Origin of the sequence: Planktotalea sp. (assembly GCF_018607995.1) — a bacterium.
GTDB lineage: Bacteria > Pseudomonadota > Alphaproteobacteria > Rhodobacterales > Rhodobacteraceae > Planktotalea.
In genome coordinates, this window is the sequence record NZ_JABBAL010000008.1 from 1 (window position 1) to 113,247 (window position 113,247).

Genomic DNA, 113,247 nt, shown 5'->3' on the forward strand with positions numbered 1-113,247 from the left:
TGCACAGTCTTCTAAGGAAAGCGTATGTCTCGAATTGGTAAAAAACCAGTCGATCTACCAGCGGGTGTTACAGCCTCTGTTTCCGGTCAGACTGTTGAAGTGAAAGGCCCTAAAGGGGCACGTAGCTTCACCGCAACAGACGATGTGACCCTCACAATTGAGGAAAACACTGTCAAAGTCACACCTCGTGGCAATTCCAAGCGTGCGCGTCAGCAGTGGGGTATGTCCCGCACTCGCATCGCAAATCTTGTGACTGGTGTGAACACTGGTGCCAAGAAAGAGCTTGAGATTCACGGTGTTGGTTATCGTGCCGCTTTGGCCGGTAACGTAGTGAAACTGAACCTCGGCCTGTCTCACGACGTCGATTTCGCTATCCCTGAGGGCATCACGATTACTGTCCCCAAGCCGACCGAAATTGTCATCGAAGGCAACGACGAACAGCAGGTTGGCCAAGTGGCAGCTGACATTCGTGCATGGCGCAAGCCCGAGCCCTACAAAGGCAAAGGCATTCGTTACAAAGGCGAGTTTATCTTCCGTAAGGAAGGCAAGAAGAAGTAAGGACCAGTCAAATGGCAAATAGCAAAAGAACACTGTTTCTGAAGCGCCGTCTGCGCGTCCGGAACAAACTACGCCGCAGCAACGCGGGACGCATGCGTCTCTCCGTTCATCGCAGCAACAAAAACATCAGCGCTCAGGTGATTGATGATGTGAATGGCGTAACACTCGCCTCGGCTTCCTCTTTGGAGAAGTCTTTGGGTGTTATCGGCAAGAACAATGTTGAAGCAGCAACTAAGGTTGGTGCCGCGATCGCTGAGCGCGCAAAGAAAGCTGGCGTGGAAGAAGTTTACTTCGACCGTGGCGGCTTCCTCTTCCACGGTAAGGTCAAGGCAGTTGCTGAAGCCGCACGTGAAGGTGGTTTGAAGATCTAAGTCAAACGAGAGAGGCGTGTCAGAAGTGGCGCGCCTTTCCGATGATCCGGGGGTGCATAACCCACTAGGATTGAACGAAATTTAGGTGCCGAACGCGCCACTCATAAAAGGACTGCTCCACATGGCAGAACGTGACAACCGCCGTGGCAATCGCCGCGATGAAACACCGGAATTTGCGGATCGCTTGGTTGCGATCAACCGCGTTTCCAAAACCGTTAAGGGTGGTAAGCGCTTTGGCTTCGCCGCACTCGTCGTTGTTGGTGATCAAAAAGGTCGCGTAGGCTTCGGCAAAGGTAAAGCGAAAGAAGTCCCAGAGGCTATTCGCAAAGCGACGGAGCAAGCGAAGCGTCAAATGATTCGCGTAGCTCTTCGTGAAGGCCGCACGTTGCACCACGATGTCGAGGGCCGTCACGGCGCAGGCAAAGTTGTGATGCGCACAGCACCACAAGGTACTGGTATCATCGCCGGTGGTCCAATGCGTGCCGTATTCGAGATGCTTGGCGTACAAGACGTTGTTGCGAAATCTATCGGTTCGCAAAACCCGTACAACATGATCCGCGCCACTATGGACGGTCTGAAGAAAGAAAGCAGCCCACGCTCTGTTGCACAGCGCCGTGGCAAGAAAGTTGCTGACATTCTCAAGAAGGACGACGCACCTGCTGCGGCCGCTCCTGAAGCAGCTGACGCGTAAGGAGACCTGACAGATGGCTAAAACAATCGTTGTAAAGCAGATCGGTTCCCCGATCCGCCGCCCAGAAAAGCAGCGCCAGACACTTATCGGTCTTGGCTTGAACAAGATGCACAAAACACGTGAGCTTGAAGACACGCCTGCAGTACGCGGCATGGTCAACAAGATTTCTCACATGGTTGAGATCATCGAAGAAAAAGGCTGAATGTAGCCCAGTTGCCTTGCGTGCTTAGCACCAAAGGCCACCAGATCGAGCGCCCTTGGAGAGATCCAAGGGCGCTTTTTCATTGGGACCTGCGGTTTCGACTAATGCCCGACAAATTTTCTCAATACTGCAAAAGCGCTACCCCTCCCGCATCACACGGTGCGAGGAGATCCTAAATGAACCAGACTAGACGTTCGTTTTTAAAAGCCACAGGCGCCAGTGCAGGGATCACTGTTCTGTCGTTCACCGCACTCGCGGACGGGTACAGCAACAACAGCTTCAAAACAGAAACGCGCGAGGTCAAGGTCCAAGCCATTCGCCACGCCTTCATCATCAAGGAAACGCCAGCGGGTGTGATCCAGTCTGGGAACCTTCGCTCTAAGCTAGCAAGCTTGCCGCGGATCTGATCGTGATGACGCATGAGCATGGTGATCAATTCAACGCGGATACTCCGGCTGCACTGGTCGGCGATGCAGCCATTGTGAAAAATCGGCGGTTGGTAAGGCTAGGAACTGCGCGCACTAGCGCTCCGCTCAGCAAATGAGCTGGCGGAGGGCTTGATCATCATAGGCTAAACGGTGTGGCAGGCCTACCGAGAACGTATCTGCTGATCGCCCACAAAGCGTGGCTTTGTACTTGGTTTTAAAACCTGTGCATCCTGACCGGAATGTTTACCGTTGTTGTTAAACAGGATGGGATCATGGATCGTGCCGTTCTTGAGCTCGGGGGTGTTTTAGCTGATCTAGGGTTAAGCACAGGCAAACAGGGCGTGCGTTGCCCGACGTGTCAAAAGTAGCTCCCCCTTGCACCGCCGCGCGTCACCTCGCATATCATGGACCTCAGACAAATGAGGTGACCCATGTTCCGCGCTTTGATCCTATCCCTGTTTCTATCGGCACCTATCGCTGCCGCCGCGCAAAGCACTGTCCCTACCAGCCAAGCGCAGATTTCCCTCAGCTTCGCGCCTTTGGTGCATGACGCGGCACCTGCCGTGGTCAACATTTACGCCAAACGCATTGTAGAGATGCGGGTCAGTCCGTTTGCGTCCGATCCTTTCTTCAAGAACTTCTTTGGTGATCTCGGCCCCGCGCGGCCACGCGTGCAAAACTCTCTTGGCTCTGGCGTGATCCTGTCGCGTGATGGCTTTATGGTGTCGAACTATCACGTGGTGGGCGGCGCGAGCGACATTCGCGTGGTCCTAAAAGACCGCCGCGAATTCTCTGCCGAGGTGTTGCTTGGCGATAAGGCTAGCGATCTAGCGATCCTACGGCTCAAAGACGCGGAAGAGCTGCCGTTTTTACCCTTACGCGACAGCAACACGGTCGAAGTGGGCGAACTCACTTTGGCCATAGGCAATCCTTTTGGTGTCGGTCAAACAGTGTCAAGCGGGATCATTTCTGGCCTCGCGCGCTCTGGCGCGGTGACGGGCAATGAGCGCGGCTATTTCATCCAAACCGACGCGCCAATCAATCCGGGCAATTCGGGGGGCGCATTGATCGGGATGGATGGCGCGTTGATTGGCGTGAACACCGCGATTGTCACGCGCTCTGGCGGCTCCAACGGGATCGGTTTTGCGATCCCTGCGGCGTTGGTCGATCAATTCGTGACCCAAGCCCGCGCGGGCAAAACCCGTTTTAGGCGCCCTTGGGCTGGCATGGGCGGGCAAACGGTGGACGCGGATTTGGCTAACTCCCTTGGATTGGAGCGCGCAGGGGGCATGGCGATCACCCAAGTGCAGGAAGGCAGTCCGTTTGCTGCTGTAGGTCTGGGGGTCGGCGATGTCATCGTCGCAGCAGGTGGGCGTGAGGTGAATTCACCCTCCGAAATGCTGTATTATATGACTGTTGCAGGCATAGGCGCTGAAATCGACGTGCGCGCTATTCGCGAGGGCCGCGTGGCGGAGTATACCGTCGCGATGATTGGCCCACCGGATTTGCCACCGCGCGATGACCTGACCTTGGGCGAGCGCGATGTTTTACAAGGCATGAAAGTGGCGAATGTGAATCCCGCCGTATTATCCGAATACCAGCTGCCAATTCTGCCCGAAGGTGTCGTCGTGCTGGAGACTGGCCCCATCGCGCCGCGTGTTGGCGTGCAGCGCGGCGACATATTGCGAGAGATTGATGGACGCAAAATCACCGCGCCCTCGGACGTAGTGCAAGCGTTGAGCACGGGAAGACGATCCGTTTCGCTCGTTGTGGAAAGGGGCGGGCAGCTCGTGCTGCTACGCTTTAGGTTGTGAGCGGTGGTTGATCTCTTTGATACAGGCGCTGCTAGAGAGCCGCAAAAGGGGCTACGCCCGCTTGCAGATCGTTTGCGTCCGCAATCCTTGGCCGAGGTGATTGGCCAAAAGCAGGTTCTGGGCGAAGGCGCACCGCTGGAAGTGATGCTGTCCTCAGGCTCGCTCTCGTCAATTGTTTTTTGGGGACCGCCGGGCGTTGGCAAGACGACGATTGCGCGTTTGTTAGCCGATGAAACCGAGCTGCATTTCGTGCAAATTAGCGCGATTTTTACGGGCATGCCCGATCTGCGAAAAGTATTTGAGGGCGCGAAGATCCGCCGCCAGAACGGGCAAGGCACGCTTTTGTTCGTTGATGAAATCCACCGTTTCAACAAGGCCCAGCAAGACGGGTTCTTGCCGCATATGGAGGATGGCACGATCCTGTTGGTTGGGGCAACCACGGAGAACCCGTCGTTCGAGTTGAATTCAGCCGTGTTGTCGCGTGCGCAGGTTCTCGTGCTCGAGCGGCTCGACCTTGCGGATCTGGAACGTATGGCGCAGCGCGCGGAGCAGGAGTTGGACAAAGAGCTGCCCCTTAATGGTCCTGCACGCGAAGCCTTGTTGGAGATGGCGGACGGCGATGGGCGGGCTTTGCTCAATTTGATTGAGCAGGTCGCGGCTTGGAAGACGGATAGCAAGCTGACACCGCCAGAGCTGAGCAAACGTTTGCAAAAGCGCGCGGCGCAGTATGATAAATCCGGTGATGCGCATTACAATCTGATCTCTGCCTTGCATAAATCGGTGCGTGGCTCGGATCCTGATGCAGCGCTGTATTGGTTTGCACGTATGCTGGAAGGTGGGGAAGACCCACGTTTCTTGGCGCGGCGTTTGGTGCGTATGGCGGTTGAAGATATTGGCTTGGCCGATCCACAAGCGCAGGCCGTGTGTTTGCAAAGTTGGCAAACATATGAGCGTTTAGGCTCGCCCGAAGGCGAATTGGCATTGTCCCAGGCGCTGATTTATCTCGCGCTCGCGCCAAAATCGAATGCGAATTATGTGGCCTATAAGGCCGCGCGCAACGTGGCTAAGGCGACGGGATCCAAGCTACCACCAAAGCATATTTTGAATGCGCCGACGGATTTGATGACGGATCTGGGCTATGGCACGGATTATGCTTATGACCATGATGCAGAGGACGGGTTTTCGGGGCAGAACTATTTCCCAGAGGGGATGGAGCGACCGGCGATGTATGCGCCTGTGGAGCGCGGGTTTGAACGTGAATTGAAAAAGCGCGTGGAGTATTTTGCAAAACTCCGTGCGCAACGGGGTGGGTAAGCGATTTTTCTAAAAAATCGGGGCGCCGCGCTTGGGACCGCTAACTTGACTCTGGAGCGCGTGCGCGCGACATGGCTGCGATGTTACTCAATGTTTCCCTTGTGGCCCTCGGTGGCGCGATCGGCTCTAGCCTGCGATATTTGTTTGGATATGCGGTGAGCAAAACGCTTCCTATGAGTTTTCCGCTCGGGATTTTGCCTGTGAACATCATCGGCTCGTTCTTGATGGGCCTATTCGTGGTCGCCGCGCATCATAAGGACTATACGCAGGCCAACCTGTTTGTGATGACGGGGCTTTTGGGTGGTTTTACGACGTTTTCCGCATTCTCGCTGGAGAGCGTCACATTGCTAGAGCGCGGTGCATTTGGCCAAGCAACGCTTTATATCGGGCTCTCTGTGGGTCTGTCGATTTTAGGATTGATGGTGGGTCTTGCCATCGCGAGAGGGTTATGGGCATGAGCCGCGTTCAAACGATTATCATTGAAGAAGATGACGGCGACCAGCGCCTTGACCGTTTTTTGAAGCGCAAGTTTCCGCAAGTCACACAAGGCATGATCGAGAAAATGTGCCGTAAGGGTGAGCTGCGTCTGGACGCGGGCCGCGTAAAGGCCAATTCGCGTGTGGAAACTGGGATGCAACTGCGTATCCCCCCGCTACCCGATAGTGCTGCGCCTAAGCATGCGGCGCCTAGCAAAGTCAGTGCAGCGGATGCGAAATTCATTCGCTCTTGCGTGATTTACAAAGACGATCATGTGATTGCGTTGAATAAACCCGCTGGTCTGCCTGTGCAGGGCGGCACGGGGCACGCGCGGCATGTGGACGGGCTGCTGGATGCGCTGATGTATGATTTTGAGGAACGCCCGAAATTGGTGCATCGTCTGGACAAAGACACCTCTGGCGTATTGATCCTTGGACGCACGCGACGTGCGACGGCGGATCTGACGGCTTCGTTTCGGCATCGTAACACGCGCAAGATTTATTGGGCAGCGATTGCAGGGGTTCCAAACCCGCGCATGGGCACGATCAAGTATGGCTTAATGAAAGCCCCCGGTCACGGCGCGCGCGGCGAGGGGGAGAAGATGATCTGCATCCATCCGCGCGAGGTGGATCAGACCGATGGCGCGAAACGCGCTTTGACCGATTACGCGGTATTGGAGACTGCGGGGCAACGCACGTCGTGGTGTGCTTTGATCCCAATCACAGGCCGCACGCATCAGCTGCGCGCGCATATGTCTGAGATGGGGCATCCTGTTGTTGGCGATGGCAAATACGGCGGTTCCGGTCAGGAAAATCTGGGTGATGGTTGGGGATCGCAACTGGGTGGTGATATGAGCAAGAAGTTGCACCTGCATGCGCGCTCTTTGCAGATCGAACATCCAAGTACCAAAGCGACCTTGCATATTACAGCGCCTTTGCCAGATCATATGCAGCGCACATGGGACACCTTCGCGTGGGATCCCAAAGAGGTGCCAGAAGATCCGTTTGAAGAGCTGATGTAATGCGCTTGCGAGGCGTTATTTTCGATGTGGATGGAACGCTTGTCGACAGCCAAGCGGATATTCTAGCCGCAATGGCAGGGGCGTTTGAGGCCGAAGGGCTGCAAGCGCCAAGTTGCGGCGCGGTTTTGGGCATAGTAGGATTATCGCTGGATGTAGCAATTCCGATGCTTGCGCCGACGCTTGATCACGGCGCCTGCACACGGATGGTTCAGGGCTATAAAGATGCCTACGTGGGGCTGCGCCGTTTGCAAGGGGCGGATGTTTCTTCACCGTTGTATGCGGGTGCGCGCGAGGCGTTATTGAGTTTAAAAGGGCAAGATGACGTCTTGCTCGGGGTGGCGACAGGCAAGTCACGGCGCGGTTTGGATAAGTTGATCGAGGCGCATGGGCTGGATGGAGTTTTCCTCACGAAGCAAGTGGCGGATGATCATCCGAGCAAGCCCGATCCTTCGATGATTTTGCAAGCGATGCGGGATTTGGGCGTTGAGGCTCGCGATACCGTTATGATCGGCGATACGAGTTTTGATATGGATATGGCAACCGGGGCGGGTGTGTCCTTCATCGGGGTCGCTTGGGGTTATCATGAGGTCGCGCGGCTGGCGGGAGCGGATGTCGTGATTGAAGATTTCGCGCAGCTTGAAGGCGCGCTTGAGACGGTGTGGAGCAAGACTGATGTCTGAGTGGAAAATGAAGCGGTTCTGGGAGGTCGCGGCGGCCGTCGAGGTTGAGGGTGGTTTTACTGTGTATTTGGACGGGCGCGCGATCAAAACACCAGGCAAAGCGAGCTTGATTGTGCCGACGCTTGTGATGGCTGAGTCGATGGCGTTGGAATGGGATGCGCAGGTCGAGGGAGTTAACCCCGAGACAATGCCAGTGACCAAATCTGCAAATTCGGCAGTTGATAAAGTTACGCCGCAGTTTGACGCGGTGGCGGACATGCTTGGGGAATACGCAGGGACAGATTTGCTGTGTTACCGCGCCAGCCAGCCCGCGGAATTGGTTGCGCGGCAAGCGGCTGCTTGGGATCCGTTGCTTGCCTGGTGCGCGCGGGTATTTGCAGCACCTCTTACACCAGTGAGCGGTGTGATGTTTGCCCCGCAACCCGAATTAAGTTTGCACATTTTGCGCGCTGTACTTAGTGATCTGACTGCGTTCGAGCTGACTGCGATGCATGATCTGATAACATTGCCGGGATCATTTGTAATCGGTCTGGCCGCGATGAAGAACTATGCTACTCCGGCAGAGTTATGGGAACTTTCGCGTCTTGATGAGCGCTATCAGCAAGAGCAGTGGGGCCTCGACGAAGAGGCGGAAGATATGGCGAGAATCAAGGGCGAGGCCTTCGAACACGCCCATGATTTCTTCCAAAAGAGCCGGAATTAGCGCCGTTTTTTGATCAATGGGTTAAAGATTACTACTGCGGGGCTTTACCTAGGGTCGCTGAGGGTTAATTCGTGGCTATTCTGCGTATGTTCCACTTGACGTTTATGGGGTGTTGCGGCCAAACTCTGCGACACTAAGGCGGGAAGTTCCTGTCTTTGGTATGAAACCCCACACCCACTCGTGGGAAGAACCATCCGCAAAGGATGGGTAATCAGGAAGAGGTAAAAATGAAAAAATCCGTATTTTTTGGTGCGTTGACTGTAGCTGCTTTGGCAGCTGGCGCAGCAGCGGCCGGTACGCTTGACGATGTTAAAGCGCGCGGCAAGCTGAACTGTGGCGTGACCACTGGTCTCGTTGGTTTCGCGGCACCAGATGCGAACGGCGAATGGCAAGGTTTCGACGTGGGCGTATGCCGCGCGGTCGCAGCTGCTGTTCTTGGCGACCCATCCGCGGTCGAGTTCGTTCCAACAACTGGTAAAACACGCTTCACAGCGTTGGCGTCCGGCGAAATCGACATGCTGGCACGTAACACAACATGGACGTTCTCTCGTGACGTTGACCTGAAGTTCGAATTCGTAGGTGTTAACTACTACGACGGTCAAGGCTTCATGGTTCCTAAGGCCCTTGGCGTATCTTCCGCGAAAGAGCTCGACGGCGCGACAGTATGTATCCAGACTGGTACAACAACAGAGCTGAACTTGGCGGACTACTTCCGTACAAACAACATCTCTTATGAGCCAGTTCCAATCGAGACAAACGCTGAAGCACAGCCTTTGTACCTCGAAGGTGCTTGCGACGTTTACACAACAGACGCATCTGGTCTTGCGGCAACACGTGCCGCATTCGAGAACCCAGCTGATCACGTTGTTCTTCCAGAGATCATCTCTAAAGAGCCACTCGGCCCACTGGTCCGTCACGGCGATTCTGAGTGGGGCGACGTTGTTCGTTGGTCTTTGAACGCACTCATCGCAGCTGAAGAGCTGGGTGTGACATCTGCAAACATCGCAGACATGGCAGCAGCAGCTGGCAACAACCCAGAGATCAACCGTCTCTTGGGTACAGAAGGCACATTGGGCGAGATGCTCGGCCTTGACGCTGACTGGGCGAAGAAAGCTATCATGGCTGGCGGTAACTACGGCGAGATTTTCGAGAAGAACATTGGTGAGAACACGCCAATCGGTCTTGGTCGTGGTCTGAACGCTCAGTGGACAGACGGTGGTCTGCTCTACGTTCCACCATTCCGCTAAACCCGGATTGACTTAGGAAGGGCGCGGAACACTCCGCGCCCTTCTTTCTTTACGCTATTTTATTTTAGAAAAGTGGTCTTTGAGCCATGACCGGAGCAACCGGCAGGTTTCACCAAAGACAGTACACCAGGGAACAGTCTATGACGACTCTATCTGACCCTCCCAAGGGCGGATTTCGCTTATCTACGTTGATCAACGATACGCGTTACCGATCCTACACATTTCAATTCATTGTTCTGATCGCGCTGATCGCAGCCTTTGCCTATTTGGGAAGCAACTTGATTGCGAACCTTAAGGCGGCTGGTCTGAACATCTCGTATAACTTCTTGGGCGAGCCTGCGGGCTACGACATTAACCAGCGTTTGATCGAGTACACGTCACAATCCACGCACCTGCGTGCGGCGGTTGTTGGCATGTTGAATACATTGCTGGTTGCCGTAGTTGCCTGTTTGTTGGCAACAATTATCGGCGTTGTTGTGGGTGTTCTGCGCCTGAGTAACAATTGGATCGTCAACAAATTGATGGGCGTTTATGTGGAGATTTTCCGCAACGTGCCTGTGTTGATCTGGATCCTGATCATTATGGCGGTCTTCGTTGCGGTGCTCCCGCAGCCCCGCGAGTTTCGCGGCGATGATGCGACGGCGAGCATGTTCCTTGACCTCTTTGCCTTTACGGGTCGTGGTTTTTACTTCCCGCGCCCAACCTTCACGGCTGAATGGGCGGCGGGTTCAACGGGTTATCTGATCATCATTGGCTTGCTTATCGCTAGCTTCTTTGGGGCGCGAGCTTTGTCTAAGAATGCAACAGCTACGCAAGAGCGCACAGGCGATCGGCCAACTACATGGTATTACACCTTGGCAATCTGGTTGGTTCCAGTGTTGGTTGCTTGTGTCATTATGGGGCTATCGTGGGAAATTCCTGCGCTCAAAGGCTTCAACTTCAAGGGCGGCATCTATGCGCGTAACTCTTACATCGCGCTGACATTTGCCTTGTCTATCTACACGGCAGCTTTCATCGCGGAAAACGTGCGTGCGGGTATCTTGGCGATCTCGACTGGCCAGACAGAAGCGGCAGCGTCGCTGGGTCTGCGTCCAAGTCGCACGATGAACCTGGTGATCTTGCCGCAAGCTTTGCGCGTGATCATTCCGCCGCTGATTTCTCAGTACCTCAACATTACCAAGAACTCATCTTTGGCGATTGCTGTTGGCTATATGGATGTCACGGGTACGCTGGGTGGCATTACGCTGAACCAGACAGGTCGCGCGATTGAGACGGTTCTGCTGTTGATGGCCTTCTATTTGATCATCTCCCTCAGCATATCTGCGGTGATGAACGTCTATAACAATTCTGTAAAATTGAAGGAGCGGTAGGATGAGCGATACCAACACCACACCCGTCGCTTTCGTCCGCGACGCAATGTTGCAGGAGCAAACCCCGCCTGTCACGGCGGCGGGCCCGGTTACATGGATCAAGAAGAACCTGTTTGATGGCTGGTTCAACACGATCCTGACCTTGCTGGCGATTTACTTCATCTACATGATTGTCTCTGGCGCGTTCCCTTGGTTCTACAATGGCGTGTGGACGACTAATTCATTGGCCGAGTGCCGTGAAATCTTGCAGGGCAAAACGGGGGGCTGCTTCTCGGTCCTGACAGAACGTTGGCCACAACTTTTGTTCGGCTTTAAGTACCCGTCCGAGGAATACTGGCGTCCGACAATTGCGTTCTTCTTGCTGTTCTTTGCGGCGGCACCTGTGCTGTTTAACAAACTGCCGCGCAAGATGTTGATCATTACAGCGATCTTCCCATTCTTGGCCTTCTGGCTGATCTGGGGCGGTTCCTTGCTGGTGCCAGTGATGGTCGCGGTTGGTTTGATCATCGGCTATGTGGTCTTCACAAAGCTAGAATACCAAAGCTTCGCGATGGGTTTGATCGGCGGCATTGTGGCCACTTTGGTGGTCTGGGGCTTGATGGGTTACATCACGGATCCGCTCTCTGGCGTTCTTGCGCTTGAGCAAGTGCCATCACGCGATATGGGCGGGTTCATGTTGAACTTCATCCTTGGCGTGGTTTGCGTATCATTGTCCTTGCCATTGGGCATTCTACTTGCACTTGGTCGTCAATCGGACATGTTGATCATCAAATGGATCTGCGTTGTGTTCATCGAATTCATTCGCGGTGTTCCATTGATCACACTCTTGTTCGTGGCGAACGTGGTTCTGGGCTACTTCCTTCCACCGGGATCCAACTTTGATTTGATCCTGCGTGTGATCATTATGATCACCATGTTCTCAGCTGCCTATATCGCGGAAGTTGTGCGCGGTGGTTTGGCGGCTTTGCCAAAGGGGCAAGCAGAAGCAGCAGGCAGCCTTGGACTTGATTACGCGCAGTCCATGCGTCTGATCATCCTGCCACAAGCGCTCAAGATTTCCATTCCTGGGATCGTGAACGTGGCGGTGGGTCTGTTCAAGGATACGGTTCTGGTCTCGGTCATTTCGATGTTTGATTTGGTCGGTATGATCCGTGGCCCGATCCTCGCGTCTACAGAATGGAATGGTGTTTATTGGGAATTGTGGCTGGCAGCGGTCTTGTTCTTCTTCCCAATTTGCTACGGTATTTCACAATACTCACAATGGTTGGAGCGCCAGCTCGCAACCGGTCACCGATAAGAAGGGGCTGATAACATGGCCGAAGCACAAATGAAGGTGTCCGACGAGGTCGCCATTTCAATTGAAAACATGAACAAGTGGTACGGCACATTTCACGTGCTGCGCGACATTGATCTGACAGTAAACCGCGGCGAGCGGATCGTGATTTGTGGACCTTCTGGGTCTGGTAAATCCACGCTCATTCGCTGCATCAATGCGCTGGAAGAGCACCAGCAAGGTCGCATTGAAGTCGATGGCACGGTGTTGTCGTCTGACATCAAAAACATCGACAAGATCCGCTCAGAGGTTGGGATGTGTTTCCAGCACTTTAACCTTTTCCCGCATCTGTCTATCTTGGAGAACTGCACATTGGCCCCGATCTGGGTGCGTAAAACACCCAAGAAGGAAGCCGAAGAACTGGCGATGCATTTCCTTGAGAAGGTGAAAATTCCTGATCAGGCGTTGAAGTATCCTGGCCAATTGTCCGGTGGTCAGCAACAACGCGTGGCAATCGCACGATCCTTGTGCATGCAACCGCGGATCATGCTCTTTGACGAGCCGACGTCAGCGCTTGACCCTGAGATGATCAAAGAGGTGCTTGATACGATGATCGAGCTGGCCGAAGAGGGCATGACCATGCTCTGCGTAACGCATGAGATGGGCTTTGCGCGTCAGGTTGCGAACCGCGTGATCTTTATGGATCAGGGCCAGATTGTAGAGCAGAACGAGCCGGAAGCGTTCTTTAACAACCCGCAATCCGAACGTACGCAGTTGTTCTTGAGCCAGATTTTGGGTCACTAATATTATGCGTGACCCTGCGTGCTCAGCACACAGGGGTACTGAAGAAAAAGGGCAGGCCTTCGGGCCTGTCTTTTTTTGTTTGATTGGGGGCGCTGACCCCGCGGCTTTGCCGATCCCCCGCGGCATTTAGGGACCAAAGAAGCGGTTAGAGTAAGTCGTGCGGCGTCGTGAAATGTGCTGCGGTGTTCTGATGGAAGTGTAGTGCGCTCCAGTCCGCGATATCGCAGGTGAACACCGTGGTCGCGCCTGAAGGGTAGTCAAAAAAGCGCGGATTGTTTGGGGCTGTTTTTGCAAGGCGTTCCGCAAACTCGCCAATGCCTGGATTATGCGCGACGATCAGTAGCGTGTCTGCGTGTGCCCTTTGTACATGCTTCATCAACACATCCGAGGACGTCATATAGAGCGCGTCGTTTAGCGTGAGGGGTGTATCAAGAGCGAGGCGATCTGCGGTTTCTTGCGTGCGCGCGGCAGAGGAGCAGAGGATCTCATCGGGGATAAGTGCAGCTCGGCGCATCCAATCACCAAGCGCGGTTGCACCGTTTCGGCCGCGTTCGTTCAGGAGGCGGCATTTGTCTTCAACGGGTTCATCCCAGCTGGATTTGGCGTGTCGCATGACAATTAGGGTTTTGTTCATGAGGTTACTCTCCCAAAAAGGCGCGCATGTGGAAAGCGGATTGTTCGGGTCGGCGGCTAAAGGTTTGCGAGACAGGGCAGGCGCGGCGCGCGGCGCATCCTTGGGCGCGGCAGGATTTGCTGTCGGGGCCGAGTATGTGAACTTTGCAAGCCTCTACATCGTAGCTGGTTTCGCTGAGTGCGCCGACGGGACAGGCGGTTTCACAAGGTTTGGCGCAGGGGGTGCAGGGCGACGTTGCTGGCGCAGGGAGCGCTAGGTGTCCGTTGAGGCGGAGTGCGCCACGGTAGGAGGCGAAAAGCCCTGCGTTTTGATGCACCAACATGCCAACTGGCGAGGCCCAGCTTTCACCGCTCTCTAGCGCCCATGAGATGAAGGGCGGATAGGCCGGGCCGTCTGAGGGGAAATGTGTGGAGGCTTTGGAGTTGGTCGCAAGCTGGCTGATGATGCGTTTGGACCAGCGATCGAGCGGGTCTGATTGGCCATCTTGCGCTTCCGGGCTGGATTTGAAGACCTTCCAGAACTCTGGCTCTAAGGGGCCAAGAAGCAAGATGGTGTCTGTGCCTTCGTGCAAAGCGCCCAAGATTTCCAAATGCTGCGCGTTTGCGGCCTTGCGGATGTCCTCAATCACGGATGAGCGAACCTGCGCCGTGTTCTGTGTAGAGTTCCAGCAAGCATGCATTTGGCGCGCGCCCATCAAGGATGACGACAGCGCGCACGCCGCCTTCAATTGCGGTGAGTGCGGTTTCGGTTTTCGGGATCATGCCGCCCGCGATCGTGCCATCTGCCGTCAATGCGCGGATTTGGGCGGCGGTGAGTTCGGTGAGCACCTCGCCCGTGCCGTCTTTGACGCCTGCCACATCGGTGAGCAACAACAGGCGATCTGCCTTGAGACTGGCCGCAATCGCGCCTGCGGCTGTGTCGCCATTGACGTTGAACGTTTCACCGTTTCGACCTGTGCCTAAAGGCGCGATCACGGGGATGATATTGTCTTTCGCAAGGCCACGCAGGAAGTTGGGATTCATCTCCGAGGGCGTGCCAACAAAGCCGAGATCGGGATCGGTTTGATCACAGATCATCAGGTTCGCATCTTTGCCAGAGAGGCCAACAGCCTTGCCACCTTCCGCGTTGATCGCCTGCACAATACGTTTGTTCACACGGCCCGAAAGCACCATTTCAACGACTTCGACTGTTGCTGCGTCGGTCACGCGCTTGCCTTTCACGAACTCGGACTGAATGTCCAAACGTTCGAGCATCGCGTTAATCATCGGTCCGCCGCCATGCACGATCACTGGGTTCACGCCGACCTGCTGCATCAGCACGACATCGCGTGCAAAGCTTTCCATGCCAGCGTCACTGCCCATCGCATGACCGCCAAGTTTGATCACAACCGTCGCATCATCATAGCGCTGCAAAAGTGGGAGAGCATAGGAGAGCGTTTGCGCCGTGGCGATCCAATCGCGGTTCATATCTTGTTTCTTCATATTGGGACCTCTTAACCCTTGGTTAGCGCCCGCTTGGCACAGGGGCAAGGCAAAGTGGGATGTGAAAAATGTCATCATTTAAATTTTACCAGTTGATAAAAAAATTAAATCCTGCAAACCTGAGTGAAAGTGAATGTCACGAGGAGAAGTCCATGCCAGCAGATATGCTCGCTCAGGGGATACAAACAGGGCGGTTGAGTGCTGAACAGTACGATGCGAATTTTGCGGATTTGCATGCACCGCTGGATGATCATGAGGCTTTGGTGGCGGCGGATCGCTGTTACTTTTGTCATGACGCGCCCTGCATGACGGCCTGCCCCACGGATATAGACATCCCTTTGTTTATTCGCCAGATCGCCACGGGTACGTCGGATGCAGCGGCGAAAACGATCCTCACCCAGAATATTCTGGGCGGTATGTGCGCGCGGGTCTGTCCGACTGAAACGTTGTGTGAAGAGGTCTGTGTGCGCGAAGTGGCTGAGGGCAAGCCGGTTTTGATAGGCCAGCTTCAGCGCTATGCGACGGATGGTTTGATGGCCAAAGGCGTGCATCCCTTCGTGCGTGCTGAAACGACGGACAAACGTGTCGCGGTTGTCGGTGCGGGGCCAGCGGGACTGGCCTGCGCGCATCGCTTGGCGATGTTGGGCCATGATGTGACGCTATATGATGCGCGCGCGAAGGCTGGGGGGCTGAACGAATACGGCATTGCCGCGTATAAAAGCACCGATGAGTTTGCGGCCAAAGAGGTGGATTGGCTTTTGCAAATTGGCGGTATTGTCGTGAACCAAGGTGTCGCACTTGGATCTAATGTCAGCTTGGCGCAGCTCCAAAGCGATTTTGACGCTGTGTTTTTGGGCATGGGTCTTGGCGGTGTGAACGGGCTTGGCCTGGATGGAGACGACAAGGATGGCATCACGGATGCCGTTGATTTCATTGCGGAGCTTCGTCAAGCGAACGAATTGGGAGCCATGCCGATCGGGCGTGATGTCGTCGTGATCGGGGGCGGTATGACGGCGGTTGATGCGGCCGTGCAGGCGAAACTACTTGGAGCTTTAAACGTGACGCTGGTCTATCGCAGATCGCGCGCACGGATGAACGCGAGTGTGTATGAACAGGACTTGGCAGCCTCTAAGGGCGTGCGGATTATTACCAATGCGTCGCCTAACGCAGTGCATGGCAATGGCCCTGTGCGCGAGGTGGAGTTTGAATATACGGATGATGATCTAAAGCCTACGGGCCAGACCGTGCGTTTGATGGCAGATCAAGTATTTCGTGCGATTGGTCAGACTTTGCAAGGCGAGGGATTGCCCGACCTAGAGGGGCGCAAGATCAAAGTGTCGGACACTGGTGCAACCTCTGTTAAGGGGATTTGGGCCGGGGGCGATTGTGCGTTTGGGGGCGATGACTTGACGGTGACAGCTGTGGCTGAGGGTCGCGATGCGGCGATTGATATTAATGCGAACCTGATGGGAGGGGTAACCTGATGGTAGATCTCACAACGACGTTTATTGGCATCACAAGTCCGAACCCTTTCTGGCTCGCCTCGGCACCCCCGACGGACAAAGAATACAATGTGCGCCGTGCATTTGAAGCTGGATGGGGCGGGGTCGTTTGGAAGACGCTTGGCTCTGAAGGGCCGCCTGTGGTTAACGTGAACGGACCGCGATACGGTGCGATCTATGGCGCGGATCGTCGGTTACTGGGCTTGAATAATATCGAGCTGATCACGGATCGTGATCTGTTCACCAACCTTGAAGAGATCAAGCGCGTGAAGGCAGATTACCCGGATCGTGCGATTATCGTGTCGTTGATGGTACCCTGCGAGGAAGAGGCGTGGAAAGCGATTTTGCCGCTGGTGGAGGACACGGGTGCGGATGGAATCGAGCTGAATTTCGGCTGCCCCCATGGCATGAGCGAGCGCGGCATGGGCGCGGCTGTTGGCCAAGTGCCCGAGTATATCGAAATGGTTACGCGCTGGTGTAAGCGATATTATTCGAAGCCAGTGATCGTCAAACTGACGCCAAATATCACCGATGTGCGCAAACCTGCAGCGGCTGCGCGCGCAGGTGGCGCAGATGCCGTTAGTTTAATTAACACAATTAATTCAATTACTTCTGTGAACCTTGATAGCATGTCGCCAGAGCCGTCGATTGATGGAAAAGGCACCCACGGCGGTTATTGCGGCCCTGCGGTGAAACCGATTGCGATGAGCATGGTGTCCGAGATTGCGCGCGCAGAGGCAACCGCGGGCATGCCCATTTCAGGCATTGGCGGTGTGACCACATGGCGCGATGCGGCGGAGTTCATGGCGCTTGGCTGTGGCAATGTGCAGGTCTGCACGGCGGCGATGACTTATGGGTTCAAGATCGTTCAAGAGATGATTTCGGGCCTGAGCCAATGGATGGATGAGAAGGGCTATGAGAATACGACAGATTTCGTGGGTATGGCGGTGCCGAACACGACTGATTGGCAGTATCTAAACCTCAACTATATTGCGAAAGCTAAGATTGATCAGGACCTCTGTATCTCTTGCGGGCGCTGTTTTGCGGCATGCGAAGATACTTCGCATCAAGCGATTGCCATGTCCGAAGATCGCGTGTTCAGCGTGATTGATGCGGAATGCGTGGCCTGCAATTTATGCGTGAATGTTTGCCCTGTTGAGAATTGCATCACGATGGAGCAAATGCCTGTTGGCGCGGTTGATCCGCGCACGGATCGTGTGGTCGATAAGGATTATGCCAACTGGACGACACATCCGAATAATCCGTCGGCCACCGCGGCCGAGTAGAGTTTAAGACCCCGCTGTTCTCCCCAGCGGCACCCAGAGACCTCTGCCGGAGTGAGTGACGGCAGGGGTCTTTTTATCTCCAATTTTTGAGTATCATCTGCCCAATCCAAAGGAGTGCACTGCCAATGATCAAGATCGCATAAACTTCACCGCCCTGAAGATAGCGCATTGGCTGATCTTATTTGCAGGAGCATTCGATGAATCCAATTATTTATAACGTCGCGATCTCTATCGATTGCTGTATTTCTGGTCTTGATGGGACGTGTCTGATTTTGCCCATGCGCAGGAAGTTACGCTGTAGCTGGAAGCTGAAAAGACTTATGCTGACGGATATATGCTTCAGGAGTGATCGCTTAAGTAGCTTGGTTCGAGGGGGCGCTGCCCCCGCGCTGCGCGCTCCCCCGAAGTTTACTTAGAAAGATGAAGGGGGGCGTTACGCGCTAATTTGGGCGAGGAAGGCGTCGCGGAACCCGAGGAGTTCTTCGTGCCGCGCTGTTGCGAGGCGTTGGCCTTCGTTGGTTTGAAAGCCCTCCGCGAGGGTAAGGAGTTTAGTCTCAAAATGATCGATAGCAAAATTTCGATCGTCGAGTATGCGGTTTTGAGCGTGTGGATCATTTGGATCATAGAGCGCACTGCCCATGCGTCCCGCCACATAAAAACAACGCGCGACGCCAATGAGGCCGATGGCGTCAAGGCGATCTGCGTCTTGGAGGATCTTCGCTTCTAACGTTTCGGGTGGGATGTTGGCGGAGAAACTATGCGCCTCAATCGCGTGGCAGGTCCGGGCGATTTTGTCTGTGTGCCAGCCGAGGTCTTTGAGATGGATTTGCGCTTGTTTCGCCGCTTGTGTGGAGGCACTGGCGCGGTGCGGGCTGTCTTTCTCGACGCTCACGCAGTCATGGAGCAGCGTCGCGGCTGCGATGATGTCCAGCGTGCCTCCTTCGATAGTGGCAATCGCGTACGCATTGCGCCAGACGCGGGTGATGTGCGCGATGTCATGAGCCCCGTCTGATTCATTTGGGGTCGCAAAGGGCAACAGCGCCGTTGCGAGGCTTTCATTGGGGGCAAAAAGTGCGGAGTTCATGGGTTAAGCGTAGAGTCTTTCGATCTGCGCGTCATAGAGCTCAAACACTTTGTTGCGGCGCACTTTCATAGTGGCCGTGACTTCGCCATCATCGTGATCGAGCTCTTTCGAGAGCAAATGCACCTTCTTAATCTGCTCTACACGCGCGAGATTACCGTTCTGCCTTGCGATTTCTTTATCAATAAGTTCAATCACTTGCGGATTTTCTGCCAGAGAACGGAATGTCGTGTAAGCGATGCCTTTGCTTTCCGCCCATAGGCGCACGGGGTCCATGTCGATCTGCACCAAAGCTGTGACAAAGGGGCGCTTGTCGGCGACCACGATGCACTCTTTAATGAAGGGGGAGGCCTTCATGATATTCTCGATCAAGGAGGGCGACAGGTTCTTGCCTGCCGCGTTGATCATAATGTCTTTCTTGCGATCAATCAGGCTAATCGAGCCATCCGCGCAGGCCTCTGCCACATCACCGGTGTGCAACCAACCATCGACGATAGTTTCGGCGGTGGCGTCGGGGCGATTGTAGTAGCCCTTGAAGACGATCCCGCCCTTGACGAGGAGTTCACCGTCGTCTGTGATCTTATACTCAACGCTATCCACAAAGTGGCCCACGCGCCCCTCAGAGCAGCCCCAGTCCGGCTGGATCGTCGCGGCACCCGTCGTTTCGGACATGCCCCAAGCTTCACGAATGTTGATGCCGATGCCGCGCATGAAGCCCAGCAGATCCTCGGAAATCGGGGCGGCGGCAGAGATCGCAAATTTTACCCGTCCAAGCCCGAGGTAGGAGCGGATATGACGATAGACCGTCCAGTCCCAAAACGCGTTGGCGATCTTGTCGGACGTGCTCCACTCATCGCGCCGGATCGCACCGCGTCGTTCTGCTCGCTTCAAGGCATAGAGAGTAACGGGACCCTTAATCGTGCCAGCCGTGGCGGCTTGGATCGTGAGATCAGAGCGCATCTTTTCCCAAATGCGCGGCACACCGAAGAAAATTTGTGGCGCAACTTCACGCAGGTCAATGATGATCGTGCGCAGGCTTTCACCGAAGTTCATCACCATTTTGCTCGCCAGTGCATTGGTCACTGTGACGTTCTGCTCGGCGATATGACATAGGGGTAAGTAGCTGAGAACATTGGTGCCTTCGGGATACTCGCCAAAAATATCTCGACTAAGTGCCGCCGCGACAGAGAGATTGTGATGACTGATCTCCGCAGCTTTTGGCAATCCGGTGGAGCCCGACGTAAAGACCATCATAGCTGTGTGCTCTGGGCTGATAGCGGACTTGCGTGCTTGCACATCTGTGTCTGCACCTGCCTCAAGGGCTGCACGGCCCATTGCGATCACCTCGTCGAAGGTTTTGAGGTTCAGCTCCGCCTCGCCATCAGTGCCCTTCGGGTTAAAGATGATCAACTGGCGCAGCTTTGGCAGTTTACCGCGCAGCTCAATAATCTTGTCGAGCTGCTCCTGGTCTTCAATGAATAGCATTGTGGTGTCAGACGAGCCTGCCAGATGTTCGATTTCCGGTGCGGGGGAGGTGGGGTACATCCCCGTCACCACGCCGCCCGCTGCATTGATGCCGAACTGCGCGAGCACCCATTCACGCCGGTTCTCGGACAGAATGCCAATGTGTTCGCCGTCTTGCATGCCAAGTTCCATCAGGCCCGCTGCGACTGCATGCATGATCTCTTCAAAGCCGGACCATGTGATCTCTTGCCAGATGCCGAAGTCCTTTTGGCGCATGGCGACGCGCGCGGGATCGCTTTGCGCATGTGCGGAGACGATTGAGACGTTGGAGCGGAAATCGGTCATAGGATTACCCTTAGCTCAGCCAGCGTTTGCGGCGTTTGTAATGTTTCACATCGCGGAAAGACTGACGATCCTCAGAGCCGTCCTCGGACACGCCGAGATAGAAGCTCTGGATGTCTTTGTCGTTCTTCAGGGTCTCGACATCGCCCTCCAGAACGATCTGCCCGCTCTCCATGATGTAGCCATAATCAGCCACGGAAAACGCGACCCCTGCGTTCTGTTCGACGACAAGGATGGAGGTGCCATCTTCTGTGTTTAAACGCCGGATCGTGTCGAAAATTTCTTTGACGATCTTGGGGGCAAGGCCCAGCGAGGGCTCGTCCATCAAAATCAACTTAGGCCGTGCAATCATCGCGCGTCCAAAGGCCAGCATCTGCTGCTCGCCACCAGAGAGGTATCCGGCTATCTGCTTGCGCCGCTCCTGTAATCTTGGGAAAAACGCGTAAATCTTGTCGAAATCCGCGTTAAAGCCACGGCCGTCCAACGCATAAGACGCCGCAATGAGATTATCCTCAACGGTCATTTCCGAAAAAATCCGCCGCCCCTCGCGCACATGAAACAGACCCTGTTTCACAAGCGCATCTGGCGCGATATTGCGAATGTTCTTGCCATCAAAATGGATGCGACCTTCGCCGACTTCACCATTTTCGAGCTTCAACAAATTTGAGGCCGCTTTCAAAGTCGTTGTCTTGCCCGCGCCATTGGTGCCAAGCAAAGTCACGATCTTTCCCTTAGGCACCTCAAGGGACAGGCCACGTAGGGCCTGCACGGTGTGATAATAACTCACCTCGATGTTTTCGATCGTCAGCATGCACGCGCACCCATCATCTTCTTTGGTCTTGAAATACCTTGGGGGTGCGGGGGACAGCCCCCGCGCCGGTTGGATGGCCCGTAAAGGCCATCCGAAAACTATTTAAGTGCTGAGCCAGTCAGACACAGGCGTGAACAGACCGGTATCCGGCGCGTATTCATAGACGCGACCCGTGCCAATCTTGTTATTGTTCATTGATACTGGCCCACCGAAGAAACCACCGCTGTCCCAATCGGAAATACCAGACAGGCTCTCAGCGACATTGTCTGCCGTCAGCTCTTTGCCAGCTTCAGCTGTGTCGCGAAGCGCCTTCATCGCCAGCTCCAAACCACACATCGCCTGAAGCGCCCACGTGGACATGTAGTTCTCTAGTGGCGTGCCCGCAAACATCGCTTTGGAAAGCGCTGCATATTGCTCATAGCGCGGCGCGTTTTCGCGGTCATAGAAGTAGCGATACGGCATCACACCTTGGTAACCTGCAAGGAACGGACCCGCTTCTTTGGTAATACGATCTGCGATCAGCTTTTCCATACCCCAGAAAGTGCCGTGGAACTGGATTGGCAGACCGAATTGACGCGCGCCACCGATAAGCTGTGGCCAAACGCCTGTCACGTAGCCTTGCAGGATGCAGTGCTCTGCGCCTGATTGCGCCAGCTTTGTAACGTGCGTTGGGATGTCCGCGCCTTGTGGTTTCGTTGCTTCTTCAAGAACGATCTCAAGGCCGAGTCTCTCAGCCGTCGCGCGGCCATGCTCCAAAGGATCGCGACCAAATTCCGTGTTGGAGTAGATGATCGCAATTTTAGACCCACCCGCCGCTTTGATGTTTTGCATCAAAATGTCGAACTGGTCCTGATACGTTGGGCCAGAGATATACTGGTATGGGTTCGTCTGAGGGTTCGCCAATTCAGACGCGAAAGAGGTCGACCCCATCAAGCGCGCGTTCTCGCCTTTCAACTCTGGTGCGATTAGTTTCATCGCACCTGTAGAATCTGCAAAATAGCCGACGCAGGCTTTGCCTTCTGTCGCCAAAACGCGTTGGTAATTGGCAAGTGTGCTCTGCGGCACGTAACCGGAATCCTCGGTTACAAAACGGATCGGCGTGCCTGCGATACCGCCTTCGTCGTTGAACATCTTTTGCGCTAAAGCAAAGGCCGGCGCGACCAACTGGCCCGCGGTCGCGAAAGGACCGGTCAGGGGCAAGGATGCGCCAAGTACATATTCTGCGGGCTGCGCTTTGAGGATCATTGGTGTGCCCACTACAGCCGTTGCGGCAGCACCCGTGGCAAGGAAAGTCCGTCTGTTCAGTGTCATAGTTTTATCTCCCAATAGTAGTGGCCTTTGATTTTATCCACGCGCAAACGGCCAACGGTTTGCAGAACGCAGTATTCGGTCAGTAATTTGATTGATGCCCAGTGGCTCTTTCAACAAGAAGAACACCAAAAGCAGGCCAAAGACAATTTCTTGCACGGGGCCAGTGTAACGCGCGAGTTCCAAACTGCCGCCTGTGGCCGCAGCCATACTGATCTTGATCAATTCGGGAACAAGCATCACGACGACCACGCCAAACAGTGGCCCAAGTGTACGCCCCATACCGCCAACGATTAGCGCGGCGACAAGTTCAAGCGACAGATCAAGGCCGAACTGTTCGGGCAGGATACGTGCAAAGAAATACGCTCCAAGTGCGCCGGACAAGCCGCAATAGCCTGCGGAAATCGCAAAGCTCATCAGCTTGTAACGCAGTAAGGAAATCCCCAAGATCTCGGCTGAATAGTCACGGTCTCGAATAGCGATGAAGGCGCGACCGACGCGTGTGCGAAACAGGTTTTGCGCAGCAAGCATTGTGCCAAGGGCAAGCGCTGTGATCAGCACATACATTTCGCGTTTGTTGTCCAGCTCCCAGCCCAGCAGGCTTGGCACAGGGGTGTCAATCCCCACAATGCCGCCCGTCCAGGGTGCGAAGAGGTCTTGTTCAATCAGGAATTTCACAATGAAACTGGCTGCGAGCGTGGCAACCGCAAGGTAAAGCCCTTTGACCCGCAAAGATGGCAGGCCAACGATTATGCCAGTGAGCGCAGAGACCGCGATGGCCATCGGCACTACAATGAACGGCAAGATACCAGTGGGCAAGCCACTGAACAGATTGCTAAAAATGACAGTGGAGTAGGCCCCGATGGCCACGAACGCGCCGTGCCCAAGGGAAACAAGGCCCGTGTAGCCCGTCAAAACGTTCACGCCGACCACAGCGATCAAAAGGATGCCCATCTTGCAGGCCATAAGGACGGAGTAATCATCCGCGAATAAGGGAAACAGCGCAAGCAGGATTATGCTGCCAAAGACAAACATCTGTTTGTTGCGATTGTTCAGAACTCGCTCGTCCGCGCCATATGTGGCCTTGAGATTGCCGTTGATCATATGCGTTCAACCTCTTTTTGACCCATTAATCCGTGTGGACGGAAGATGATGACGACCAATACAGCTACGTAAGGCACGATCTCGGCCCACTCACCGCCCATTTTCCATTGGGTCATCGCTTCCAGAACGCCGACCGCCATGGCCGCGATAAAGCAGCCCACATAGCTATCAAGTCCACCCATCAGCACGATTGCAAGCACCGAAAAGCCGAACAGGCCAAGGGAGGGTGAAATGCCGTTGCGCGTCGCAAGGATTGCTCCCGCGACAGCCCCTGTGGCAGAGGCGAGAACCCAAGCGCGCGAAAAGATCTTGGGCACAGAGATGCCCATGGAATAAGCGGTTGATTGATCCTCTGCCGTAGCACGGATCGCAACGCCACCTTTGGTGAATTTCACCATCGCGACGATGCTGCCAAAGATAATTAGCGCGATGATCATATTTACTATATCCGCGCCAAAGAGGAAGATCATCGAGCCGAACAGCTCAAACCGGATCGGTGTGTTTGGGGCGATATGGGGCACAAAGGCCGCATCTGCTGTCCATATCAGCGAGGCAGACCCCGAGAGGATCGAGATCAGGCCAACAGTGACCATGATCATCGCAAAAACCGATTGACCCATCAGAGGACGCATCAGCGTGCGCTCCACCACGCGGCCAAGGATCGCATTGCACACAACCGCGCCTATTAAACCACAGATGATGCGGGGCACATTTGCGGCCCAATCAAGAACAGCGCCGAGCAGGGAAAACATGCTCAATCCTTCGCGCATTTCCACCATCCAATCGGGCTTCCAAGAGGCTAGCCAGGCGGGTGCCCAGTCTTGTCCAGGAATGATCACGGCAAAGGTGAAATAGAAATACGCTCCGAACATGATCAGATAGCCATGCGCGAAGTTCACCACTTTGGTGGCCTTGTAGACCGACACTATGCCCACGGCGATCAGGGCGTAGATTGCTCCGCTCATCAGGCCGTTGATTGCGAATTGAATAAACTGTCCCATGTCCGCCCCTATGCCGCCGCGCCCAAGTAGGCTTCGATCACCGCCGGATTTTGCGAGACCTCCGCAGGTGTGCCTGACGCAATTTGCTGGCCAAAGTTCAACACGACGATGTGGCTGCAAATATCCATGACCATATGCATGTCATGTTCCACCAGCAGGATGGTGGTGCCAAATTGCTCCTGCACATCTAGGATAAAGCGTGCCATATCAGCGGTTTCTTCGCGATTCATGCCTGCGACTGGTTCATCCAGTAGTAAGACACGCGGTTTCATCGCCAGCGCGCGCGCAAGTTCAACGCGTTTCTGCAAACCGTAAGAGAGCATAGTGATTGGATATTTGCGAATGTGGTCGATTTCGAGGAAATCAATCACGCGTTCTTCGATGTCGCGGCGCAATTCCAATTCTTCGCGGCGTGCGGAGCCGAAATATTTGAATGAAGAGAAGAGGCCAGTGTTGAGACGCGTGTGCCCGCCAAGCTTGATATTATCGAGCACGGTCATGCCGCGAAACAGCGCGATATTTTGAAACGTGCGCGCCATGCCGAGAGACGCGCGTTTGTCCGGCGAAATGCCTGTGATGTCGCTGCCATCAAAGGTCACGGTGCCACGGTTGGGCGCGTAAAATCCTGAAATCGCGTTGAAAAGCGAAGTTTTACCCGCGCCATTTGGGCCGATCACGCCGGTAATCTCGCCCGCTTTGGCATCAAAGCTTACCCCTTGCAGCGCTTTGATGCCGCCAAAGGAAAGATATAAATCGGATATGCTCAGCATGGCTGATCGGACCTTTCGCTGTGCCAAATACGGGGTGCCGCTTTTCGCGATCTTGCCCAAGCAGCTCTCTATGTTGAGCGGCAACCTTAGCGTTCTGCGCAGGTCTGGCAATGCTCTTTGACGTGCTTGTACGTTACGTAAGGTTGCGGGGGAGATCATATGACGGATCTAAGGCCGTTCTCGTCCGCCACTTTATGCCAGGCTTTGGGACAGCGTCGATCATCGGTTGTATGGACTGCTCAACCAGAGGTACGGTCATTCAATAGCACGGAATAACCATGCTGAAATTGAAAAAACGTTTGGCCGCACAGGCGGCACGTGTCATGTCCATGGTGAAGTTTCCGCCCGCGCAGAGGATGCCGATATCAGGCTGATGCAGGTCCTCGAACAGCTCCATATCCATCATTACATCTGTGTTGCCGCTGAAATAGATCACCTTGCCTTCGTCCGCGATCATAAAGCCGCTTTCCATGCCCGCATACATCGGGCTATTCTCGAATTTATACGTGCTTAAATGCGCGATGGTAAGCATTGTGACGGCGACGCGGCCAAGCTGCACCGTGCCTCCCTTGTTAAAAGCTACGGTCTTGATGCCCATCTTGGCCTTCATGAAACCCATGTGATCGTAGCTGCCGACCGCGGGTAGATCGAGTTCCTTGGCGATCTCGAAGTCATCCGCGCCGTGATTGAAATGGCCGTGGCTGATCAACACATGTGTCGCATTTTTTATCGCATCTTGGCGACGCTCTGCAGGAAATACAGGGCAGCCGGTGAGCCACGGATCGACAAGAAGGATTTGATCTTCGATCTCGATACGAAAGCGGGAATTGCCAAGGGAAATGATTTGCACTGTGTTGCTTCTGTATATGCATGCTTGTTGGGGACGGGTGCAGGGTTTGAGTGTAAAGGGCAAGATGAAGCGTAAGATGCTCGGTTTATGCGAGGTTTATTTGTGTGGTGGCGGCGGCACCCTTGCGAGCGGCGCGCGTGGGCGCTAAACGCTAGCGCAACATGCTTTTGCGGAGACTTGCCTGATGTCAATTGATGAAAAAACTGCGGCGCGCGTGGCCAAATTGGCCCGTATCAAAGTAGAGCCTGAGGCATTGCCTGCTTTGGCCCAGGAATTCACCAATATTCTTGGCTTTATCGAGCAATTGAATGAGGTCGATGTTGAGGGTGTTGAGCCAATGACATCTGTGACGCCACAGCGTTTAAAACGCCGTGTGGATTTGGTGACGGATGGGGATCAACCTGAAAAAGTGCTCGAGAATGCGCCAGATGCGCGCGAAGGATTTTTCGCGGTTCCGAAGGTGGTTGAATAATGTCTGATCTTACAAAAATGACACTGGCAGGCGCGCGCGATGCGTTGCGGAAGGGTGAAACCACATCGGTTGAGTTGACCGGAACCTTTCTGAAAGAGATTGAGGGCGCGGGCGCGTTGAATGCGTTTGTGCATCACACGCCAGAGATCGCAATTGAGCAGGCCAAATCCGCAGATGAGCGGATTGCGCGCGGTGATGCGCCGGCTATGTGTGGTTTGCCCATTGGAATAAAGGACTTGTTCTGCACGAAAGGCGTGCCTTCGCAGGCAGCCTCTGCGATTTTGAACGGGTTCAAGCCTGAGTATGAAAGCACTGTCAGCCAAAACCTGTTTGATGTGGGCGCGGTGATGCTCGGTAAGTTGAACATGGACGAGTTCGCGATGGGCTCCTCGAACGAGACATCCGTATACGGCAACGCGGTGAACCCGTGGCGTCGCGGCGCTGATGACACGGATTTGACACCGGGCGGATCATCTGGCGGGTCTGCATCTGCGGTCGCGGCGGATTTGTGTTTGGCGGCGACAGGTACAGACACAGGCGGTTCCATCCGCCAGCCTGCAGCCTTCACAGGCATCACTGGGATCAAGCCGACCTATGGTCGGTGTTCACGCTGGGGCACGATCGCGTTTGCGTCTTCCTTGGATCAAGCAGGGCCGATGACCAAGGACGTGCGCGACGCGGCGATCATGCTCGAAGCCATGTGTTCGTATGACGAAAAAGACAGCACCAGCGCTGATCTGCCTGTACCGAATTTCGAGGCGATGCTTACGGGCGATATCAAGGGAAAGACCATTGGTATCCCTAAAGAATATCGTATGGACGGTATGCCTGACGAAATCGAAAAGCTTTGGGCGGACGGCACCGCGATGCTGAAAGATTCGGGCGCGAAGATCGTCGATATCTCGCTGCCGCACACGCAATACGCTTTGCCTGCGTACTATGTGATTGCGCCTGCGGAGGCGTCTTCGAACCTCGCGCGTTATGATGGGGTGCGCTATGGCCATCGTGCAACTTTGGAGGCGGGTGAGGGCATCACGGAGATGTATGAAAAGACCCGCGCAGAAGGCTTTGGCCCTGAAGTGCAGCGCCGTGTGATGGTCGGAACTTATGTGCTTAGTGCTGGTTTTTATGACGCTTATTACAATCGTGCGCGTCGCGTGCGAGCGCTTATAAAGAAAGACTTCGATGATGTGTTTGCTGCTGGCGTCGATGCAATCCTGACGCCTGCGACGCCGAGTTCGGCCTTTGGCATTGGCGAGATGAAAGACGCGGATCCCGTGCAAATGTATATGAATGACGTCTTTACCGTCACCGTGAACCTTGCGGGTTTGCCGGGCATTGCGGTTCCGACCGGTTTGGACAGCAAAGGTCTACCCCTCGCGCTGCAGTTGATTGGCAAGCCGTGGGAAGAGGGTGATTTGCTAAATACCGCCTACGCGCTGGAGCAGGCGGCGGGATTTGTAGCAAAACCCGCCAAGTGGTGGTAAGCTGTGCGAAAAGATAACATCGAGGCATTCTGTAATATGAAACGCATCCTTTTATCGCTCGCAACGCTGGGAGCACTTGCGGCCTGTAGTCCGACCATTCCTGACAGTGGCACGGGCGTGGGCTATGGCGATTACAAAAAAATCGAACAAAAGCAAGCGGCGCGCGATGCGGCGCTGAATGGGGGCGGGGCTTTGCCACCTCCTCAAGCGGTGAGTTCTGAAACGCTTGCACCTGCTGCGGCCTCCGGCATTGCGCAAGTGACAAATGCGGACGGTGCAGTTGATTCAAGTCCAACCAACGCAGCACCCGTTTTGCGCGCGGGTGGGATCAGTGCCGAGAATGATTTCAGCGCAGTTTCTGGCCAACGTTCTATCGAAGGCGACGCGGCGAAACGTGCGCAGAACCAACAAGAGTTCCAAGTGATCCAGCCGACAGCTTTGCCGACACGTCAGGGTAATGGCGGGCCGAATATTGTTGCCTTTGCGATTGCCGCGAAGAACGCCAAGGGCCAACGTGTCTATCGTCGCAACAGCTTTAACGCGGAGCGCAAATATCAGCGCGCGTGTTCTGGCTTTGCCTCGCAAGATCAAGCGCAGCAGGCGTTTATGGCGCAGGGCGGTCCGCAAAAGGATCGCAAGGGCATGGACCCTGATGGCGACGGATTTGCCTGCGCTTGGGATCCGGCACCGTTTCGCAATGCGGTCAGTGACTAAAGTCTGATGGGTGCGGTTCAACAGCGTCCATCCCCCAATTGTGGGCCGCGCAAGGGTGGCATTTGCAAACCTGATATGGTGGTGCTCCACTATACCGCAATGCAAAGCGCCGAGGATGCAATTTGCACATTGTGTAATCCTGAAAAGGAAGTCTCATCGCATTATGTGATTGGCCGCAATGGGGGTGTGACCCAACTGGTCGATGAAGCTGCGCGTGCCTGGCATGCTGGATCAGGGCGCTGGGCCGAGTGCGATGATATCAACTCACGCTCTATCGGGATTGAGCTGGATAACGACGGATTTTCCCCGTTTTCGGCTGAGTTGATGGATGCTTTGGAAGATCTGCTTGGTGGAATTTTGGCCCGTTGGGAGATCCCTGCTCATCATGTGATCGCGCATTCTGATTTGGCCCCTTTGCGTAAGTTTGATCCCGGCGGGCGGTTTGATTGGCGCCGTTTGGCGGTGCAGGACTTGTCTGTTTGGCCCACTCGGGGTGAGGATCTGCCTTTAACGGAAAGCTTAGCGGCGCTGGGGTATGGCGTGGCTGTGTTTGGTGTCGAGTCGTGCTTGAACGCGTTTCGCCAACGCTTTGCACCTTGGCGCGATGGAGCAGAGTCTATGGCGGATCGGCGGGATGCAGCTTCACTGGCGGCGCGATTCGCGGTTGACCCATGGGGTAGCGCAAGCTAGGCGCATCCTTGCGTACGGAAGGCTGGATGGCTGCTTGGACGGCGCTCCTTTCGGGGGGCTTGTCTGAGAGGAAAGTCCGGACTCCATGAAGTAACGGTGCCGGGTAACGCCCGGCCAGGGTAACCTGAGGGATAGCGCCACAGAGAAGAAACCGCTTTTGTTTCGACTTAAGTAAGGGTGAAACGGTGCGGTAAGAGCGCACCGCGGGACGGGTAACCGGACCGGCACGGCAAGCCCCATCGGGAGCAATGCCAAATAGGGATGCCGCGTGGGTGTGATCGAGCAATCGATATCCTCGCAGGGACGCTTTAGCCTGAGGCATCCGGGTTGGCAGCTAGAGGGGCGCAGGTAACTGCGCCTTGAGATGAATGGTCATCTATTTGCACGTCGAGAGACGTGCATTGGACAAAATCCGGCTTATAGGCCCTCCGTACGCATATTTTTTCTGAACCAAAATTTCTGGAAAGCGAGAAAGAGGCATGTTTGACTTTGTATGTGACACAAAGAAAGTTGCGCGTTTTGCCTTTTGCTTGGGTGTCGGCTTCGCGGACGAAGCCGACTTTCATAGTGGGTGCATGAATGGCCGCTTATTTAAAGTAGCCACTGGTATTTTCTCAAACCGCTTGGTGCCGAACAGATCTCATTTGACTTACGTTGGCCTTGGCACAATGACAAAAGGATATCGCTCCCTAATTACAGCCTTCAAGGTCAAACCCATAGAAAGCCTGAGCAACGTCGCGGAACACTGAATTGTGTTGGTTTTCTGGAACAATCTCGAAGTAACTTTGCGCGAGCTTCGCATAGTCTGAATACAATTTATCGACAGGGAAGTTTGAGCCGAACATGCATCGTTCAGCACCAAATTGATCAAGGCAGCTGTCGACAATGGGCCGGATCGTAGCTGCGCTCCATGTGTGATCGAACATACCAAGTCCCGACAACTTACAACGGACTTGAGGCAATCTAGACAGATGGTGCAGCGTCTTGCTATAGGCCAATAAACCTGACGGGTTTCGCTTATGCGGCGAGCCCGCGTGGCATAGCGCGACGCGCGTATTTGGTGCGTCCTGCAACAGCTCCCCCAGTGCCGGCATTAATTCTGGAATAAGCTGAAGATCAAAGGTTAGGCCCCGTGCGCCGACTGCCCTTAAGCCATCCAAAAACGCGCCTGATTTCGTTAGCTCGTTTGTGCCTGTTTGCGCATCTTCCCCAGGAGCACGTCCAACGATTTGACGGACGCCTTTTACCGTAGAAAGTGTTCGAAATTTATCGAGTTGTTCTGCTAAATCTGGATGCGTTAAGTCGCAATAGACAACCTGTGCCATTGGCCAATTCGGATTTGCATCTGCGATTTTTTGGACCCATCTCGCCTCTTCCCAAGGATCAGCTGCCCCAACTTGAATATGGACCGAGCTGCTAAAGCCAAAAGGCGCGGCGTCTTCCTTAAACTCATCAATCAGGTAATTGCGTTGAATGGGCAACGGATCGCCAAAGAACCGTGTGACACCCTTTGCTTCGAGCCAAGGATAGGACACTGCATTTAGATCCCAAAGGTGATGATGCGCATCTATAAAACTCACTGCTGTGCTCCCTTTAGTCTGCCTAGAATGTCGATGCCTTGCTGGTTAAAGAAATGCAGCATATCAATGAAAACCCAATTTTCCTTGAGCTTGTCACCTTCGCGTCTGTAGATATCGATCACTCGGAATTCGCAGGATTTGTCGCTTGGTGGTAATCCCAAGTACCCGCCCGTTGCTTTGGCTTTAAAGTTTGGCCAACCGAAAAAGCCACCGTAATCCCCTTCTGCAATTCGGGCGATATGACCGGTGCCTGATCGGTCGCTTAGTCCAGCACGGAAAGGTCCCGAATGTTGCTGCGCATACCGCGCGATCGTATAGGTTGCGCCGATCCCAGCAGGCCCCCACCAAATCATATCATCGTGCCAACTTAGCGCGAGCTCTTCCTCAAGCGGCAGGTCGTTTTTCCATTGACCCAGATCGCTTATCATCTTGTGCATGACATCTAAGGTTTTTTGCCCCGCACTCGGGGCGGCATCCGCAAACAGCAAAGAATCATGTGGCATGGGTCCCGGTTGCACCAAATGCGCCGCCGCTTGATCAGGAAAAGGAGTATACCCCGCTTGGATCATGAAATGCGGGATGTCGAAATAAAACGCAGTCTCGGCGATTTTGCCCTCCACAACTTTGTGAAACTCGGCGTACCTCAGCATGATCATCTTGCCAGTTGGTTGAATGCCGAGCCACGGGTTATCAAACAAACCCATCAGATGCCCCATGGAACAGACCCAGATTGAACCGCCCTCATCAATTAAATTATCGCCTGCGAAAAATACATCCATGCGCCGTTGCATGTGCGTCACCGCGCGTCGAAACGGTTGCCAGAACACTTCTGAAACGGCTTGCGAATTTGTCTGCATATGGAACGGATGAAACCCACGCCAGATATAGTTGCAGGAGGTGCGGGCGTTCAAAATCGCAGTGATTCCCTCTCCCTCAGCCTTATCTAAAGCTCCATAGTATTCCCGGACCACTTGTTTTTCAGCTTGAAAGCCCAACGTCTCATCCCTTGTTTATCTAGGCTTTAAAAGGCCTTGTTGTTGGTCAAATCGCAAAATTGCATACGTTTGCAATATTAGCTTGCGTGCCCTTTTGATCAAAGTTTATCCTTTTTGCAAACGTATGCAAAATGGTCTTTGATCATTAGGGGGACTGCATGGCCGAAATCCAACTGCGCAATCTATCAAAGCGCTGGGGTTCTTTTGTTGGGGTACAAGACTTTAACCTCACAATTGCGGATCAAGAGTTCTTGGTGCTGCTTGGGCCGTCAGGCTGCGGCAAAACCACGACCATGCGCATGATTGCTGGGCTTGAGGATGTTACTGCTGGTGACATCATGATTGATGGCAAAAGGGTCAATGATCTGGACCCCAAGGACCGCGACGTTGCAATGGTGTTCCAATCCTATGCGCTTTACCCAAACATGAATGTTTACGAGAACATCCGCTTTCCGTTGAAGGTGCGAAAAATACCGGAAGCAGAACACAAAGAGCGCGTGATGAACGCCTCTGCGATGGTAGAGCTGGACGACTTCTTACATCGCAAACCTGCGGAGCTATCTGGTGGTCAGCGTCAGCGCGTTGCCTTGGCCCGCGCGATTGTGCGAGAGCCCAACGTGTTTTTGATGGATGAGCCACTTTCCAATCTGGATGCCAAGCTGCGTGTTTCCACACGTGCGCAGATCAAGAACCTTAGCCATGAACTAAAGGTCACAACGATTTACGTTACCCACGATCAGATCGAAGCCATGACATTGGCCGATCGGGTTGTCGTCATGAAAGACGGCGTGGTTCAGCAAGTCGGAAGCCCTACTGACATTTACGACCGCCCCTCGAATGCCTTTGTGGCCAGCTTTATTGGCTCTCCTGCAATGAACTTGATCGTCGGCCAAATGGCGGGCGGCAAATTCACCGGCGATAACATCAGTGTCGCAGGCCATGACGCCGCTGATGGTGCCGTTCAGCTTGGATTTCGGGCCGAGGATGCGTCGATCGTTGAGCAGGATGGCGAAATCCATGCTGCCGTATACGCAATGGAATTGCTTGGTGATGCGACAATGATCACCGTCAAAGTAAACGGAGAATTGGTTTCTGTAAAAGCAGCCAAGGATTATCGGGCGCAGATTGGCGAAATGGTTCGCATTTCTGTGCCACTTGAAATTTGCCATTTGTTTGATGCTCAGACAGGTGCGCGAATTGGGGATTAACCCCAAATCAAAGCCCCACAAAGGGGAGAAACCAAGATGCGGTCTTGCAAGGCGCATCTTAATGACAACTAGGGAGAAACAAATGTTTCTAAAGACAATTACAGCTGCCGGTGCATTCGCACTATTGGGCAGCACAGCCATGGCTGGCTGCGGCATAACCGCAGGCAACGTCAGCATTCTTTCTAACGATTTCCCAGCAATTCAAGCGGTAACCGCGGCGGCGTCCGCCTGCGCAGGTGATGGCGTTACGGTTGAAACCAACCTGACCAAAGACCACAAAGACATCATGGTTGCGGCGCTCACAGCCAACCCTGCCCAGTACTCATCCGTTATCGTATCCAACTCAACCTTGGTGACATTGATGAACGACGGCTTGGTCCGTCCTATTGATGATCTGGTTGCCAAACACGGCGCGGCTTTGAACAAAAGCCAGCTGATCACAGTGAACGGTAAAGTGATGGCCGTCGCGTTCATGGCGAATGCACAGCACCTGTTTACACGTACTGATGTTCTGGCAGAAGCTGGCGTTGAGGGCGTTCCTGCGACTTATGAAGATGTTCTCGCCGCTGCTGAGAAAGTTCGCGCCGCTGGCTTGATGGAATACCCAGTTGCTTTGAATACAAAAGCCGGCTGGAACTTGGCCGAAGAGTTCGTAAACATGTACATGGGCACTGGCGCTGACTTCTTCAAAGCGGGCACAGCTGAAGCATCCGTGAACAACAAAAACGGCGTTGCTACGTTGGAAATGTTGAAATCATTGGTTGCCTATTCCAATCCTGATTACCTGACCTACGATTCGAACGCGACACAAGCTGAGTGGGAAGCGGGCAACCTCGCTATGGCCACAATGTGGGGCACGCGCGGTGGTGCGGTTTTAGATGACGAAGGGTCAACAGCAGAAGTTGTCGCCGGAACATTGCTGTCAGCAGCACCAACATGGGGCAACGGCGCACGCCCAGCTTCAACACTTTGGTGGGACGGTATCGGCATCTCAACAAACATCTCGGATGAAGATGCAGAAGCAACATTCATCGCTATGATGAATGGCATCACAACAGAGGTCGTCAAAGCCAACAATGACGCTGCCGTTTGGTTGGTTGAAGGCTATACGCCAAGCCCAGCATCAGCTGGTGTATCTGGCACAGCTGCGGGCGGTGCCGCACCGTATCCGATGGTTCCATTCATGGGCGCTTTGCATACCGCACTTGGCGCGGAAATCACCGATTTCCTTCAAGGTACTGAAAGCGCGCAGCAAGCGTTGGCAGATGTTGAAGCGGCTTACACCGCAGCGGCAAAAGAGCAAGGTTTCTTGAAGTAAGCACCTTAGGCAGGGGGCACGCTGTCTCCTGTCACCCTTTTCCTATCACCTGTAACGCCTAGGCAAGCCTGATGAAAAACCGCACCTTCTTTTGGTTTATTTTGCCATCGTTGATAACGATGGTGCTGTTCATCGCTTTGCCGATTGTTTCTGTCGCGTTGCAGTCTCTACATATCGAACACGAAGCCGTTATGGTCGAAGTTGAAAATTGCGGACCCTTTGGCTGCAAACAAGAATTACAGGTCGACGTTGAGGAAACCGCCAAGTTGAAAAAAGAACGCCCCCTCGGGCAGTTCAACGGCCTTGGCACCTATACCAACCGAAATCACCTCGCCGTCGCCGAAATTGGTGAGGCATGGCAGTCCAGCAATGGCTTTGCCGACTTCATTTCAAAAGCGTTGAATTTGCCCTTTTACCGTGCGCTGGCCTTTACGCTGACCTACACATTTGTCGTGACACCGCTGGTCCTTATCTTTGGCTTCATGATCGCGCTTGGTGTGAACACACTGCCCAAGCGGATCAAAGGGCCAACGATCTTTATCTCCCTTTTACCCATGATCGTGACCCCCTTGATTGGGGCCTTGATCTTGTTCTGGATGATTGATGCAAACGGCGTCATTGGCTCGACGCTCCAGTGGATTTTTGATGATCCTGATCTGTCGCTCAAAGCCTCTCCAACGCTCACGTGGATCATGCTGATGGTCTACGGCGTTTGGCATTCCGCGCCCTTTGCGTTCATCGTCTTTTATGCGGGTCTGCAAACCGTGCCTTCGGACACGATGGAGGCCGCAATGATTGATGGGGCGTCTCGATGGGAACGGACACGCTACGTTGTTTTGCCTCACCTCATGCCGCTGACAGTCTTTATTTCGCTGATCCAGTTGATGGATAATTTTCGTGTACTCGAACCGATCATTAGCTTTTCGGCCCAGGCCAGCGCGACCTCTTTGTCGTGGATCATCTACAATGATCTTGTCGGCACCGAGAGCCAGTTCTTCGGCTCTGCTGGCGCGACTTCGGTCCTTACGATCCTTGGTGTTGCCATTTTGCTGATCCCTGTCTTGATCCGCACTTGGCGTGACTTTAACCAGAAGGTGGTTTGATGTCTGATATCGTTCATCGCCGTTCACCTGTTTTGAACATGGTCATTTGGGGCCTCGTTCTGGTCTGGATCGTGGCCGCTGGTTTCCCGTTCCTTTGGACCCTTTGGGGGTCATTCAAAGTCCAAGGCGATTTCTTTTCTAAGGCGGATTGGACCAATGCCATCACCGGTGCGCGCACCCAAATCGAAACAGGTGCTGCGTTCACAGGCAAGGGGTATTACGGCGCTTGGGTGACACAAGAGTTCTGGCGTGCTGTCCTGAATACCATGCTTATTGTCGTTTCGGTTGTTATTATTTCGCTTACTCTTGGCACGTTGGGTGGGTATGCGCTTGCCCGCTCTGGCAAGAAATACGCGTTTTATTTGCTAATGCTTGCGCTGGTATTTCGGGCGATGCCGCACATTACTTTGGTGTCAGGCTATCTGTTGCCGTTCTTTGAATGGAACCTTTGGGGCCATCTGCCCACGACGATCATCGTTATGGTGGCGATCAACCAACCGTTCACACTGTGGATGTTGCACAGTTTCTTCCTCAATATCCCTAAGGACCTGGACGAAAGTGCGATGGTCGATGGCTGCACCCGCTTTCAAGCGTTCCGTCATGTTATCGTGCCCGTCATGTGGCCGGGTGTTGTTACGACAGGATTGTTTTCATTCCTGCTGGCTTACAATGACTTCACCGTCACGGCGACACTGCTGAGCCAAGCGAACCAAACCATGGTGCCAAAAATCGCCAGCTTCTTGGGGACAACCCAGACTGAAGGCAACGTGATGTTTGCGGTCGCTGCCGTTGTTTCTGCAACAGCTCCCTTGTTCGTTTTGATCCTGTTCTTCCAACGCCAAATTGTCAGTGGCCTCACAGCAGGAGCCGTAAAAGGATGAGCGGAGCACGACCAGAACAAGCGATCCTATCTCGCGACACGGACATGTCAAAAACCGAAGAAACCCGCGCGGTTATCGAAGGAATGGTGGATGGCCTTAATGACCACCGAATTGCGGACATTGGCGAATTTTTTAGCCAAGGGTTCAGCTGGATGGGCAACACAGGCTGCGGAACCAAAGAGGGCATCAAAGAATTCCAAGACAACTGGCAAAAGCCATTCCAAGCGGCGTTTTCCGACAAGGTTTGCGTTGATGAGGCCCGCCTTTACATGGGCGAATGGGCCGCTGCCTTTGGGCGGCAAGAGGCATTGCATTCGGGAACCTTTATGGGTGTAGAACCCACAGGCAAACGTATCCAAATTCGCTATATGGATTTTTGGAAAGTGGAGAATGGCAAGATCACCGATAATTGGGTGATGGTCGATTTTCCGCATGTACTGGCACAATTGGGCGTAGATGTATTCAACGGTCACGGATGGGAAACCTATGACCGTGGTGAGAAAACACCGCCCACCCCAACGACACAAAGAGGACAGAACTGATGGCTGTAGAATATCTAAAACGTGGCAAACCCGATACAGAGCGTGCCGAAGACGACGCTAAAACCAAAGCGGTTGTCGAAACTACATTGAAAGATATTGAGCTTCGTGGCGACGCCGCAGTGCGTGATCTGTCAGCAAAGTTCGACAACTATACGCCCGCGTCATTCAGACTGTCGCAAACTGAAATCGATGATCTCATTGCCTCCCTTTCGGATCGTGAATTGGCCGACATCAAATTCGCGCAGGAACAGGTCCGCAATTTCGCCCAAGCCCAGCGCGACAGCATGTTGGATGTCGAAGTTGAAACCATGCCCGGCGTTATCTTGGGCCACAAAAATATCCCCGTGCAATCGGTTGGATGCTACGTTCCGGGTGGTAAATTTCCGATGGTCGCATCCGCCCATATGTCTGTGGCCACCGCGACCGTTGCGGGTGTTCCACGGATCATTGCCTGCACTCCACCGTTCAACGGCAAACCAAATGCCGCCGTGATCGCAGCCATGCATCTGGGTGGTGCGCATGAAATTCACGTTATGGGCGGCATCCAAGCCGTCGGCGCGATGGCGATTGGCACCGAAACCATCGAAGCAGTGCATATGCTTGTTGGCCCGGGCAACGCCTTTGTAGCGGAGGCCAAGCGTCAACTGTTTGGCCGCGTTGGGATTGATCTGTTTGCTGGCCCGACTGAAACGATGGTCATTGCAGACGAAACCGTAGACGGTGAGCTATGCGCCACAGACCTTCTGGGCCAAGCCGAGCACGGCTATAACAGCCCCGCCGTTTTGCTGACCAACTCTCGCAAATTGGCCGAAGATACCTTGCGTGAAATTGATCGCTTGCTGAAAATCCTTCCCACTGCAGACACGGCATCTGTCAGTTGGGCCGATTACGGCGAAGTCGTTTTATGCGATACCTACAACGAAATGCTTGCCGTTGCGGATGATATCGCATCCGAGCACGTGCAGGTTATGACTGACCGTGATGATTGGTTCTTGGAACACATGACGTGCTACGGAGCGTTGTTTCTTGGCGCACGCACCAACGTTTCAAATGGGGACAAAGTAATCGGGACCAATCACACTTTACCAACCAAAAAGGCCGGGCGTTATACAGGTGGGCTTTGGGTAGGAAAATTCCTTAAGACCCACTCTTACCAAAAAATAACAACTGACGAGGCCGCAACTCTTGTGGGCGAATATGGCAGCCGTTTGTGTATGCTCGAGGGCTTTGTTGGCCATGCAGAACAATGCAATATCCGTGTTCGGCGATATGGTGGGATAAACGTCCCCTATGGCACAGGCGCGCCTTGTCGGGATGCGGATAAATAAATGAATACGGCGCGTGACAATGCCAACTCGATCCATCCGCTACTGGCGGCCCTACGTGATTTTGATGCAGCAAACGTGCAAACGGCTCTTAAGCAACACATGACACCCGACGCGGTTGTTCATATGTGTCACCCCTTTGGTGACCTTTCCGCGGATACTTTTTATGACAGCTGCTTTGCCCCCTTGGCCAAAGCAATACCTGATCTCGAGCGGCGCGACACGATCCTTGTCAGTGGGCAAACGCCAGAGGGCAACGATTGGATTGGGTGCTGTGGCTCCTATATCGGAACCTTCGCCGCCCCCTTTTTGGACATTCCACCAACGGGTCATTTGGCCCACATGCGCTTTCACGAATTTTACCGCATCGTTGATGGGCTTGTGGTCGAGGTTCAGGCCATATGGGATATTCCAGAGTTGATGATGCAAGCCAACGCATGGCCCATGGCCCCAAGTTTGGGCCGTGAATGGCACACACCTGGCCCGATCACACAAGACGGCCTGACGGATGCGACGGGGCAAACCGAACGCGCGCAATACTGCCAAAACCAAGTACTGAATATGCTGACAGCACTTACCCGTCATCCCGCAGAACCTGTGGAGGCTATGGAGCTTGAACGCTTCTGGCACCCCAAGATGACATGGTACGGCCCCGCTGGGATTGGAACGGCGCGTGGCATTGCCGGCTTTCGCCATTGGCACCAAATTCCTTTTCTGAACGCAATGCCTGATCGCGGGCAGTTTCCCGATGAAACCACCTTCCATTTCTTCGCTGAAGGCGATTACGTCGCTGTAACGGGATGGCCTGATATGGTGCAAACAGTGACGGGATCGGGATGGATGGGAATTGCGCCGAACGGGCAAAAGATCGAAATGCGGTCCATAGATTTCTGGCGTTTGGACGGTGGCAAGATTCGCGAAAACTGGGTTTTGGTCGACCTGCTGGATGTATACCGACAACTCGGCGTTGACGTGTTTGCAAGGTTGCGCGAATTCAACAAAGCGCGGAATATGTCGGCTTTAAATTTTCCGGTCGGAGATAGCGCATGAACTTACCCTCCACCCCATCGTTTTCGTTGCAAGGCAAACGTGCTTTAGTCACCGGTGCTTCTTCTGGGATAGGTCAAGCCTGTGCTGTTGCTATGGCCCAAGCGGGCGCATCCGTTGTCTGCGCAGCCCGCGGCGCTGATCGTTTGAATGAAACGGTAGAGGCGATGACAGCTAAACGATGGGATGCGCGGCCGCTCATCCTGGATCAAGCCAACCTTGGATTATTAAAAGAGGTGATGCAGACCCCATTTGATGTCGTCATCAATTCAGCGGGAATGGCACGCCACAAACCCGCCTTAGAAACCTTGCCCGAGGATTTTGACGTGGTGATGGATATCAATCTGCGGTCCGCCTATTTCTTATCAACCTACGCAGCGCAGGCTATGAAGGCCGCGAATATGGCCGGATCAATCATCCATATTTCATCGCAAATGGGCCATGTCGGCGGTACAGATCGAACGGTCTACTGTGCATCCAAACACGCGCTCGAAGGGATGATAAAAAGCATGGCGATTGAATGGGGATCATTGGGCATCCGCATCAACACCATTTGCCCAACCTTTGTTCGCACGCCGCTGACCCAAGTCACTTTGGATGACCCTGAGCGCTCCAAATGGATCAAAGATAAAATCAAACTGGACAGTATGGGCGAGGTCCAAGATATCATGGGTGCTGCGCTTTATCTGGCATCAGATGCCTCATCGTTGGTCACAGGTACGCATTTGCTTGTGGACGGAGGTTGGACAGCAGGCTGATGGCAGATCGCGTTACATCTTTGCAAGTCGCGCAACTGGCTGGTGTCAGCCAATCAGCCGTGAGCCGCGTTTTCACCAAAGGGGCGTCGGTTAGCCCAAAAACCGCGCTTAAGGTTCGCGAAGCGGCTTTGGAACTTGGCTATCGGCCCAATGTCCTCGCCAGATCATTGATCACCGGTAAAAGCCGTATCATCGGATTGATCGTCGCCTACTTGGACAACTATTTTTATCCGTTGGCACTCGAGAAACTATCGAACTCATTGCAAGCAGAAGGCTATCACGTTCTGGTCTTCATGGCATCGAACGATACCCAATCGACAGGTCAAGTAATCGACGAATTATTGGATTACCAAGTTGATGGCATCATCACGGCCAGTGTTGGCCTATCAAGTGATTTGACGGCACGATGTGAAGCGGCGGGCGTACCCGTCGTTTTGTTCAATCGCTCGCAAGATACATCGGACCACTCTGCTGTCACCTCAAACAACTTTGCTGGTGGTCAATCCGTTGCAGCCTTTTTTGCTGCGGCCGGTCACAAGCATATCGCCTATATCGGCGGTTGGGAAGGTGCGTCCACCCAACGCGAACGTGAAGCCGGTTTTAGAGATGGCTTGGCCCAAGCCGGCTTGCCGCTTGTTGCGCACGGGATGGGCCAGTTTACCGTTGAGGGTGCCAAAGAGGCCGCACGTCAAATGTTTGACTGCCCGACGCCACCAGATGCCGTCTTTGTCGCGACAGATCACATGGCATTTGCCGTGATGGACGTCATCCGTAGCGAGCTGGCATTGAGTATTCCAACGGATGTCAGTGTCATCGGGTATGACGACGTGCCGCCCTCGGCTTGGGCCGCGTATGACCTCACCACCGTGCGCCAACGCGCCAACGTCATGGTTCAAGAAACCGTCGTGCTGATGTTGGACAAAATCAGCAACCCGGCCTCTGAGCCCCGCCATATCAAAGTGGATAGCCCGCTTGTCATCAGAAGCTCTGCCAAAATTCCAGGAGGATGGACCCGATGAAAGGTTTTTCAAATCGGTTCGCCGATTTCCCTGATTATATTCTGGGGATCACCCAAGAAATTTGGGAACATCGCAACCTTGCAACTTTGCATCACTATTATGCCCCCGATATTCCGGTACGCTCTCCGGGGTCCATTGTGTTCGGGAATGAAGGCGTAATTGGTGCCACTATGGCAACGCTTGCTGAATTCCCTGATCGGCGGTTGCTTGGTGAGGATGTGATTTGGTCTGGTACGCCCGAAGAGGGCATGCTGTCGTCCCACCGCATTTTAACAACAGCGACCCATCTGGGTAATGGTGTCTATGGCAAAGCAACCGGCAAAAAGCTGCGTTACCGTGTGATTGCTGATTGTCATGCGATCGACAATCAAATCAATGACGAATGGTTGATCCGTGATCAAGGGGCCGTGGTCCGCCAGCTTGGCTGGGACCCAAAAGAATACGCGATCGATTTGATCGAACGCGAAGGCGGCGCTGACAAGTGCGTGCAGCCCTTCCATCCCTCTATCGACAAGGCCGGTCCATACACGGGTCGCGGCAATGACAATGAATGGGGTGCCAAATACGCCGATATCTTGAACCGCATTATGGGTGCCGACCTGGGCGTTATCCCAGCCGAATACGACCGTGCGGTGACAGGGTTTTACCCAGGTGGAAAGGAACTGATTTCCACGGATGGCGTCGATGATTTTTGGATCGGCCTGCGCGCCGCGTTCCCATCTGCCAGCTTCACAATTGACCATCAAATCGGACGCGAAGACCCGATGATGTCACCACGTGCCGCCATCCGTTGGAGCCTAACGGGCAAGCACGATGGATGGGGCGCATTTGGTGAACCGTCAGGTTCAGAAGTTCATGTGATGGGAGCCAGCCATGTTGAGTTTGGCCCATGGGGCATTCGCCGCGAATACACACTTTTTGACGAAACTTCGATCTGGAAACAGATCGCGATGAAGACGGGGTAATGCCATGACACCAGCAGAAATGGAAAAACGGGTTGTCCGGTACGGTGACCTGATTCCTTGCAAAACGGCCTTTATCGATGCCCATACCCCCGGCAGCGATCAAAAGGAAAACTTCACCATCATTGGTGGTGGAGTGAGTGAAAGTGCCGACCAACATGTGCACATAAATGACACACCTGGCTTTAACATTGGGGCTGCGGGCCAACCACCCAAATGCCGTAACTCGCTACACAGCCACACGACGGCCGAGGTGTTCTTTGTCCTGAAAGGGCGCTGGCGGTTCTTTTGGGGACGCTGGGGCGATGCGGGTGAGGTCACGCTTGAAGAAGGCGATATCATCAATATCCCGACGGGCATCTTTCGCGGCTTTGAAAACATCGGGACTGATTACGGAATGATCATGGCAGTTCTCGGTGGTGACGATGCGGGTGGCGGCGTAACTTGGGCACCACAAGTGATCCAAGACGCAGCACAGCACGGGCTGGTATTGGGTGAAAACGGGCAGCTGTATGATACCAAGCAAGGGGCGACACTGCCTGACGGTGTAAATCCAATGCCAGTTTTAAGTGATGCAGTGCTTGCCAAAATATCTGAACCCACCGCATTGGATGTAATCCCACGCCATGTGGCACGTTATCTTGATCTGATGGGACTGGCTGGTAAATCACCTGCCAAAGTCATCGGAGAAGACGCAATCCTACCCGATAAACCGGGCTTTGATGTTGAATTCCTTGGGCGCGGATCGTTGAGCGATAATCCAATCTCGATTGAACATTCCGTTGTCTTGATGCCGATGCGCGGCCACTGGCAACTGTCTTGGGAGGGGGGAGCATCAACCTTAAACCCCGGTGATACATGCCTGCTGCCTGCAGGTTTTGCGCATAACCTGAACCCCTCCATGACAGGCGAAGCCAGCCTTTATCGTGTTATTTCCAACGACGATCCAGCGGGACCAACCTGGACCGGAAAATAGCACCTTGCTGAAAAAAAATTTGAAAGAAGTACCATGACCAAAATCCTGACCTCACATGTTGGCAGCTTGCCTCGAACTCAAGATGTTGTTGATTTCATTTTTGCACGCGAAAACGAACAACCTTTCGACCAAGCCGCTTTTGACAAGGCGATGACTTCAGCTGTTGATGAAACAGTCGCCAAACAGGTCAAAGCCGGTATTGATATTGTAAGCGATGGCGAGACCTCGAAAATCTCGTATGCCACATACGTTAAGGACCGCTACACAGGGTTTTCCGGCGACAGCCCCCGCAATGCGCCAGCCGACCTAAAGATGTTTCCTGGGTTCTTGAATAGACTGGCCGATGATGGTGGGACACCGCAATATGCGCGCCCAATGTGCACAGGAGACGTGACATCAAAAGGCCAAGGTGAGTTGCAAAAAGACATCGATAATCTAAAGGGCGCGATGGCTAAGCACGGTGCCAAACGGGGCTTTATGAATGCTGCATCACCGGGGGTGATTTCGCTATTCCTGCAAAACGATTACTACAAAACGCGTGAGGCATATCTTGCGGCCCTCGCAGACGCGATGCGCGTAGAATACGAAACCATTGTTGCCTCTGGCCTTGATCTACAATTGGATTGCCCTGATCTGGCTTTGTCGCGGCACATGCTGTTCCAAGACCTATCGGACACAGAATTCCTAAAGGTGGCGGCATCCCATGTGGAAGCCCTAAATCACGCTTTGGAAAACGTCCCAGAGGACAAGGTACGCATTCACATCTGTTGGGGCAATTACGAGGGACCGCATTGTTGCGATATCCCGATGGAGACCGTTTTCTCGACCCTGATGTCCGCCAAAGCCCAATACCTTCTGTTTGAAACATCCAATCCGCGCCACGCTCATGAATGGACCGTTTTCCGTGATCGTAAGTCTGAAATCCCTGAAAACAAAATCCTTGTACCGGGTGTGGTTGACACTACCACAAACTTTGTCGAACACCCAGAATTGGTGGCACAGCGGGTTGAACGGTTCACCGGAATCATCGGAACAGATCGCGTTATCGCGGGCTCTGACTGCGGGTTCGGAACCTTTGCGGGGTTCGGCGCGGTTGATCCAGACATCGCATATGCCAAGCTCACCAGCCTTTCTGAGGGTGCCGCACTGGTAAAAGGATAACCGATCATGACCCCATCTTTACTCAAATGCTTGCAATCAGTGGACACACCAACGGTTTGCAACGCCATCGAAGTGGCGCAGGGAAAACGCGGCTTTGATGCATTCACGCGCGGTACAATGCTGTGCAGCGCACCGGACGAGCCCGCGATGGTTGGCTACGCTCGAACAGCCAGGATTGCTGCCGTCAATGCCCCAACCGAGCCACCCGAGGTGATCAAAGAACGCCGCATGGCATATTATAGACACATGGCCCAAGCCCCCATGCCGGCGGTCGCTGTTGTTGAGGATATGGATTTTCCAGACTGCATCGGTGCTTATTGGGGCGAAATCAATACTACAGTGCACAAAGGCTTTGGGCTTTCAGGCACCCTGACCAACGGTGTCATGCGCGACCTTGGGGATGTACCTTCGGGGTATCCCGTCGTTGCAGGGTCAATTGGCCCTAGCCATGGTTTCGTCCATGTCAAAGAAATTGGAACGCCCGTCGAAATTTTCGGCATGGTGGTAGAGGAAGGCGATTTGATCCACGCAGATCGCCATGGCGGGGTTGTCCTTCCCAAGGACGTCATCGAGACGTTGGAGGGAGCCATCGAGAAATTGCTCTCGACAGAACACCTGATATTAGAACCAGCCCGCAAAGCTGATTTTGATTTTGATAGGTTTGAAAAAGCTTGGACTCAGTTTGAAAATAGCCGGACTTAAAACACAAGTTTCTGCGCCATTCTTGAGCAGCCGCGTAACGGTGTTCGGTCAAAGTAAGTAAATTCGTTAGGCAGCCCAATACAGCGATTTTATTATAGGGAAGTTCGCTAACAGCCGTGACGTCAAAGCAGACATCTGAATTACTTGCAGCATTTGTAAGTTCGGGCTCACTGCTGACCTTCACAAAACTAAACGCCCATCCTCACTCCGCCGCCACTTCTATCACCACTTTGCCCGTCGATTTGCGCGTGCGCAGCAGCTCTATCCCTTCGGCCGCTTGCTCTAGGGGTAAGACGTGACTCACGTGGGGGTGCAGCTTGCCAGCGTCGTACCATGCGAATAATTCGCGTAGGCTGCCGGCGATCACATCGGGTTTGAATTTCATATACCCACCCCAGTAAAAGCCCATCACTGTGATGTTTTTCACCAGCAAATGGTTGGTCATTACCTTCGGCACTTCGCCGCTGGCAAACCCGATGGACAGGATGCGCGCCTCTGGTTTGCACGCGCGAAAGGCGGCTTTGAACAGATCGCCGCCGACTGGATCATAGACTACATCGACGCCGCCGAGCGCTTTTAGCTGTGCGCGTAGATCCTGGACGCCTGCGTCAATCACGTGATCTGCACCGGCTTTGCGCGCGACCTCTAACTTGTCTGCACCGCGGGCCACGGCGATGACAGTCGCGCCCATGAGTTTGCCGATTTCAACCGCTGTGAGGCCAACACCACCCGCCGCGCCAAGCACCAAAAGCGTCTCGCCTGCTTGCAGATTGGCGCGATATCCGAGTGCAACATGGCTAGTACCATATGCAATTTGGAAGGCGGCGGCGTCGGTCATGCTCATCTTGTCGGGGATCTCAATCGCGATGCGCGCGTCGTATGTGCCGTAGTCCGCAAGCCCGCCCTGACCGCCAAAAACAGCAACACGGGTGCCAATCGCGGGGGACGTAACTTCCTCGCCAAGGGCTTCAACCGTGCCCGCAACTTCCATCCCAAGGGTGAACGGGGCGGGAGGCGTGTCCTGATATTGGCCGGTTTGCATTAATAGGTCGGCGAAATTAAGCCCACAGGTTGCAATTTTAATCAAAGCCTCGCTAGGGGCTACATTTGGAGTGGTGACCTGAGACAGCCCTGCGGGTTCACCAATTTTAGAGACCTGAAATGCGCGCATGAAATCCTCATTTTTGCTGATCTGATATTTGTTTAGGGAACGCTAGCGCAAAGCGCGTAGCGGCAAAAGACTTGTTCGCTTGAACAAAGGGCGCAGTCACCGGACTAATCTGATCAGTCTCAAATTTGCGTTAAGTCACCTGAATTTCCCCCTAAGCGCAGGCAATTCCCCACTTACTCTGTAGAGGTATTCTGGCGAAGATGCGCTACCTCGTGTTTAGTCACGCTTCGACAACGTTGAGCTCACTATATGCGGTTAGAATGTTGTGCCACTCGGAACATGCCGCATTATGAACAGAAAGGAAGCATCATGGCGCATCCAGTGGATGTGCATTTTGGCAAACGCATTCGACATCGTCGATGGCTTGTCGGCGTAACTCAGCAGCAACTTGCGGAGACCGTTGGAATTAAGTTCCAGCAAATCCAGAGATACGAGACAGGGGCGAACCGTGTCAGCGCATCCCGCCTGTGGGATATTGCAGAATCCTTGGAAGTAGACGTCAGTTTCTTCTTTTCAGGTCTGCAAAACGAAGACGCAGCGATTGGCGATGCAGAGGCTGGTGCAGTCCCCTCAGACATCCTAAACGACAAAGAAGCGCTTGATCTGGTACGTTCCTATTACGCGATCCCGGAAGAGCAACGCCGCCGTTTGTTCGATTTGGCGCGGGTCCTAAGCGACGTCGCTTGATGGCTCTAGGATAGTGCATTAAGTTGGCTCAGACGCAGAATTTCATGCGTGCTAACCTAAGCAGGACATTATGCAAGATATTGATAGCGTTGCGTTTCAAGCCGAACTTTGGTCTGTGGCCGAGGAATTAGCCGAAGCTGCGCGCGCTGCCATTCTACCCCATTTTCGCCAAATCGGTTTAAGTGCTGACAATAAAGAGCGCGACGGATTTGACCCTGTAACGATTGCGGATAAAGCCGCAGAAGAGGCGATGCGCGCAGTCTTGCACATGCGCCGCCCGCAGGATTCAATTCTTGGTGAAGAGTTTGGCAATACCGAGGGCACAAGCGGGCTTACGTGGGTTTTGGACCCGATCGACGGCACGCGCGGGTTTATTAGTGGTACGCCGACCTGGGGTGTTTTGCTTAGCCTGAATGATGAGAGCGGTCCGCGCCTTGGGATCATTGATCAGCCCTATATTGGCGAGCGGTTTTGTGGCGGGTTTGGACGCGCAGAGATGATTGGTCCGCATGGCAATGCTGATCTGAGGGTGCGCACCACCACTGATTTGGATCAAGCAGTCTTGTTTAGCACGTTCCCAGAGGTCGGTCATCTTGAAGAACGCGCCGCCTTTGAGGCGGTCGTGGCTGAGGTGAAACTCACTCGATTTGGTTGTGATTGCTACGCCTATGCGTTGTTGGCAGCGGGTCAGATTGATTTGGTGATCGAGGCCGGATTGAACGCCTATGATATCGCCGCCCCCATAGCCGTGATCGAAGCAGCGGGCGGTATAGTAACGGATTGGCAGGGTGGCAAAGTGCATGAGGGCGGGCGCGCTTTGGCCGCTGCAACGCCTGAGCTGCACGCAAAAGCACTTAGAATTATAAACCAAAGCTTGAGGATATAGTGCGCCTGAGGTTACAATATTTTTAGTATACTGCGATTCCTTCGCTTTTTTCTGTCGCAGTCACCGTTCGTGTTTTGCACGCGCGGAAGAGCCGAAAAAAGCGTGGCAACACGTGAGAGGGACGCGCCATGAACACAGCCAACGAGACTCTGATCCGCAACGCGCAGCTCGTGCTGTGCATGGATGATCAATCGCGCGAATTGCTTGATTGCGATATTCGCATTCAAGGTGGCGTGATTGCCGAAGTTGGGCAGGGCCTACAAAGTGAGGGTACTGTTTTGGACGCAAAGGGGTGTTTGATTACGCCCGGTCTGGTCAACACGCATCACCATTTGTATCAATCGCTGACCCGCGCGGTGCCCGGTGGGCAGGATGCGTTGCTCTTTGGCTGGTTGCAGACGCTTTACCCGATTTGGTCGCGCTTTGGGCCAGAAGAAATGTATGTTTCTGCGCAAGTCGGTTTGGCAGAATTGATGTTGTCGGGCTGCACGCTGACTTCGGATCATCTCTACCTTTACCCCAACGGATCGCGTCTGGATGACACGATCGCAGCTGCTGCCGATATTGGCATGCGCTTTCATCCCACGCGCGGATCCATGTCGATTGGCGAAAGCGATGGCGGGTTGCCGCCTGATGCGTTGGTTGAGCAAGAGCGGGCAATTTTAGAGGACTGCATCCGCGTAATTGATGCGCATCATGACAGCGCTGAAGGGTCCATGTGCCGTGTGGGTGTGGCTCCCTGTTCGCCGTTTTCGGTTAGCCGCGATTTGATGCGCGATGCTGCGGTTTTGGCGCGTGACAAAGGTGTGATGTTGCACACGCATTTAGCTGAGAACGATGAAGATATCGCCTATTCGCTAGAAAAATTTGGCTGTCGCCCCGGTCAGTATGCCGAAGATCTCGGTTGGACGGGTGACGACGTGTGGCATGCGCATTGTGTGAAGCTTGATGGGCAAGAAATTGATTTATTTGCACGATCCGGCACAGGGGTCGCGCATTGTCCGTGTTCCAATTGTCGCCTTGGATCGGGTATCGCACCTGTGCGCCAAATGCGTGATGTAGGCGTGAAAGTAGGTCTGGGCGTGGATGGTTCTGCTTCAAATGATGCGGGTAATCTGGTGCTTGAGGCGCGCCAAGCGATGTTGTTGCAACGGGTCTCAAACGGTGCCGACGCGATGAGTGCGCGCGAAGCGTTACGCATCGCCACGCGCGGCGGCGCGGATGTGCTGGGTCGCGATGATTGTGGTCAGATCGCGGCTGGCAAACGTGCGGATCTAGCGATCTGGGACATGAGCGGCATTGAGGCAGCTGGCAATTGGGATATCGCAGCACTTTTGATGGCGGGGCCAACGCAGGTGCGGGATTTGTTCATTGAAGGTCGCCGTGTCGTTGCGTCGGGGCAGGTGACGTCGATAGATCTACCCAAAACCATTGCGCGACAGAATCAATTGGCGGTTCTATTGTCTGCGTAACGTTTAAATCTCTTTGATGGATTTCGCGATGCGTATTTTGCTTTAATGTCTACTTGCCTTGACCTTGACCACGGGTTGTATCCGCTCTGGTGCGACCAAAAATTTTAGGGGTGCTGCTGTCGTTGCGGAGCTCGTCGGTGGCTTGAGCGCAAGCATCGCGTCCGAAGTGAACGCGATTCGTGTGGCCAATGGACAGCCCGCACTGTCCCCTGATAGCCGTTTGGGGCGCGCCGCGCAGGCCCATGCAAATGACATTCAAGTGAAAGCTTACTTCAGCCACACGGGCCAAGACGGATCGAGTGCGGGGGATCGCGTGATACGCCAAGTATACGGGTTTTGCTTCGTCGCAGAGAACATTTCGCAAGGCCAAAAGGGCGCTATGCAAGCCTTGGCAAGCTGGCAGAAATCCGAAGGTCACCGCAAGAATTTACTCTCGAAAAATGCGATACACTTTGGCATGGCGCAAGCGGGGGAATATTATTACGTGATGGTGCTTGGCAAGCCGGGGTGCTGATCTAGCATAAGGTCTGCTGCACGCCACCGATCCAAACCTCTGCAATCGCGCGGTCATCGCCCATCATAAGGGTTGGAAAAATCCGATCCCAATGATGGGCCGCATTATTATAGCGCTGCGCAATTGCGGCAGTGGAGGCGAGGTCAAGAATTGCTATATCGGCCTCCATCCCGAGCTCAAGCGTGCCTATTTTATCGCTCAAGTGCAAAGACTTCGCCGATCCTGCAGTGGCGAGCCACAAGAGCTGCCCTGCATGCAAGACCGAGCCGTTCAACTGTGCCACCTCATAGGCGGCCGCCATCGTGCGCAGCATCGAAAAACTTGATCCGCCGCCCGTATCTGTCGCCAATCCTGTGCTGATCCCGCGTGCTTTTAAACCCGCCATATCAAACAGGCCCGAGCCTATGAATGTGTTGGACGTTGGACAATGCACCAGCGCTGCGTCTACTTCTTTCAAGCGATCAATTTCGCGTTTCACAAGATGGATCGCATGGCCATAAACACCACGCCCCCCGAGCAAACCGAATGCCTCATACGTGTCGAGATAGTCGCGCGCGTTGGGGAAGAGATCCTTCACCCATGCGATTTCATCCACCTGTTCGCTGAGATGGGTTTGCATCAAGCAATCGGGGTTTTCGGCCCACAATGCGCCTAACGCTGCTAGTTGCTCTGGCGTCGATGTCGGCGAAAACCGCGGTGTGATCGCATAGGAAAGGCGCCCGACGCCATGCCACTTTTCAAGCAATGCTTTGCTCTCGTCATAGCTTGTTTGCGCAGTATCGCGCAGGCCTTCAGGCGCATTGCGATCCATGCAGGTTTTGCCCGCAACGATCCTTTGTCCGCGCTTTGCAGCCTCTGTGAAGAGGGCTTCAACCGAAGTTGGGTGAATGGTGCAAAAGCTCGCCATTGTAGTGGTGCCATGGGCGGCCGTCAGATCTAGATAGCGCGCTGAAATCTCCGCCGCATAGGTTGGATCGTCAAAGCGCATTTCCTCGGGGAAGGTGTAGGTATTAAGCCAGTCAATCAACCGTTTACCCCAAGAGGTAATCATCGCAGTTTGCGGATAATGCACATGCGCGTCGATAAAACCGGGGCAAATCAACCTGTTCGGATGGGGGTGATGCGTCGCCTCCGGATGGGCGACGATAAGGGTATCGCGGCTGTCGCGCGCTGTGATCTTGCCGTTCTCGATCAGCAATGCGGCGTCGCTTTGGATCTGGATGGCGTCTTCGGGCGGTACCTCGAACGGATCGTCATGAAATACCAACAGATCGCCGGATAAAATGTGCTTTTGTGTCATGTGCCTTGCGTAGCAGAAACATGTGCCCGCGAACCAGCATTTTTGCGTGAGGCTCTGTTGCTTTGGCGCTCTTGTCCTTAAAGTGGACACCAATTGCGCGCTTCAGATCGAAAGGCCTCTCATAATGAATGACACAGATCTGGTGAGTGGCGGGCGCATCGGTGCGCAAGAGGGTGATTACCAACTTGAGCACGCGAGTGTATCTGCGGTGCTTGGGGCTGTGGATCGTGGTGATCAAGGCCTGTTGACCATGCTTATGGACCCACTCCATCCTGCTGATATCGCTGACCTTTTAGAACAAATTAGCGCACCTGAGCGACGTGATCTCATCTGGCTCTATGATCGTGAATTTGACGGCGAAATCCTGTCTGAACTTGATGAGAGTATTCGCGATGAGGTCGTTGCAATATTGCGGCCCGAAGTCCTCGCCTATGCCGTGCGCGAATTGGAAAGCGATGATGTTGTTGACCTGATCGAAGATCTCACGCTCTTTCAACAGGACGTCATTCTGGACGCTTTGGATGACAGTGATCGCGTCGCGGTCGAACAATCGCTGACCTATCCCGAGAAATCTGCAGGTCGCTTGATGCAACGCGAAGTGGTCATGGCGCCGGAGCATTGGACTGTGGGTCAAGCGATTGATTATTTGCGAGCGCAAGAGACGTTGCCAGAGCAATTTTACCACGTTACGTTGGTCGATCCACGCTTCAAACCTTTGGGCAATGTGACGCTGGGCAAGCTTATGGGCTCAAAACGTGAAACGCTCTTGTGGGAGCTGACGGAGGCGGTTTTCCAAATCATCCCCGCGATGCAAAGCGAAAGCGAAGTCGCCTATGCGTTCAACCAATATCACCTGATTTCTGCGCCTGTCGTGGACGAAGATGAGCGCCTTGTCGGCGTGATCACCATCGATGATGCGATGATCGTGCTTGACGAAGGGCATGAGGAAGACATTTTGCGCCTCGCCGGTGTGGGCGAAAGCTCGCTCTCGGATCGTGTGATCAACACCACTAAGCAGCGTTTGCCATGGCTCGCAGTGAACCTTGTGACGGCCATCGCCGCAAGCCTCGTGATCGCACAATTCGAGGCGGCGATCACCCAGATTGTCGCGCTTGCGGTATTGATGCCAATCGTAGCCTCGATGGGGGGCAATGCGGGGACGCAATCGCTGACCGTTGCGGTGCGCGCGATTGCTACGAAAGACCTTACGAGCTCCAACATGTGGCGGGTGATCCGGCGCGAAGTCCTTGTGGGCCTGATCAATGGCCTTGTGTTTGCGCTTATGATGGGGGCGGTTGGATTGATCTGGTTCGGGTCCCCCGCGCTGGGCTATGTGATTGCGGCGGCGATTGTGATCAATATGGTGGTGGCAGGTCTGGCTGGCACGGCGATCCCTGTTTTGCTAGAGAAAATCGGCATTGATCCGGCGCTGGCTTCTGGTGCATTTGTCACTACGCTCACTGATGTGGTCGGCTTTTTCGCCTTTTTGGGCCTTGCAGCATTGGTGCTTTTATGAACGACTTCACACAGATCAAAACGGACGCGCGCAAGGCCGCGTTTGCTGCGCGAAAGCTAGCGTTTGACACGGCGCACGCAAGCCAATCTGCCTTTCTCAGTGAAGTTCTTGCGGGTTATCGCGGTGTTACGCTAGCGGGCTATGCGCCGATGCGCACGGAGATTGACCCGCTGCCTGCCTTGGCTGAGGCTGCCGGGCATGGTCCAGTTGGCATGCCTGTGATCAAATCCGCAGCAACCCCGCTAGATTTTCGTGAATGGACGCCAGAATGCGCGATGATTGAGGGCACGTTCGGTGCTTATATTCCCGAAAGTGGCGAGTGGATTGAGCCTGAAATCCTCATCGTGCCGCTGGTCGCCTTTGATCGACAGGGTGGTCGTTTGGGCTATGGCGGTGGCTTTTATGATCGCACTATCGAACGCCTGCGCGCGCGCCGTGCGACGATGGCCATCGGCTTTGCATTTGAAGCGCAGGAACTCACGGATCTTCCGCTTGAACCGACCGATCAACCCCTTGATCTGATCGTCACGGAAAAGGGCATCTTCACCCCTTCATCTTGCTAAATAAACTCTTCTGAGATTGAAGATCACAGAGGCCACAGCAATGGGATGAGCAAGCATGCCAAAATCCCTATGGAGAGGTTCAAAGGAATACCGACTTTCATGAAATCGGTGAACTTATATCCTCCCGGACCATAGACCAACATGTTGGTTTGATACCCGATGGGTGTCGCAAAGCTCGCTGATGCGGCGACCATCACGGCCACCACCAAAGGCCGTGCATCGATGCCAAGTGCGTCTGCGAGCCCAATGGCAATCGGTGTGACCACAACTGCGACTGCGTTGTTGGATACTAATTCGGTGAGGATCGAGGTCAGTAAATAGATCGCCCAGACCAGAAGGAACGGAGGTAGGCCGGTCAGGAACGGTGCGAAGGCATTTACGATCAAACTCACCGCGCCAGAACTCTCCAATGCGGTGCCAATAGCGAGCATCGCGAAGATCAGCGTTAACAGGCGTCCGTCGACGAAGGAAAAAGCCTCATCCGCGTCAATGCAGCGCGCGATTAGAACCAAAGCGACGGCGATGATCGACAGATAGAAAATTGGTGCGAGTCCAAAGCCCGCAAGGGCAACAATGCCAACAAGTGCGAGCAAAGCTATCGGCGCGTGGCTGCGGCGGTAGGCACGTTCTGAGGGGGCGGAAACGTCCACAAGGTCCATTTCCGTGGCTAGCCTTTGGATGTCCTCAGGCGCACCTTCTAGCAGCAGGGTGTCGCCCACACGCACCAACACGCTATCAAGCTGGCCGCTGATATTTTGGTTCCGGCGATGCACTGCCAGTGGATAAACTCCAAACCGGCGCCGCAAACGCAGTGCGCCCAAGGTGCGTCCGATCATCTTGCAGCCGGGGGTGATCAAGACCTCGACCGTATGGGTCTCAACAGCGGAAACTTGGTCAATGCGCTTGAGTTCTTTGTTGCGCTGCAAGCTTAGCAATTCGGAAATGCGACTGCGCAGAACCACGCGATCACCGACTTGCAAGCACACGTCTTTCAGATTGCGGCGCAGCGACGTGTCCCCACGCACGACGTCGATTAAGCGCACGCCTTCGCGTTTGAACAATTGCACGCCCATCACCTCGCGCCCGATCAGGTTGCTTTCGGGGGGAATGACCGCTTCGGTGAAGAATTTCATCTTGCTTTTATCGGACAGAAGGCTCGCCATGCTGTCACGCTCTGGTATCAGGTAGGGCCCGATAAAGCGTAGATAAAGCATCCCCCAAGCGACGAGCACAACGCCGAGTGGCGTGACTTCAAAAATCGAGAAGGCCTTCATGCCATTTGCCTGCGCGACCCCGTCTACAAGCAGGTTGGTTGAGGTACCAATCAGCGTCAGCGTGCCGCCAAGGATGGCGGCATAACTCAAGGGGATCAACAGTTTAGAGGCCTTGGTGCCCAAAGTGCGACTAAGCTGCACGAATACGGGGATCATCACCACCACAACGGGCGTGTTAGATACCACGGCGGAAGCGATGATCACGAATGTGAGTAACATCGCAATCGCCAAGGCAGGGTTGGTTTTGGCCTGCTTGTCGGCCATTTTGGTAAAGGCTTCCAGCGCGCCGGTGCGCACCAAAGCGCCCATCACGATGAACATTGCGGCGATGGTCCATGGCGCAGGGTTTGAGAGCACGGTGAGCGCGTTCTCGTAAGGCAATACCCCAAGTATCAGCAAAAATGCGACGCCAACGATGGCGACAACTTCGGTGGGATAGCTTTCGCGCACGAAGAGCACAAACATACCAAGCACGGTCAACAGCGCCGCGATTGCGCTTTGGTTTTGTGTAAGTTCAAAAAATATTATGCCAGCGCCTTCTCGTTGGTTTCGCGTGCGCGCGGTTGCACAAGGAACAGGCCGCTCAGCATCAGCGCAAGGGCGAGCCATATGCCACTTGCATAGGCTTCGCCCAGAAGCACGATTGCCCAGAAGATCCCGAAGATCGTAACTAGATAGCTAACTTGTGCGGCAAAGACCGGTCCTGCATTGCTGACCAGCCAGACGTAGCCTGCGTATACCACCGCATGAGCGACTGCGATGATAAGAAAAGCATATTCCGGTGGCCCCCAAGTGGTGGGCACAGGGATGAATTGGCCGGTGCCAAGTGCTAGCAAGAGCGAGGGCACGAGGCCAAACACAGAGGACCAGAACAACGTCTCAATTGCGTCAAATCCGTATGTGCCCCATTTGGCAACCACATTACCCTCGAGCGCATAAAAACTTGGCGCAACTAGTGCGACGGCGATCCACCAGAGGGTGACATCGCCCTCGAAACTACCGCTATTGGCCGCGATCAAAACCACAGCGCCAAAGCCAAGCGTCAGGCCAATCAATTTGCGCGCCGAGAACCTGTCGTTGCCAAGGGACAGCGCAATCGGAAAGGCGAGCATAGGGATCAGCGAGAGCAGGATAGAAATTATGCCACTGGGGAGATGCACAGCGGCTTGATAGCTGGCAGAATTGGGCAAGAGTGTGCCAATCACCGCGATCAAGCATGCAAAACGGATTTGCAGTGCGCTTGGTTTTCTCAATTGTCCACGCAGGATCAAAACGTTTCCCATCAGCGCGACGGCTATGGCGAACTGCCAGAAGATAAGGCCGAAGTGTTGGTATCCGGCGCTCACGGTGATTTTGGTTAAAGGCATGGTGACACCCCAACCTGCGCCAAGCAGGATCAGGACTCCGAAGAGGGAGAGGCTGCCTTTCACTGGCTCACGGCCCGCTTTGTTCTAGCCGCCCGCCACGGCGGATCATCTCAACGGAGGTGGCTTTGCCAGTGCGATTATCGGTAACGACGAAGAGGCCAGACAAGGTTGCTTCGCCATTGGCGGGTGTGAAACGCGATTTGCTCATGCCTGTCACAAACCGGCGCATGGGCTCTTCTTTCTCCATACCAATCACCGAATTATAGTCGCCGCACATGCCCGCATCGCTTTGAAAGGCAGTGCCGCCCGGCAGGATTTGTGCGTCCGCCGTCGGCACATGGGTATGCGTGCCCACCACAATCGAGGCGCGTCCGTCGCAGAAATGGCCGATGCCCATTTTCTCGGAAGTCGCTTCGCAGTGCACATCCACAAGGATCATTTGTGCCAAGCCGCCCAACGGGTGCGCGCGCAGCACAGCATCAAGGGCAGAAAACGGATCGTCATAGGCGCGTTTCATAAAGACTTGTCCCAGAACTTGCAGCACGAGAACTTTCTGACCGCCCTTGGCTTTAAACAACTTATGCCCGCGACCGGGCGCAGTTTTGGCAAAGTTCAAAGGGCGCAGGATGCGTTGGTCTTTGTCAATATGTTGCATCATATCACGCTGATCAAAGGCATGATCGCCAAGTGTGATGCAATCTGCGCCAGCCGCGAAAATGTCATTCGCGTGCTCTGCATTCAGGCCCATCCCGTTTGAGGAGTTTTCGCCATTCACAACGATGAAGTCAGTGCGCAATTCATCGCGCAGCTTGGGCAAGTTTTCTGTGATAGCACGGCGCCCTGCGCGGCCCATCACATCGCCTAGGAAAAGTGTTCTCATACACCCGAACTACCACGCGCTGAGAGGCACGCAAGGCCCGCCTTGGAATTTGAGCGTTAGAGCGGCCAGAAAACCAAAATTGCGGGGATAGAGACGGCAACAATGATGACTTCTAGGGGTAGGCCGATGCGCCAGTAATCGCCGAATTGATAGCCGCCGGGGCCAAGGATCAACGTGTTGTTCTTATGCCCGATGGGTGTAAGGAACGCCGCAGATGCTGCAATGGCCACAGCCATCAAGAATGGATCAGGAGACACGCCCAAGTACTGTGCCATCTGAATGCCAACAGGGGCCGCGACAATGGTTGTCGCCGTGTTGTTGAGCACGTCCGAAAGCGTCATCGTCACCACCATCAAGACTGTGAGGATCGCCCAAGCGGGTAGACCTTCTGTCAATCCAACAAGCGCACCCGCGATCAATTCCGTGCCGCCGGCATCTTGCAACGCCGCGCCAAGCGGGATCATCGAGCCAAGTAAGACAACTACCGGCCATTCGATGTGGGTGTAGAGTTCCGAAAGCGGTACGATCTTGGCCAAAACATAAGCCACAACTACACAGCCAAGCGCGATAGGGAGGTAAACCAAACCAAAGCTGGCCGCAGCAACAGCCGCCGCGAACATGCCAATGGCGAGCCAGACTTTTCTATCTTGCGTGATTGCAAGAGCGCGCTCTGCGAGGGGCAAGCAATCGAGCCATTCGGTCACATCAGGTCCGCGATCTTTCGGAACAAGAAGCAGCAGAATATCGCCCGCGCGTACCTCGGTTTTACGCAAATGATCTCGGATTGCCTTGCCCTGACGTGAAATGCCCATGAGAACCGTGCGCTGACGCCACGCAAGCCCGATGCTTTGTGCTGTTCTGCCTGTGAGACGCGAATTTTCGGTGACGACCACTTCGATCACGTCGACACCGTCACCGGCTGCATTCAACTGCTCTTCACGTTTCTCGTCCGAAAAGGCCAGCGAGAGGGCAGCGCGAAATTCGTCAAGCGCTGCAGGGGAAGCTTCGAGCACAAGCGTGTCGCCGCCCTTTAGTTCCGAATTGCGCGCGCGGCCATAGCGTCGTTTGCCATCGCGGATCAGGCCGATCAGGGCGACGTCGGCTTTCTCCGCGTCCTCTTCGATTTCGGAAAAACGCTTGCCAATTATTTTGCTGTCCGCTGGCACTGTCAGTTCTGCGATATAGTCGGACATGTCATCGCCTGCTGTCACACTGTCGCTGCGCGCAGGGATCAAGCGCCAGCCGATTAGGGCCACAAAGGCAAGCCCCGCAAGCGCTGCAACACCGCCAACGGGGGCGAAGTCGAACATCTCGAATGGCTCGCCCAATTGCTCTTCTCGGATCGCGGCGATGATGATGTTTGGGGGCGTTCCGATGAGCGTGACCATACCACCGAGTATTGTCGCAAAGCTGAGCGGCATGAGCGACAAACCAGGCGCGCGACCCGCTTTGCGCGCGGTCTGAATATCGACAGGCATCAAGAGCGCCAAGGCTGCGACGTTATTCATGAACGCTGACAGCACCCCGCCAATCCCGCCCATCAGCGCGATATGCCCGCCAAGATTGCGTGAACTGTCCACCAAGGTGCGCGTAATCAAGAAGACTGCGCCCGAGCGCACCAAACCTGCAGAGACCACAAGCACCAAAGCAACCACCAACGTAGCGGGATGGCCAAAGCCCGCAAACGCGTTCTTGCCCTCAACCACGCCCAAGAGCACCCCAACTATGAGGGCAGAAAACGCCACAAGATCATAGCGAAACGGCCCCCAAAGCAAGAGGGCGAACACGCTCCCAAACAAAGCGAAAATAATAATTTGATCTTGGGTCAAGATAGGCCTTTCACGTTGCGGTCAGCTTCACCTTAAAACGTGCTGACATGCAACCGACTTGCGGGCATCCCCTTGGCGGGCTTATACCGAACGCGATTTAAGACTTCTCATCTGGAGAGAGACATGGCCGGCCACTCAAAATGGGCAAATATTCAGCACCGCAAGGGGCGTCAGGATAAACTGCGTTCAAAACTGTTTTCTAAGTTCTCCAAGGAGATCACGGTTGCCGCAAAGATGGGCGATCCCGATCCCGAAAAGAACCCGCGTTTGCGTCTTGCGGTGAAGGAAGCGAAGTCGCAATCCATGCCGAAAGACAACATTGATCGCGCAATCAAGAAGGCGATAGGCGGCGAGGGCGATGATTACGAAGAAATTCGCTATGAGGGCTATGGCCCCAACGGTGTTGCGATCATTGTTGAGACGATGACGGACAATCGCAATCGCACGGCCTCGACCGTACGCTCCACATTCACCAAGAATGGCGGCAATCTGGGTGAAACCGGATCGGTGGGCTTCATGTTTGATCGCAAAGGACAGATCACCTATGGCGCGGATGCGGGCGACGCGGACACGGTGATGGAAGCCGCGATTGAAGCGGGCGCAGAGGATTGCGAAAGCTCTGAAGAGGGTCACAGCATTCTGTGCGAAGACACGGATCTTAATGAAGTTTCCACTGCTTTGGAAACTGCGCTGGGCGAAAGCGATAGTGCGAAACTGATTTGGCAGCCGAACATTTCCACGGAGATGGACTTGGAAGGCATGACCAAGCTAATGAGACTGATCGACGCTCTAGAGGATGACGATGATATCCAACGTGTGACGGCCAACTTTGAGGCCTCTGATGAGGTGATGGAGCAGCTTTAACGTTATCGGTTTTTACGCTTTCCGAACCCGATCTGCGATCCACCGCATGATCGGGTTTTTTGTGGCCGCAACAGTTCGAGGTGAAGGATCTTCGCTTTCGGTTGATCAGAATAAATTAGCTCAGACGCTTCAAATATTCGTTTATTAAATTGCGCAGGAAAGACGTAGAATTTGATATCTGAGGTCCAAAGTAAATCGCGAAAGGTGACTTGATCCACTTTGAAGCCAGCTTCGACAAAAGCTTTGCTCCAGCTGTTGAAAAAGCCGTCAACGCGTTCGCATGATTTGTAGAGTAGCACACCACAGTTGATTTCTGGAAACGCGCTGGGTACATTCGTGCGCCAACGTTTATTGTGACGCTGTCTGTGCCAAAGCTGAACGTGTGCGCCGCAGATTTCGAATTTTTTCTAATAGTTCGAACAAGCTTGATAAATCGTCACGCATGATCGTGTCATTGTCGAGGTAGAGTGTTTCTTCGAAAGGTGTTTCAGTCAGTAAGTCAACCTGGGCCTCGCCAATCCATCTGGGATGTTAAATGCAAGATCAAAGCCTTATGTGTCATCCTCTGCGGCGCACCCAATTGCTGTACCAAGCTCGGGGTTGGACGCTTTAACGCTTGCTGCGGAGCGTCGTGCGACATCAACATGTTGACTGCCCCAAGCGATATACAAAAGCCGCGTTTTCTCTTTGTCTGTTCTGTCATTGGGAAAGGTGTCTTTGCATTGAATTTTCGCTTTCATTTAATGTGTGAAAGGGCGACATGTCTAGTTTGTTCACCAGATCTGGTTATGCGCGCTGATAAAAGTAGCAACTTGACGTTAGCAAGATCAAAATTTTTGGATGGCGTTGTGTTTACATATCTATCGGGGTTCGGACTTAGCATCTCTTTAATTCTCGCCATTGGGGCGCAGAATGCGTTTGTTTTGAAGTACGGGCTTCGGCGCAAACACGTCCTGCCGATAGTCCTGACCTGCGCTATATCCGATGCGGTTTTGATCATTGCAGGGGTCGCGGGGTTCGGCGCGCTGGCGCAGGCCTTGCCGTGGTTTGAGACCGCGATGCGTTACGGTGGCGTCCTTTTTCTGTTTTGGTATGGTTTGCAAAATGCACTCTCTGCGTGGCGCGGAGGCAGTGCGTTAGAGGGGGAGGCGGAGGTCACGACATCCCTGCGTAAAACCCTACTAACCCTGTTTGCAATCACATTTTTGAACCCGCATGTGTATTTGGACACTGTGGTTTTGATCGGATCAATCTCGGCACAATACGAGGACCGTTTGGCCTTTGGGATTGGAGCGGCTTTGGGCAGTTTCACTTTTTTCATTTGTCTCGGCTTTGGTTCGCGTTTGCTCTCACCCATTTTTGCCAACCCAGCGGCATGGCGCGTGTTGGACGCGATCATTGCGCTCACAATGTGGGTAATTGCGATCTCTTTGTTGCTCTGAGGGTTGCGTATTCCGCGCCGGTTTGATTTGCGTTCATAATGGGAAAACAAGCACAAAGGCCGCTCGTCGGTGTTTTCTGGATGGTTACGGCAGGCTTGTGCTTTGTTGCGGTGACTGCGCTGGTCAAGCTCAACGGCACGCGCTTGCCTGCTGCGGAATCGGCATTTGTGCGGTACGCGTTGGGCCTGGTCTTTCTGATCCCAATGATGGGGCCACTACGCGCAACCACTTTGACGCCGCGCCTTTGGAAACTTGTCGCAGTGCGTGGGCTGTTTCACACGTTTGGCGTGACGCTCTGGTTCTTCGCGATGACCCAGATTTCAATCGCAGAAGTGACTGCAATGAACTATTTGACGCCCGTTTTCGTGACCGTCGCGGCCGCGCTATTCCTTGGTGAGAAACTGGCGTTTCGCCGCATCATCGCGGTGCTCTTCGCGCTCTTGGGGGCGATGATTATCCTAAGGCCTGGCTTTCGCGAGCTTAGCATTGGACATATTGCGATGCTCGCTGTGGCTTGCATGTTTTGCGTGTCTTATCTGACAGCAAAATTACTCGCGGATGCGGTGCCCGCCTCCGTGGTTGTATCGATGCTGTCCATTGCTGTCACAATCGGGCTAGCACCTTTGGCATTTTCAGTTTGGATTACACCATCTTTTCATGAGGTTGGCGTACTTTTAGGTGTTGCTTGTTTTGCCACTGCGGGCCATTTTGCGATGACGCTTGCCTTTGCCAATGCGCCCCTGACGGTGACGCAACCGGTGACGTTTGTTCAATTGATCTGGGCCGTTTCGCTTGGCTATTTTACCTTTGGCGAAGCGGTGGATATTTGGGTGATCTTAGGCGGTTTTGTGATCCTATGTTCGATCACATTTATCACGTGGCGCGAAGCAGTGCTGAAGCGCGGTGAAATCACGCCCGGAACGCACGCGCCAAAGGGGTGATAACTCGTACCTTGCTAATAAGTTTTTTATTGATTGACTGGTCAATTTAAATAAAATTATCTGCAGCAAAGGCGATAACGGAGAGTGATGTGCCCAAGTTAGGAATGGAACCGTTGCGTCGCGCAGCCTTGGTTGAGGCTACGATCTGCGAGATTGGAGCGCATGGCACGCTGGATGTCACAGTCGGCGCGATTGCCAAGCGGGCAGGAATGTCATCGGCCTTGGCGCATCACTATTTTGGCGGCAAAGAGCAGATATTTCTGGCCGCAATGCGTCATACGTTGACGGTATATGGCGCCGAAGTGCGGGCGGCTTTGGTGACGGCCGAAACCGACACAGCCCGCGTCGAGGCGATTGTGTGCGCCTCCTTCTCAAGTTCGAACTTCCGTCCGGAGGTGATTGCAGCGTGGTTGAATTTCTACGTGCTGGCCCAAACCGTGCCAGAAGCTAAGCGCTTACTTACCATCTACCAAGCGCGCATTCGCTCGAATCTTGTCTATTCCCTGCGCCCTTTGATTGGCGTGCGAGCCTCGCAAACCGCCTCGCGGATTGCGGCAATGATTGATGGTGTGTATCTACGCCAAAGCTTGGTCAAAGCACGGCCAGATCAATCCGAAGCCGCAAGGCAGGTCATTGACTATCTCTATTTTGAATTGAGAGGGGTGCGCGATGAGAAAGCCTAACATATTGATTTTTATGTTCGATCAACTCAACGGTACCTTCTTTCCTGACGGCCCTGCCGACTGGCTCCATGCGCCCAATATCAAAAAGCTTGCCGCGCGCTCGACCCGTTTCAAGAACGCCTACACGGCCAGCCCTTTGTGCGCACCGGGGCGCGCGAGCTATATGTCCGGCCAATTGCCGAGCACGACGGGCGTCTATGACAACGCCGCTGAGTTTCCCTCTTCGATCCCCACATATGCGCATCATCTTAGGCGCGCGGGCTATCAAACCTGCCTCTCTGGCAAGATGCATTTCGTTGGCCCTGATCAGTTGCACGGCTTTGAAGAGCGCATAACAACCGACATTTATCCCCCTGATTTCGGTTGGACGCCGGATTATCGCAAGCCTGGTGAGCGGATCGAATGGTGGTATCACAATATGGGCTCGGTGACAGGCTCTGGCATTGCGGAAATCACCAATCAGATGGAGTACGACGACGAGGTTGCTTATCATGCGACGCGCAAGATTTATGATCATGCGCGTGGCAAGGATGAACGCCCGTGGTGCCTGACTGTCAGCTTCACGCACCCCCATGACCCTTACGTGGCACGCCGCAAATATTGGGATTTGTATGAGGATTGCGCGCACCTGATGCCAGAGGTTGGTCCGATCCCTTATGAGGATCAGGATACGCATTCCCAACGCATCTTGGACGCCAATGATCGCGATAACTTCAACATTTCTGACGAAGATATCTGCCGCTCGCGCCGTGCCTATTTCGCCAATATCTCCTACCTCGATGACAAAGTCGGTGAGGTGATGGAGGCGCTAGAAAGCACGCGCCAAGAGGCGATCATCATGTTCGTGGCAGATCACGGCGATATGCTGGGCGAACGTGGTTTGTGGTTCAAGATGTCGTTCTTTGAGGGCTCTGCGCGTGTCCCGATGATGATATCAAGCCCTGATATGGAGCCGGGTCTTATTGACACTCCTGTGAGCAACATCGACGTTTGCCCGACGCTCTGCGATCTCGCGGGGGTGAATATGGAAGAAATCATGCCTTGGACCGAAGGGATGAGCCTGAAACCCATGGGGCAGGGTGTCGAACGCACCGCTCCTGTCGCGATGGAATACGCGGCCGAAGCCAGCTACGCGCCGCTCGTGTGTTTGCGCTATGGCAAATGGAAACACATCCGCTGCGCGCTTGATCCCGATCAGCTTTTTGATCTGGATGCTGATCCTCATGAACTGAAAAATCTCGCCGATACGCCAGAACATCAAGGCACTTTGCAAACCCTGCGCGCTAAATCGGAACAACGCTGGGATCTGGATCGTTTCGACGCAGAAGTCCGCCGCTCCCAAGCGCGCCGCTGGGTTGTCTATGAAGCCCTGCGCAATGGCGATTATTTCCCATGGGACTACCAACCCCTGCAAAAAGCGTCTGAACGCTACATGCGTAATCATATGGATCTTAACGTCTTGGAAGAAAGCCAGCGCTTCCCGAGAGGCGAATAGGCCTCGTCTTCATCTTTCTAAATAAACTTCCGCCGGAGGCAAACATGCCCAATCCCACACAGCCCACCGCCAGCCATTTCATCAATGGTACCTATGTAGAAGACACCGCCGGCGCGGAAATTCCAGTGATATACCCAGCAACGGGCGAACAGATCGGCGTTGTTCACGAGGCTACGCCCGCGATCATCGAACAGGCCATCACCAGCGCCAAAGCCGCGCAAAAAGCGTGGGCTGCGATGTCGGGCACGGAGCGGGGTCGCATCTTACGCCGTGCTGCCGACATGATCCGCGAGTGCAACCATGATCTGTCGGTGTTGGAGACCTACGACACGGGCAAACCTATGTCAGAAACGCTCTACGTTGATGCGACATCTGGCGCGGATGCGTTGGAATATTTCGGTGGTCTTGCGGGCAGCTTGACGGGCGAACATATTCAGCTTGGTGAAGATTGGGTCTACACACGCCGCGAAGCATTGGGGCTGTGTGTTGGCATCGGCGCGTGGAATTACCCAACGCAGATTGCGTGCTGGAAAGGCGCCCCCGCGCTAGCCTGCGGCAATGCGATGATCTTTAAACCATCCGAAACAACGCCGCTTTGCGCGTTGAAAATTGCGGAAATCCTGCATGAGGCGGGCCTGCCTGCTGGGCTTTACAACGTCATCCAAGGCACGGGCGCTGTGGGTGCACCATTGGTGACGGATCCGCGCGTGGACAAAGTCTCGCTCACAGGATCTGTACCGACGGGGCGCAAGGTTTATGCGGCTGCGGCCGAAGGGATCAAACACGTCACGATGGAACTTGGTGGAAAATCCCCGCTGATTATCTTTGATGATGCTTCTCTTGAGGATGCGGTTGGCGGTGCAATTCTGGCTAATTTCTACAGCTCTGGCCAAGTCTGTTCCAACGGCACGCGCGTTTTTGTTCAAAAGGGCATCAAAGAGGCGTTCCTCAAGCGCTTGCATGAACGCTTGCAAACCGTGGTTATGGGCGATCCATTGGATGAGGCCACGAACTTTGGTCCCATGGTCTCAGAACGCCAAATGCAGATTGTGCAAGGCTTCATCGAAAAAGGCAAAGCCGAAGGCGCGCGGCTTGTGTGTGGCGGCGAGCGAATTGGAACTGAAGGGTTTTTCCTCGAGCCAACTGTTTTCGCGGATGTCACGGACGGTATGACCATCGCCACGGACGAAATCTTTGGCCCCGTCATGTCGGTGCTGGATTTCGAGACTGAAGACGAAGCGATCGCGCGCGCCAATGCGACGGAATTCGGACTCTCCGCGGGGGTCTTCACAACTGATCTTGCGCGTGGGCATCGCGTAATTGCGCAAATGGAGGCAGGATCCTGCTTTATCAATTCCTACAATGACGCCCCCGTAGAAGCGCCTTTTGGGGGTGCAAAGAATTCTGGTGTCGGGCGTGAAAATTCGAAGGCCGCGATCGAGCACTATAGCCAGATGAAGTCCGTTTACGTGCGCATGGGTGCCGTGGACGCGCCGTTTTGATGCAGGCTGAGTATGTGATCATTGGCGCAGGCTCTGCAGGCTGCGCCATGGCGTATCGCCTAACTGAGGCGGGGCATTCGGTCATCGTGATCGAGTTCGGGGGTACGGATGCGGGTCCGTTCATCCAAATGCCAGCGGCGCTGAGCTATCCAATGAACATGGCGCGCTATGATTGGGGCTATAGTTCGGAACCTGAACCGCATTTGAATAATCGCCGTTTGGCATGTCCGCGTGGCAAGGTGATTGGTGGGTCCTCTTCGATCAACGGCATGGTCTACGTGCGTGGACATGCGAAAGACTTTGATCATTGGGCCGAAAGCGGCGCGCAAGGGTGGTCTTACGCGGATGTGCTGCCCTACTACAAACGCATGGAGAACTGGCGCAGCGGGGGGCATGGCGGTAACAAAAGCTGGCGCGGTCGCAGAGGACCTTTGCATATCAGTCGAGGCCTGCGTTTGAACCCCTTGTTCAAGGCGTTTGTGAAGGCTGGCAAGCAGGCCGGATATGAAACAACGGACGATTATAACGGTGAAAAGCAAGAGGGTTTCGGACCCATGGATCAGACCGTTTATAGGGGGCGGCGCTGGTCTGCGGCCAATGCCTATTTGCGGCCCGCGATGAAGACAGGAAAGTGCCAAGTCGTCAGCGCGCTTGCGGAGCGTATCGTGATCAAGGACGGGCGCGCTATCGGTGTTGCCGTTGCGGGTGGCGAGGTGATCACGGCAGAACGTGAAGTGATCCTTGCGGCGAGCTCGATAAATTCGCCAAAGCTGTTGATGTTGTCGGGCGTTGGCCCTGCGGCGCATCTGAAAGAGCATGGCATCGAAATCGCCGCGGATCGCCCGGGCGTGGGGCAAAATCTGCAAGATCATTTGGAGCTGTATATCCAGATGGCTGCGTCGCAGCCCGTGACGCTTTATAAATATTGGAACCTGATTTCAAAGGCTGTGATCGGCGCGCGCTGGCTGTTTACCAAAACTGGCCTTGGGGCGTCTAATCAGTTTGAAAGCGCAGCGTTTATTCGCACGAAAGCAGGTGTCGAATATCCTGATATCCAGTATCATTTTCTACCAATTGCGGTGCGCTATGATGGTCAGGCTGCGGCGGAGGGGCACGGGTTTCAGGCACATGTGGGCCCTATGCGAAGCCCCTCGCGCGGATCGGTGAGCTTGAACAGTGCGGATCCCGCCGAAGCTCCAAAAATTGTGTTTAACTACATGAACGAAGCCAAGGATTGGGAAGATTTTCGTACTTGCATTCGCTTGACGCGCGAAATTTTTGCGCAGGATGCGTTTGCGCCCTTTGTGAAGCATGAAATCCAACCTGGGCAGGCGGTGCAAAGCGATGTAGAGCTGGACGCCTTCATCGCAGAACATGCGGAAAGTGCGTATCATCCGTGTGGCACCTGTAAGATGGGACGTGTTGATGATCCAATGGCAGTTGTCGATCCAGAATGTCGCGTGATCGGGGTTGAGGGCTTGCGTGTCGCAGACAGTTCGATCTTTCCGCGCATTACGAATGGCAATTTGAACGGGCCGTCGATCATGGTCGGTGAAAAGGCATCGGATCATATTCTGGGGGGTGATATGTTGGCGAAAAGCAATGACCGAACTTGGGTGCATCCTGAATGGGAGGTTGCGCAGAGATAGGGAGTGGTCGTGCTTCGGCACGGGCGAGAGGCGTTACCTCTCGCGCTCTCCGAGATATTTTAAGACCAAAGAAGGGGCAAGTTTGGTCTTTCTTAACCTAGGTTAAGGATTTGGATTGAATTGCACTCGCTTAGGTAGGCATATCTTTTGATATACTCAGGATTTGTTTTCTTTTGTGTGTTTTGGTTCAGCCGGTGTTCGCTGGTGCAGATGTGGCGGGATTTATGTGCGTGATTGATGGCGACACGTTTGATGTCGCAGGGCAGCGCGTTCGGATCTTTGGCATTGATGCGCCCGAAGGCAAGTAAACTTGCGAGACGGAGCAGGGCACGCTTTGGCCTTGTGGGGCTTGGGTGAGTGCGAAAGTCTCTGACTTGTATGATGGCAATGGCGCGGTATGTCGTCAGGTCGATTTGGATCGCTATGGCAGGATCGTCGCGCGCTGTAGTGTAGACGGGCGAGATGTCGGTGAGGATTTGGTTCCTCGCGGGTTGGCCTTTGCCTATCGCGCTTATTCGATGGAGTATGATTTGGTTGAAAAGGGCGCTGCGATCAATGATCGTGGGTTGCATGCGTCGCGCGTACAAAATCCAGCGGCGTATCGTGTAGAGCGTTCAGAGGGGAGCAGGCCGCCACGCCCAAATTGTGCAATCGAAGGCAATATCACCAAAAGTGGACGCATCTATCACATGCCTGGCCAGCATGATTACTAACGCACAGGCATCAATGAAGCGTCGGGCGAGCGCTGGTTTTGCACACAGTTTGCTGTGCGGTTAGCGGGATGGCGAAAAGCGCGTCGTTAGTGTGTGCTTGTACGGTATTTTCGCCTCATTTAGGCGACATCATAAGGTAGCAGGCCGCGACGATTACTATCCACGCTCAAACGTCGCTCAAGTGGCGGGACGGAGCGTTGATGGCAGTGCGTGCGCTCGCAAATCCGGCATGAAATTCCGATCGGTTCATAGGCAGAGGCATTCGAGGTGTCCAAACTGTCCGCATAGACCAGCTGGCTTGCGTGCGTCACTTCGCAGCCTAAAGCGATCGCAAACCGACGCACCGGTGCGCCAAAGGAGCTGCCCGGTTTTAGCACATCGCGGGCCAAGGAAATGTAGCGCACCCCGTCAGGAGTTTCGGCCAACTGGCGCACAAAACGGCCTGGGGTTTCAAATGCGCGGTGCACATTCCAAAGCGGACACGCCCCACCAAAGCGCGCGAATTGCAAGCGGGTGGCGCTGTGGCGTTTGGTAATAGATCCGGCCTGATCGACGCGCACGAAGAAGAACGGCACGCCTTTGGCACCGGGGCGCTGCAAGGTTGAGAGACGATGCGCCACCTGTTCGATTGAAGCACCAAACAGGATCGCAAGACGTTCCAGATCGTGACGTGTTTCTCGCGCGGCCTCAAGGAAGCGAGTGTAGGGCATCAGCGCCGCGCCCGCGTAGTAGTTAGCGAGACCAATTTTGGCGATCGCGCGGGCCTCAACCGTTTGAAAACGTGCAAGATCCAGGGTGGCTTCTAACAGGTTTTCTTGAGTGATCAGAGCCAGTTGGATCAACATTTGAAACGTTTGCGTCGCAGGGGCTGCGTATTCGGAAATGGTCAGGCTACGGGTCTCTGTGTCGAACGTTCGTAGCGTGTCGACAGGCGCAAATCGTATTTCTATCCCGTGTTGGCGAAAGCTGGTGCGCACGCGGTCTTGCGGGGTCGCGTGGGCCGGGCCTGAGGTTGCAAAATGTTCCGCCGCGCAGTCCATCGCGTCGATGTAATTGTCGCAATAATGAAAGAAATCGCGAACGTCTTCCCATGGACTTGGTTGCATTTGACCGTCTTCGCGCCCCAACGCTTCATCGAGCGAGGCGAGACGCTCATGGGTCTGACGATACGCGCGGTGTAGTTCCAAGAACGCGCGCGCAAACGCAGGGGCGTTGGAGGCAGTGAGACGCAAATCGGTGAGGGGTGGATCGACCGCATCAAGGACCGGATCCGCAAGGGCCTCGCGCATGTCCGTTACAAGGCGTTCTGCGTCGCCTGAGCTGAGTTCAGTAACATCAAAGCCAAATTCCTGCGCCAGCGCCAAGACCACGGTGGTCGAGAGCGGGCGCTTGTTATTCTCCATTTGATTGAGATAGGGAAGCGACACGCCAAGTTTGGCCGCAAAGTCTTTTTGGGTCAGGGAGACTTGCCCGCGCAAGTCGCGCAGTTTCGATCCAGCGTAGATTTTTTGAAGTGCCATGTCTGCGCCTCTTTGCAGGTTTGCATTTTTCGATATTAGGCTTTGCAAACCTGCGAGCGCAAGCGAGATGGTTTACACGCCAATCGCTTTCGCGCGGTGTATGACATAGATTGCGGCGATCAACCCGCCAAGCGTGCTGGCCACCATCAGCCACAAGACCGGCAGTGCCGTGTCACTTCCAGTCAAGATGATGCCTGCCAAAGCGGACAGAATCGCGCCAAACCCAATCATGATCGCGCCGCCAAGTCCCGACGCCGTGCCCGCAAGATGCGGTCGCACAGAAAGCATGCCGGATGTGGCATTCGGGATCGTCAATCCATTGCCAATGCCAACGATGGTCATGAAACCGAAGAAGCTGACGGGTGAACCTTGTCCGATGCTGAACGCAAGGAGCGAGGCGACGGTCGCGATTGTCGCAATGATCGTGCCGTAGAGGACCATATTGTTGATTCCGATGCGGATCGAATAGCGACCGGACAGGAAGTTTCCGATGAAATACCCCAATGCTGGTGCGCCGAAGTAAAATCCAAGGATTGCGGGGGAGAGCTTGAAGATCTCTGTACCCACATAGGGTGCGCCGCCAAGATAAGCGAAGAACGCGCCAGAGGTGAGGCCCGACGCAATGGAATAGCCCCAAAATCGTGGTGAGGAGAAGAGTTCGGGGTAGTGGCCGAACTGTTGTCTCAGCGTCTCGCCCGTTGCGCGTTTGGTTTCGCCTTGGTCAAAATAACACAGCACGAACATGCTGAGACCTGAGAGGGCCATCAGCCAGAAACTGGACTGCCAGCCGAAGGTTTCATCAAGCAATCCACCAAGCAGCGGGCCTAACATTGGCACCACGGCCATGCCCATTGTGACGTAACCGATGAGCGATGCGGCTTTGTCAGCGCTGACCACATCGCGAATGATGGCGCGGCTTAGCACCATGGCCGTCACGATGATGGCTTGGCACATGCGAAACATCAAAAAGACGGTTGCGTTGGGGGCGTAGATGCAGCCAATGGAGGCGGCAGTGAACAGCAGCAAGCCCCATAAAATAATGGGGCGGCGTCCTAAATTGTCAGAGACAGGGCCGATCAGGATTTGCAAGACCGCGTTCATCGCAAAATAGGCGGCGACCGACATTTGCAAAACCCAATATTCGGTTTCGAAATGCAAAGCCATGTTCGGCAGGGACGGCAAAAACACATTCATCGCAAGCCCAGCAACACCTGCGAGCAAGATCAAAGTGATGATATGGGGTGGGGTTGCGCGGTCTAGGAAGCGCGCCGAATAGGTGTCTCTCATACGAAGGGTGTACTCTGTTCTTCTGTGCTGCGACAGGCTAGAATTTTCGGCAGCGAAAGGCGTAAGTGGTCTTAGGTGATTAACTACTTTGCAATTTGCAGATAAGTGTTTTGCTTATATTTGCAAATTTGCGACTATTCCCTTTTTTTCTGCACGTGCACAGGCTATCGAGATTGGGATTGTCCGTTGTCTACAAAGTCGTTGAACGATCGGCTTAATTATTCGCGCGAGAACTGCGCACAGAAGGGATACGCGATGAAAGATATTCTGCAAGAGCTCTCCGAACGCCGCCAAACAGCCCGATTGGGTGGTGGCCAAAAGCGCCTCGATAGCCAGCATGCGAAGGGCAAGTTAAGTGCGCGCGAGCGGATCGAACTGCTGTTGGATGAGGGGAGTTTCGAAGAATTCGACATGTTCGTCGCGCATCGTTGCGCCGATTTTGGCATGGAAGATCAACGGCCCGCAGGCGACGGTGTCGTCACGGGTTGGGGCACGATTAACGGACGTATGGTCTATGTGTTTTCTCAAGATTTCACGGTCTTAGGTGGCTCTGTTTCGGCGACCCATGCGCAGAAGATTTGCAAGATCCAGGATATGGCGATCCAGAATGGGGCGCCGATCATTGGTCTGAATGATTCAGGCGGCGCGCGTATTCAAGAAGGTGTGGACGCCCTTGCGGGCTATGCGGAAATTTTCCAGCGCAACATCATGGCCTCTGGCGTCGTGCCGCAGATTAGCGTGATCATGGGACCCTGTGCCGGCGGGGCGGTCTACTCGCCTGCGATCACTGACTTTATTTTTATGGTCAAAGATAGCTCCTACATGTTCGTGACTGGCCCTGATGTCGTGAAAACAGTCACCAACGAGATTGTCACTGCGGAAGAATTGGGTGGCGCGAGTACGCATACTAAAAAATCCTCCGTCGCGGATGGCGCGTTTGAAAACGACGTTGAAGCGCTGGCGGAGGTGCGGCGTTTGATCGATCTTTTGCCACTTAACAACCGTGAAAAGCCACCCGTTCGCCCGTTCTTTGATGAGCCAGGCCGGATCGAGCTGTCATTGGACACATTGATCCCAGACAACGCCAACTCGCCATATGATATGAAGGAATTGATCCTGAAAATTGCGGATGAGGCTGATTTTTACGAGATCCAAGAAGATTTTGCGAAGAATATCATCACTGGCTTTATTCGTCTTGAAGGCCAGACAGTTGGTGTCGTCGCGAACCAGCCGATGGTTTTGGCGGGGTGCCTTGATATCGATAGCTCTCGCAAGGCGGCACGGTTTGTGCGGTTCTGTGATGCATTCGAAATCCCGATTTTGACCTTGGTGGATGTGCCCGGTTTCTTGCCCGGCACGTCTCAGGAATATGGCGGTGTCATCAAACACGGCGCAAAACTGCTCTTTGCTTATGGCGAGGCGACGGTGCCAAAGGTCACAGTGATTACGCGCAAGGCTTATGGCGGTGCCTACGATGTCATGGCATCGAAGCATCTGCGCGGCGATTTCAATTATGCTTGGCCCACGGCCGAGATTGCTGTGATGGGCGCAAAGGGCGCGACGGAGATTATTCACCGCGCTGATCTGGGCGATGCAGAGAAAATTGCCGAGCACACAGCAAGTTATGAGGACCGCTTTGCCAATCCATTCGTCGCTGCTGAGCGCGGCTTTATCGATGAGGTGATCCAACCGCAAAGCACACGCAAACGCGTCAGCCGCGCCTTCGCGTCGCTGCGTGGTAAGCGTTTAGAGAACCCGTGGAAAAAACACGATAATATTCCGCTTTGATCCGAAGCGAGACTTTGCTTTAGGGGCGGTAACAGCATGACGCAGAAAAACTGGCATACGCAACGCAATGGCACCTGTGTGACGATTTCGCGCGAATTGCCCGCGCGATTTGACGTGTCGGCGAGCGCGTGGTTTCCTGTGGTCGCGCGTGCGCGGCTTGGCCATCAAATCCGGCAGGACATGTGGCGCAGTTTGCAGAACTTGCGTGGGTTTTCACCCGTTGTGCGGGTCGAACGTGTAGAGGATGAGTTGCTTGTCACTGCGGGTGGGCGGCTTGGCTATCCGATTGCGGCCCACGTGCCGGAAACGATCGCGACTTTGCTCAATGACACAGGGCATCGCGCACGGTGGATCAGATATGCGCGCGGAGTTGCGGCATGAGACGTTTAGCGCTCAGCACGCTGATGGGAGGCCTTTTGGCTGGGTGCCTTGCAGCACAGCCAGCGATCACTTTGCCATCTGGGCAGGCTGTAACATTCCTAGAGCAACGTGAAGAAGCAGACGCTGGCATCCTGCGTTTGCGTTTTATTGCGCCCGATTTGGCGAGCCCTTTAAGGCGACCGTCCTTTGAGGATTTAACCCTAGATCTCGAAGTTCTTTGCGTCGAGTTTGGGCTGAAAAAAGCAGCCAATGTGGACGATCTACCAAAGCAGATCGTTGTTTCCTTGTCCGCTGAACCTGTCGAATTTGGTGTTGCCAACACCGAAGTTGAACAGGTTTTTGAAGCATTTACCGTGCAAAGTGAGACCTGTATGTTGGAGATTTTTTGATGAAACCACAATATGTTGCGCGGCAAAGCTCATCCAAAGACCCTTTTGAGACTTTAGTGACACAACATGTCGCTAAGGCTACCTGTGGATATCTTTTTGCGACGCACTGGCGTAGAATTCGAAACAGGTTCACCCAAATGGCCTATACCTCAAGAGGGTCAGGGTTGCGGGATACTCCCGTTGGTCTGAACCGCAAATTTGACAGGAGACTAAGATTTCCAAGAGCATCAAATTGGTTGCCGTACTCGGTGTTGCATTCGCAGCGTCCGCTTGCGCACTTAAAGCACCCGTTGAAGAGTTTGTTGTTGTTGACCCAGCACCGATTTCTGTCGAGCCAACATACACAGGCAAGTACAAGTAACTTGCCTACGAGGCAGGCGTTCGCGCCTGCCACGAGCCTAAACTTATTCGCTGAGCACGCCAGCATCACGCACCACATCGGGGGTGCGACATGGCACTAGACTATATGCTCAAGCACCGCGGCTTTCCTGGCCGTCTACCCGGTACCGATTTCCAATTTACATTGCGCCGTGCCAACCCCAAAGGGGCAACGCCGATTGAACGCCGTGAACGTCGCAATGACCGCAAACCTTCAGATCGTCGTGCGGATGCGGGCTTTGTCGCTGCTCTGTGGGAAAATTTCGGCGACCAACCGTTTGAGCGCGGCAATTTGGATGCGGGTCGCCTCAGCTGGCTGTTTGGCCGCGAAGTTCTGCCCTATGATGATCCGTTCGACCCCGCCAACTATGAGGCGATGTTGATCCTTGATCCTCGCGCGGCGGCCATGGCCTTTCCTGACGCCACCGATTGGGGGGCGTCGGCATGATTTTGCCGAAGGCATTGAAATATTGGCATATTCAAGCCTGTTTCGCTCAGCTTGCGTCAAAGGCCTTTTCGCTACGCCAAACTGTGCGAAATCTATTAGCATTGAAGATGTGCCAGATCCTCCTTCTGTTTGGCGGTGCAGCCTTCCGTAACCCTTCCCCTTGGCGGCCGTCTGGTGCTTATGTGCACGGGCAGCCGCTTTTTTTCTTTGGCGGATCGGCACGTTTTAACTTCGAGAGAGTTAAATTATATCAAAAACAACTAAGATCGTCGCAGCTCTCGTTTTGTCTGTATCCGCTGCAGCCATTGCTGGTGGCAACACGAGCCAAGTTATCGCAGCCGGCATCGTCGGTGCGACAGCTGGCGCGCTTATCCCAGCAAACTAATGAAAATTCTGGCGTTTTCTGTGGTGACACAGGCAACGCGCTCCACATCAGCGAACGTCGCTTTGCCCCAACGGGCAGGGTGGCGTTTTCGCGTTTTAGATAGCCCGAAAAGGACCTCTACATGTTCAAAAAGCTCCTGATTGCCAACCGTGGTGAGATTGCGTGCCGCGTGATCAAAACGGCGAAGAAGATGGGTATCACCACCGTTGCCATCTATTCGGACGCGGACAAAAACGCGCTGCACGTAGAGATGGCGGATGAAGCAATCCACATCGGCCCGCCCCCCGCGAACCAGTCATATATCGTCATCGATAAGGTCATGGCTGCGATCAAGGAAAGCGGCGCTCAGGCGGTGCACCCGGGCTATGGTTTCCTGTCTGAAAACTCCAAATTTGCCGAGGCATTGGCGGCTGAAGGCGTCGCCTTCGTCGGACCACCTGTCGGCGCCATTGAGAAAATGGGCGACAAGATCACTTCCAAGAAGATCGCCCAAGACGCCAATGTATCAACGGTTCCAGGTTACATGGGGCTGATCGAGGACGCGGACGAGGCGGTCAAGATTTCCAATGAAGTTGGTTATCCCGTGATGATTAAAGCCTCCGCAGGTGGCGGCGGTAAAGGCATGCGCATCGCGTGGAATGATGACCAGGCGCGCGAGGGCTTTCAGTCTTCCAAGAACGAAGCTGCGAATTCCTTTGGTGATGATCGTATCTTTATTGAGAAATTCATCACCCAGCCCCGTCACATCGAAATTCAGGTGCTCTGCGACAGCCATGGCAATGGCATTTATCTGGGCGAGCGCGAATGTTCCATCCAGCGACGCCAGCAAAAGGTTGTTGAAGAAGCGCCAAGCCCCTTCTTGGATGAAGCCACGCGCAAAGCCATGGGCGAACAAGCGGTGGCCTTGGCGCAAGCTGTTGGGTATGCGTCGGCGGGTACTGTTGAGTTCATCGTAGATGGCGCGAAGAATTTCTACTTCTTAGAAATGAACACACGCTTGCAGGTGGAGCACCCTGTGACCGAGCTGATCACAGGTGTTGACTTGGTTGAACAGATGATCCGCGTTGCCAATGGTGAGAAACTCAGCATAACGCAGGACGATGTCACGCTGACCGGTTGGGCGATTGAGAACCGTCTCTACGCCGAAGATCCTTATCGCGGCTTCCTTCCTTCAATCGGTCGCCTCACGCGCTATCGTCCACCTGCGGAAACGGCGGCCTACACGCCGGGCGTTACGGCTGGTGATGCAGGTGATGTGGTCGTGCGTAATGATACGGGCGTCTATGAGGGCGGTGAAATCTCCATGTATTATGACCCTATGATCGCGAAACTCTGCACATGGGCCCCAACACGAGAAGCGGCGATTGAAGCTATGCGCGTCGCCCTTGATAGCTTTGAGGTAGAAGGCATTGGTCACAATCTGCCGTTCCTAAGCGCTGTGATGGATCACCCGATCTTTATCAAAGGCGACATGACGACAGCCTTCATTGAAGAGCAATATCCCGAAGGGTTCGTTGGTGTTGAATTGCCTGAGAGTGATCTGCGCCGGATCGCGGCGGCCTCTGCTGCGATGAACCGTGTTGCGGAGATCCGCCGTTCGCGTGTGTCTGGTCGTTTGGACAATCATGAACGCCACGTTGGGGATGCTTGGAATGTGGCCGTGCAAGGCGAAAGCTTCGATGTGAACATTGCAGCGGATAAGGACGGATCCAACGTGACATTCGCGGATGGCACCATACTGCGCGTCAAGGGTGATTGGACGCCGGGGGATCAGCTGGCGCATATGATGGTCGATAAAACGCCTCTGGTGATGAAAGTCGGCAAAGTGTCTGGTGGCTTCCGCATTCGTTCACGCGGAGCGGATTTGAAGGTGCACGTGCGCACGCCGCGGCAGGCCGAGTTGGCCCGCATGATGCCAGAAAAAATCGCGCCGGATACGTCGAAGCTGCTGCTGTGCCCGATGCCGGGATTGATCGTGAAGGTTGACGTGGAAGAGGGCCAAGAGGTGCAAGAAGGCCAAGCACTGTGCACTGTGGAAGCGATGAAAATGGAAAACATCCTGCGCGCAGAGCGTAAAGGTGTGGTCAGCAAAATCAACGCGGTGGCTGGCGACAGCCTAGCTGTGGATGATGTGATTATGGAGTTCGAATAACGCCTTGCGCGGCCTCGTTACGATAAGTTTTGCCCTTTTTCTATTGGTGCTCGGCTACGTTGGCGCATCGGGTGGATGGCCGATCTGGTTGGCGTTGCTTTTCGGGGCTTTCGCGTTGGCCTGCATTTACTATGCGCTTGCGGAAATAGCCGTTGTTGCGATCTTTTTGCGCGCCATTCTGGCGATGTTGCCAACCGTCGCAGAAGGGGCCGAAGCGGCGCTGAAAGACGCGCCATTCTGGGGATTGTTGAGGCGTTTGAGATGAGCCACAGCCTGTCATCAAGCGTCTATTGCAAAGTTATACCAGTGGGTTACCTTCGTTCTCCACAGGTTCACGCGGGGCATGTGCGACAGATCTATTCATGTGGGACCGCTTTGCTCCATAAATCTTTTGATACGCTAAACATAAAGGACGCGTGCGCCATTTTCAAGGCTGATGTGGCGCAGCGCAGCTACTCCTGCGCGGCATCTGCTTCGCGACGATCACGCACTTCGCGTTGGCGCATGGGCATTTTGTCAACAACGCGGGTCAGTTCGCGTACGTCCCAAGGCGAGGCTTTGCGCAGCTTCACACCACCATCCTTGCCGATCAACGCAATCATAAACCCGCGCGGGCGCAAAGCGGTGCGCAACGGGCTTTTGAGCGACGCATCTATATCTGCCAAAACAACGATATCGCGCTCTGCCAAAGCGTCGGCTTGGGCTTCGAGTAAAGCCATTTGTTGCTCGAAACGTGGATCGTTTTCACTGTCCGCAAAGACCACTACAGGACGGGATTGCCATAAAAAATCATTCAAATTGTCAGTATCTGCCATAGAAACCGCCTCCCACGCTGCGTTGGATTTGGGGGGTGTTGTGTCTTGTGCCGCACTTGGGCTGGCAACGAAAAGCGTTGCAAAAACAAATGATAAGAACTGTTTCATAGGGTCTCCTGTTAGCATTAATATAGGCAGCGCGCAGCGTATTGCGATGGCTGAGATTGCGCCTAAGCTGGAATTTTCAAAATTTAATGGAAAAAACATCCCTCTTCTCCATGACCTGTCTCTAGATGTGCGACCCGTGAGGGCGCGGCACTCAGAGGCAAAAAAGGGCAGAACGCTTGGACGTTATTCTACAAATCGGTGCGCATCGCACGGCAAGTACAAGTTTTCAAACCTATTTGCGCAAAAATGCGACAGCCTTGGCGGAGATTATCGCTGGCCCATGGGAGCCGTATCGGTTGCGCAAAGGTATGTGCTATGGCGTCGCCCCCAATCCGGCCTTGGGATTCGGCCCGCAACACTTCGCGCGTGCCAAAAGGAAAGTCGCACTGCATCTGGAGCGATCTGCGCAAATGGGTTTGGATTACCTTGTCGTGTCCGAAGAAAACATCCTTGGAAAAATGCGCCACAATTTCTCGTCTCAATCGCTCTACCCGGCAGCGGGGGAACGATTGGCACGCTATGTCGCCGCGTTCGATGGATCGGTCAAAGCAATACATCTCAGCTTGCGCTGCCCCAGCATATATTGGAGCTCTGCACTCAGCTTTTGCATCCCGCGCGGGGTCTTGGTGCCACGCGAGGCTCGCATAGCCGCGATTGCCGCATCAACGCGGTCTTGGCGCGATGTGATCACAGATCTCGCAGCTGCTGCCCCCAACACGGCGATCTTCGTCAGCACATTCGAACAACACGCGTCTGCGCCGCATCGCTTGTTATCTTATTTGTTGGGATGTCCTGCCCCACGCGGCAAGACATTGATATGGCGCAATCAACGACCTTTGGTGCCGCAACTGTTGGATTTGCCACTTGGCGCGGAAGAATTGCTACGCCTTCGCGCATACATTCACGGCACGCTATGGGAACCGTTTTCGCAAGCCGACCGCGCCGCGTTTCAGGAAAGCTACGCAGACGATCTGTTCTGGCTGCGCGCGTGCGCGGACGGGCTGGCACATTTATTAGAAGACCCGAAATCCGAAAAGACGGGATATCCCTCAGAGCTGGATTTCTTGAACAAAGGACAAAGATATGACGCAAAACAACGACTGGCGAGCCCTCGCTGAAAAAGAAGTGCGCGGACGTGCGTTGGATGATTTGACGTGGAACACGTTGGAAGGCATTGATGTCAAACCGCTATATACCGAAGCCGATACTGCTGATCTGTCGCATATGGGCGGCATTCCCGGCAAAGGCCCGTTCACGCGCGGTGTCAAAGCAACGATGTATGCTGGGCGTCCTTGGACCATCCGACAATATGCAGGTTTCTCCACGGCCGAGGAAAGCAATACGTTCTATCGAAAAGCTTTGGCGGCGGGTCAGCAGGGTGTTTCTGTGGCTTTCGATCTTGCGACACACCGTGGATATGACAGTGACCACCCGCGCGTAGAGGGCGATGTTGGCAAAGCGGGCGTGGCGATTGACAGCGTTGAGGATATGAAAATCCTCTTTGATCAAATCCCGCTCGATAAAGTCTCAGTGTCGATGACGATGAACGGAGCTGTGATCCCAATCCTCGCCAACTTTATCGTAGCTGGCGAAGAGCAGGGGCATGATCGCTCCGTCCTTGCGGGCACCATTCAGAACGACATTCTGAAAGAATTCATGGTGCGCAACACTTATGTGTATCCGCCCGAACCCTCGATGCGCATTATTGCGGACATTATCGAATATACCTCGTCGAATATGCCAAAATTCAATTCCATTTCGATTTCCGGCTATCATATGCAGGAAGCAGGCGCGAACCTCGTGCAAGAGCTTGCCTATACGCTTGCAGATGGACGCGAGTATGTACGCACAGCGATGGCACGTGGCATGGATGTGGACAAGTTCGCGCCGCGCCTGTCGTTCTTCTTTGCTATTGGTATGAATTTCTTCATGGAAGCCGCTAAGCTACGTGCGGCGCGCCTCTTGTGGCATAATATCATGACGGATCTTGGCGCGCAGACGGAAAAGTCTAAAATGCTGCGCACCCACTGCCAAACCTCTGGTGTAAGTTTGCAGGCGCAAGATCCCTACAACAACGTGATCCGCACTGCCTATGAAGCGATGGCCGCCGCGTTGGGGGGCACGCAGTCCTTGCACACAAACGCACTGGATGAAGCCATTGCACTACCCACAGAGTTTAGCGCCCGCATCGCGCGAAATACGCAGCTGATTTTGCAGGAAGAAACGGGTGTTACGAATGTTGTCGATCCACTCGCTGGCTCTTATTATGTGGAAAGCTTAACTGATAAACTCGCGACAGAGGCGTGGAAGCTCATCGAAGAGGTCGAAGAAATGGGCGGCATGACCAAGGCGGTCGCTTCTGGCATGCCAAAATTACGCATCGAAGAAGCTGCGGCCAAGCGTCAGGCGATGATTGATCGCGGTCAGGAAGTCATTGTGGGTGTTAACAAATACCGCCTCGATGAAGAAGAAGCGATTGATATTCTTGATATCGACAATGAGGCCGTACGCGCGTCGCAAATCGCGCGTTTGCACAGCATTCGCTCCGGCCGTGATGAGGAGGCGTGCACGACGGCTTTGGCAGAACTGACGCGCTGCGCCGAGGCGGATGGCAACCTCTTGGAAGCGGCAGTTAAAGCGTCACGTGCACGCGCAAGTGTGGGAGAAATAAGCATGGCGATGGAGAAAGTGTTTGGCCGCCACCGCGCTGAAGTGAAGACCTTGGCTGGCGTTTACGGTGCGGCTTATGAGGGCGACGAGGGCTTTGCGGCGATCCAGAAATCGGTCGAGAATTTTGCAGAGAACGAGGGCCGCCGTCCGCGTATGTTGGTGGTGAAAATGGGTCAGGATGGCCATGATCGCGGTGCGAAAGTCATAGCAACCGCCTTTGCGGACATCGGGTTTGATGTCGATGTTGGCCCGCTGTTCCAAACCCCTGAGGAAGCCGCGCAAGATGCGGTGGACAATGATGTGCATGTCATCGGTATTTCCAGTCAGGCGGCGGGTCACAAAACCTTGGCCCCCAAACTGGTCGAAGCGCTCAAGGACAAAGGCGCCGAAGACATCATCGTGATTTGCGGCGGTGTGATCCCGCAACAAGATTATGATTTCCTCTATGGAGCTGGCGTCAAAGCAATTTTTGGCCCCGGTACCAATATCCCTAAAGCTGCGGATGACATCCTGAAAATCATCCGTGAAACTCGCGCATAGAAACGAAACACCAAAGAAGAGCGCACCCAAAACCTGCGCCCTTCTTTGGTCTCTAAATACCTTGGATGGAGATCGATCTTTGATCGATCGAGGGCAAAGCCCCAAGTTCTTCTAACGACTTGCAACTCCCACAGCTTTGACGCAATTTTCGTGCCATGAACACACTTCTTCTGGATCATCTCGCCGTTAGCGGAACCGACCGCGATACTGCACGCGCGCATATTGAAGAGGCGCTTGGCCTGCCGATGCAAACTGGCGGTGAGCACGCGAAGTTCGCAACACACAACCACCTTATGGGCATGGGATGTGGGCTTTATCTTGAAGCGATTTCGATTGACCCCAACGTCCCTAATCCTGCTCGCGCGCGCTGGTTTAACCTTGATAATTTTTCTGGTGCGCCGCGTTTGACCAATTGGATTTGCGCGGTGCCTGATATGAGTGCAGCGCTTGCGCATTGGCAGGACGTGGGCGACGCGATTTCGCTTGAACGCGGTGAATTGCGTTGGCAAATGGCTGTGCCGAAAAGCGGTATCTTGCCTTTTGATGGTTTTTTTCCACCACTTATTCAATGGCATGGCGCGCTGCACCCCAAGCAAATGCTTGCTTCAACGGGTGCGTCGCTGAAACAGCTCACCGTTGCGCATCCGCAAGCGTTGGATCTCGCAGAGACCTTGGGCGACATCACTGGTGCTGAAATCCGCTTTGAAATTGCCGACACACCTGCACTGATTGCAGAGTTCAACACACCCCATGGGGTGCGCACGCTCACATGATTATTCGTGCGGCTGAGCCCGACGATGCGCCAGCGATTTGCGATATCTGGAATCCTTTGATCCGTGACACGACTGTAACTTTCACAAATGAAGTTAGGGAGTCTCAGGAAATCAGCGCACTTATCAAAGTACGACTTGGCGTTTTTTTTCGTTGCTGAGAATGATGGACAAGTTGTTGTCTTTACGAAATATTCTTCTTTTCGTGGTGGGCTTGTTTTTTTCATAGAAAGACCTTTCGATTAACCTTGCCCCCAATGCGAGCGGTAAAGGGGTGGGCGTGCGCTTTTGGAACAACTGGAAACGCACGCAATTGAAAAAGAAACGCACTGTCTTATCGCCGCCATTAGCGGTGAAAACGCAGCCGGGCGGGTCTTTCATGCCAAGTTTGGCTATCAAAAGGTCGCGCAAATTCCCAAAGTTGGCTTCTAATTTGGGCGATATATCCATCTGATCCTGATGTAGAAAATTCTCTTGCCGTTGCAGAATTCACCCTAAACGAGGATGGGCATTGGCGCTTGGTGCGCGTAAAGATGGTGGATGTCACTTTGGACTCGCATATCCGAGGCGCTTGCGGCGCTCTCTAGCGGTGAAAGCCTCGCGCAGGTTTTTGACCGTTTACGCAGCCCGCCGGAACGCTCCGTTGGTTTCACGATTGCCGTTATTGCGCTGGGTGCGAAGATGGCGAAAGCCGATGGGCAAGTGACCCGAGATGAGGTCACAGCCTTTCGCGAAGTCTTCAATATAGCGGCTGCGGATGAAGAAAATGCCGCACGCGTATTTAATCTTGCGCGCCTCGATGTGGCCGGCTTTGAAGAATATGCGCGCCGCATCGCAGATATGTTTGAGGGTGAAAAAAGCACGCTGAATGACTTGATGGAGGGGCTGTTTCACATCGCGATGGCGGATGGGTTTTATCATCCGGGCGAGAATGAGTTTTTGCAGCAAGTCGCAGGCATTTTTGGCCTTCCTGACACCGAATTTCGCGCGTTGCGCGCGCGCTTTGTACCGGATGCAGAGGCGGATCCTTACACAGTTTTAGGCGTATCGCCGGACTTCACGATGGAGCAGATCAGACAAGTCTGGCGCACGATGGTACGTGAAACTCACCCTGATCGCATGATCGCGCGGGGCGTTCCCGAAGAAGCCATTCGCATGGCCGAAAAACGCATGGTCGACATCAACCGTGCTTGGGAAGAAATCACCAAAGAACGGGCCGCGTAATGCGCATTGCTTGCTACAATGTGGAATGGTTTGACCGTCTCTTTGACGATGAAGGTCAGTTAAAACGCGATTCTCGCTGGCCTGGGCGGCGTGATGTGAAGCGGGCAGATCAAGCCAAAGCGCTTGGCCATGTATTCCGGCGCATCGATGCGGATGCGATTATGGTCATTGAAGCGCTAGATGATCATCAGCATCGTTCTTGTAAGTGGGCTTTAGAGAATTTTGCGAAACCCTATGATTTATTCGCACGTAAGGCATTGATAGGTTTCATAAATACGGCGCAACAGGAGATTGCATTGCTCTATGATCCCACGAAGCTCACGGCAACAAATGACCCGATCGGGACCCTGTGCCGCCCTTCAATGAGACCTACCAAATTGATCTGGACATCGATAATCGGGCCAACAGCATGCGTTTTTCTAAGCCTCCTCTCGAGCTTGCGATTGAAACGGCAGCGGGCCACAAATTGCGTTTGATCGGCGCGCATCTGAAGAGCAAAGCGCCTCATCGGGCGCATAATGCCGCTGAGGTCATGCGCTTTTCCATTGCCAACCGGTGTAAACAACTGGTGCAGCGGTCTGGTTGCGCGCGCACGTAGAAGAGCATTTGGACGCGGGTGAGGCGTTGATGGTGTTGGGCGATTTGAACGATGGGTCGGGCCTGGACGAGTATGAAAATTTGTTCGGACACTCCTTTGTGGAGATTATTTTGGGCGAAATTGGCTGTCCCTTTCTCTATGATCCGCATGCGGCTCGAGCGTTGGCTCGAAAAATCGGCTGGGAACCGACGACCTCAAGGTTTTTCCTGAAGAAGGATAATCGATATCTTCAAGTGCTTTTAGATTATATCATGGTCAGAAACTTTTTCGTTCTAAAGCAGAGGCTTGGCGTATTTGACATCTTTTTGACGATCCTAGGTGTTGGGAGGATCTGAAGCTGCGCGTCGCGCTTCTAATAGGCCCTGATTACTTCCTCGTGACGTTGGATTTAGATTTTTAGCCTAAAAATCTGAGCGCTTTGTACTTAGGTTGGTTGTATGAAACAGATTGTACTTACGACCGCATTGGCCGTCGCACTGGCTTTGCCTGCGCAGGCTGATGAGACCACAAACCAAGAGAACCCTGGACTGATGGAGAAAGGCGCACGGCTTTTGTTCGAAGGCCTAGTGCAAGAAATGCAGCCCGCGTTGCGTGATATGGAAGGGCTGTCGGAGCAGCTTGAACCCGCCTTGCGCGGCTTTGTCGAAAACGTGGGCCCCGCGCTTGGGGATTTGCTGGGGAAGGTTAAAGATTTCTCGAAATACCACTCACCTGAGATTTTGCCGAACGGCGATATTATTTTGCGCCGTAAGAGTGCCAAAGAGATGGAAGCGTCCGAGGGCGAGGTCGATCTTTAGGTTTTTTTAGACCAAAGAAGCGGGCGGTTTAGGCCTCAGTTGAGGGCTTGGTAAACTTAATTTTCAAGTCGGCGCTTAAGGATCTTGCGAGGGATTTTAGCCTTGCTTCTGCAACTTCGGAAAACAGCGGTTTTGCAGAGGCGTGCAAGCGTAGCTCGAGGATTTTCTTTTTCGGGAACCATCGAAACTCGCCGAATTGTGCGTCTTTCTCCATCCAGAGCATCGCGCCAAATCGCATGGCTTTGCCAAGGATCTCGGCTTGGATCTGCTGTTCGGGTGCGAGCAGATCGAAGAGGTCATCAAAGCGTGTACCCTCGCGTTTGTTGCGGTAGCGGTGCATCAGCGCGAGCCCAAGAAAGATGCGTTCTGAATGACTTAGCCCGCCAAGATTGGCGCGCGTGGAGTTATCAAAGCAGACTTCCGCGCGAAAATCTGGGTGCGCGCGCCAGCTGACATCGTGCAAAAGGCTTGCAGCTTTGACCAAGCGTTTCGTCGCGGGTGGGGCTGACTTAAAGAGGGGCATGATGAAATCGTAGAGTGTCTTTCCAAAGCCCGGTGTACGCGCGTCTTTGCTCTCTGAAAAGCGCGCGGATTCGATCAAAGGATCGCGGTCGCGCAGCTTTTGCGGCATTTGTTCATACAGCATTCCTTCGCGAATGCCGTAGCTGGAAATCGCGATGTCTTTGGGCTTGAAGCGGTTGATCAGAACCTTGAGAACTTCACTGGCGATCGGCACTAAGACCATCCGTGCTGAAGAGATGCCACAGGCGCTGCGCAGCTCTTCTATGTCGGATTTGGCGATGTATTTCACGGTTTCGCGTACAGACTTCGGGGTCATACGATATTCGTGAAGCACATGCAGCGGGTAGCCACGGCGGTGCATATCGATGCGTGCAATCGCGCGCCAAGAACCGCCCACGAGAAACAAGCGGTCCTTTTGTTCGCCCATCTGGTCTTGCAGATCTGTGATTACCTCTTTGGCGCAGGCTTTGCGCGCCTTCGCTCCGCCCTTCATGCTTTGCAATTTCAGCGGACCAAGCGAGGAGGTGACGCATTTGCCGACATGCCCGTCGCGGATTTCTGCGAGCTCCATTGACGCGCCGCCGATATCGCAGACCAATCCGTAAGAACCAGGCCAGCCAAGCAAAACACCCTGAGCAGAGAGCCGGGCCTCTTCCGGGCCGTCGATAACATGGACTGTCAAACCAGTTTCGAGCAGCACATCGGCGCAGAAATCGGGCCCGTCGCTGGCATCGCGCACCGCGGCGGTGGCGACGGCTGTAAGAGGCGAAATGCCAAGGCTTTGCGCAATCGCTTCAAAGCGCGCGACGGCGGCCAATGCGCGCACGCGGCCCTCGGGATTTAGACGGCCCGTGTCAGAGATGCCTGCACCCAAGGCACACATGACTTTTTCGTTGTAAAAATAGGCAGGGCTGCGCGCGGCGCCATCAAAGATCACCATCCGCACAGAGTTTGAACCAATATCAACCACGCCTACGCGTGCCAATTTGCGGACGGACGGGTCGTTAAACAGGGGGCGTCCGAATGGATTATTCGCGGCACCAGCGGGAAGGTCAGGGATTATATCGGCGCTCATTTAGCTGCTTTCGTCTTCCGTGTGGGTCAATTGTGGAACATCAGCGGCTCCGGCAGATCCGCGCCCAGAAAGGGAGGGGTTTTCCATGAAAAAGCGGTGGCAATTGAAGGCGAACTGACCGTCAGGAATGCTGTCGCGCTCGAAAGAGCCATCGGGACGCATGATCCAGCTTTGCGCGACATCTGCGAGGTTTGCGGCCATGATTTGGCTCACGATTTGCGCTTTTACTGTGCCATTGTTGATCTCCACCAAGGTCTCGACGCGGCGGTTTAGATTGCGGCCCATCCAATCGGCGGAACTGATAAAAACGCGCGCCTTTTTATGCGGCAGGCCGTGGCCGTTGCCGAAGCACACGATGCGTGAATGTTCCAAGAAGCGGCCTACGATGGATTTGACGCGAATGGTCTCGCTGAGGCCTTTGATACCGGGACGCAATCCGCAAATGCCGCGAATGATGAGGTCAATTTTTACGCCAGCCTGCGAGGCTGCGTAGAGTGCGTCGATTACTTCGGGATCAATTAGGGAATTCATTTTCGCCCAGATTACCGAGGGTTTGCCAGCGTGTGCATGTGCCGCTTCGCGCGCGATGAGATCGAGTAAACGTGGTTTCAGAGTCAGTGGCGAAATCGATAGGTTTTCAAGGGCACCAGGGGGCGCATAGCCCGAGAGGTAGTTGAAGACTTTCGTTGCGTCGCGGCCCAATTTTGTATCGCATGTGAAGAACGACAGGTCGGTATAGATGCGCGCCGTAATGGGGTGGTAATTGCCCGTGCCATAATGTGTGTAGGTAATCAATTGATCACCTTCGCGGCGCACAACAGTGGAAATTTTGGCGTGTGTTTTCAGGTCGAGAAAGCCGTAGACGACATGCGCGCCCGCGCGTTCCAGACGACGCGATTGGCGGATGTTTGCGGCCTCGTCAAAGCGCGCTTTGAGTTCGACCAAGGCAGTGACGGATTTGCCATCTTCCGCGGCTTCGCAGAGCGCGGAGACAATGGGCGAGCGCTTGGAAGTACGATAGAGCGTCTGTTTGATCGCGACCACATCAGGATCGCGGGCCGCTTGGGTGAGGAAACGCACTACCATATCGAAGGTTTCATAGGGGTGATGCAGAAGCATGTCCTTTTGACGGATCGCCGCGAACATATCGCCCTCATGGTCCTGGACGCGTTCGGGAATGCGTGGCATGAAAGTCGGCCAAAGCAGATCGGGACGCGCATCTGTGACCAGTTCGGACAGATCAGCCATGCCGATCATGCCAGGGAGCTCGACAGTTTCGGCTTCGGTCACGCCAAGTTCGCGCATTACCAATGATTTTAGTTTGTTCTGCACGTCGCCCGTGTAGGTTAGTCGCACGACTTCACCGCGTTTTCGTCGCTTTAGGGCGACTTCGAATTCACGGACGAGATCTTCTGCTTCGTCTTCCACCTCAAGATCGCTATCGCGCAATACTCGAAAGCCAAAGTGACCTCTGAGTTTATAGCCTGGAAATAAACGTCCAAGGTTTTCGATCAAGACATCTTCGAGCGGGAGATAGCGTAGCTGACCATCGGGTGCAGGTAGGGCTACAAAGCGATCAATTTGCGCAGGAATGGGCAGCAGAGCCAGCAGATCGCGCTTGTCCGACTGGCGTTCCAGTTGCAACGCTAGCGAATAACCGGTGTTAGGAATAAACGGAAACGGGTGCGCGGGATCAATCGCGAGTGGGGAAAGAACGGGAAAGACCTTATGCAAGAAGATATCCGCAATGATGTTTTTATCGGCGCCTGTCAGATCAGTGCGCGCGACAATCGCGATGCCCGCGTCGAGCATTTTGTGGCGTATGCCCTCGAACACTTTTTGCTGAGTTCGAAGCAAATTGCGCGCGTCTTCGTTGATCAGTACCAATTGCTCTGCAGGCGATAAGCCATCGGCGGCCGCCTTAGTTTTGCCTGCTTGCGCCAATTCACGCAGGCCCGCGACGCGCACTGTGTAAAACTCGTCTAAGTTGGTCGCTGATATCGATAGGAACCGCAGACGTTCCAGTAAGGGCACGCGCGGGTTTTCCGCTTCTTCCAGCACCCGCCAATTAAAGTTGAGCCAGCTAAGTTCGCGGTTCACAAAACGCGCATGCCCGCTCAGGTCCACGTCAGGCAGATCAAGGGGGGTGGGGCAGTTTGCTTTCAGGAAATCGGCTTGCATCGGCGTCACCTACTCATGGCTCATGTCGGAGTGTGCGCTGACGTCAGTGATCTTGTCCAGCGCAGCGGAGGCGAAAGCCCGCGTGATCGCGCGGCCCGCGTCGAGTGCCGCTTTGTCGAGTGCTTCGACAATCTGTTGCGCGGCAGCAAAAGAGCGATCGATCCGTAGTGCGAGAAAGGGGATGACTTCTGGTGTGGGATTAAGTTGGCGGTCCGCGAAAAGCTTCATCAATAGGGCTGTGAGGAGCGTGTCGTCGGGGGCCTCAAGAGTGGCCGATTGCACAGCTTGCAGGCGACTTGCCAGATCGGGCAAGCACAGGCCCCAAAGGTGCGGCTGGCTTTTTGCGGTGAGCAAAAGTGCACGGCCCTCGGCTTGGGCGAGGTTGTGGAGATGGAAAAGGGCGGTCTCAAGTTTGCGATCACCTGCGATATTATCGACGTCCTCGATCACTAAATGGGTTTGCACGAGGTTTGGCACATCGTCTTCTGTGAGCGTGTTTGCTGCGATGATGCGCGCGCCGCTTTGTGCCGCCCACACATGCGCGAGATGGGTTTTGCCCGCGCCTTTGAGGCCAATCAGCAGCAGCTTGCCATTGTTCCACGTCTCGGGCGTGTCGATCAGGGCCACGGCCAGCGCGTTTGATGGAGAAATGAAGAAATCATTCCGCCCAAGTGCGGCGCGACTGGGCAGATCAAAACTGAGTTGTGTGCTCATCTGTCAGTCTTCGCTTTGCTCATCAGGTTCTAGCCCATAGTAAAGCTTACTGCTCAGATACTGCCCGACAAGAAAGCGGATGATAACGCCAAGGGCAGCGGCGACTGGCACAGCGACCAGCATCCCGACAAACCCAAAGAGAGAGCCGAAAACTGACAAGGCCAATAACAACCAAACAGGGTGCAAGCCGACGGAAGAGCCGACGAGTTTTGGGGTGAGAACGTTGCCCTCCAAGACTTGGCCGATCACGAAAATGCCTGCAACGAGTCCCAGCGAGACCCAATCCCCCCAGAATTGAAAAAGCCCCAATCCGATGGCCAAAGCCCCACCAATAAGTGCGCCAACATAGGGAATGAAGGTGATGAGACCAGCGACAAAGCCAACGACGAGGCCAAATTGCAAGCCAACAAGCATCAATGAAATTGCGTAATACGTGCCCAAGATCAGGCAAACCGTGCCCATTCCTCGAATGAAGGCCGCGAGGGTTTGATCAATCTGTGAGGCCAAGTCGCACACAGTCGATGCGTGATCTCGTGGAAGCAACGTGTAGATGCGGGCGGTCAATTTGTCCCAATCAAGCAGCAGGTAAAAGGCAACGACGGGGACAATCAAAAACAACACGACAATGTTGATGATTGAGGAGGCTGAGGACAGGACGGAGCTAAGGAGTTCGCCGCCTTTGACTTGGATCGTCTCACCAATGCTCAGCAAGGATTGACGCAAGGTGGAGCCTTCATCCAAGGCCTGCGGGAAGCGCTCTGCAAGGAAAGCTTGCAGGTCTTGGAACAGTTGCGGTGCAACTTCGAATAGGGCGATAGCTTGATTGATCAGTGTTGGAACTACCAGCAGGATCACCAGCACAAAGATGACCACGGCCACCAATGTGATGATCGTCGTCGCAAGCGCGCGACTGCAACCGAGATTTTCCAGCTTATCCGCGACAGGATCGAGAAAATAGGCAATTGCGCCGCCAAGCACGAAAGGCAGGATCACATCGCCTAAATACCACATCGCGAGCATGAAGATCGCCGTGGCGATGCCCCAATATTTCATCTGATCTTTGACGGGATGTGCCATGCGCGCCTCTGTTTGCTAGCTTTGCTTAGACATCGCTTATGCGGGGCGAGGTTTCAAGGGGACAAGGGGGTCAGCCCCCGGCTCAGCAAGCTGAGACTCCCCCGAAGTTTATCTTGAAAGATGAAGGCATGGCTTGCTGCATGGGACGCAAGCGCCTAAACGGGAAGAAATCTGAGCTAATCCCGAAAGAAATTCCATGCGTCTGAGCCGTTACTTTTTGCCGACACTGAAAGAAAACCCTGCGGATGCGCAGATTGTTAGCCACCGCCTGATGTTGCGCGCGGGGATGATCAAGCAATCCTCTGCGGGGATCTATTCGTGGTTGCCCATGGGGTTCAAAGTGCTGCGCAAGATCGAAAATATCGTGCATGAGGAACAACAGCGCGCGGGGCATATTCCGATGCTTATGCCAACGTTGCAGTCGGCGGATCTGTGGCGTAAGTCCGGGCGTTACGATGCCTATGGCCCTGAGATGCTGCGGATCAAAGACCGTCATGACCGCGAGATGCTTTATGGTCCCACCAATGAAGAGTTGATCACGGATATGGTCGCGAACTTTGTTGGGAGCTATAAGTCTCTACCGCTGACGCTTTACCATGTTCAGTGGAAATTTCGCGACGAAGTGCGCCCGCGTTTTGGTGTGATGCGGGGCCGCGAATTTTTGATGAAAGACGGCTACAATTTTGACCTGAACAAAGAAGATGCGCTGCACGCGTATAATCGCCATTTGGTGACCTACTTACGCACGTACGAACGTATGGGGCTACAAGCGATTCCTATGCGCGCGGACAGTGGGCCGATTGGCGGCGATTATACGCACGAATTCCTTGTACTTGCCGACACGGGCGAGAGCGAAGTGTTCTATGATAGCGAAATCACAGACCTTAGCTTTGGCGACCGAGCGATTGATTTTAATGACAAGGCTGCGTGCCAATCGGTGATGGAAGAATTCACCAGCCGCTATGCACGCACTGATGAAACCCATGAGGAAGCCTTGTTTAACAAGGTGCCGGAAGAGCGCCGCCGTGTAGCGCGAGGGATCGAAGTGGGTCAGATTTTCTACTTTGGTACAGAATATTCCGAGAAGTTGGGCGCGATGGTGCAGAACGAAGACGGCCAGCGCGTGCCGCTTCACATGGGCAGCCATGGCATCGGTGTTTCACGTCTTTTGGGGGCGATTATCGAAGCATCGCATGACGATAATGGCATCATCTGGCCTGAAGGAGTCACGCCCTTCCATTGTGGAATTGTGAATCTCAAGCAAGGTGACGACGCAGCGGATGCAGCCTGTGATGCGCTCTATGATAGCTTGACGGCGCTGGGCCTTGATCCGCTGTATGATGATCGCAAAGAGCGTGCGGGCGGTAAGTTCGCGACGATGGATTTGATAGGTTTGCCATGGCGCATCACCGTTGGTCCGCGTGGCTTGAAGAATGGTGTGGTTGAAGTCACGTCTCGTCGCACCGGTGAGAGCGAAGAGATGACGCCGGAGCTGGCCATTGCTAAGATCGCTGCGATTTACGAAGGGGTGTAGGCCATGCTTGCGCGCGCACTTGCCCTTGTTGCCGGACTTGGCGGTGCGGCAGGTGTGTCATAATTTCTTGAGTATTCTCAACAGTATATGCAGCGCCTTGGGGGCTGTGGATGAGTTTTCGCGCTTTCGGGACGACTTTGACAGGGATGCGGCCAGCCTTGATCTGAGCCGCGAGGTGGCGCTTTTTGATCTTGCGCAAGGCGGGGAAATGGGGGCGGCACGTGCGGATAGTATGGTGCGCACGATTGATCGTCATGTGCGCCTGTCCTCTGATTTGACCTACATGCAGAACCTTGGCCCGTTCAGTCGTGCCGGTTATGCGACGTGCTTTACGGATCCTGAGCTGGCAGGACGTGTGTGGGAAAACTTCAAACCCGCAATGCCTGTCAGGTTTGGGGGCATCATTTTTTCAGTGATTGGATTTCATGGCGGTCTCGCGCTACTTTCTGGCCTGATTTACTTGCTGTACTTGCCTTTTGCGCTGTTTCGGCGCACCTCTGAGCCATAAAATAATTCCAAAAGGGTGCCTCGAGCTGTGTCAAACCCAAGCAAGCCTACAACTCCGATGCCATTTGCGCGTTTCGAGTGGATGATTGCGTGGCGCTACCTGCGCGCCAAACGTGCGGAGGGCGGGGTGAGTGTGATGACCTGGATTAGCTTGATCGGCATCACTTTGGCGGTGTTCGCATTGGTAGCGACACTCGCAATTCGAACAGGGCTGCGCGCGGAAACCCTGCGCACGATCCTTGGCGTATCTGCCCATGCAGAGCTGTATTATCCACGCACTGTACAAGCGAATGGAGCGCAAGATGCGATCATTCGCGATTATGAAGCGCTGACAGAGCGGTTGCGCGCAATTCCGGGGGTTCAGGACGCGGTGCCCGTCGTCAAAGCGCGTATCATTGCAAACCGCGCGCGCCAAAATGCACCGATTGAGCTGTTTGGGATTCGTCCCGTAGATCTTGCACGTTTCCCGGCGGTAGCAGGGTCGGGGCAAGCGCAAGGCGATCTTGCCAATCTGCCCAACGGCATCGCGCTGGGCCAATCGCTGGCGCGCACGCTTGGCGTTACAATCGGGGACCGCGTCAAGATTATTTCGCCCAATGGCACGCGTACCGCATTTGGTGTCTCGCCACGTGTGAAAACGTGGGAGGTGGTTTATATTTTCCGCACAGGGCAGGGGTTTGTCGACAATTCACGCGCATACCTAAGCCTCGCGGAAGCGCAGCCTTTCCTGAACCGCGAGGCGGGCGTCGATCAGATTGATATCTTGCTGGATGATCCCGAAATGGTGGATCAAATGGAAACGCAATTGGTGCAAGCCAGCGCTGGGCTCGCCTATATTTGGTCGTGGCGCGAACGCTCTGGCGCAGTGCTGCAGGCGTTGAGTTTGCAGGACAATGCGCTTTTCGTGCTGCTAGCGATCCTACTGCTGATCGCTTCGATGAATATCATCTCAGGCCTTATTATGTTAGTCAAAAATAAGGGCCGCGACATTGGTGTGCTGCGCACAATTGGCCTTTCGGAGGCGTCGGTGCTGAGGATTTTCTTTATCGTGGGCGCATCTGTAGGCACCATGGGTACTTTGCTGGGCGTTGGCTTGGGTGTGATCTTCGCGCTCAATATTGATGCGATTTATTCGGCGGTTGATTTCTTTTCTTCAAATAGTAAGTCGGAACTGGAGGCGCAGGGCTTTTTCTTCCCACCTGCGGTCTTGACGTTGCCGGGCATTTTGTCCGCAACAGGCTTGTCGCTCGCGCTTTCATTTGTAATTACGTTCTTTCCAGCAAGGCGTGCAGCGCGGATGAACCCCGTGGAGGCGCTGCGCTATGAGTAATCCAACGTTGGAACTGAGCGGAATCGTCAAGAACTACAACGCAGGTCGCGAGAACGAAGTGCAGGTCTTGCGCCAGATTGATCTAACCGTAGGTGAGGGCGAGGTTGTGGCGCTTGTGGCCCCCTCTGGGGCTGGTAAGTCGACGCTTTTGCATATCGCGGGCCTGCTCGATACTGCGGATACAGGAACGGTGAAGATCGCAGGGCAAAACATGACCGGCCTCAGTGATCACAAACGTACGGTGATCCGGCGCGAAGATGTGGGGTTTATCTATCAATTTCACCATCTTCTGCCCGAGTTCACGGCGTTAGAAAACATCGCGCTGCCGCAACTGTCCAATGGGGTGGCTGGGGCGTTAGCTGCCGAGCGTGGGCTGGATTTACTGACGCGTGTCGGCGTCGCACACCGCGCGGATCATCGCCCTGCAGCTCTGTCAGGGGGGGAACAACAGCGCGTCGCGTTTTGTCGCGCGCTGGCGAACGCCCCGCGCCTTTTGCTTGCAGATGAACCGACGGGAAACTTGGACCCCGGCACCTCTGATCAGGTCTTTGGTGCGTTGATGGAACTTGTGCGCGGAACTGGCCTTTCGGCGGTTATCGCAACGCATAACCTAGAGCTTGCTGCGCGTATGGACCGCAAATTACGCTTGCAAAACGGAATCTTGGTTGCGCTTTGAGGGCGTGGATTCGTCCGATTTTTGACAATTTAAAGTGACAAACCCTCAGCTTAAGATGTTGAGGAAGGTGTACGATGTCCGGTTTGCTATTAGTTCTGTTAAGCAGTTTTACGATTTTTGGATCCGCCTTGATGAGCGCGGTTGAGACCGATGATGCGCCGACTGGCGAGGCCGAGCCAACGCCGCAGGAAATGGTCTAGGGTGGGACCAATCCGCTCAGCGAAGCGATGCGAGAGCCCGAAGATGACGCCAGCGATGCTGACACCGAGGTCGCAATCGATGCAGAAGACACAAGCACTGAGACGTCAGATAACACGGATACTTCTGATACGAGTGATACGTCCTCGACATCAAAAGATGACACGATCTTAGGATTGCTTCAGGATGATAGGATTGATGCAGGCGCGGGCGATGATATCGTTGACGGGCGCGCGGGTGATGATCGACATGCAGGCGGAACAGGTGCCGATAGCATTAGTGGCATTGCGGGCAATGACATTCTTTACTGTGCGGAAATTGACGGTCCCGATGATGGCGCGGTGGACACGCTATCGGGCGGTGAGGGCGATGATCAAATCCACCTTGGCGAGGACGATATCGCAATGGGTGCGGCAGGATCAGACACGTTTATACTTCTCGCATCCTTGTCAACGCGCGCTTGTGACGGATTTTGACGCATCCGAAGATGTGATCGTGATCCAGCATCAAAGCGACACGCCACCCACAATTGACACGCAAATTATCGCCTCTGACATGGTAATTCTTGAGCTTACGGATGGCAGTGCAATCGAATTAGAAGGGCTGACGGAAGCGATTGATACCTTCCTAATCAGTTTTGTCGATACGCGAGTGCCTTAACAGGCAAAGCGCGCTTTGAGGTCTTGACGGCGCGGGGTGGTTTCCCCACGGTCCAACAAAATCGCGAAAGGACCACGCATGCCATACATCTCTGTCACCGAAATTGAAGCAATCACGTGCAAAGCCCTTGTGGCACATGGCGCGGCAGAGTGGATTGCGGCTGAAATGGCGCAAGCGGTGGCTTGGGCAGAGGCGCGCAACAACCGGATTTGTGGTTTGTATTATGTGGAAAGCTATTGCCAACAGCTTGTTTCAGGGCGCGTGAGCGGTACGGTTGATCCAGTTGTAACGTATCCGTTAGCCTCGCGTATCGAGGTGGATGCAAGCAATGGATTTGCGCAGCCCGCGTTTGAGAAAGCGCTGGATCAGGCGGTCGCAGTGGCGCGTGAAACCGGGACCGTGAACGTGGCCATTCATCGTGCACACACATGCACCGCCTTGGGCTATTTCACTGAAAAAGCCGCACAAAAAGGCATGATAGCGATTGGGATGACCAATGCATCACCGATCGTGGCCCCCCCGGGTGGCAAGATCCGTGTCATCGGCACGAACCCAGTTTCTTTTGCAGTGCCAGACGGTAAAGGCGGTGTGGCGATGGGCTTTGATCAATCCACAACCACGGTCGCATTGGGTCGCATCACCATGGCGAAAGCAGCGGGCGAACATATCCCCGAGGGCTGGGCCGTGGACATCTACGGGCAGCCCACCACAGATCCTGAGGCGGCGCTAAAAGGTTCGCTCACCTCGCTAGGCGGGATGGAGCAGGGCTATAAGGGCTGGGGATTTGGCTTGATGGTGGAACTGCTGGCTGCTGGCATGACGGGCGGGGACGCGAGCCGGAATGTGAAGGCGTTGAAAGCGCCTGAAGGGGAGCCGCATGGGCTTGGGCAGTTCTTCATGCTAATTGATCCCTCCGCCAGCCCTGCGTTCTATGACCGTTTGAGCCAAGTCAGCGAAGCCACCGCAGAGAACACAGGGTCACGGATGCCTGGCCAAAACAAGGTGCTGAACGAGGCCGTTGATGTGCCCAAAGCTTTGTGGGCTTTGATGCAATCACTCTCAAATGGACCCGTTCACTCAGACGTGTGATGAAAGTGAGTGCGCGCTGCGGCAGTTAGACCTCTAGAAACGTATTTTCTCTCTGGCCCTTGTTGCCTTGTTGATCGCCGCTCCTGCCGTAATCGCAGAGCAGATTTCCTTTAATAAGTCGTGGAAAGAGCAGAAGTTCTCGCTGTTTTTCCGGAATAAATACAACTTCAAGGGTGGAACGCTTTGCGTGGCTTCTGACGGAGCCGTCACTATGGCCTATCGCGCAGTGCCTGAGGTGCTTTGGGTCGCAAGCAAAGCTAGCTGGAAGTGGAACGTGACGGAGTCCGTGCCTGCCACGGACCTACGCAAAAAGGGCGGTGATGATCGTAACCTCGCCATGTATGCGGCCTTGTTGCCTGAAGCGGAGGCGCAAAAGCTGAAAGGTGCGAGCATTCGCAAATTGCTAGGCTCGAATGCGGCGCGAGTGCTGGTCTACGTGTGGGGTGGCGACCACGGGCGTGGTCAAATATTGGGCAGCCCGTACCTTGGAAATCGTGGCAAGAGAGTCGTGTTGCGCAATGAGGGTACGGGCAGTCATTTGGAGAGCGTGAACCTCGCAAATGACTACAAGCGTGCGTTTGGCGGTGCAAAGGGGTGCAGTTGTTGGTATCGTGATCTCTGCGGATAGCGAGCACGAGCTCTAAGGTGCGTGGCGTGAGCTCGGGCTTGGCATTGAGCTAAGCCTGCTGCGTTAGATAAACGCCTGCAACCATTAAGAAAATACCGCCCGATTTTGTTATTGAGAGCGGGTTTATTTGTGCGCCGAACAGGCCAAAATGATCGATCATCGCAGCGCTTATGAGTTGGCCGAGCAGCACGAAGAACACCGCGTTCCCGACCCCGAATTTGGGCGCGATGAAAGTGATCGAGAGCACGTAGAAGGCGATCAGTAGGCCCGCTAAAAAGAAATGCTTTGGTTGCGAAAGAAGGCTTGCGCTTGGTTTGAACATCCCGGTCGCATAGACAGCCGCAGCACTCAGAAACGCGATGGCGAAAAGGACTACAGATGCCGCGACAGGCGAGCCAATGCGACCGCCCAAAGCCGCATTCAAAGCAGCAAGGATCGGGATACCTATGCCCGCAAACAGCATGGTGATCGCGTAGGTGGATGTGGGCATCACTTTGCGCCTTTCTTATAACAGCTTGCGCTAGAACAAGGCACGATGCGCGTGGCGGCGCAAGCTGATCTTGAACAAACAGGGAGATGAACATGCGAAAGAAATGGATATTGGCGAGTGCCGAGTTGGCGTAAGGCGCATGTGCGCAGGATGATGGGATGACATCGGATCTGCTGGGCGGCAAACGGCTCGATACTGAGAATTGCGCGGCCTGTCATGGTGCCAAAGGGCAGGGCAATGGGGAGTTGGCGAAGCATCTTTTCAAGTAGCCCGCCGATTTGACCGCGCTGAGCGAAAGCAATGGTGGCGAATTTCCCCAAAATTACGTGATTTCGACTATGGATGGCTTCGCGCGGGGTGAACACGTTAGCGGTGCGATGCCAGAGTTTCACGAAAAAGCTCGCGGGGCGGACTGTGATTATACAAACGGGGGAGGGTATCGGCACACCAATGCCCGCGCCTTTGGTGGCTTTGGCCGATTATTTAGAGAGCATTCAGGCCAAGTAGAACGTGGCAGTGGCCGTCGCGACGGCCTTGCCAGCGGGTTCTGCGAACATGGTGGCTTTGGTGAACAAAAGCGCCTTGCCCGCGCGCACGACCTCCGCTTCGCATCTGATGTGCGTGCCCACTCCGGGGCGCAGGAATTGCGTGTCGAGATTGGTTGTGGCGACGGATTTGACCTCGCCGTAATGGGCGAAACAGGCGAAAACCATGATGGTGTCGGCCATCGCTGCGAGCGCTTGACCTGAGAGGATATCGCCCATGCGCGTCAGCTCTTGCGTGATCGGCATGGTGGCTGTGGCTTTGCCGTTTTCGACGTCGGTGAAGGTCAGATTGAGCGCGCGCACCCATGGCGCGAAGTTCTCATCGAGGAAGGTTTGGGCGTCTGGTGGGGTCATTCTTGTATCCGGTGTGATGCGTGATATCACGCACCCTACGTTTGGGGCGGTGAGGTTTGCAATGTTTTGCGGTTATGGGCCAGAATGGCATCGCAAGTGCCCGGCCCGCGCCAATTTAGATTAATGGGCCAACGTACCAAAAATGTCTAAAACTCCGGTGACGTGAATAGCCAATTTTACATAGATAAAGTGAATTGTTCGCCGGTTGGTGCGCCTGCCCTCTTGTTTGGTTTTAAGTGACAAGTTCTGGCTTTTTGAAAATGGATTTCCTAAATTTATTTATAGTTTTTACAGCGAAGCGTCGATGATGTTTGTTAGTATCATTTAATTCAGCATTGTATTGCGGGGAGGCAAAGTGCAGCGAGCAAAGGAAACCTCCTTCCGAAGGTTCGGCGTCAAAGAATGCGAAATTGTTTCATTTGAGCGCATTTACCAATTCAGGTGTCAGCTTACTTAAGGAAAGCGGATGGTCTCCAAGGCGATACTCAAGTTGCTGGTTGGCCAAAGCGTTCTTGTTCCATTGACAACATTGCTCGCGCAACCATTTGATAGCAAAGTCATATGCAATCAGATCGCTTATTGTCTAATTAGTGACGCTCTCTCCATAGCGACTACTTATGCTGCCCTGTTCGTTAATTCGGTCGAAAACTTGGGCAATTGAAGGCGTCTCAAAACCATACTGATCAATCAAGAAACCAAAATTGGCGGATATATTAGGGGTAGGGGTAGTTGAACCGCAACTATGTAGCTTGTAAAAATGCTTGGATATGTTGTGGCTCGACACGAGCTTTTTCCTTCCTAAGTAATAGCGCGCACTTGCAATACTTCTCAAAAGTTTGCAGCTTCACCCACAAAAAACCGCGATGAGCGCTTTGGTATAGTAGTCGTGAGGCAATGTAGTCTTGATCCGCAGGGCGAAAAAGGGGGCCTTCAACTAATACGACGAACCTCCTTTCAATTTCGATATCCTCATCCAGCATCACTCAAACATCCAACTCCTCAACAAACTGAGCGTTCTCCTGAATATACTCGAACCGCTTCTCAGGCTTCTTACCCATCAAACGTTCCACTAGATCGCCTGTTTCGCCCGGTTCATCCTCGTCAATCGTCACGCGGATCAGCTTTCGTGTCTCTGGGTCCATCGTGGTGTCTTTCAGATCCTTCGCGTCCATTTCGCCCAGACCCTTAAAACGGGACACGTCGATTTTGCCGCGACCGCCTAGACCTTTTTCTAGGTGATACTTCTTTTCCGCCTCATCGAGGCAGTAGACCCGATTGGCCCCTTGGGTGAGGCGGAACAGGGGTGGGCAGGCGAGATACAAATGACCTGCGTCAATCATTGGGCGCATTTGCGAGAAGAAGAAGGTCATCAAAAGCGCCGCAATATGTGCGCCGTCGACGTCCGCATCGGTCATGATGATGACCTTTTCATAGCGCAGATCATCGACGTTGAATTTGGTGCCCAAACCAACGCCAAGCGCTTGGGTCAGGTCGTTGATCTCTTGGTTTGTACCAATCTTACCAGAAGCGGCACCGAGCACGTTCAAAATTTTACCCTTGAGCGGCAAAAGCGCCTGCGTTTTACGATTGCGCCCCATCTTGGCGCTGCCCCCCGCTGAATCGCCCTCGACGATGAACAGCTCTGTGCCCTCACGGTTGGAATTGGAGCAATCGACGAGCTTGCCAGGGAGGCGCAGTTTTTTCGTCGCTGACTTGCGCGCGGTCTCTTTTTCCTGACGGCGGCGCAGGCGTTCCTCTGCGCGTAGCACAAGGAAGTCGAGGATTGCACCTGCGGATTTCGTATCCGCCGCCAGCCAGTTGTCAAAGTGATCGCGTACCGCGCCTTCAACAAACTTCTGCGCTTCAACAGTGGCGAGGCGGTCTTTGGTTTGGCCCACAAATTCGGGCTCACGGATGAAGCAGGATACCAGAGCACAGCCACCTGTCACCAAATCATCGCGTGTGATGGATGCAGATTTTTTGTTGTTTGACAGCTCGCCATACGCGCGGATGCCCTTGAGAATCGCAGCCCAAAAGCCCGCCTCATGCGTGCCGCCCTCAGGCGTGGGGACGGTATTACAATAGGACTGGATGAAGCCGTCGCGCGAGGGCGTCCAGTTGATCGCCCATTCGACCTTGCCCGGTGCGTTGAACTTATCTTTAAAATCCACGACCCCCGCAAAGGGTTTGTCGGCGTATGTGGAGGCGGAGCCGAGCGATTCCGTGAGGTAGTCGGCCAATCCACCGGGGAAGTGGAAGGTCGCGCTTGTGGGCGTTTCACCGTCGTCGATCTCTGATTTCCAACGGATTTCTACGCCTGAGAAGAGGTAGGCTTTGGAGCGGATGGATTTGAACAAACGCGCGGGTTTGAAGCGGTGCGAGCCGAAGATCTGCTCGTCCGCGTGGAAGGTCACAGTTGTGCCGCGCCGGTTTGGGGCCGCGCCAACTTTCTCTACTGGTCCTAAAGGGATACCGCGTGAAAATCTTTGCTCGTATAGTTCTTTGTTGCGCGCAACTTGCACGACCATCGAATCCGACAGAGCGTTCACAACCGAGGCACCAACACCGTGCAATCCACCGGATGTCTCGTAAGCATCGCCGGAGAATTTACCCCCTGCGTGCAGCGTACACAGGATCACTTCCAGAGCGGATTTGTCAGGGAACTTAGGATGCGGATCAATCGGAATGCCGCGCCCGTTGTCTTTGATCACCATGGAGTAATCGCTGAGTAACTCCACCTCGATGCGGCTCGCATGCCCCGCGACAGCTTCGTCCATGGAGTTGTCGAGGACCTCGGCGACCAAGTGATGCAATGCGCGCTCATCCGTGCCGCCGATGTACATGCCGGGACGCTTGCGCACGGGTTCCAGACCCTCAAGCACCTCAATGGAGGAAGCATCGTAGTCAGTCGGCTCTGCGTCGGTCAAAAGATCGCTCATGGGGGGCCTGCTCTCCTTGGTGCGAGTGTTAGCGCGCAGTATGACAGAGCGCGGGCAGAGGGGGAAGATGTGTTCCTTGATCTTAGTGCCCAGTTTCGCCAGTGTTTGTGTGACTTCAGGGGAGAGAAAGCGCATGACTTGGATCAACACAATCAGCTATGAGGCCGCCACAGGTAAGTTACGCGAGCTCTATGATCGCGTGAAAGGGCCGGATAATAACGTCGATAACATCATGCTCTCGCACTCGCTGCGCCCTCACTCGATGGAGGGACATATGGCCATGTACAAGTACTGCCTGCATCATACAGGTAACATTCTGCCGAAGTGGTATTTGGAGTGCATTGGCGTTTACGTCTCATCTTTGAATGGCTGTCACTATTGTGTGGAGCATCACTTCCAAGGAATGCGTCGCTTAGTTGATGACGATGCGTGGTCTTCCGCTCTGCGCGCGGTTATTGAGGCAGACACGATTTTTGATGCGGCACTGGACGCGCGTGAGATCGCGGGAATGGTCTATGCGCAAAAGCTGACGGTTGAGCCTGCTGGTATGGTTGAAAGTGATGTTGAAGCTTTGCGCGTCGCGGGCTTGGATGATGGGGAGATTTTGGAGATCAACCAAGTAACTGCGTATTTCTGTTACGCCAATCGAACTGTGCTGGGGCTAGGTGTGAATACAGAGGGAGATATCATTGGGCTGTCTCCGAATAATTCGGATGATCCTGAGGATTGGGGACATAAATAAAAGGTCTAGTTTCGTTAAGGTCGCAATCCGTGCCAATTATGCTGAAGGTAGTAAATGGTTAAACTAAATGAATCGATCCCATGTAATCCTGTTCAGTTGTGGAGTGCCGAAGAGGAAATGTTAGCATAGGTGAAGGGCGAAGTTTCATCTGAAGAGTATCTTCAAGATTGCATTCGATTGATCGAAACGTACATGGACTTTATCGAAGCTCTTCGACGAATTGATCTTTCGAGTTCTCGGCATATTGCGATACTTGGTGTGTTTCTACGAACTTTTGACGCTTCATCTTACTGTTTACGCAGTGCATTTCAGGAAACTATACCGGATTTGTAATGTATGCTCGCGATATTTTTGCAAAGCAGTTTCTGTTGAGCTATCTTGTTGATGAGGACGGACGTCTGGAGACTTGGATTTCTTCAGATCCTCAGAATGTCCCAAGAGGGTATTCTCATGTGGAAATTCTCAAGTAACTAAACACATAGTGACTAATCGACTGAGTCAACCCATGCCCGAACAACTCCAGCAACTTTCCCAGCCCGTTGATGCAAAACCCAATGATCCGCTCCTTCAATCTCATGCACCGTCAAATCAGCTGCGAACGCCTCAAGTCCGTTGCGTGTCTCTGGCAAAAGCGCCGTGTCATTCATGCCCCAAAGTAGCAAATGCGGGCATTGAACCTGCAAGCGCGATACATCCATCGGAGGCAACTCCTCAGGCACCCCTGGATCTGCGACCATCAAAGGGGAGGCGCGATACCAGTTTATCATCGCTTTCAAGCAGCCCTCGCGTGCCCACTCAGCCTTATACGAGGCCAATTTTTCGCTGGTTAACCAGCTTAGGTCCATGTTGGCGGAGAACAGCTTTAGCAGTTTGTTGAAATCATCCTCTGCAAAGCGCGTTTCCGAGCCGTCTTCGCGCAGCACGTTGATGTATTGGGACGCCCGTGATTGCGCGCCGCCTGATGCCATGGCGCGTTGAAACGGCACGGGATGCACCCCGTTCACGATGATCAAGCGCGACACGAGATCGGGGAAAAACATCGCCAAGCCATAAGCGACAGAAGCCCCCCAATCGTGACCAATGACCGCACAGGGCGCGCCAAGATTTTCGATCAAAGCCGCCATATCAGAGGCTAAAACACCTGTGCGGTAGTTGGCGATCCCCTCAGGACAATAGCTTTGCCCATAGCCGCGTTGATCGGGGGCGACGCAGTAGAAATGGGCCTGCAATTCAAGCGCCAATTCTTGCCAAGCGCCTGAATACTCAGGGAAGCCGTGGAGCATCAGCAAAGGTGGCAAGGATGGATCACCCCATGTGCGCGCGAAGAATTTTTCGCCGTTTAGCGTAAACCAACGTGGCTGCATGGCGGGATCCTTTTGTCTTAAAGCTTAATTGCCAGCGTCCAATGTTTCGAACTTCAAACCTGCCGCCGTACGCGCTGGGAAACCTTCCCAATAGGTGTGCTCGTCGGTTGGCTTGCCTGCATCGTTAAGCTTGGTCACACCCTCAGTAGCACTTTCGATCAGATCGAGGTAGGCCGCTTTGCTCTCGTCGCCTTTCAGGTGCATATCCATGAAGGCCGTCGCAAAATGCTGCGCGATGTTGTTCATGCGTGTGTTGTCCCAAACTGCGTCAGCGTAATGCTCAAACGGAGCGAAAGCCATGCCCTCGACCATCTGATAGCCCTCAGCTGGGGATGGCATCGGTGCACCCGCGTTGTGGTTCGCGTTCTCGAAGGTGAGCAGATGGCGCTTGGTGCCTGTACTTTCCTTGAAGATGGAGCGCACGGCGGAGTAGACGGACACGTCATCGACAGAGCCTGCCATCAACATCAGCGGTTTGCTGAAACCAGCGAGACCGTCGGCGTCCCAGAAGCCTGTGTTCTTGCCCCAAGGCGCGATGGAAATGATCGCTTTGACCTTGTCATTTGGCATGTTCGCGTGTGTGTCCGAGCCAGCTAAGTGACGTGTGAGCAAACCGTTTGGCGTACCCCAAGGGTATTCCGTGGATGCCTGCGTGACGCCTGCGCCGCCGTAGATCAGGGCCCCGTAGCCGCCCATGGAATAACCGATCACGCCGACTGTATCGCCGTCGATGATGGCCGCAATTTCGGGTGAGATCGTCGAGAAATCTGCGAATGTTTCGACGACGAAATCCTGATCCAATGGGCGGTTCAAGAGCGTCGAGCCAAACGCGTTTTGGTCTCTATATGTGCTGTCCGTGTGATCAATCGAAACCGTAACATAGCCTTTGGACGCGAGGTTTTCCCCCAAATGCGCCATCAAAAAGCGATTGCCGGGATAGCCGTGCGAGATCACGATCAATGGAAAGCTACCTTCCGAAGCAGGGGCCGCATCACGGACTGCTTGGCCTTCAAGCGCCACTTGAACAGACGCGGCACGAAGGTTCACGCCTTCATATGTGCCGCCAGCCTCAACGCTTTCTGCTGCTGGGTACCAGACCTCGACTGTTAAAGGGCGGTCATAGGTCGGAGCGCTTTCTGCCGTTGTGTTCACGATGTCGATCTGGCCGGGATTTGTCAGTTCATACTTGCGCACACCGACGACATGATCGCCATAAGCTGAGAGCGCGGGAGCGTCGGGGCGGATCGTATCAATGCGGTTCTCTGCCATTACAGGTCCTACCGTTAGCGCGACCGCAGCGGCGGCAATTGCATGTCTCATAGTCAAAACTTCCAGATGTGATTTCTAGTAGGGCATCGTGACGTTGTTCACATATGGGTCAAGGAATACGCTACGGAAGTTGTGCATGTAGCTCTATAAGAAAGTGCGCAGATCATACATGACTGGATCGAGTGTTTCAAAGCTTTGCGTGATTGCGCCCACCAGATCACCGGAGCCGTTAGCGTCCAGATCCTTCCAAAGCACCAAAGACTTGCGGCGCAGCAGATCACCGCGCGGATGCTCTTTGTCAAAGGGGGAGGGAATGCGCTTTAACTCGGGCTTGCCATAGGTCGCACCCGCTGCCGATGCCGCATCTAAACGCGCTTGCAAAGCGTCGCCTTCACGCTCGCTCACCCATGCGCGCCAAGCGGCTTGCTGCGCCTTGTCAAAATTCATCAATCCTGCACCTGTGCGCACGTATTCCCCAGCGATTCCAAAAAAATAGACGGGCTGAGTGCCATTGCCTTGAGGGGCCCACATCATGTGAAGATGCAATGTGTAGGGCGTCTTGTCCTTGGAAAAACGAACATCACGATTGGCGCGGAAGAGCTTGGTTGTGACCGTTTGATCCAGCATGCCAGAAAGCCTGGGAGCCACCGCATCAAGCAACATCTTGGCGGGCTTTTTCAACTGGGTTTCGTAGCGGGCTTTATGCTCTGTAAACCAATCGCGGGTGTTGTTCTTTGCAAGCTCGCCATAAAGGGCGCGCGCGTCGGATATCAATGTCTCAAAAGGCTGGCTCATGTGATCGGCTCGCGTGTTGGGGTACAATAAATGTTGAGACGACGCTTGCCGCCTTTGCGCGCTTGGGTCAATGCTAAGCGCATGATCAAGTCTCAGAAAGTAGCGCAAATGCCCTATGGCCAGCACGCAAAAGCGATCATGTCGCTTGGTTTGCCGCTGATTGGCGGGCATTTGGCGCAGTTTTCTATCGGGCTAACCGATACGGTCATGATGGGCTGGTATTCTGTTGAGGGCCTTGCGGCCGTCACTCTGGCTAGCACATTTTTCTTCGTGCTGTTCATCTTTGGGTCGGGCTTTGCGCAAGCGGTGATGCCACTGGTTGCCAGCCAGTATGCCGAAAAAGACGACCTCCAAATGCGCCGCACAACGCGCATGGGTCTTTGGATGTCTTTTGTTTTTGCCATCGCCGTGATGCCGATGTTCTATTTTTCTGGCGGTATCTTGCGGGTGCTTGGCCAAGAGCCAGAACTGGTGGCGGATGCCCAAGCTTATCTGCGGATCGCGGGCTGGGGTGTGATCCCCGCGCTTGGGGTAATGGTGTTAAAATCCTACCTTGCTGCGCTTGAACGAACGCAGGTCGTGCTCTGGGTCACGCTGATTGCGATGGTGGTGAACGGATTTGCCAATTATGCGTTGATTTTTGGCAATTGGGGGGCACCTGAGCTGGGCTTGCGCGGTTCTGCGATCGCCTCGCTTGGCGTGCAGATCCTGTCGCTCTTGGTGATCGCGGGCTATGTGCTGCGTGCGCTGCCACAGCCACAAATTTTTGCGCGCCTCTGGAAACCTGACTGGGAGGCTTTCTTTCTTGTGGGGCGTCTTGGTGTTCCTATAGGCTTTACCATTCTAGCCGAAGTCGGGTTGTTTGCGACCTCAACACTGATGATGGGATGGTTGGGCACGATCCAACTGGCCGCACATGGTGTCGCGCTGCAATTGGCGAGCCTGACGTTTATGATCCACCTCGGCCTGTCGAATGCAGCCACCGTGCGTGCAGGAAATGCGCTGGGGCGCAAAGACCCAGATCATTTGATGCGCGGCGCAAAGCTGGTGATTGTTATGTCGATCCTTGTCGCACTGCTGACTATCGTGGTGTTCGTAAGCATTCCAGAGCCGCTGATTTCGGTATTTCTAGACAAAGATGAACCTGACCGTGCAGAGATCATGAAGATCGGCGCGCTCCTGCTATTGATGGCGGGCATCTTCCAATTGGTTGATGCGGCGCAGGTTATGGCTTTGGGCTTGTTGCGCGGACTGCGCGATACCAAAGTCCCAATGAGCTTCGCTGTCTTCAGCTATTGGGTCATCGGTGTGCCGTGCAGCTACCTACTTGGATTTGTGTTCCAATTTGAAGGGGCAGGGGTCTGGGGCGGCTTGGTTGTCGGCCTTGCCGTCGCGGCGATTTTGATGACTGAGCGTTTTTTCCGCCTAGGACCCAAACTGGCCCTCAAAGGCGCTTAACGGCCTTTCAGCGAACGATCTTCTTTCTTGCGCACGAGCACAGAGCGCAAGTCGTGCATGGCTAGCAGCAAATCTTCTGTCACCGCTTCAAGCTGTTCGTCACTGGCCTTGGCTTGGGCCCATTCAGTGGTGAGGTTCAAATAATCAACCGCGCGGTAGATGTCATCGATGTCACGTTCGACGCGCAGCTCTGTGCGCTCGGTCATGCAGTCTTGAATGACTCCAGCTCATGCTCGCTGAGTTCGCGATCGCCCTGGGGTCTGATCTCGCCGTTGCGAATGTTCACGGCGGCAATTTGATCCATTTCGATCCGGCGCTGGCGGTTTTCTGTATCCACACGAAACATGAGCGCACCGTTTTCGGGCACTCGAAAATAGAAATCAGGAAGTTGACCCGACATATCGGCCCTTCACGTGACTACTCGTCACGTCAGCGTAGCACAGAACGTTTGGATCCGCGTGCATGCCTCTTTCAGTGCAGCATCTGACGTTGCGTAACTGACACGGAAATTCGGTGAAAGCCCGAAGGCCGCCCCAAACACCACAGCAACGTCTGTGTCTTCAAGCAGTTTCGTCGCAAAAATCTCATCGTTTTCAACGATTGTGCCATCGGGCGTCGTCTTGCCGACGAGCCCGCTAATGGACGGGTAGACGTAGAACGCGCCTTCCGGCACGGGGCAGGTCATTCCCTCGATTGCGCTCAGCATGTCGACGACCAAATTCCGGCGACGCACGAATGTCTTGTTATTTTCCGCCAAGAAGTCCTGTGGCCCGTTCAGCGCTTCAACCGACGCCCATTGGCTGATTGTGCAGGGGTTCGACGTGCTCTGGCTTTGGATCTTGCGCATCGCGCCGATCAGCTCTTTCGGACCCGCGGCATAGCCAATGCGCCAGCCTGTCATTGCGTAGGCTTTGGACACGCCATTGCAGGTTAACGTGCGCTCGTACAAGCGCGGTTCTAGCTGGGCTGGGGTGACGAATTCGAAGTCATCATATATAAGATGTTCATACATATCATCCGTCATCACCCACACATGCGGGTGACTTACCAAGACATCAGTCAGCTCTTTCAGCTCTTCGCGGTTATAGCCTGCGCCCGTCGGGTTGGAGGGCGAGTTAAAGATAAACCACTTGGTTTTGGGCGTTATCGCCGCCTCAAGCTGACCTGCTGTCAGTTTGTAATTTGTTTGCGATGAAGCTGTCGCTATCACAGGCGTACCACCCGCGAGCAATACCATGTCAGGGTAGCTTACCCAATAAGGTGCCGCGATCACCACCTCATCGCCGGGGTTCAACGTTGCCATCAGCGCATTGTATAGAATCTGCTTGCCGCCAGTTCCGACGGAGACTTGATCGGGCGAATAGGTCAGCTCATTGTCGCGCAGAAGCTTGGCGCAAATTGCCTGCTTTAGCTCGATGATGCCGTCGGGCGCAGTATATTTTGTTTTGCCCGCTGCAATCGCTGCGATCGCCGCATCTTTGATGTTTTGTGGCGTGTCGAAATCAGGTTCGCCCGCACCAAGGCCGATCACATCGCGCCCGGCTGCCTTAAGTTCCCGTGCTTTCGTCGTGACCGCGATTGTGGGCGATGGTTTTACGCGTGAGAGTGTCGCAGATAGGAAAGTCATAGAGGGCTCCGAATTGTAATTAGGCTAAGTCCCTCTTAGGTTGGGGCACGCGCGCAATCAAGCGTTCTGGACCCCGATGCAGGAGAAAGCCCCTTGGATGACCTCGAAGCCTTGAATGCAAAGCCGATGAGGACAATCGATATGCCCGCGGAAGACTGGTACGGACCAGATGCTGCGACGTTTGGCGATCGTTTGGCCGCTGCGCGCGAATATGCCCAAATGAGCCAAGCACAGATGGCACGTCGACTTGGAATTCGCGCCAGCACCCTGCGCTATTGGGAGCAGGATTTGTCCGAACCGCGTGCGAACCATCTGTCTATCATGGCGGGTGTTTTGAACGTGTCGATGATGTGGCTGATGAACGGCGAGGGCGAAGGCTTGGACGCACCTAATGCAGACGCCGCGGAAACAGATTCGGATGTGGCAACCATTTTGCGCGATATGCGGGATTTGCGCGTGACGATCAGCCAGTCCTCAGAGCAATTGGGCCGTTTGGAAAAACGCCTGCGCGCAGTTTTGAAAGACACATGATGCCTGAGACGTATGACACCCGTATCAAACGCCTGAAAATGCGCTCTATGCGGCGCGGGATTAAAGAGATGGACATCATCCTTTCTGCGTATGCCGACAACTCGCTTGCGCAGATGAGCGAGGCGGATATCACGCTCTATGACGCGTTGCTGAATGAGAATGATCAGGATTTGTATTCTTGGGTGACGGGGCAGACTGTGCCGCCTGAAAAATTCACCGATATGCTAGCAGATATAGCGCAAACATTTCAAAAGTAACAGGCTTTCAACTTTAACCGAATATTTGCGAATTTACCTCATTGTTGGTCCGAGTAGCTAATCAGATTCGAGAATGAGCATACATAGCGTTGTCCAGAATGATCTGAAAACCGGAGCGGACAAAGGGTTTATCAAAGGGTATCTAGAGGTGCTCGCGCTTGTGGAACGATTGCACGGGCTTTTGCTTGATGTGATCAAGGACGAGTTTGAGCGCGTCAATATGTTAGAGATCAACGCAGTTCATGCGCCACTTTTGTTCAATATTGGCGACAATGAAGTAACCGCAGGCGAATTGAAGTCGCTCGGTTATTATCAGGGATCTGATGTCAGCTATAATCTTAAGAAGCTGGTTGAGATGGATTTTATGCATCATCAACGATGCTAAATTGACCGCCGCTCCGTGCGTGTGAAGCTAACCCCAAAGGGTCGTGAGGTGCGCGATATCGTGTCAGAACTGTTTGAACGCTATACAGAAGGTCTGCAGAACAAAGGTGTACTGGGTCCTGAAGGGTTAATCGACATTACAGGTTCGCTCAAGCGGATGGAGCGGTATTGGACGGATCAAATCCGCTATATCTAATGATTTTGGATGGGCAACTGTCGGGTCAGCATTAGGCCTTGTAGCTCTCGCTTAAGCTTCCGGATCATTGCGTCTTCGTAATCTTCAAACCCAAGTGCGACCTCGACAAAGCTGGTAGTGCCCCGCAGAACGTAAGCCTCGAAGTAAGAGGATAGCTCACCTACTTGAGCTTGGCGGTTGTCTCCATGATCCAGCGCATCGGCACCGATCACCAATGCGTTGATCGTGATGTTGGGGAAGGGCGTATCCCAGAGGTCTTTGGGATGAGGTCCTGTATTAGATTTCCCATCGCTTGAAATATCCAAGGTCTGTGTCCAGCACGCGCTTTGTTGTTCCAGTAAGCGTGCGCCAAACTGCATCGCACTGCCAAGTCCCGTCGATTGATCGGAAGGGGTTCTTTGAGTTCTGCGCAAGCGTTGCTCTATCTCTGTTAGACGGGTTTCATCTGTCACGCTTGTCCACGGCAAAAGCAGGAAGTGATCCTGCGCACCACTCCACTCGTAAACCGCTATACGTATGGGAGCGTCCGGCATTGAAAGCAGAACGTCTTTGACGTCAGGGGCCTGTAACGCGGACGCGAGCCCGTCAAGTTGCATCCGGTATTCACGACTATCGACTGAACCGGAGACATCCAAACCAAGCGCCAATGCTTGGCGACACCGTTCTTGTGCAGCGCTGGGTAGCGCGAGCGCGCACCAAGCAATCAGCGCGCTCACAATATAACTTTCTTTTGCCCCTGCTCGGATGCGAGATGCTTTTAGGTTCAACAGTTTAGCTATAGCGCAGCGACATTTGGTGTCTGTCTTTGCCAAGCGAAAGAAACTTACCAATGTCCTGTGTTTTCCATGCTCACCCATGGTTCTGCGGGTGTAAGGGCGTCGCCGTCTTGCAACAACTCGATCGAAATGTTGTCGGGTGAGCGCACAAATGCCATGCGGCCATCGCGTGGTGGGCGGTTGATAGTAATCCCATTATCCATCAGATGCTGACAGGTCGCATGAATATCCGGAACCGAATAGGCGAGGTGACCAAAATGGCGCCCGTCTGTTGGCAATTCATCATCGCCGTCCCAGTTATGCGTCAGTTCAACCGGACATTCTGGCTGATCAGGTGGTGCCATGAAAATCAGTGAAAACCGCCCCTGTTCACTATCCATCCGGCGGGTTTCTACAAGACCTAACAAGCGAAAAAACGCCATTGAAGTCTCCAGGTCTTTCACGCGGACCATTGTGTGCAGATATTTAAGCGCCATTCTAATTCCTCCTCTTCTGTTTAAAAAAGAGTAGCGGCTCAAACCTCGCTGTCGAGAGGTTTAGGGCAATGTCGCCAAACTATCGGTCTCAGAACGAGGATTGAATGCCTACGCGCACACCAAACTGGCGACTCTCATAGAGACCGATGTTCGCATCCGTTTGGCTTGCAGACAGCGTAAGCAAGGGCGAGAAACCAAAGTACTAAATCTGGTTGAACACACCGGTCACATCCGCAGATATCGTCTTGTCCTGACGCCCAAATCGCAATGTTTCATGGTTCTTTCGACTAAAAGACAATCCCATATCGATCGAAACGCCAGCAATCGGACGAGCGAATGCATAGCGCGCGCTGAGTGTCGGTTGCTCATAGTCGAGCGTCGCATCGATGAAGTTGCTTTTCTTGGCGTTCGCGCTCAGCGTCAATTGATCTTTATTTGTGAGACCCAAACGCAAACCTGCGCTGAGCCCCCAGTTGCGTGCATCTTGGCGCGCGGACAGGGATTGTTGTTTCTCACGGGCCAACCCAGCGAAAACAAAGCTGCCGGATCTAAAGATATAGTTCTGCGTCACGCTCGCGCTGGCATATTGCATGAAGGGCTGTTCTGCATACCAAGTGCGCCCTCTAGTGATTTCGATCTGATAGGTTAAATCACTTCCGGTACCTGTAAAGCCGCGCTTAATGTAGGACAGCGCCGCAGACGAAAAAGCAAAATCAGCCACCTTTTGCGTTCGGGGCAAGAGTTTTGGCTTCAGAACTCATCGTGCGGGTGCGGTAATCAGGTTCTGCAAGCGTTGGTGCATTTGTAATGTCGTCGATATTATAAGCTTGGCGGTTGGTCACTTCACCGCGAACGCCTGCACCGTCACTGAAATCGTCAAAATCAGTCTCAACTCTCATGTCGCCTTTGACATATTCCAAGCCCCAGCGCCCGTCAAAGTCGCTCAAGCCACTGTAATTGTCGGTGCCCGTAAAAACAGCTTGCCCGCTGGTCGGCAAAGTAACGCCGCCATCTCGCTGATATAGGTAGCTGCCATATATATGCATCAGTGCGCACGATCGTGATTGACGGGTTTCAGTCAGGGCCAACAGCGTAGGGAGCACGGTAATCCACAAGTTGGTTAACCGTCGCAAGTGTTAGCGCGCCGGTTGCGCTCGAAGGTGCTTCGAACATCCTAAAAGGGCCGAAGCCTAATCTGGTGCGCCATCATCGTTGAAGACTTCAGTTTAGCGGTTGTCACCGTCGAAAGCGACGTTGTCCACGGTAAACGTGTCGGCATCACTGTTGTACACGAATCCGCGTGTGTATCCGTTTCCAACGGATCCGCCCGAGTCAGAGCGCGCTTCTGAACGAAAGATCGCTTAGGCAGAAGTCGGGTTCTCTGTTCTGGGCAATGTGCTTACGCTTGAGACGATTGGTACGATCGGATCAGTTTCAGTTTCTTCGTCGGTCTCACTGGTTTCAGTATCGACATCTGCGTCAGAACTGTCCGTATATGACTGTACCAGTGGTATCTGTTATTGACGTGTCTGACGCCTCGTCGTCGTCGAACGGGTTGGTCCCGTCCACACAGCCTGCTAGGCAAGCGAGGAGCGCGAAAGAAACAATAAGACGAGGCATCCCAAAAGCCTTTGCGATAATGCATTTAAATTCTGGCTTAGCGGGACAAAAATCAACGCAACTTGGGCCTAATATCCTGTTTATTTGTAAACAGGCGTTGTCGGTCCACCTACCTAATGTAAAGGCTGGTCCAACCAAAGGGGATATATTTGGGTGTGTTTGTTAAATCCAATGCTTAGTATTGGCCTCACTTAAAGGTCCGAAGTAAAGCGTCTAACTGCGACAGACCAAGGACAAGATTGGCCTCTTCTCCGCCCCCAACGCCAACACGAATATGGTGTGGTTGATCATAGGCAGATCCAGGTAGTAGAAACGTCTTATAGGGCGGTTCTAATAAGCGTTTGGCGATGTCGTCACCGTTCAGATCGGCACTTAGTTTTGCGAGGCCGATAAGCCCTGCTTGTGGCGGTATCCACGACAACAGCGGTTGTTTTTTGATGAATGAATTGAGCACCTCAAGATTGGCCAGACCCGCTTTGCGCGCACCAGCGAGGGTTGTTGCATAACGATCAGGTCGCAACGCGATTTCGGCGATAACTTCGCCTAATATGTTCATGATCTCGCTTGAATTTTCGCGCAAAATTACAGCGTCCATGATCAATTCAGGATCGCGACAGATCATCCACCCCGTGCGCAAGCCTTGCAGGCCAAGCGCCTTAGAAACGCTGCCCGTGGTAATGCCGCGCTCATAAAGTGCCGGGATAGATT

114 protein-coding genes, 1 other RNA gene and 4 pseudogenes (1 of these 119 only partly in view) are annotated in these 113,247 nt (G+C 54.1%); 79 read left to right on the plus strand and 40 right to left on the minus strand.

All coding sequences use genetic code 11. The annotated features are described in order from the left end of the window. The first annotated feature begins 24 nt into the window (after positions 1-24). The 15 genes from rplF (at position 25) to QZ280_RS02585 (ending at position 12,953) form a co-directional block, all read left to right on the plus strand. Positions 25-558: a 50S ribosomal protein L6 gene (gene rplF / locus QZ280_RS02515; RefSeq protein WP_009828659.1), complete on the plus strand. Its 534-nt coding sequence runs from the start codon at positions 25-27 to the stop codon at positions 556-558. Positions 559-569: 11 nt separating this feature from the next. After that, positions 570-929, plus strand: coding sequence for a 50S ribosomal protein L18 (rplR, locus tag QZ280_RS02520; RefSeq protein WP_293440758.1), 360 nt, complete (start codon positions 570-572; stop codon positions 927-929). A 121-nt stretch (positions 930-1,050) separates the two neighbouring features. Continuing rightward, a complete protein-coding gene (gene rpsE / locus QZ280_RS02525) occupies positions 1,051-1,620 on the plus strand; it encodes a 30S ribosomal protein S5 (protein WP_072630316.1) in 570 nt (189 codons plus the stop codon). Between the two features lie 13 nt (positions 1,621-1,633). Further along, a complete protein-coding gene (gene rpmD, locus QZ280_RS02530; protein WP_072630317.1) occupies positions 1,634-1,822 on the plus strand; it encodes a 50S ribosomal protein L30 in 189 nt (62 codons plus the stop codon). A gap of 176 nt (positions 1,823-1,998) precedes the next feature. After that, complete coding sequence (locus QZ280_RS02535) at positions 1,999-2,229, plus strand: twin-arginine translocation signal domain-containing protein (RefSeq protein ID WP_293440765.1); 231 nt, start codon at positions 1,999-2,001, stop codon at positions 2,227-2,229. Between the two features lie 452 nt (positions 2,230-2,681). After that, the gene (locus tag QZ280_RS02540) at positions 2,682-4,064 is read left to right on the plus strand and encodes a trypsin-like peptidase domain-containing protein (protein WP_293440767.1); all 1,383 of its coding nucleotides are present in this window, start codon (positions 2,682-2,684) and stop codon (positions 4,062-4,064) included. Positions 4,065-4,067: 3 nt separating this feature from the next. Further along, on the plus strand, positions 4,068-5,378 hold the full coding sequence (locus QZ280_RS02545; protein WP_293440769.1) for a replication-associated recombination protein A: 1,311 nt from the start codon (positions 4,068-4,070) through the stop codon (positions 5,376-5,378). Between the two features lie 80 nt (positions 5,379-5,458). After that, entirely contained in the window at positions 5,459-5,836 is a 378-nt protein-coding gene (crcB, locus tag QZ280_RS02550; RefSeq protein ID WP_293441124.1) for a fluoride efflux transporter CrcB, read from the plus strand. Further along, positions 5,833-6,876: an RluA family pseudouridine synthase gene (locus QZ280_RS02555; RefSeq protein ID WP_293440771.1), complete on the plus strand. Its 1,044-nt coding sequence runs from the start codon at positions 5,833-5,835 to the stop codon at positions 6,874-6,876. The genes crcB and QZ280_RS02555 overlap by 4 nt, the downstream gene beginning before the upstream one ends. Continuing rightward, positions 6,876-7,556: an HAD-IA family hydrolase gene (locus tag QZ280_RS02560; protein WP_293440773.1), complete on the plus strand. Its 681-nt coding sequence runs from the start codon at positions 6,876-6,878 to the stop codon at positions 7,554-7,556. The genes QZ280_RS02555 and QZ280_RS02560 overlap by 1 nt, the downstream gene beginning before the upstream one ends. Then, on the plus strand, positions 7,549-8,259 hold the full coding sequence (locus QZ280_RS02565) for an ATP12 family protein (protein ID WP_293440776.1): 711 nt from the start codon (positions 7,549-7,551) through the stop codon (positions 8,257-8,259). Before QZ280_RS02560 ends, QZ280_RS02565 begins: the two co-directional genes overlap by 8 nt. 227 nt (positions 8,260-8,486) lie before the next feature. Then, positions 8,487-9,506, plus strand: a complete 1,020-nt coding sequence (locus QZ280_RS02570) for an amino acid ABC transporter substrate-binding protein (RefSeq protein WP_293440779.1) — start codon at positions 8,487-8,489, stop codon at positions 9,504-9,506. 140 nt (positions 9,507-9,646) lie between these two features. Continuing rightward, complete coding sequence (locus QZ280_RS02575) at positions 9,647-10,876, plus strand: ABC transporter permease subunit (protein ID WP_293440781.1); 1,230 nt, start codon at positions 9,647-9,649, stop codon at positions 10,874-10,876. 1 nt (position 10,877) lies between these two features. Beyond that, positions 10,878-12,173 carry an amino acid ABC transporter permease gene (locus QZ280_RS02580; protein WP_293440782.1) on the plus strand — a complete coding sequence of 432 codons (1,296 nt, stop codon included), beginning with the start codon at positions 10,878-10,880 and terminating at the stop codon, positions 12,171-12,173. A gap of 15 nt (positions 12,174-12,188) precedes the next feature. Beyond that, positions 12,189-12,953, plus strand: a complete 765-nt coding sequence (locus tag QZ280_RS02585; protein WP_293440784.1) for an amino acid ABC transporter ATP-binding protein — start codon at positions 12,189-12,191, stop codon at positions 12,951-12,953. Between the two features lie 145 nt (positions 12,954-13,098). On the opposite strand, the gene QZ280_RS02590 is transcribed toward QZ280_RS02585, so the two are convergent. From QZ280_RS02590 to argB, 3 genes are read right to left on the minus strand one after another with little or no spacing between them, the layout of a single operon-like run. Beyond that, on the minus strand, positions 13,099-13,587 hold the full coding sequence (locus QZ280_RS02590) for a histidine phosphatase family protein (protein WP_293440787.1): 489 nt from the start codon (positions 13,585-13,587) through the stop codon (positions 13,099-13,101). Between the two features lie 4 nt (positions 13,588-13,591). Beyond that, positions 13,592-14,215, minus strand: a complete 624-nt coding sequence (locus tag QZ280_RS02595; protein ID WP_293440789.1) for a ferredoxin — start codon at positions 14,213-14,215, stop codon at positions 13,592-13,594. Continuing rightward, entirely contained in the window at positions 14,208-15,068 is an 861-nt protein-coding gene (gene argB / locus QZ280_RS02600) for an acetylglutamate kinase (protein WP_293440791.1), read from the minus strand. The genes QZ280_RS02595 and argB overlap by 8 nt, the downstream gene beginning before the upstream one ends. Before the next feature lie 152 nt (positions 15,069-15,220). Here argB and QZ280_RS02605 point away from each other — a divergent pair, with 152 nt between their 5' ends. Continuing rightward, positions 15,221-16,552, plus strand: a complete 1,332-nt coding sequence (locus QZ280_RS02605; RefSeq protein ID WP_293440793.1) for an NAD(P)-dependent oxidoreductase — start codon at positions 15,221-15,223, stop codon at positions 16,550-16,552. Beyond that, complete coding sequence (gene preA, locus QZ280_RS02610) at positions 16,552-17,856, plus strand: NAD-dependent dihydropyrimidine dehydrogenase subunit PreA (RefSeq protein WP_293440795.1); 1,305 nt, start codon at positions 16,552-16,554, stop codon at positions 17,854-17,856. The genes QZ280_RS02605 and preA overlap by 1 nt, the downstream gene beginning before the upstream one ends. Before the next feature lie 433 nt (positions 17,857-18,289). Here preA and QZ280_RS02615 read toward each other — a convergent pair whose 3' ends face one another. The 7 genes from QZ280_RS02615 to QZ280_RS02645 all read right to left on the minus strand — a co-directional run bounded on the left by QZ280_RS02615 (position 18,290) and on the right by QZ280_RS02645 (position 25,737). Then, positions 18,290-18,940: an HD domain-containing protein gene (locus QZ280_RS02615; protein WP_293440797.1), complete on the minus strand. Its 651-nt coding sequence runs from the start codon at positions 18,938-18,940 to the stop codon at positions 18,290-18,292. 3 nt (positions 18,941-18,943) lie between these two features. Further along, positions 18,944-20,746: a long-chain fatty acid--CoA ligase gene (locus QZ280_RS02620; RefSeq protein WP_293440799.1), complete on the minus strand. Its 1,803-nt coding sequence runs from the start codon at positions 20,744-20,746 to the stop codon at positions 18,944-18,946. A gap of 10 nt (positions 20,747-20,756) precedes the next feature. Next, entirely contained in the window at positions 20,757-21,554 is a 798-nt protein-coding gene (locus QZ280_RS02625) for an ABC transporter ATP-binding protein (RefSeq protein ID WP_293440802.1), read from the minus strand. 102 nt (positions 21,555-21,656) lie between these two features. Further along, positions 21,657-22,865 (minus strand): ABC transporter substrate-binding protein, encoded by a 1,209-nt coding sequence (locus QZ280_RS02630; RefSeq protein WP_293440803.1) that lies wholly within the window; start codon positions 22,863-22,865, stop codon positions 21,657-21,659. Positions 22,866-22,898: 33 nt separating this feature from the next. Continuing rightward, positions 22,899-23,966, minus strand: a complete 1,068-nt coding sequence (locus QZ280_RS02635) for a branched-chain amino acid ABC transporter permease (protein WP_293440805.1) — start codon at positions 23,964-23,966, stop codon at positions 22,899-22,901. Then, entirely contained in the window at positions 23,963-24,967 is a 1,005-nt protein-coding gene (locus QZ280_RS02640) for a branched-chain amino acid ABC transporter permease (RefSeq protein WP_293440806.1), read from the minus strand. Before QZ280_RS02640 ends, QZ280_RS02635 begins: the two co-directional genes overlap by 4 nt. A gap of 8 nt (positions 24,968-24,975) precedes the next feature. Next, positions 24,976-25,737, minus strand: a complete 762-nt coding sequence (locus QZ280_RS02645) for an ABC transporter ATP-binding protein (protein ID WP_293440807.1) — start codon at positions 25,735-25,737, stop codon at positions 24,976-24,978. Here QZ280_RS02645 and QZ280_RS02650 point away from each other — a divergent pair. Further along, a complete protein-coding gene (locus tag QZ280_RS02650) occupies positions 25,736-25,858 on the plus strand; it encodes a hypothetical protein (protein WP_293440809.1) in 123 nt (40 codons plus the stop codon). The genes QZ280_RS02645 and QZ280_RS02650 overlap by 2 nt on opposite strands. 12 nt (positions 25,859-25,870) lie before the next feature. Here QZ280_RS02650 and QZ280_RS02655 read toward each other — a convergent pair. After that, positions 25,871-26,587, minus strand: a pseudogene (locus QZ280_RS02655) (metal-dependent hydrolase). A gap of 184 nt (positions 26,588-26,771) precedes the next feature. On the opposite strand from QZ280_RS02655, the gene gatC reads away from it, so the two are divergent. The 5 genes from gatC to rnpB all read left to right on the plus strand — a co-directional run bounded on the left by gatC (position 26,772) and on the right by rnpB (position 30,386). Further along, positions 26,772-27,059: an Asp-tRNA(Asn)/Glu-tRNA(Gln) amidotransferase subunit GatC gene (gene gatC / locus QZ280_RS02660; RefSeq protein ID WP_293440813.1), complete on the plus strand. Its 288-nt coding sequence runs from the start codon at positions 26,772-26,774 to the stop codon at positions 27,057-27,059. Beyond that, on the plus strand, positions 27,059-28,546 hold the full coding sequence (gene gatA / locus QZ280_RS02665; RefSeq protein WP_293440814.1) for an Asp-tRNA(Asn)/Glu-tRNA(Gln) amidotransferase subunit GatA: 1,488 nt from the start codon (positions 27,059-27,061) through the stop codon (positions 28,544-28,546). Before gatC ends, gatA begins: the two co-directional genes overlap by 1 nt. 36 nt (positions 28,547-28,582) lie before the next feature. Then, complete coding sequence (locus tag QZ280_RS02670) at positions 28,583-29,260, plus strand: hypothetical protein (protein ID WP_293440815.1); 678 nt, start codon at positions 28,583-28,585, stop codon at positions 29,258-29,260. A 75-nt stretch (positions 29,261-29,335) separates the two neighbouring features. Then, positions 29,336-29,950, plus strand: coding sequence for an N-acetylmuramoyl-L-alanine amidase (locus QZ280_RS02675; RefSeq protein ID WP_293441125.1), 615 nt, complete (start codon positions 29,336-29,338; stop codon positions 29,948-29,950). A 14-nt stretch (positions 29,951-29,964) separates the two neighbouring features. Next, positions 29,965-30,386, plus strand: an RNA gene (rnpB, locus tag QZ280_RS02680) — RNase P RNA component class A. A gap of 253 nt (positions 30,387-30,639) precedes the next feature. Here rnpB and QZ280_RS02685 read toward each other — a convergent pair. Beyond that, positions 30,640-31,530, minus strand: coding sequence for an amidohydrolase family protein (locus tag QZ280_RS02685; protein ID WP_293440816.1), 891 nt, complete (start codon positions 31,528-31,530; stop codon positions 30,640-30,642). Next, positions 31,527-32,441 carry an ester cyclase gene (locus QZ280_RS02690; protein ID WP_365734101.1) on the minus strand — a complete coding sequence of 305 codons (915 nt, stop codon included), beginning with the start codon at positions 32,439-32,441 and terminating at the stop codon, positions 31,527-31,529. The genes QZ280_RS02685 and QZ280_RS02690 overlap by 4 nt, the downstream gene beginning before the upstream one ends. Before the next feature lie 242 nt (positions 32,442-32,683). On the opposite strand from QZ280_RS02690, the gene QZ280_RS02695 reads away from it, so the two are divergent. The 13 genes from QZ280_RS02695 (at position 32,684) to QZ280_RS02755 (ending at position 45,527) form a co-directional block, all read left to right on the plus strand. After that, a complete protein-coding gene (locus QZ280_RS02695; protein WP_293440820.1) occupies positions 32,684-33,733 on the plus strand; it encodes an ABC transporter ATP-binding protein in 1,050 nt (349 codons plus the stop codon). 82 nt (positions 33,734-33,815) lie between these two features. Then, on the plus strand, positions 33,816-35,051 hold the full coding sequence (locus QZ280_RS02700) for an extracellular solute-binding protein (RefSeq protein WP_293440822.1): 1,236 nt from the start codon (positions 33,816-33,818) through the stop codon (positions 35,049-35,051). 71 nt (positions 35,052-35,122) lie between these two features. Next, positions 35,123-36,154 carry a sugar ABC transporter permease gene (locus tag QZ280_RS02705; RefSeq protein ID WP_293440824.1) on the plus strand — a complete coding sequence of 344 codons (1,032 nt, stop codon included), beginning with the start codon at positions 35,123-35,125 and terminating at the stop codon, positions 36,152-36,154. After that, complete coding sequence (locus QZ280_RS02710) at positions 36,154-37,035, plus strand: carbohydrate ABC transporter permease (RefSeq protein WP_293440826.1); 882 nt, start codon at positions 36,154-36,156, stop codon at positions 37,033-37,035. The genes QZ280_RS02705 and QZ280_RS02710 overlap by 1 nt, the downstream gene beginning before the upstream one ends. Then, positions 37,032-37,577: an ester cyclase gene (locus QZ280_RS02715; RefSeq protein ID WP_293440829.1), complete on the plus strand. Its 546-nt coding sequence runs from the start codon at positions 37,032-37,034 to the stop codon at positions 37,575-37,577. Before QZ280_RS02710 ends, QZ280_RS02715 begins: the two co-directional genes overlap by 4 nt. After that, positions 37,577-38,905, plus strand: a complete 1,329-nt coding sequence (hisD, locus tag QZ280_RS02720; protein ID WP_293440831.1) for a histidinol dehydrogenase — start codon at positions 37,577-37,579, stop codon at positions 38,903-38,905. Before QZ280_RS02715 ends, hisD begins: the two co-directional genes overlap by 1 nt. Next, positions 38,906-39,952: an ester cyclase gene (locus QZ280_RS02725; RefSeq protein ID WP_293440833.1), complete on the plus strand. Its 1,047-nt coding sequence runs from the start codon at positions 38,906-38,908 to the stop codon at positions 39,950-39,952. Continuing rightward, positions 39,949-40,707 (plus strand): SDR family oxidoreductase, encoded by a 759-nt coding sequence (locus QZ280_RS02730; RefSeq protein WP_293440836.1) that lies wholly within the window; start codon positions 39,949-39,951, stop codon positions 40,705-40,707. Before QZ280_RS02725 ends, QZ280_RS02730 begins: the two co-directional genes overlap by 4 nt. After that, on the plus strand, positions 40,707-41,726 hold the full coding sequence (locus QZ280_RS02735; RefSeq protein WP_293440839.1) for a LacI family DNA-binding transcriptional regulator: 1,020 nt from the start codon (positions 40,707-40,709) through the stop codon (positions 41,724-41,726). Before QZ280_RS02730 ends, QZ280_RS02735 begins: the two co-directional genes overlap by 1 nt. Continuing rightward, on the plus strand, positions 41,723-42,691 hold the full coding sequence (locus QZ280_RS02740) for an ester cyclase (RefSeq protein WP_293440842.1): 969 nt from the start codon (positions 41,723-41,725) through the stop codon (positions 42,689-42,691). Before QZ280_RS02735 ends, QZ280_RS02740 begins: the two co-directional genes overlap by 4 nt. 4 nt (positions 42,692-42,695) lie before the next feature. Beyond that, entirely contained in the window at positions 42,696-43,664 is a 969-nt protein-coding gene (locus QZ280_RS02745; protein ID WP_293440845.1) for a cupin domain-containing protein, read from the plus strand. 33 nt (positions 43,665-43,697) lie between these two features. Then, positions 43,698-44,825 carry a cobalamin-independent methionine synthase II family protein gene (locus QZ280_RS02750; RefSeq protein WP_293440848.1) on the plus strand — a complete coding sequence of 376 codons (1,128 nt, stop codon included), beginning with the start codon at positions 43,698-43,700 and terminating at the stop codon, positions 44,823-44,825. Between the two features lie 6 nt (positions 44,826-44,831). After that, on the plus strand, positions 44,832-45,527 hold the full coding sequence (locus QZ280_RS02755) for an RraA family protein (protein WP_293440850.1): 696 nt from the start codon (positions 44,832-44,834) through the stop codon (positions 45,525-45,527). 202 nt (positions 45,528-45,729) lie between these two features. On the opposite strand, the gene QZ280_RS02760 is transcribed toward QZ280_RS02755, so the two are convergent. After that, entirely contained in the window at positions 45,730-46,698 is a 969-nt protein-coding gene (locus QZ280_RS02760) for an NADPH:quinone oxidoreductase family protein (protein ID WP_293440852.1), read from the minus strand. 309 nt (positions 46,699-47,007) lie between these two features. Between QZ280_RS02760 and QZ280_RS02765 the strand changes: the two genes are divergently transcribed. From QZ280_RS02765 to QZ280_RS02780, 4 genes are all read left to right on the plus strand, one after another. Further along, positions 47,008-47,385: a helix-turn-helix transcriptional regulator gene (locus QZ280_RS02765; RefSeq protein ID WP_293440854.1), complete on the plus strand. Its 378-nt coding sequence runs from the start codon at positions 47,008-47,010 to the stop codon at positions 47,383-47,385. Between the two features lie 70 nt (positions 47,386-47,455). Further along, positions 47,456-48,271, plus strand: coding sequence for a histidinol-phosphatase (hisN, locus tag QZ280_RS02770; protein ID WP_293440857.1), 816 nt, complete (start codon positions 47,456-47,458; stop codon positions 48,269-48,271). A 128-nt stretch (positions 48,272-48,399) separates the two neighbouring features. Then, the gene (locus tag QZ280_RS02775; RefSeq protein ID WP_293440859.1) at positions 48,400-49,743 is read left to right on the plus strand and encodes an 8-oxoguanine deaminase; all 1,344 of its coding nucleotides are present in this window, start codon (positions 48,400-48,402) and stop codon (positions 49,741-49,743) included. Between the two features lie 58 nt (positions 49,744-49,801). Next, a complete protein-coding gene (locus QZ280_RS02780) occupies positions 49,802-50,257 on the plus strand; it encodes a CAP domain-containing protein (protein WP_293440861.1) in 456 nt (151 codons plus the stop codon). Position 50,258: 1 nt separating this feature from the next. Here the strand turns inward: QZ280_RS02780 and guaD are convergent, their stop codons facing one another. After that, entirely contained in the window at positions 50,259-51,557 is a 1,299-nt protein-coding gene (gene guaD / locus QZ280_RS02785; RefSeq protein ID WP_293440863.1) for a guanine deaminase, read from the minus strand. 124 nt (positions 51,558-51,681) lie between these two features. Here guaD and mgtE point away from each other — a divergent pair, with 124 nt between their 5' ends. Beyond that, positions 51,682-53,073 carry a magnesium transporter gene (gene mgtE / locus QZ280_RS02790; RefSeq protein WP_293440866.1) on the plus strand — a complete coding sequence of 464 codons (1,392 nt, stop codon included), beginning with the start codon at positions 51,682-51,684 and terminating at the stop codon, positions 53,071-53,073. Then, on the plus strand, positions 53,070-53,636 hold the full coding sequence (locus QZ280_RS02795) for a 5-formyltetrahydrofolate cyclo-ligase (protein ID WP_293440868.1): 567 nt from the start codon (positions 53,070-53,072) through the stop codon (positions 53,634-53,636). The genes mgtE and QZ280_RS02795 overlap by 4 nt, the downstream gene beginning before the upstream one ends. Positions 53,637-53,659: 23 nt before the next feature. Here the strand turns inward: QZ280_RS02795 and QZ280_RS02800 are convergent, their stop codons facing one another. The 4 genes from QZ280_RS02800 to QZ280_RS02815 are packed head-to-tail and all read right to left on the minus strand — an operon-like array spanning position 53,660 to position 58,986. Then, the gene (locus QZ280_RS02800) at positions 53,660-55,438 is read right to left on the minus strand and encodes an SLC13 family permease (RefSeq protein WP_293441126.1); all 1,779 of its coding nucleotides are present in this window, start codon (positions 55,436-55,438) and stop codon (positions 53,660-53,662) included. Next, positions 55,435-56,340: a DMT family transporter gene (locus QZ280_RS02805; protein ID WP_293440870.1), complete on the minus strand. Its 906-nt coding sequence runs from the start codon at positions 56,338-56,340 to the stop codon at positions 55,435-55,437. Before QZ280_RS02805 ends, QZ280_RS02800 begins: the two co-directional genes overlap by 4 nt. A 4-nt stretch (positions 56,341-56,344) precedes the next feature. Further along, on the minus strand, positions 56,345-57,157 hold the full coding sequence (locus tag QZ280_RS02810; protein ID WP_293440872.1) for a TIGR00282 family metallophosphoesterase: 813 nt from the start codon (positions 57,155-57,157) through the stop codon (positions 56,345-56,347). Between the two features lie 56 nt (positions 57,158-57,213). Beyond that, on the minus strand, positions 57,214-58,986 hold the full coding sequence (locus QZ280_RS02815; RefSeq protein ID WP_293440874.1) for an SLC13 family permease: 1,773 nt from the start codon (positions 58,984-58,986) through the stop codon (positions 57,214-57,216). A 123-nt stretch (positions 58,987-59,109) separates the two neighbouring features. Here QZ280_RS02815 and QZ280_RS02820 point away from each other — a divergent pair, with 123 nt between their 5' ends. From QZ280_RS02820 to QZ280_RS16185, 8 genes are all read left to right on the plus strand, one after another. After that, positions 59,110-59,850 carry a YebC/PmpR family DNA-binding transcriptional regulator gene (locus QZ280_RS02820; protein WP_293440876.1) on the plus strand — a complete coding sequence of 247 codons (741 nt, stop codon included), beginning with the start codon at positions 59,110-59,112 and terminating at the stop codon, positions 59,848-59,850. A gap of 848 nt (positions 59,851-60,698) precedes the next feature. After that, entirely contained in the window at positions 60,699-61,292 is a 594-nt protein-coding gene (locus QZ280_RS02825; RefSeq protein WP_293440877.1) for a LysE/ArgO family amino acid transporter, read from the plus strand. A gap of 38 nt (positions 61,293-61,330) precedes the next feature. Beyond that, the gene (locus tag QZ280_RS02830) at positions 61,331-62,233 is read left to right on the plus strand and encodes a DMT family transporter (RefSeq protein ID WP_293440878.1); all 903 of its coding nucleotides are present in this window, start codon (positions 61,331-61,333) and stop codon (positions 62,231-62,233) included. A 104-nt stretch (positions 62,234-62,337) separates the two neighbouring features. Next, complete coding sequence (gene betI, locus QZ280_RS02835; protein WP_293441128.1) at positions 62,338-62,916, plus strand: transcriptional regulator BetI; 579 nt, start codon at positions 62,338-62,340, stop codon at positions 62,914-62,916. Further along, entirely contained in the window at positions 62,903-64,411 is a 1,509-nt protein-coding gene (gene betC, locus QZ280_RS02840) for a choline-sulfatase (RefSeq protein ID WP_293440880.1), read from the plus strand. Before betI ends, betC begins: the two co-directional genes overlap by 14 nt. A gap of 44 nt (positions 64,412-64,455) precedes the next feature. Further along, positions 64,456-65,913 carry a betaine-aldehyde dehydrogenase gene (gene betB, locus QZ280_RS02845; protein WP_293440883.1) on the plus strand — a complete coding sequence of 486 codons (1,458 nt, stop codon included), beginning with the start codon at positions 64,456-64,458 and terminating at the stop codon, positions 65,911-65,913. Continuing rightward, a complete protein-coding gene (gene betA, locus QZ280_RS02850; protein WP_293441130.1) occupies positions 65,913-67,562 on the plus strand; it encodes a choline dehydrogenase in 1,650 nt (549 codons plus the stop codon). Before betB ends, betA begins: the two co-directional genes overlap by 1 nt. 353 nt (positions 67,563-67,915) lie before the next feature. Beyond that, the gene (locus QZ280_RS16185) at positions 67,916-68,275 is read left to right on the plus strand and encodes a thermonuclease family protein (protein ID WP_365734109.1); all 360 of its coding nucleotides are present in this window, start codon (positions 67,916-67,918) and stop codon (positions 68,273-68,275) included. Between the two features lie 119 nt (positions 68,276-68,394). Here QZ280_RS16185 and QZ280_RS02860 read toward each other — a convergent pair whose 3' ends face one another. Continuing rightward, a complete protein-coding gene (locus QZ280_RS02860; protein ID WP_293440885.1) occupies positions 68,395-69,795 on the minus strand; it encodes a helix-turn-helix transcriptional regulator in 1,401 nt (466 codons plus the stop codon). Positions 69,796-69,867: 72 nt separating this feature from the next. Further along, entirely contained in the window at positions 69,868-71,082 is a 1,215-nt protein-coding gene (locus QZ280_RS02865; RefSeq protein WP_293440888.1) for a multidrug effflux MFS transporter, read from the minus strand. A gap of 255 nt (positions 71,083-71,337) precedes the next feature. On the opposite strand from QZ280_RS02865, the gene QZ280_RS02870 reads away from it, so the two are divergent. The 8 genes from QZ280_RS02870 (at position 71,338) to QZ280_RS02905 (ending at position 77,268) form a co-directional block, all read left to right on the plus strand. After that, on the plus strand, positions 71,338-72,870 hold the full coding sequence (locus tag QZ280_RS02870) for an acyl-CoA carboxylase subunit beta (protein ID WP_293440891.1): 1,533 nt from the start codon (positions 71,338-71,340) through the stop codon (positions 72,868-72,870). Between the two features lie 36 nt (positions 72,871-72,906). Continuing rightward, positions 72,907-73,251 (plus strand): hypothetical protein, encoded by a 345-nt coding sequence (locus QZ280_RS02875; RefSeq protein ID WP_293440893.1) that lies wholly within the window; start codon positions 72,907-72,909, stop codon positions 73,249-73,251. Next, positions 73,248-73,640 (plus strand): DUF6497 family protein, encoded by a 393-nt coding sequence (locus tag QZ280_RS02880; protein ID WP_293440895.1) that lies wholly within the window; start codon positions 73,248-73,250, stop codon positions 73,638-73,640. Before QZ280_RS02875 ends, QZ280_RS02880 begins: the two co-directional genes overlap by 4 nt. Positions 73,641-73,872: 232 nt before the next feature. Continuing rightward, complete coding sequence (locus QZ280_RS02885) at positions 73,873-74,001, plus strand: hypothetical protein (RefSeq protein ID WP_293440897.1); 129 nt, start codon at positions 73,873-73,875, stop codon at positions 73,999-74,001. 105 nt (positions 74,002-74,106) lie between these two features. Further along, the gene (locus QZ280_RS02890; protein WP_293441131.1) at positions 74,107-74,466 is read left to right on the plus strand and encodes a hypothetical protein; all 360 of its coding nucleotides are present in this window, start codon (positions 74,107-74,109) and stop codon (positions 74,464-74,466) included. After that, complete coding sequence (locus tag QZ280_RS02895) at positions 74,463-74,954, plus strand: hypothetical protein (RefSeq protein WP_293440898.1); 492 nt, start codon at positions 74,463-74,465, stop codon at positions 74,952-74,954. Before QZ280_RS02890 ends, QZ280_RS02895 begins: the two co-directional genes overlap by 4 nt. Positions 74,955-74,972: 18 nt before the next feature. Then, entirely contained in the window at positions 74,973-77,003 is a 2,031-nt protein-coding gene (locus QZ280_RS02900; protein ID WP_293440900.1) for an acetyl/propionyl/methylcrotonyl-CoA carboxylase subunit alpha, read from the plus strand. A gap of 4 nt (positions 77,004-77,007) precedes the next feature. After that, positions 77,008-77,268 (plus strand): hypothetical protein, encoded by a 261-nt coding sequence (locus tag QZ280_RS02905; protein WP_293440901.1) that lies wholly within the window; start codon positions 77,008-77,010, stop codon positions 77,266-77,268. A gap of 187 nt (positions 77,269-77,455) precedes the next feature. Here QZ280_RS02905 and QZ280_RS02910 read toward each other — a convergent pair whose 3' ends face one another. Beyond that, positions 77,456-77,926 carry a DUF4174 domain-containing protein gene (locus QZ280_RS02910; protein ID WP_293440903.1) on the minus strand — a complete coding sequence of 157 codons (471 nt, stop codon included), beginning with the start codon at positions 77,924-77,926 and terminating at the stop codon, positions 77,456-77,458. Between the two features lie 176 nt (positions 77,927-78,102). On the opposite strand from QZ280_RS02910, the gene QZ280_RS02915 reads away from it, so the two are divergent. From QZ280_RS02915 to QZ280_RS02925, 3 genes are all read left to right on the plus strand, one after another. Continuing rightward, positions 78,103-79,044, plus strand: a complete 942-nt coding sequence (locus tag QZ280_RS02915) for a hypothetical protein (RefSeq protein WP_293440906.1) — start codon at positions 78,103-78,105, stop codon at positions 79,042-79,044. Further along, on the plus strand, positions 79,010-81,136 hold the full coding sequence (scpA, locus tag QZ280_RS02920) for a methylmalonyl-CoA mutase (protein WP_293440908.1): 2,127 nt from the start codon (positions 79,010-79,012) through the stop codon (positions 81,134-81,136). Before QZ280_RS02915 ends, scpA begins: the two co-directional genes overlap by 35 nt. Positions 81,137-81,291: 155 nt before the next feature. Then, on the plus strand, positions 81,292-81,909 hold the full coding sequence (locus tag QZ280_RS02925; protein ID WP_293440910.1) for a VOC family protein: 618 nt from the start codon (positions 81,292-81,294) through the stop codon (positions 81,907-81,909). 123 nt (positions 81,910-82,032) lie between these two features. Here QZ280_RS02925 and QZ280_RS02930 read toward each other — a convergent pair whose 3' ends face one another. Then, positions 82,033-82,356 (minus strand): hypothetical protein, encoded by a 324-nt coding sequence (locus QZ280_RS02930; RefSeq protein ID WP_293440913.1) that lies wholly within the window; start codon positions 82,354-82,356, stop codon positions 82,033-82,035. Between the two features lie 90 nt (positions 82,357-82,446). Here QZ280_RS02930 and QZ280_RS02935 point away from each other — a divergent pair, with 90 nt between their 5' ends. The 3 genes and pseudogenes from QZ280_RS02935 (at position 82,447) to QZ280_RS02945 (ending at position 84,525) form a co-directional block, all read left to right on the plus strand. After that, complete coding sequence (locus QZ280_RS02935) at positions 82,447-83,130, plus strand: molecular chaperone DjiA (RefSeq protein WP_293440915.1); 684 nt, start codon at positions 82,447-82,449, stop codon at positions 83,128-83,130. After that, positions 83,130-84,128: pseudogene (locus tag QZ280_RS02940) on the plus strand (endonuclease/exonuclease/phosphatase family protein). The gene QZ280_RS02935 and the pseudogene QZ280_RS02940 overlap by 1 nt, the downstream one beginning before the upstream one ends. A 37-nt stretch (positions 84,129-84,165) precedes the next feature. Next, positions 84,166-84,525, plus strand: coding sequence for a hypothetical protein (locus tag QZ280_RS02945; protein WP_293440917.1), 360 nt, complete (start codon positions 84,166-84,168; stop codon positions 84,523-84,525). Positions 84,526-84,553: 28 nt separating this feature from the next. On the opposite strand, the gene QZ280_RS02950 is transcribed toward QZ280_RS02945, so the two are convergent. Genes QZ280_RS02950 through QZ280_RS02965 form a run of 4 tightly spaced genes read right to left on the minus strand, consistent with a single transcriptional unit; the run spans position 84,554 to position 90,094 of the window. Then, positions 84,554-86,122: a Ppx/GppA family phosphatase gene (locus tag QZ280_RS02950; protein WP_293440920.1), complete on the minus strand. Its 1,569-nt coding sequence runs from the start codon at positions 86,120-86,122 to the stop codon at positions 84,554-84,556. Continuing rightward, positions 86,123-88,303 carry an RNA degradosome polyphosphate kinase gene (locus QZ280_RS02955; RefSeq protein WP_293440923.1) on the minus strand — a complete coding sequence of 727 codons (2,181 nt, stop codon included), beginning with the start codon at positions 88,301-88,303 and terminating at the stop codon, positions 86,123-86,125. 9 nt (positions 88,304-88,312) lie between these two features. Then, on the minus strand, positions 88,313-89,017 hold the full coding sequence (locus QZ280_RS02960; protein ID WP_293440925.1) for a DnaA/Hda family protein: 705 nt from the start codon (positions 89,015-89,017) through the stop codon (positions 88,313-88,315). Between the two features lie 3 nt (positions 89,018-89,020). Beyond that, positions 89,021-90,094, minus strand: coding sequence for an AI-2E family transporter (locus tag QZ280_RS02965; RefSeq protein WP_293440927.1), 1,074 nt, complete (start codon positions 90,092-90,094; stop codon positions 89,021-89,023). A gap of 196 nt (positions 90,095-90,290) precedes the next feature. On the opposite strand from QZ280_RS02965, the gene proS reads away from it, so the two are divergent. The 9 genes from proS to QZ280_RS03010 all read left to right on the plus strand — a co-directional run bounded on the left by proS (position 90,291) and on the right by QZ280_RS03010 (position 96,716). Beyond that, positions 90,291-91,628 carry a proline--tRNA ligase gene (gene proS / locus QZ280_RS02970; protein WP_293440929.1) on the plus strand — a complete coding sequence of 446 codons (1,338 nt, stop codon included), beginning with the start codon at positions 90,291-90,293 and terminating at the stop codon, positions 91,626-91,628. 67 nt (positions 91,629-91,695) lie between these two features. After that, positions 91,696-92,136 (plus strand): DUF2937 family protein, encoded by a 441-nt coding sequence (locus QZ280_RS02975; RefSeq protein WP_293440932.1) that lies wholly within the window; start codon positions 91,696-91,698, stop codon positions 92,134-92,136. Positions 92,137-92,193: 57 nt separating this feature from the next. Next, on the plus strand, positions 92,194-93,465 hold the full coding sequence (locus QZ280_RS02980; protein ID WP_293441133.1) for an ABC transporter permease: 1,272 nt from the start codon (positions 92,194-92,196) through the stop codon (positions 93,463-93,465). Beyond that, positions 93,458-94,141 carry an ABC transporter ATP-binding protein gene (locus QZ280_RS02985; protein WP_293440935.1) on the plus strand — a complete coding sequence of 228 codons (684 nt, stop codon included), beginning with the start codon at positions 93,458-93,460 and terminating at the stop codon, positions 94,139-94,141. The genes QZ280_RS02980 and QZ280_RS02985 overlap by 8 nt, the downstream gene beginning before the upstream one ends. Before the next feature lie 74 nt (positions 94,142-94,215). Then, the gene (locus QZ280_RS02990) at positions 94,216-94,341 is read left to right on the plus strand and encodes a hypothetical protein (RefSeq protein ID WP_293440937.1); all 126 of its coding nucleotides are present in this window, start codon (positions 94,216-94,218) and stop codon (positions 94,339-94,341) included. A gap of 27 nt (positions 94,342-94,368) precedes the next feature. Further along, positions 94,369-94,815, plus strand: a complete 447-nt coding sequence (locus tag QZ280_RS02995; protein WP_293440940.1) for a hypothetical protein — start codon at positions 94,369-94,371, stop codon at positions 94,813-94,815. Beyond that, the gene (locus tag QZ280_RS03000; RefSeq protein ID WP_293440942.1) at positions 94,802-94,999 is read left to right on the plus strand and encodes a hypothetical protein; all 198 of its coding nucleotides are present in this window, start codon (positions 94,802-94,804) and stop codon (positions 94,997-94,999) included. The genes QZ280_RS02995 and QZ280_RS03000 overlap by 14 nt, the downstream gene beginning before the upstream one ends. Positions 95,000-95,077: 78 nt before the next feature. Continuing rightward, on the plus strand, positions 95,078-96,088 hold the full coding sequence (locus tag QZ280_RS03005) for an Ldh family oxidoreductase (RefSeq protein ID WP_293440945.1): 1,011 nt from the start codon (positions 95,078-95,080) through the stop codon (positions 96,086-96,088). 70 nt (positions 96,089-96,158) lie between these two features. After that, positions 96,159-96,716, plus strand: coding sequence for a DUF3047 domain-containing protein (locus QZ280_RS03010; RefSeq protein WP_293441135.1), 558 nt, complete (start codon positions 96,159-96,161; stop codon positions 96,714-96,716). 49 nt (positions 96,717-96,765) lie between these two features. On the opposite strand, the gene QZ280_RS03015 is transcribed toward QZ280_RS03010, so the two are convergent. Continuing rightward, the gene (locus QZ280_RS03015; protein WP_293440947.1) at positions 96,766-97,206 is read right to left on the minus strand and encodes a DMT family transporter; all 441 of its coding nucleotides are present in this window, start codon (positions 97,204-97,206) and stop codon (positions 96,766-96,768) included. Positions 97,207-97,364: 158 nt separating this feature from the next. On the opposite strand from QZ280_RS03015, the gene QZ280_RS03020 reads away from it, so the two are divergent. Continuing rightward, entirely contained in the window at positions 97,365-97,475 is a 111-nt protein-coding gene (locus QZ280_RS03020) for a c-type cytochrome (RefSeq protein ID WP_293440948.1), read from the plus strand. A 225-nt stretch (positions 97,476-97,700) separates the two neighbouring features. Here the strand turns inward: QZ280_RS03020 and QZ280_RS03025 are convergent, their stop codons facing one another. Together QZ280_RS03025 and parE are read right to left on the minus strand one after the other, a co-directional pair. After that, positions 97,701-98,105, minus strand: coding sequence for a PaaI family thioesterase (locus QZ280_RS03025; RefSeq protein WP_293440950.1), 405 nt, complete (start codon positions 98,103-98,105; stop codon positions 97,701-97,703). Positions 98,106-99,088: 983 nt separating this feature from the next. Next, positions 99,089-101,044 carry a DNA topoisomerase IV subunit B gene (parE, locus tag QZ280_RS03030; protein WP_293440951.1) on the minus strand — a complete coding sequence of 652 codons (1,956 nt, stop codon included), beginning with the start codon at positions 101,042-101,044 and terminating at the stop codon, positions 99,089-99,091. A 133-nt stretch (positions 101,045-101,177) separates the two neighbouring features. On the opposite strand from parE, the gene QZ280_RS03035 reads away from it, so the two are divergent. Then, positions 101,178-101,786, plus strand: coding sequence for a peroxidase-related enzyme (locus QZ280_RS03035; RefSeq protein WP_293440953.1), 609 nt, complete (start codon positions 101,178-101,180; stop codon positions 101,784-101,786). Between the two features lie 485 nt (positions 101,787-102,271). Here QZ280_RS03035 and QZ280_RS03040 read toward each other — a convergent pair whose 3' ends face one another. From QZ280_RS03040 to QZ280_RS03050, 3 genes are all read right to left on the minus strand, one after another. After that, positions 102,272-103,150, minus strand: a complete 879-nt coding sequence (locus tag QZ280_RS03040) for an alpha/beta hydrolase (RefSeq protein WP_293440955.1) — start codon at positions 103,148-103,150, stop codon at positions 102,272-102,274. Positions 103,151-103,174: 24 nt separating this feature from the next. Beyond that, entirely contained in the window at positions 103,175-104,470 is a 1,296-nt protein-coding gene (locus QZ280_RS03045) for a dienelactone hydrolase (protein WP_293440957.1), read from the minus strand. Between the two features lie 93 nt (positions 104,471-104,563). Continuing rightward, positions 104,564-105,214: a DUF2461 domain-containing protein gene (locus QZ280_RS03050; protein ID WP_293440960.1), complete on the minus strand. Its 651-nt coding sequence runs from the start codon at positions 105,212-105,214 to the stop codon at positions 104,564-104,566. A gap of 30 nt (positions 105,215-105,244) precedes the next feature. On the opposite strand from QZ280_RS03050, the gene QZ280_RS03055 reads away from it, so the two are divergent. Next, a complete protein-coding gene (locus QZ280_RS03055) occupies positions 105,245-106,672 on the plus strand; it encodes an MATE family efflux transporter (protein WP_293440964.1) in 1,428 nt (475 codons plus the stop codon). Here the strand turns inward: QZ280_RS03055 and QZ280_RS03060 are convergent. Then, positions 106,669-107,072 (minus strand): annotated as a pseudogene (locus QZ280_RS03060) (hypothetical protein). The gene QZ280_RS03055 and the pseudogene QZ280_RS03060 overlap by 4 nt on opposite strands. A 24-nt stretch (positions 107,073-107,096) precedes the next feature. After that, entirely contained in the window at positions 107,097-108,299 is a 1,203-nt protein-coding gene (locus QZ280_RS03065; RefSeq protein ID WP_293440967.1) for a pyridoxal phosphate-dependent aminotransferase, read from the minus strand. Between the two features lie 141 nt (positions 108,300-108,440). Here QZ280_RS03065 and QZ280_RS03070 point away from each other — a divergent pair, with 141 nt between their 5' ends. The 3 genes and pseudogenes from QZ280_RS03070 to QZ280_RS03080 all read left to right on the plus strand — a co-directional run bounded on the left by QZ280_RS03070 (position 108,441) and on the right by QZ280_RS03080 (position 109,667). Beyond that, positions 108,441-108,830, plus strand: coding sequence for a helix-turn-helix transcriptional regulator (locus QZ280_RS03070; RefSeq protein WP_293441137.1), 390 nt, complete (start codon positions 108,441-108,443; stop codon positions 108,828-108,830). Further along, on the plus strand, positions 108,830-109,087 hold the full coding sequence (locus tag QZ280_RS03075) for a succinate dehydrogenase assembly factor 2 (RefSeq protein ID WP_293441139.1): 258 nt from the start codon (positions 108,830-108,832) through the stop codon (positions 109,085-109,087). Before QZ280_RS03070 ends, QZ280_RS03075 begins: the two co-directional genes overlap by 1 nt. 73 nt (positions 109,088-109,160) lie before the next feature. Further along, positions 109,161-109,667, plus strand: a pseudogene (locus QZ280_RS03080) (winged helix DNA-binding protein). On the opposite strand, the gene QZ280_RS03085 reads toward QZ280_RS03080, so the two are convergent. From QZ280_RS03085 to QZ280_RS03105, 5 genes are all read right to left on the minus strand, one after another. Continuing rightward, positions 109,664-110,383, minus strand: a complete 720-nt coding sequence (locus tag QZ280_RS03085) for a DUF1194 domain-containing protein (RefSeq protein ID WP_293440969.1) — start codon at positions 110,381-110,383, stop codon at positions 109,664-109,666. The pseudogene QZ280_RS03080 and the gene QZ280_RS03085 overlap by 4 nt on opposite strands. 107 nt (positions 110,384-110,490) lie before the next feature. After that, positions 110,491-110,919, minus strand: a complete 429-nt coding sequence (locus QZ280_RS03090) for a VOC family protein (RefSeq protein ID WP_293440971.1) — start codon at positions 110,917-110,919, stop codon at positions 110,491-110,493. Between the two features lie 202 nt (positions 110,920-111,121). After that, complete coding sequence (locus QZ280_RS03095) at positions 111,122-111,640, minus strand: hypothetical protein (RefSeq protein WP_293440972.1); 519 nt, start codon at positions 111,638-111,640, stop codon at positions 111,122-111,124. Continuing rightward, on the minus strand, positions 111,633-111,965 hold the full coding sequence (locus tag QZ280_RS03100; RefSeq protein ID WP_293440973.1) for a hypothetical protein: 333 nt from the start codon (positions 111,963-111,965) through the stop codon (positions 111,633-111,635). The genes QZ280_RS03095 and QZ280_RS03100 overlap by 8 nt, the downstream gene beginning before the upstream one ends. A 761-nt stretch (positions 111,966-112,726) precedes the next feature. Next, positions 112,727-113,247, minus strand: partial view of a pyridoxal phosphate-dependent aminotransferase gene (locus tag QZ280_RS03105; protein ID WP_293440975.1) — the end only. 604 nt of this gene lie beyond the right edge of the window; the window shows 521 of its 1,125 coding nt (coding positions 605-1,125); its start codon lies beyond the right edge, outside the window; the stop codon is at positions 112,727-112,729.

What these genes read in the sequence shown, in the direction of transcription:
- betI (WP_293441128.1), top strand. Translation starts at nt 62,338, where the DNA reads ATGGAACCGTTGCGTCGCGCAGCCTTGGTTGAGGCTACGATCTGCGAG.
- rpsE (WP_072630316.1), top strand. Translation starts at nt 1,051, where the DNA reads ATGGCAGAACGTGACAACCGCCGTGGCAATCGCCGCGATGAAACACCG.
- QZ280_RS03100 (WP_293440973.1), bottom strand. Translation starts at nt 111,965, where the DNA reads ATGCATATATATGGCAGCTACCTATATCAGCGAGATGGCGGCGTTACT.
- QZ280_RS02540 (WP_293440767.1), top strand. Translation starts at nt 2,682, where the DNA reads ATGTTCCGCGCTTTGATCCTATCCCTGTTTCTATCGGCACCTATCGCT.
- QZ280_RS02955 (WP_293440923.1), bottom strand. Translation starts at nt 88,303, where the DNA reads ATGCAAGCCGATTTCCTGAAAGCAAACTGCCCCACCCCCCTTGATCTG.
- QZ280_RS02730 (WP_293440836.1), top strand. Translation starts at nt 39,949, where the DNA reads ATGAACTTACCCTCCACCCCATCGTTTTCGTTGCAAGGCAAACGTGCT.
- gatA (WP_293440814.1), top strand. Translation starts at nt 27,059, where the DNA reads ATGTCTGATCTTACAAAAATGACACTGGCAGGCGCGCGCGATGCGTTG.
- QZ280_RS03015 (WP_293440947.1), bottom strand. Translation starts at nt 97,206, where the DNA reads ATGCCCACATCCACCTACGCGATCACCATGCTGTTTGCGGGCATAGGT.
- mgtE (WP_293440866.1), top strand. Translation starts at nt 51,682, where the DNA reads ATGAATGACACAGATCTGGTGAGTGGCGGGCGCATCGGTGCGCAAGAG.
- QZ280_RS02950 (WP_293440920.1), bottom strand. Translation starts at nt 86,122, where the DNA reads ATGAGCGCCGATATAATCCCTGACCTTCCCGCTGGTGCCGCGAATAAT.
- QZ280_RS02575 (WP_293440781.1), top strand. Translation starts at nt 9,647, where the DNA reads ATGACGACTCTATCTGACCCTCCCAAGGGCGGATTTCGCTTATCTACG.
- QZ280_RS02930 (WP_293440913.1), bottom strand. Translation starts at nt 82,356, where the DNA reads ATGGATATATCGCCCAAATTAGAAGCCAACTTTGGGAATTTGCGCGAC.
- QZ280_RS02765 (WP_293440854.1), top strand. Translation starts at nt 47,008, where the DNA reads ATGGCGCATCCAGTGGATGTGCATTTTGGCAAACGCATTCGACATCGT.
- QZ280_RS02900 (WP_293440900.1), top strand. Translation starts at nt 74,973, where the DNA reads ATGTTCAAAAAGCTCCTGATTGCCAACCGTGGTGAGATTGCGTGCCGC.
- QZ280_RS03075 (WP_293441139.1), top strand. Translation starts at nt 108,830, where the DNA reads ATGCCTGAGACGTATGACACCCGTATCAAACGCCTGAAAATGCGCTCT.
- rplF (WP_009828659.1), top strand. Translation starts at nt 25, where the DNA reads ATGTCTCGAATTGGTAAAAAACCAGTCGATCTACCAGCGGGTGTTACA.
- QZ280_RS02995 (WP_293440940.1), top strand. Translation starts at nt 94,369, where the DNA reads ATGCGAGAGCCCGAAGATGACGCCAGCGATGCTGACACCGAGGTCGCA.
- QZ280_RS02925 (WP_293440910.1), top strand. Translation starts at nt 81,292, where the DNA reads ATGAACACACTTCTTCTGGATCATCTCGCCGTTAGCGGAACCGACCGC.
- QZ280_RS02555 (WP_293440771.1), top strand. Translation starts at nt 5,833, where the DNA reads ATGAGCCGCGTTCAAACGATTATCATTGAAGAAGATGACGGCGACCAG.
- QZ280_RS02695 (WP_293440820.1), top strand. Translation starts at nt 32,684, where the DNA reads ATGGCCGAAATCCAACTGCGCAATCTATCAAAGCGCTGGGGTTCTTTT.
- QZ280_RS02570 (WP_293440779.1), top strand. Translation starts at nt 8,487, where the DNA reads ATGAAAAAATCCGTATTTTTTGGTGCGTTGACTGTAGCTGCTTTGGCA.
- QZ280_RS02565 (WP_293440776.1), top strand. Translation starts at nt 7,549, where the DNA reads ATGTCTGAGTGGAAAATGAAGCGGTTCTGGGAGGTCGCGGCGGCCGTC.
- QZ280_RS02935 (WP_293440915.1), top strand. Translation starts at nt 82,447, where the DNA reads ATGTCACTTTGGACTCGCATATCCGAGGCGCTTGCGGCGCTCTCTAGC.
- QZ280_RS02590 (WP_293440787.1), bottom strand. Translation starts at nt 13,587, where the DNA reads ATGAACAAAACCCTAATTGTCATGCGACACGCCAAATCCAGCTGGGAT.
- hisN (WP_293440857.1), top strand. Translation starts at nt 47,456, where the DNA reads ATGCAAGATATTGATAGCGTTGCGTTTCAAGCCGAACTTTGGTCTGTG.
- QZ280_RS03040 (WP_293440955.1), bottom strand. Translation starts at nt 103,150, where the DNA reads ATGCAGCCACGTTGGTTTACGCTAAACGGCGAAAAATTCTTCGCGCGC.
- QZ280_RS03055 (WP_293440964.1), top strand. Translation starts at nt 105,245, where the DNA reads ATGTTGAGACGACGCTTGCCGCCTTTGCGCGCTTGGGTCAATGCTAAG.
- QZ280_RS02640 (WP_293440806.1), bottom strand. Translation starts at nt 24,967, where the DNA reads ATGGGACAGTTTATTCAATTCGCAATCAACGGCCTGATGAGCGGAGCA.
- gatC (WP_293440813.1), top strand. Translation starts at nt 26,772, where the DNA reads ATGTCAATTGATGAAAAAACTGCGGCGCGCGTGGCCAAATTGGCCCGT.
- QZ280_RS03045 (WP_293440957.1), bottom strand. Translation starts at nt 104,470, where the DNA reads ATGAGACATGCAATTGCCGCCGCTGCGGTCGCGCTAACGGTAGGACCT.
- QZ280_RS03070 (WP_293441137.1), top strand. Translation starts at nt 108,441, where the DNA reads ATGCCCGCGGAAGACTGGTACGGACCAGATGCTGCGACGTTTGGCGAT.
- QZ280_RS03090 (WP_293440971.1), bottom strand. Translation starts at nt 110,919, where the DNA reads ATGGCGCTTAAATATCTGCACACAATGGTCCGCGTGAAAGACCTGGAG.
- QZ280_RS02740 (WP_293440842.1), top strand. Translation starts at nt 41,723, where the DNA reads ATGAAAGGTTTTTCAAATCGGTTCGCCGATTTCCCTGATTATATTCTG.
- QZ280_RS02865 (WP_293440888.1), bottom strand. Translation starts at nt 71,082, where the DNA reads ATGAGAGACACCTATTCGGCGCGCTTCCTAGACCGCGCAACCCCACCC.
- QZ280_RS03025 (WP_293440950.1), bottom strand. Translation starts at nt 98,105, where the DNA reads ATGACCCCACCAGACGCCCAAACCTTCCTCGATGAGAACTTCGCGCCA.
- QZ280_RS02775 (WP_293440859.1), top strand. Translation starts at nt 48,400, where the DNA reads ATGAACACAGCCAACGAGACTCTGATCCGCAACGCGCAGCTCGTGCTG.
- QZ280_RS02870 (WP_293440891.1), top strand. Translation starts at nt 71,338, where the DNA reads ATGAAAGATATTCTGCAAGAGCTCTCCGAACGCCGCCAAACAGCCCGA.
- QZ280_RS02635 (WP_293440805.1), bottom strand. Translation starts at nt 23,966, where the DNA reads ATGATCAACGGCAATCTCAAGGCCACATATGGCGCGGACGAGCGAGTT.
- QZ280_RS02820 (WP_293440876.1), top strand. Translation starts at nt 59,110, where the DNA reads ATGGCCGGCCACTCAAAATGGGCAAATATTCAGCACCGCAAGGGGCGT.
- QZ280_RS02755 (WP_293440850.1), top strand. Translation starts at nt 44,832, where the DNA reads ATGACCCCATCTTTACTCAAATGCTTGCAATCAGTGGACACACCAACG.
- betC (WP_293440880.1), top strand. Translation starts at nt 62,903, where the DNA reads ATGAGAAAGCCTAACATATTGATTTTTATGTTCGATCAACTCAACGGT.
- QZ280_RS02615 (WP_293440797.1), bottom strand. Translation starts at nt 18,940, where the DNA reads ATGAACTCCGCACTTTTTGCCCCCAATGAAAGCCTCGCAACGGCGCTG.
- QZ280_RS03050 (WP_293440960.1), bottom strand. Translation starts at nt 105,214, where the DNA reads ATGAGCCAGCCTTTTGAGACATTGATATCCGACGCGCGCGCCCTTTAT.
- QZ280_RS02710 (WP_293440826.1), top strand. Translation starts at nt 36,154, where the DNA reads ATGTCTGATATCGTTCATCGCCGTTCACCTGTTTTGAACATGGTCATT.
- QZ280_RS02705 (WP_293440824.1), top strand. Translation starts at nt 35,123, where the DNA reads ATGAAAAACCGCACCTTCTTTTGGTTTATTTTGCCATCGTTGATAACG.
- QZ280_RS02645 (WP_293440807.1), bottom strand. Translation starts at nt 25,737, where the DNA reads ATGCTGAGCATATCCGATTTATATCTTTCCTTTGGCGGCATCAAAGCG.
- QZ280_RS03020 (WP_293440948.1), top strand. Translation starts at nt 97,365, where the DNA reads ATGACATCGGATCTGCTGGGCGGCAAACGGCTCGATACTGAGAATTGC.
- QZ280_RS02945 (WP_293440917.1), top strand. Translation starts at nt 84,166, where the DNA reads ATGAAACAGATTGTACTTACGACCGCATTGGCCGTCGCACTGGCTTTG.
- QZ280_RS02750 (WP_293440848.1), top strand. Translation starts at nt 43,698, where the DNA reads ATGACCAAAATCCTGACCTCACATGTTGGCAGCTTGCCTCGAACTCAA.
- QZ280_RS02860 (WP_293440885.1), bottom strand. Translation starts at nt 69,795, where the DNA reads ATGGCACTTCAAAAAATCTACGCTGGATCGAAACTGCGCGACTTGCGC.
- QZ280_RS02700 (WP_293440822.1), top strand. Translation starts at nt 33,816, where the DNA reads ATGTTTCTAAAGACAATTACAGCTGCCGGTGCATTCGCACTATTGGGC.
- crcB (WP_293441124.1), top strand. Translation starts at nt 5,459, where the DNA reads ATGTTACTCAATGTTTCCCTTGTGGCCCTCGGTGGCGCGATCGGCTCT.
- QZ280_RS02910 (WP_293440903.1), bottom strand. Translation starts at nt 77,926, where the DNA reads ATGAAACAGTTCTTATCATTTGTTTTTGCAACGCTTTTCGTTGCCAGC.
- QZ280_RS02630 (WP_293440803.1), bottom strand. Translation starts at nt 22,865, where the DNA reads ATGACACTGAACAGACGGACTTTCCTTGCCACGGGTGCTGCCGCAACG.
- QZ280_RS02620 (WP_293440799.1), bottom strand. Translation starts at nt 20,746, where the DNA reads ATGACCGATTTCCGCTCCAACGTCTCAATCGTCTCCGCACATGCGCAA.
- QZ280_RS02830 (WP_293440878.1), top strand. Translation starts at nt 61,331, where the DNA reads ATGGGAAAACAAGCACAAAGGCCGCTCGTCGGTGTTTTCTGGATGGTT.
- QZ280_RS02580 (WP_293440782.1), top strand. Translation starts at nt 10,878, where the DNA reads ATGAGCGATACCAACACCACACCCGTCGCTTTCGTCCGCGACGCAATG.
- QZ280_RS03035 (WP_293440953.1), top strand. Translation starts at nt 101,178, where the DNA reads ATGACTTGGATCAACACAATCAGCTATGAGGCCGCCACAGGTAAGTTA.
- betA (WP_293441130.1), top strand. Translation starts at nt 65,913, where the DNA reads ATGCAGGCTGAGTATGTGATCATTGGCGCAGGCTCTGCAGGCTGCGCC.
- QZ280_RS02965 (WP_293440927.1), bottom strand. Translation starts at nt 90,094, where the DNA reads ATGGCACATCCCGTCAAAGATCAGATGAAATATTGGGGCATCGCCACG.
- hisD (WP_293440831.1), top strand. Translation starts at nt 37,577, where the DNA reads ATGGCTGTAGAATATCTAAAACGTGGCAAACCCGATACAGAGCGTGCC.
- QZ280_RS02560 (WP_293440773.1), top strand. Translation starts at nt 6,876, where the DNA reads ATGCGCTTGCGAGGCGTTATTTTCGATGTGGATGGAACGCTTGTCGAC.
- proS (WP_293440929.1), top strand. Translation starts at nt 90,291, where the DNA reads ATGCGTCTGAGCCGTTACTTTTTGCCGACACTGAAAGAAAACCCTGCG.
- QZ280_RS02745 (WP_293440845.1), top strand. Translation starts at nt 42,696, where the DNA reads ATGACACCAGCAGAAATGGAAAAACGGGTTGTCCGGTACGGTGACCTG.
- QZ280_RS02650 (WP_293440809.1), top strand. Translation starts at nt 25,736, where the DNA reads ATGGCTGATCGGACCTTTCGCTGTGCCAAATACGGGGTGCCGCTTTTC.
- QZ280_RS02795 (WP_293440868.1), top strand. Translation starts at nt 53,070, where the DNA reads ATGAACGACTTCACACAGATCAAAACGGACGCGCGCAAGGCCGCGTTT.
- QZ280_RS02675 (WP_293441125.1), top strand. Translation starts at nt 29,336, where the DNA reads ATGGTGGTGCTCCACTATACCGCAATGCAAAGCGCCGAGGATGCAATT.
- parE (WP_293440951.1), bottom strand. Translation starts at nt 101,044, where the DNA reads ATGAGCGATCTTTTGACCGACGCAGAGCCGACTGACTACGATGCTTCC.
- QZ280_RS02715 (WP_293440829.1), top strand. Translation starts at nt 37,032, where the DNA reads ATGAGCGGAGCACGACCAGAACAAGCGATCCTATCTCGCGACACGGAC.
- QZ280_RS02985 (WP_293440935.1), top strand. Translation starts at nt 93,458, where the DNA reads ATGAGTAATCCAACGTTGGAACTGAGCGGAATCGTCAAGAACTACAAC.
- QZ280_RS02875 (WP_293440893.1), top strand. Translation starts at nt 72,907, where the DNA reads ATGACGCAGAAAAACTGGCATACGCAACGCAATGGCACCTGTGTGACG.
- QZ280_RS02895 (WP_293440898.1), top strand. Translation starts at nt 74,463, where the DNA reads ATGATTTTGCCGAAGGCATTGAAATATTGGCATATTCAAGCCTGTTTC.
- QZ280_RS02760 (WP_293440852.1), bottom strand. Translation starts at nt 46,698, where the DNA reads ATGCGCGCATTTCAGGTCTCTAAAATTGGTGAACCCGCAGGGCTGTCT.
- QZ280_RS02735 (WP_293440839.1), top strand. Translation starts at nt 40,707, where the DNA reads ATGGCAGATCGCGTTACATCTTTGCAAGTCGCGCAACTGGCTGGTGTC.
- QZ280_RS03005 (WP_293440945.1), top strand. Translation starts at nt 95,078, where the DNA reads ATGCCATACATCTCTGTCACCGAAATTGAAGCAATCACGTGCAAAGCC.
- QZ280_RS02585 (WP_293440784.1), top strand. Translation starts at nt 12,189, where the DNA reads ATGGCCGAAGCACAAATGAAGGTGTCCGACGAGGTCGCCATTTCAATT.
- argB (WP_293440791.1), bottom strand. Translation starts at nt 15,068, where the DNA reads ATGAAGAAACAAGATATGAACCGCGATTGGATCGCCACGGCGCAAACG.
- QZ280_RS02880 (WP_293440895.1), top strand. Translation starts at nt 73,248, where the DNA reads ATGAGACGTTTAGCGCTCAGCACGCTGATGGGAGGCCTTTTGGCTGGG.
- QZ280_RS02980 (WP_293441133.1), top strand. Translation starts at nt 92,194, where the DNA reads ATGCCATTTGCGCGTTTCGAGTGGATGATTGCGTGGCGCTACCTGCGC.
- QZ280_RS02625 (WP_293440802.1), bottom strand. Translation starts at nt 21,554, where the DNA reads ATGCTGACGATCGAAAACATCGAGGTGAGTTATTATCACACCGTGCAG.
- QZ280_RS02990 (WP_293440937.1), top strand. Translation starts at nt 94,216, where the DNA reads ATGTCCGGTTTGCTATTAGTTCTGTTAAGCAGTTTTACGATTTTTGGA.
- rpmD (WP_072630317.1), top strand. Translation starts at nt 1,634, where the DNA reads ATGGCTAAAACAATCGTTGTAAAGCAGATCGGTTCCCCGATCCGCCGC.
- QZ280_RS02960 (WP_293440925.1), bottom strand. Translation starts at nt 89,017, where the DNA reads ATGAGCACACAACTCAGTTTTGATCTGCCCAGTCGCGCCGCACTTGGG.
- QZ280_RS02725 (WP_293440833.1), top strand. Translation starts at nt 38,906, where the DNA reads ATGAATACGGCGCGTGACAATGCCAACTCGATCCATCCGCTACTGGCG.
- scpA (WP_293440908.1), top strand. Translation starts at nt 79,010, where the DNA reads ATGACGCAAAACAACGACTGGCGAGCCCTCGCTGAAAAAGAAGTGCGC.
- preA (WP_293440795.1), top strand. Translation starts at nt 16,552, where the DNA reads ATGGTAGATCTCACAACGACGTTTATTGGCATCACAAGTCCGAACCCT.
- QZ280_RS02670 (WP_293440815.1), top strand. Translation starts at nt 28,583, where the DNA reads ATGAAACGCATCCTTTTATCGCTCGCAACGCTGGGAGCACTTGCGGCC.
- QZ280_RS02535 (WP_293440765.1), top strand. Translation starts at nt 1,999, where the DNA reads ATGAACCAGACTAGACGTTCGTTTTTAAAAGCCACAGGCGCCAGTGCA.
- QZ280_RS02605 (WP_293440793.1), top strand. Translation starts at nt 15,221, where the DNA reads ATGCCAGCAGATATGCTCGCTCAGGGGATACAAACAGGGCGGTTGAGT.
- guaD (WP_293440863.1), bottom strand. Translation starts at nt 51,557, where the DNA reads ATGACACAAAAGCACATTTTATCCGGCGATCTGTTGGTATTTCATGAC.
- QZ280_RS03065 (WP_293440967.1), bottom strand. Translation starts at nt 108,299, where the DNA reads ATGACTTTCCTATCTGCGACACTCTCACGCGTAAAACCATCGCCCACA.
- QZ280_RS02890 (WP_293441131.1), top strand. Translation starts at nt 74,107, where the DNA reads ATGCTCAAGCACCGCGGCTTTCCTGGCCGTCTACCCGGTACCGATTTC.
- QZ280_RS02810 (WP_293440872.1), bottom strand. Translation starts at nt 57,157, where the DNA reads ATGAGAACACTTTTCCTAGGCGATGTGATGGGCCGCGCAGGGCGCCGT.
- betB (WP_293440883.1), top strand. Translation starts at nt 64,456, where the DNA reads ATGCCCAATCCCACACAGCCCACCGCCAGCCATTTCATCAATGGTACC.
- rplR (WP_293440758.1), top strand. Translation starts at nt 570, where the DNA reads ATGGCAAATAGCAAAAGAACACTGTTTCTGAAGCGCCGTCTGCGCGTC.